This is a genomic window from Pseudomonas sp. RA_15y_Pfl2_54, from assembly GCF_963971015.1.
Classification (GTDB): Bacteria; Pseudomonadota; Gammaproteobacteria; order Pseudomonadales; family Pseudomonadaceae; genus Aquipseudomonas; species Aquipseudomonas baetica_A.
Map to the genome: position 1 here is coordinate 1 of NZ_CAXAPN010000037.1, position 81362 is coordinate 81362.

The window sequence follows — 81362 nt, forward strand, 5'->3', positions numbered from 1 at the left end:
GTCTGGCCAGACAAGAAACTGGGAGCCGATGGGCACTGTGATGTTGAACCCGGATCGGCAGCAGCAGACCGAGAAAAGAGCGGCATAGTTAGACGGCGACGCGACAACAACCTTGAAAAACGCCGCTTGATCCAAATGCCCACTACTCCATTAAGTGCATTGCAGGGGCAACGTTACTCATGAGCGTGGAAAATCAAAACTGAAATCCGTCGTAACGAATGTTCTAAATGTCGACGAGTTATTTCTTGGCACCGGAAAGGTGGGTGACTTCGGCCATTGCACCCACGATGCGATGCACAGCTTTTTGGTCATAGTCGGACAGGCTGCGGAACTGCTGGAGGAGTTGATCCTCCGTAGCATTCAAGCCACTGGCAGATGCCGGCAAACGCCCACCGGTCAAGACGTAGAGTACGTCCACACCGGCTTTGGCTACGGCCGTGAGGTAGGCGGAATCAGGGTTACGTTCGCCCTTTTCATAGCTGCCCTGGGTATTGCGAGTGATGCCGCCCTGCTGTGCAAAGGCATCCTGGTTGAGCCCCAAGCGCGTCCTTTCTTCGCGTAAACGCTCACCCACTCCAACGTCCAAGTCTTCCGGAGATGCACAACTTTTCAAGCTTTCATCCTTTACAGGCCCAACTATTTGGGCATAATGAAGTCAAACCAACACGAATGCACACGAATGGACACTATGCCCGCCCCACTCACACCCGAGCAAGCCCGAGCGGAATTGGTTCAAAAGGGCATCAGTCTCGCTGAGTTTTGCCGCCGTAACGATCTGAACAGTAATTTGGTCAGTGACTTGCTCAACGGCCGCAAGAAAGGACTCCGCGGCAAAGCACACATCGCTGCGGTGTTGCTGGGTATCAAGCTCGGCACGATCAGCGCCGGAGACTGAGCTACACCATCGTTCATTAACGCAAGGATGCCGCCATTGAGCACTTACAAACTCGTTTGCGCCCATTGCCATTCCCGGATGCGAATACGCACCAGTGAAGGCACTCATATTTTTCTGCGTGTCGCTTATCTGCAATGCCTCAATGAAGCCTGCGGCTGGTCCGTGCGGGCTGAGTTTGAGATGACGCATGAGATGAGCCCGAGTGGCATGGCAAACCCTGCCGTGCAGCTCCCCCTGGCCTGCGTGGCGTTGCGTCGAGCAGCCATGCAGCCCGATGACAATCAACTGTCGTTGATTCCGCCTCAAGTAATGGAGGGCGCACAATGAAAGCCCTCCATTTGGCCCCCGACTACCGCACCTGCATGCAGGACGCCGCCCACGCTTACTTGTTGCGGCATCGCGCTGAGTACCTGGTCGACTCAGATCGTTTGTTCAGCCGTGCTGAGCGCCATTTGATCGTTGGCCTGGAAGTGCCCGCCTGTCTTGCCGCGAAGCTGGTGCATTTGGCCTGGACTGACATGCAATGCACCCAGCATTCAGTTAGCACAGTGGGCGTTAGCAACACGCTCTAAACACCTACTCCTTTTAACAACCGGCATTCCCGCTGTGCGGGATGACGGGTGCGCTTTGCCTAAAATTCGAGGTTTTCATGGAAGATAACGTCAGCATCAACAGCAACCTGACTCGCGTTGAAACGGAACTCCTACTCGACGCCATACGCTCGCAGTACGCGGAGCAATTCCAGACACACTGGTACGAGGAGCGTTTCAGCTCGATCCCCATTGACCAGCGCCACGACGTGTTGCTTTCGGAAATCCCGATGATGTCGGGCCTACGGCATTTGATTGTGGCGCTCTCCCACGGGCTCGGGAGGAGATTTCACCGGTGAGCGCGTTTGCCAGCAACCTGCATGCTGACGTGCTGCTGCGCCTCAAGGAGGACTATGGGCTCCAGCGCCGCTTGAGCACCGATTATCTTAGGGGCGGCAAATGCCCTGCGTGTGGAAAAAAGGAACTTTACACACGCTATTCAGAGCCTTGGCTGATCATCTGCGGGCGAGAAAGCAAATGCGCACAGCGGTGGCACCTCAAGGATATCTACGAGGACCTGTTCGACGATTGGAGCAAGCGCGCCCCCTCCTCCGAGCAATTTCCGTTGGCGACCGCTCGGGCTTACCTTGAGTTTGCCCGAGGCTTCCGGTTTGAAGTGATTGAGGGCTGGTTCTCTCAGGAAACGTATTTCTCTGAGGCGTTGAACGCCGGCAGCGCGACGGTGCGGTTCACGCTGGAAAAGGGAGGTTACTGGGAGCGCCTGATCGATCGGCCGCATCGCTTCGGCAAGATGAAAGCGCGCTTCAAGCCCGGCGACAGTCCGCGTGGCGTCTGGTGGTGCCCGCCCTCTATCGAGTTGCTGGAGGTCAAAGAGCTGTGGATTGTCGAGGGTATTTTCGACGCGATCGCTCTGGTGCATAACGGCATCGCGGCAGTGTCCGCGATGTCGTCCAACGCGTTCCCTGAGGCTTCATTGAAGGAACTCGCACGCCAGCGCGGCGGCAAGTTGCCCAAGCTCGTTTGGGCACTGGACAACGAACCCGGCGCGCACAAATACACCAAGCGCTGGGTGCGCCAGGCTCGCGCCCTGGGTTTCGAATGTGAAGCGGCGCAGATTCAGCAGACGGACAGCCGCAAGGTCGACTGGAACGATCTGCATCAGCGCTGGGCTTTCATCGATGAAGAAAATCAACGTACCGAGCAGATCAAAAAAGACGTGGCCACCGCCCGTTATCACGGCTCTTTGTTAATAGCGGAAAGCGCCTCAGAGAAAGGCGTGCTGATGTACGACTGGCGCGAGCGCCATGAATTTCACTTCAGCTTCGACAGTCGTTTGTACTGGTTCAGGATGGATCTGGAGCGTTTCAGCAAGGCGATGCACGCTCTCGAAACTTCCGACCTTCATGAAGACCAGCTACTCAGCGAAGGCCAGCGCAAGCAAAAAGCCTTGCGCCAATGTGGCGGTGTTGTCGAGATTGCCAACTGCTACCCGCAGGCCCTGTATTTTCAGCGCAACGAAGTCACCGACGAATCCTGGTATTACTTTCGCGTCGACTTCCCCCACGACAGTGGCAGCGTGAAAAACACTTTCACTGGTGGCCAGGTTGCCGCCGCCAGCGAATTCAAGAAAAGGCTGCTGGGTATGGCTGCCGGCGCGGTGTTTACCGGTAGCAGTAAGCAGCTCGACAAGATCATGAAGGATCAACTGTTCGGTTTGAAGACTGCCGAAACGATCGACTTCGTCGGCTACAGCAAGCAGCACAGTTGCTACGTGTTCGGCGATCTCGCAGTACGGGGCGGCATCGTCAGTCTGGTGAACAAGGAAGACTTTTTCGAATTCGGCAAGCTGCGACTCAAGACACTGCAGAAGTCGATCACCATGCACATTCAGCGCGACAGCAAGCAGTACCGCACCGACTGGCTGCCGATGCTGTGGTTGTGCTTCGGTGCAAAGGGAATTGTCGCCCTCGCCTTCTGGTTTGGCTCGCTGTTCGCCGAGCAAATACGCGCGAAGTACAAGTCGTTTCCCTTCCTTGAGGTCACCGGTGAGGCCGGCGCCGGCAAGACCACGCTACTGACTTTTTTGTGGAAGCTGCTAGGCCGCGAGCATGAGGGTTTTGATCCGTCGAAATCGACCCGGGCCGGGCGCCAGCGGGCGATGGGGCAAGTCTCCAACATGCCGGTAGTGCTGATCGAGGGAGACCGGAATGAACCGGACAAAGCGCACGCCAAAGGCTTCGACTGGGACGAGCTGAAGGACTATTACGGCGGCGGCACGCTCGGTACCAAAGGCATGAAAACCAGCGGGAACGAGACCTACGAGCCGCCGTTTCGTGGGGCGATTGCGATCAGTCAGAACGCCGATGTCAGCGCGTCGGAAGCGATCCTGACGCGCATCATCAAATCGCATTTTGCGCGGCCGGCAGTCACCACTGAGAGTCGCGCGGCCGCTGACAATCTGAACCTGATTCCAGTTGAGCAGTTGAGTCATTTTTTGCTGCTGGCTGTGCGTGCGGAAGCGCAGGTGATGACCCGATTTGCAGAGCGCGTGATGGTTCATGAGCGGCAGTTGCGCGAACTCAAGGAGATTCGTGTGGAACGGATCATCAAGAATCACAGCCAGTTGATGGCTCTCGTGGATTGTCTGCGGCTGGTGTGCCCGCTCGATGACAACCAGGTAGCCACGACACAACAGGCGCTGATGTCCATGGCGCTGGAACGACAAGCTGCGATCAGCGCTGACCATCCGCTGGTTGCCGAGTTTTGGGAGGTTTTCGACTACCTCGAAAGTCTCGGCGAAGGGCCGCAGGTCAATCACAGCATCGACCCGAAACTCATTGCGATCAATCTCAACGAGTTCGCTGAACTGGCCAGTGTGCATAGACAGAACCTGGGCGACCTCAAGACGCTGCGGGGCCTGTTGGTGAATAGCCGCAGCCGTAAGTGGTTGGAAACCAATAAGGCGGTGTACAGCGCAGTCCGCGCTTCGCAAGCCGTAATCTACGGAGCGCCAAGACGGAGCTCTACTGTGCGCTGCTGGATTTTTAAGCGGGCGTGACGCGCTGCATTCAAAGGATCACTCGGCGCTGTAGTGCCGGGATGCGTAAAGGAGAAACACCATGCATGCACAAAAACCAAGCGGAAGCGGTATAGAGGCCTCCACGAACATTTTCACAGCCTGCGACGAGGTTTCTTTTGTCGCTGCACGCATTGCCGGGTACAGCGTCCGCATGCACGAAGGAATGAGTGCTAAGACGGCCAATGAAAGCGTGCAGCCCTCGAAGCACGCCGCCAGTTACCTGCTCGAACGACTAAATGCGCCCTCCGGACAATATCCACAGCCACGAGCTCCGTTCTCTTTGGAGCAAGCATGAGCCGAGAAAACCAGCCTCATCTGGCGAGCGAGACGCTTTCGGAGGATGAACTGGCGACCATCACCGGATACAAGACACCGTGTTTCCAGCGCCAGTGGTTAACCCGCAACGAATGGGAATACGTCCTCACGGGCGCACAACGTCCAGTCGTGGGTCGTGTTTACGCCCGTTTAAAACTTGCCGGGGTAAAACCGTCAGCCAACAACGCTGTCGCCGAAACCTGGTCCCTTGATCTATCGCGCGTGAACTAACAATGCGACTGAAGAAACCTGAAAACCGAGACCTGCCGCCACGGATGATCCGCCGCACCCGGAAAAGAAAAAACGGCCAAGTCTGGGTGGGTTATTACTACAACGGCAGGGACGCCGAGGGGAATCGCGTGGAGATTCCTCTGGGTAGCGATCTTGACGAGGCCAAGATCGAATGGGCGCGGTTAGACCGCAAAGCGACTCCGAAACCGGCCCACTTGATGGGCAGGCTTTTTGATGATTACGAAAAGAAGGTGATTCCGACCGTTAAGCCTGGCACTCAAAAGGACTATCTCAAGGGCCTCAAGCAGCTTAGAAATGCCTTTGAATCAGCCCCGATCGATGCGATCACGCCGCAGGTGATTGCCCAGTATCGAGATGCACGTACGGCCAAGGTACGCGCCAACCGTGAGATAGCGTTGCTTTCGACCATGTTTACCTTTGCTCGGGAGTGGGGACTGACCGACAAGGCCAACCCCTGTTTCGGCGTTCGGCGGAACAAGGAGACGCCTCGGGACTTCTATGCCGGCGATATCATCTGGAATGCGGTATACGAACAGGCTGGGCAGGATCTTCAGGATGCGATGGACTTGGCGTATTTGACTGGGCAGCGCCCGGCTGACGTGCTGAAGGCATCGACCACCGATCTCAATCATGGCTTTCTGATGGTTGGCCAGGGCAAGACTGAAAAACGCCTGAGAATCCGTCTCTACGACGGCGACAACGAAACGGACCTCTGCGTCTTCATCAACGGACTACTTGACCGGCGAGCCCAGGCTGGAACCAGGACATCGATCCTGATCACCAACCAAACGGGCCTCCGCATGAGCTATAACATGTTGCGCAACCGCTGGGACGAAGCCCGGGACAAGGCTGCGACGAAGGCTGCAACCGACGGTGACACCGAGCTGGCCACCACAATCCGGAAGTTTCAATTCAGGGACATCCGACCGAAGGCCGGTAGCGAAATTGAGGACATCAAGGATGCCAGTCGATTACTCGGTCACTCAACCGAGGAGATGACGAAAAAGGTATACCGGAGAGTTGGAGAGATAGTGAACCCTACTAAATAGGGCTCACTATTGTTCATGGTTTCAGCTACAGCATAAGGCCTAACCAAGTGCCGGGCCGGGCCGAGGGGGATTCTCAACTCCCACCTTACCCTTGCGATCTACTTTAACCACTCGGTAAGTATTCAACCACTCTTCAACTTCCGAATAGGGCACCCCTAATGTCTTAGCGGTCTCAATGATGTTTTGTATCGGAGTATTGGTGTCCCTTGCCAAGTGATGAACGTAGGATTTATTACTCATTGGGCCAGTTTCAATCACTGGCTCAGCACTCATAGAAACCCTGCTTTCTAGCTCTCTCACTCGACTCGACAGCATCCTGGTATTCGCGAGAATTTCACCCAAGATGCTGTCTCCAGATCTCGGTTCAACATCAGCTTCCTGCGGAGTTTTAGCCAAAGCTTCCGCAAATGACTTTTCGAAATTTGGCCAGTAAGTATCAAATACTTGTCTTAGTATCCGTTCATCTAAGCGCGCCCCTTCAAGGCAACCATTCAGCGAACTGATCAAACCCCACATTGAGGTGCGATCAGGCGTTGTGTGATTGAACTGAGCCAGGGGGTCTTCGATGTCGGAGGGAGCTAAATCGATTAGAAACGTGCAGACACGATTCGTGCTCAGTCCCTTCGCCAACGCACCTGTCTCGAAAAGAATCCATGGTTTGTTCTTATTTTCTTGAGTCAAACACACGATGCCGGCTGCCGTTTCCCTGAGCTGATCAGAGATTTCAGAAAACCATATTGCGCCCTTATCAATATCACGCGTCGAGATCCACGGCTGTGATGCCTGCAAGACGCATTTGATCCAGTCACTTAGAAGCTCGGCTACAACCTTGCTCCGAAGGCCAGACCAGCTAACAAATACTTTCATGATCCGTACCTGCTCCACTCCCTCTAAAGCGTAAATATGGCACGACGCCAGCAGAAAAACACCTGTCACGAAAGTTTTACCACAGGGATCAGCTCGTCGCTGCAGCAACTAACTAGCAAACCTAAATTCTCTCAGGGAGGTGCGGGTTGCGGAACGCCTGTGAAAAATTGCGGAACACCCCACTTTTTCACAGGCAATAAAAAACCCCGTAGATCATTGATCTACGGGGTTTTCAATAGTGGAGGCCGAGGTCGGAATCGAACCGGCGTAGGTGGATTTGCAATCCACTGCATAACCATTTTGCTACTCGGCCTCAAAGCATTTGCTGTCAGTAGCGAACAACAAACACGTACAAATTGGAGCGGGAAACGAGACTCGAACTCGCGACCCCGACCTTGGCAAGGTCGTGCTCTACCAACTGAGCTATTCCCGCTTGGTGATGCGCATTCTATAGAATTAAGAAGCTTCGTCAACCCCTTGATTCAAAAAAGTTTTATTTCTTTTCAACATCCGTCTTCAGGTGCGGCCAGGCGGCACGAAGGTATTGAATCATCGACCACAGCGTCAAGCCTGCGGACACCAACAGCAAGACGTAACCCAGAATGACCCAGAAGCTGAAGTCCTTGGGATTGGCCAGCAGGATCACCAACGCGAGCATTTGCGCGGCGGTTTTCCATTTGCCCAGGTTCGAAACTGCGACATGAGCGCGAGCACCGAGTTCGGCCATCCACTCACGCAGAGCAGAAACGACAATCTCGCGACCAATGATCACGGCGGCGGGCAGCGTGAGCCACAGATTGCCATGTTCTTGCACCAACAGCACCAGAGCCACCGCGACCATGAGTTTGTCAGCAACCGGATCCAGGAACGCTCCGAACGGAGTGCTTTGTTCCAGGCGGCGGGCCAGGTAACCATCCAGCCAGTCCGTCGCTGCCGCGAAGGCAAACACCGAGGCGGAGGCCATGTAACTCCATTCGTAAGGCAAATAAAACAGCAAAATAAAGATCGGGATAAGCAGGACGCGTAAAACGGTAATCAGATTAGGGATATTCATCGGCACAACTGGCTACGAGGTGAAGGGGCATTCTACTCGCTATGCAGGTTTGCATAAATCGACTCTGCGAGCTTTTTACTGATCCCCGGGGCTTTGGCGATCTCTTCGATGCTTGCACGAGACAGCTCCTGCAATCCACCAAAATGTTTCAATAAGTCGCGACGCCGGGTCGGTCCTACGCCGGCAACGCCTTCCAGGGTTGACGTACGGCGGGTTTTGCCGCGGCGAGCTCGGTGTCCGGTAATTGCGAAACGGTGGGCCTCATCGCGGATCTGCTGAATCAGGTGCAGCGCCGGCGAGTCGCCGCGTAGAGTGAACTCGTGCGCGGCATCATTCAGATACAACGTTTCGAAACCAGCCTTGCGAGTTGCGCCTTTGGCAACACCGAGCAAAATCAGGTCCGGCACGGCCAACTCGTTGAGGACGTCACGGGCCATCGATAACTGGCCTTTACCACCGTCGACCAACAAGATGTCCGGCAGCTTGCCCTCGCCATCCTTGAGTTTGCTGAAGCGTCGCGTCAAGGCCTGGTGCATGGCGGCATAGTCGTCACCCGCCGTGACGCCTTCAATGTTGTAGCGGCGGTAATCCGATTTGATCGCGCCTTCCGGGCCAAAGACCACACAGGAGGCGACCGTTGCCTCACCGCTGGAATGACTGATGTCGTAGCACTCCAGGCGCTGCGGAGGCTCATCGAGGTTTAACACTTGCGCCAGCGCTTCAAAACGCGCTGCCGTATGTTGACGATTGGCCAGACGCGCGCCCAACGCCTGCTCTGCGTTGGTAACGGCCAGTTGCTGCCAGCGCGCTCGGGTGCCACGCACCCTGTGGCTGATGGCCAATTCGCGGCCACGCAATCCATGAATCGCCTCGATCAGCGTCGGAAAATCGTCGTGCACCACGTTCACGATCAGCTCGCTCGGCAAATCGCGCTCCGGGCTACTGATGAAGTATTGCCCGAGAAACGCTGCCATCACTTCAGAAACGTCCTCTTCGATCCCCACTTGCGGGAAGAAATTCTTGCTGCCTAACACGCGTCCGCCACGGACACTGATCAAATGCACGCAAGCGCCGCCCGGGTTGACGAAGGCGGCGATGACATCGATATCGCCCGTACCGCCTTCCATGCTCTGCTGATCCTGAACCCGACGCAGCAAAGCGATCTGATCACGCAACTCGGCAGCACGCTCGAATTCAAGATTGATCGCAGCCTCCTCCATCGCCGCAGACAGCTCATTGGTCAGCGCATGACTGCGCCCTTCGAGAAACATTACCGAGTGACGCACGTCCTGAGCATAGACATCAGGCTCAACCAGCCCGACACACGGCGCCTTGCAGCGCTTGATCTGATATTGCAGACACGGCCGGGTGCGGTTCTTGTAGTAGCTGTCTTCACATTGACGAACAAAAAACGTCTTTTGCAGCAAGCTCAGACTTTCGCGTATTGCACCGGCACTCGGATAAGGACCGAAATACTTGCCCTTGGCCTTTTTCGCCCCGCGATGGATGCTCAGACGCGGGAACTGTCCGTCAGACAGAAAGACATAAGGATAGGATTTGTCGTCGCGCAACAGGATGTTGTACGGCGGCCGCCACTCCTTGATCAGGGTCTGCTCAAGCAACAGCGCTTCAGTTTCGTTGGCGGTGATGGTCGTTTCGACCTGAGCAATACGCCCGACCAGCGCAGCCGTTTTTGGCGCCAGACCCGTTTTGCGAAAGTAGCTCGCCAGACGTTTCTTGAGGTTCTTGGCCTTGCCTACGTAGAGCAGACGCGCATCGCTGTCGAACATGCGATAGACGCCGGGGCGCCCACTGACGGTCGACAGAAAGGCGCCGGAATCGAATGTTTCAGTCATGGTCAGAGGCTGGCATCGACCATGCCGTGACGAACCGCCAACAGCGTCAACTCGACATCGCTGCTGATCGAAAGCTTCTCGAAAATGCGATAGCGATAGGTGTTCACGGTTTTCGGCGACAGACACAATTTGTCGGAAATGATCTGTACTTTCTGACAGCCAACAATCATCAACGCAATCTGAATCTCGCGCTCGGACAAGGCGTCGAAAGGCGAATCATTGGACGGCTGAAAGGATTTGATCGCCAATTGCTGTGCAATTTGCGGGCTGATATAGCGCTGGCCGGCAAAAACCAGGCGAATGGCCTGCACCATTTCCGGCAGCCCCGCGCCCTTGGTCAGATAACCCGCAGCGCCGGCCTGCAGCAATCGTGTAGGAAAAGGATCCTCTTCACACACCGTAACCGCGACCACCTTGATGTCAGGATGACTGCGCAGCAGTTTGCGCGTGGCTTCGAGGCCGCCGATGCCAGGCATCTTGACGTCCATCAGAACCACATCGGGCTTCAACTCTCGGGCCTTGATCAGGGATTCTTCCCCCGACTCGGCTTGGCCAACCACCTGCAGACCATCAATATCGGCCAGCATTCGTGTAATGCCTGTACGAACGAGATCATGGTCATCGACCACTAGCACCCTAATCAAGCAGACACCTCGCGATATGGTCTTATTGGGATGCCGGACACCTTAGCAAAAAGTGTCCGACAGACCTAGCGGCAAGCATCATTAAAAAAGTTTCAATTCATCATAGAAGGCTTGCCGGCCGTGGGTTTCAGAGCACAGGTGTACTGATATCCAACTGCATGCGCAGAAAACACTCGTCTTCGCCTTGTACTCGCAGTCCTTTTCTCTGATACAAATTTTTCGCTGGATTATTTTCAAACACCGTCAGGCGCAAAGCCGGACGCTTTTCTTGACGGGTCATGCCAATAACCTGATCAATTGCCCAGGAACCCGCGCCCCTCCCCTGAAAGGCTTCAGCAATTTGCAATTCGCGAATATACAGGGCCCGCGCATCCCGGCTGAGGCTGAAAAATCCTGCAGGTGTATCAGCCACTAATATCAGCCAGTTCTCGCGCCCCGACCAGGCCACGTCAAACGCTTCGTCCTGCCACAACAGGTCATGGTGAATGTAATAGCGCAGCATGTTCTGACAAGTGAGATTTCGCGAAAACGCCAGGTTCTCTGAAGTCGCACGCCTGAGCTGGAATGTCATTGAGCCTCCGAAATGGCAACGACCTGACCCCGCCATTCACCTGCATCGCGACGGGCAACCACCAGAAGATCACCCGCCCCCGGCGCCGAAACAATCAGCGAACCCTCCTCGGACCAGATCGCGCTTCGCCCTGCTGACTGCCATCCGCCGGTGAGGCCGCCGTGGTTGGCCATCAACACAGCCATCTTGTGTTGCCTGGCATAACCCGCAAGCAGCGCGGTGTCTGCTACATAACCTTTCTCACTGATCAAGACACCCGCAGCGTAAAGATTCGCGCCTCGATCAGCGGCCGCTGCGGCATGACTGGCATGAGAGAAGTCGGCGCAGACCGCCAGCGCAACCGTATCCTTGCCAATGCTCAAGGCCGGCCCTCCGTGGCCGGGAACGAAGACAATCTCCTCACCCGAGTGCAGATGTTGTTTGCTGTACACCTCAAGCGAGCCATCGGCACCCAGGACCAGCGCACCGATCAATACCGCCGAACGCCCTTCCAGCCGTATTGGCATACCGACGACAGTCGTGATGCCGAGCTTTCGGGCCAAATACCGTAACGGCTCGAGCACAGAGTCTTGCGGGTCAATGGCCAACGCAGCCGCTTTTTCCCCTTCATAGCCGGTCAGCGATAATTCAGGGCACACCAGCAATTCGACGCCCTGCTGCGCCGCGGCCTCGATAAAACGCCTGTGACGGGCAATGTTTGCGCCAAGATCCCCCTTTATCGACGTTATCTGGGCGGCAGCAATGGTGAGTGTCGACATGGTTCGTCATTCTTCCTTGGTCATCAGGCGAAACGCGGAGTGTGTCACAACCCTTGCAGCACTCAAGCGATAGGCGTTTTGTGGGTGATGCGATAGCATTTTCTGATTGATATGGCGTATCGGCCTCTAGTAAGCTCGGCGCATTCATCGGAGACAAACCATGTTCAACGCCCTCTTACAGCTTCGTACCGCCAGCGCCCTGCGCTCGGTTGTGGCTGCCCAGGCGAAAGACGTTTGCGCTTCGGCCAGCTTTTATTTTGGGTATTGGTTTAGCCACTGGCGCGCCTGATACCCACCGGCGCCCATGAAAACGGGTCGCCTACCAGAGATTTCTCAACCCCCGGTCGGCTCCCCGACCGGGGGTTTTGTTTTTTCAGGCCCAAACTTTTTCAGCAACGCACCAGACACTTTGAGGATTCACGAAATGAACTACGCCACTTATTACCGTTACGACAGCTTTAGCGCCTGGCGATTTACCAGCCTCCGCTCGGGACAGCCTGCCGCCTCCGATCGGTCACCAACAGGTGGCAAACACGCACACGTAGCCAATCCGGCCAATTGTCGAACACCCCAGTAGGGCCGAGCGAGCGGGAAGAACCGCCGCCAGCCCAGGAAGAACACATATGAACTCGTCCGTTTCTGCTCTGCCACTGTCACTCGATTCTGCCAACGAAGCGCTGACGCTGCGCCTGCCCAGTTCGTTGCAACTCAAACAGCAATTGCCCCTGAGCAATGCCTTGAGCCGACAGGTCGCCGCCCACCGCCAGGCGGTTCGCGCGATCCTCAATGGTAAAGACCAGCGCCTGTTGGTCATCGTAGGCCCCTGCTCTATCCACGACCCTGAGTCCGCCATTGAATATGCGGGCAAACTCGCCCGACTGGCTGAAGATGTCAGCGACGAGATGCTGCTGGTGATGCGTGCGTACGTCGAGAAGCCGCGCACTACTGTCGGCTGGAAAGGCCTGGCTTACGATCCGCACCTGGATGGCAGTGACGACATGGCCGGCGGCCTGACGATGTCCCGCACACTGATGCTGGAAATGATCAGCCTCGGCTTGCCCGTAGCGACCGAACTGTTACAGCCCATGGCGGCAGGATACTTCGACGACCTGCTCGGTTGGGTTGCCATTGGCGCACGAACGACGGAATCACAAATCCATCGCGAGATGGCCAGCGGCTTGAGCATGCCGGTAGGCTTCAAGAATGGCACCGACGGTGGCGCAGCCGTTGCTGTGGATGCCATGCGCTCGGCAGCCCATCCACATCGCCACTTTGGGGTCGACAGCCAGGGGCATCCGGCGATTATTCAGACGCCCGGCAACCCGGATACCCATTTGGTGTTACGCGGTGGCCATCAGGGGCCTAACTACGATCGCGATAGCGTGGCAAGCATTCACGCCGACCTGAAACGTTTGAATATTCCGAGCCGGATCATGATCGATTGCAGTCACGCCAACAGTGGCAAGGATCCGCTGCGTCAACCAGCCGTCTTCAACGAAGTACTTGAACAACGCTTGCACGGCGATCGCTCCCTGATCGGTATGATGCTGGAGTCTCATCTGTTCGAAGGCTGTCAGCCGCTGAGTGGATCGCTGCGCTACGGCGTTTCGATCACCGATGGCTGCCTCGGTTTCAGCGCCACGGAACGATTGCTGCTTGATGCCGCTCGGCGTCTTGGCGCCAAAGCCAGAGCGTGATTGCAAACCTGCCCTGCGGCTCATTCAAAGCCGGAGGGCAGGCCGTGTTGCAGTTATGTTTCTACGCGCACCAGTGTCGCCACCGACTCATGACTGACATCGTCCAGCCGCTCGACCGAATAGGCAACCCGTACAGTCGAGCCAAGATGCTCTCGCCAGAAACGATGCGGCACGATGAAAATCAGCGGTTTGCCAGCGGTTTCCCGAGTGATTTCACGGTCATCCCGATGATTGAAAAAATCACCATCGCACTTGAGGTAGACCAACTCACCCTCTTGTGTCCGGGCATTGCCAATCACCACGGTGACACCGTCAATTGAATCTGCCATCGACAGCACCCCGTCATCAGCCTCAAGCACGTCGGGCGCATCCAGGTCGCCATGCACGAACGGGGTGATGAGAACTCTTGCAGGCTCCGATTCGCGCATCGCGCCACTCGCTTGCTCGACTCGATAGCGCACCGTCACTTCGCCACCGAGATGAGCTGCGATGTATTCAGGAGCAACCCAGAATGACAGGATGTCTGCGACAGCGAAGGCTTCGACCTTCAGTCGATCCTTGAACGACAGCGGTGATGCGTCTCCAGACCACATCAACGTGACCTGATCGCCTGCGGCCATCCGTGCGTAAGGCTGGAGACTGATGAGCGCGCCTTCCATTGCGCGCGCCGGATCCAGCGCTCCACCAACAACGCCAGCGATACAGGGAGCCAGCAACTGCGGTCGCGCATCCCCTACGGTCAACTGCAAACGGGCAGAAGATGCAGGTTCAGACAGGCCTGCGCTGACAAGTGTCCAGTAGACCTCCAGCGAACCGCCATCCAGCGCTGCGATGTGCAGACCTTTGACAACGAAAATGACGTCTTTGCCTACCTGGGCTTCGCTGACAAAGCGAACCATTTCATGTTGATAAACAAAGCCCTCGATATCCAGACCGTCCCAGCTCAACAGCAACTGATCCCCATTCGCCATGTTTGCATAAGGTGCGATACGTACGACGACTTCGCTCAGCGAAGGATCGAGCACGGCCCCCTCCAGAGAATCGAGCATTGCTGCAGGCAACAGTTCATTGGTCGTACCGGGACTGGCGTGGTGACGCATCCGGTAGCAAAACTCGATTTCGTGAGTGTTCATTCGTAGCTCCATTCCTTGGATATAACGCTGCCTTCATTGACGGCGTCGACAGCCAACATTGAACGCGATTGCTCATCCCGTCGCTATCAGCCCAATACGTCGCAGCCATAGAGCAAAAGCCGCAACTGCGGTAGGCAAGTAACGCAAAATCAACTTCTGTCAGGCGGAAGACGGCCAGAACTTCCGATTTGGATTTCATAAACATCCGAAACTTCGTACGCCCTCTAGTCCAGATTCAACGGCCTAGTGAAGCCTCTTCGTACTTCTTCAACGAGTTGTGTGTTTTAGAGTGGCCCACAGATTTCCCGACAAACTTCTGAGAAAAGGTAAGAACATGCAACGGAATGCTACAACTCGTTATCCCATCCTGTTGGTGCACGGCCTGTTCGGGTTCGAACGTATCGGCCATTTCGAGCTGTTTCATGACGTCAAGGACGCTCTGAAAACGGCTAACAACCGAGTGTTCGTTCCGCACCTCTCCGCCACCCACAACAACGAAGTGAGGGGTGAGCAACTGCTCGCCCAGATTGATCGTGTCCGGCGAGGCACAGGCGCCAGCAAAGTCAACCTCATAGGGCATAGCCAGGGAGCATTGGCTGCTCGATACGCTGCGGCGCTCGCGCCACACGCGGTAGCCTCGGTGACTTCGGTCAGCGGCCCGAACCACGGATCGGAGCTGGCTGATTTCCTGCGCAAGGCACTGATTCCAGGTCGGCTGCCGGAGGCCGTCGCACAGAATGTGGCGACACTGTTTGCCGACTTTCTCTCGATGCTCAGCGGCAATATCACGCTGCCGCAGAGCGCGTTGGCGGCGCTAAAGGCGCTCACAACCGAAGGTGTGGGCGACTTCAACGACAAGTTTCCGCAGGGACTGCCCACCACTTGGGGCGGGCACGGTCCGGCCCAGGTCAATGGTGTGCACTATTACTCTTGGAGCGGCGTCCTGCCGGCAGCCGGCCTGCCAACTCTCGACCCGGTTCAAGGCGTTTGCCGGGCGCTGTCACAATATTTCATAACTGAAGGGGAACAGAATGACGGCTTCGTCGGGCGTTTCAGCTCTCACCTGGGCCAGGTCATCCGTTCCGACTATCCTCTGGATCACTTGGCCAGCCTGCGCCGCCCGGCCGTGGCCGTCATCGTGCCGCCAGACCCGATTGAACTTTACGTTGAACATGCCTCACGCCTGCAAGCGGCGAATCTGTAATCAAACTGCAGACGACCGAACGGAACTTTGCCGAGAATTCGCTCACTGAATCCGGTAGGCTCCACACTTTACTGAAATAGATTGGAGAGTTTTCTCATGGCTAAAGCCACTGCCCGCCACATCCTGGTTTCCGATGAAGCCAAGTGCAACGAACTCAAGGCCCAGATCGAAGGCGGCGCCGATTTCGCCGAAGTCGCCAAAGTCAATTCCACTTGCCCGTCCAGCCGTCAAGGCGGCGATCTGGGATCGTTCGGTCCAGGCCAGATGGTCAAGGAATTCGACACCGTGGTATTCAGCGCGCCGATCAACACTGTGCAAGGCCCAGTGAAAACCCAGTTCGGTTATCACCTGCTGGAAGTCACCAGCCGTCAGGACTGATCCGTCGCCTGATGGTTGTTCAACGGCCCGCCTTTTGGCGGGCCGTTGTGTTTCAGTAACACATACGGCTGGCGACTGGCGCGCCTCTCGCGTACAACTTGCGCTTATCGATTACCCGGTTCCAAGGCTGACAATGCGACTGGTTTTCCCCACATTGATGCTCACCGCCCTCGCCCTGCTTTACGGCGCCGCTGGTGCAAACGCGACACCGCAACATGCGCTCACCGTCTATGGCGAGCCCGCCAAATATCCTGCCGGTTTCAGTCATTTCGACTACACCAACCCACTGGCCCCCAAGGGCGGAACGATGCGCCGTTCGGCGATCGAGATCGGCCATTTCGACCACATTCTTCCTTATATAGACAAAGGCATCGGTGTCACCCAGATCGACGGCCTTCTGTATTCGCCGCTGGCCCAGCGCTCGATGGACGAACCGTACACGGTCTACGGTCTGGTCGCGCAAAAGATCGAGCGCTCCGACGACGGCCTGTCGCTGCGCTTCTTCATCAATCCCAAGGCACGTTTCGCCGACGGCAAACCGATCACGGCCCAAGACGTGCGCTACACCTACGATCTATTGATGACTCAGGGCAGCCTGCGTTATCGCACGCAGTTCGCTGACGTCAAAGGCGTCGAAGTGGAAGCTCCGCTGACGGTGCGTTTCGATTTCAAGAACAACGAAAACCGCACCCTGCCGCTGGATATCGCGACCCTGCCGGTCTTTCCCGAGCATTGGTGGAAGAGTCGTGACTTCGCCGGCGGCGGCGGATATGAACCGCCGTTGGGCAGCGGCCCTTACAGGGTCGGTAAAGTCGACTCCGGGCGCAGCATCACGTTCGAGCGCAATCCCGATTGGTGGGGCAAAGATCTGCCCGTCAGTCGCGGCCTCTACAATTTCGACCACTTCAGCATCGAGTACTTCGGCGACACCGACGTCGCCCGCCAGGTATTGCGCGGCGGCGCCTATGACTACAACCGTGAGTTCTCCGCCACCGGTTATTCGATTGGCTACGACAGCCCCGCCCTGCGCGACGGGCGCCTGCAAAAGGCCCATTTGGCCACCGAAGCACCGCAGTCAGCTCAGGGTTTTGTGTTCAACCTGCAAAAGCCCATGTTCCAGGATCGTCGCGTGCGTCAGGCTCTGGCCATGCTTTGGGATTTCGAATGGAGCAACCGGCAGATGATGCGCAACCTCTACATCCGCCAGCAGAGCTATTTTTCCAACACGGACCTGGCGGCCCGGAAGTTGCCAGATGCCGCTGAGTTGAAGATTCTTGAACCGCTACGCGCACAGGTTCCCGAAGAGGTCTTCACCAAGGTCTTTGAAGCGCCGAAAACCGATGGCAGTGGAATAATCCGTGATAAACAGCTGCAAGCTCTCGAACTGCTGGAGCAAGCCGGCTGGAGACCCGATGGCGATCAACTGGTGAATGCCAAGGGCGAGCCGCTCAGCTTCACTTTTCTGGTCAGCCAGAACGGCATGGATCGCCTGCTGCTGCCGTATAAACGCACGCTCAAACAGATCGGCATCGACCTCAACATCCGTCGCATCGACTCCTCGCAATACGTCAACCGCTTGATGAGTCGCGACTACGACATGATCGTCACCGGTTATCCCGTCAGCTCGTCCCCAGGTGGCGAGTTGCTCAACTACTTCGGCTCAGCATCGGCCAACGATCCGGGAGCCAACAACTACATGGTGTTGAAGAACCCGGCAGTCGACACGCTGATCAACGGACTCATCCGCGCCTCGACCCAATCCGACATGCTGCACTACGCCCACGCGCTGGACCGGGTACTGCAATGGAACTACTACTGGATCCCCAACTACTACCCGCCGGGAACGTCGACAGTCTGGTGGAATCGTTTCGGCATTCCATCGGTTCAGGCCAGCAATGACGAAGCCATCGAGAGCTGGTGGGAAATCAGCCGGACGCCGCTGACCAATCAACAGATGACCGCTGAAAAAATCACACGCGCCAGACCCGGAGGACCGCACTGATGTGGGGTTACATACTGCGGCGCCTGCTGCTGATCATTCCGACGCTGGTGATCATCCTGCTGGTCAACTTCGTGATTATTCAGGCCGCACCCGGCGGGCCGGTCGAACAGGCCATTGCGCATCTGCAAGGCATCGGTGGCAGCGGCAACGTCGGTGGCGGCTCAAGCGAAACCATGAGCACTTCACGCGCCAGCCGTGGCCTCGATCCGCAACTGATCAAGGACATCGAAAAACAGTACGGCTTCGACAAACCGGCCCCTGAGCGTCTGTGGCTGATGCTCAAGAACTACGCGCAACTGGATTTCGGCAAAAGCTTTTTCCGTGGTGCCACGGTCACCGACCTGATCCTGGAAAAAATGCCGGTCACCATTTCCCTCGGACTATGGGCGACGCTGATCACCTATCTGATTTCGATCCCGCTGGGCATTCGCAAAGCCGTGCATCACGGCAGTCATTTCGATATCTGGAGCAGCACGGCGATCATCATCGGCTATGCAATGCCGGCGTTCCTGTTTGCGATGTTCCTGATCGTGCTGTTTGCCGGTGGCACCTCGCTGAACTGGTTCCCGGTGCGCGGGTTGGTGTCGGACAACTTCGAATCGCTGTCGACACTGGGCAAAGTCGCCGATTATTTCTGGCACCTGGTGTTGCCGGTGACCTCGCTGGTGATCGGTGGTTTCGCGACCTTGACGATCCTGACCAAGAACTCGTTCCTCAATGAAATAACGCGTCAATACGTGGTCACCGCCCGGGCCAAAGGCCTGAGCGAGCGCCGGGTGCTCTACGGACATGTGTTCCGCAATGCGATGCTGTTGGTGGTGTCGGGCATACCCCAAGCCTTTATCAGCGTGTTCTTCGCCGGATCTCTGCTGATTGAAGTAATTTTTTCTCTCGACGGCCTCGGCCGCATGAGCTACGAAGCGGCTGTCTCGCGGGACTATCCGGTGGTGTTCGGCTCGCTGTTCATCTTCACCCTGTTCGGCCTCTTGATAAAACTGATCGGTGATCTGTGCTACACGCTGGTGGATCCGCGCATTGATTTTTCCGCGAGGAACGCCTGATGCTCAATCTCTCCCCGCTGGGTCGTCGCCGTTTCGAGCGATTCAAGAAAAACCGCCGTGGCTGGTGGTCGTTGTGGCTGTTTATCGGTCTGTTTATCTTGACCCTGGGCGGCGAACTGATCGCCAATGACAAGCCGCTGGTGGTCAGCTATCAGGGCCAATGGTATTTCCCGGTATTCAAGCGCCACACCGAACAGGCCTTCGGCGGGCAACTGCCGTTCCAGGCCGATTATCGCAGCGACTACGTACAGAACCTGATCCACAAGGACGGCGGCTGGTTGCTGTTTCCGCCGATCCCGTTCAGTGACGACACGCCTAACTATGACCTGGACAAACCCGCGCCAAGTCCGCCGACATCGGTCAACTGGCTGGGCACCGACGATCAGGCGCGGGATGTCTTGGCACGGGTGATTTTTGGCGCGAGGGTGTCGATCCTGTTTGCGCTGATGCTGACGTTTGTCAGCGCATTGATCGGTATTGCGGCTGGCGCATTGCAAGGCTACTACGGTGGATGGGTCGATCTGCTGGGGCAAAGACTGCTTGAGGTTTGGTCGGGGCTGCCGGTGCTGTACCTGCTGATCATCCTCTCCGGTTTCGTCGAGCCGAATTTCTGGTGGCTACTGGGGATCATGGCGCTGTTTTCATGGCTGGCGCTGGTCGACGTGGTGCGTGCCGAGTTCCTGCGCGGGCGCAATCTGGAATACGTCAAAGCTGCGCGTGCGTTGGGCTTGAGTGACCGCAAGGTGATTATCCGGCACATTCTGCCCAACGCCATGAACGCCACGCTCAGCTATCTGCCATTCATTCTGACCGGGGCGATTTCCACGCTCACTGCACTGGATTTCCTCGGGTTCGGCATGCCCGCCGGCAGTGCTTCGCTGGGCGAGCTGATCGGTCAAGGCAAACAGAATCTGCAAGCACCGTGGCTGGGCTTGACGGCGTTTTTCACCCTGGCGCTGATTCTTTCCCTACTGGTGTTCATCGGCGAAGCGTTACGCGACGCATTCGACCCACGATCCTGAAGCGTGACCATGACTGACAACCTGATTGAAATACGAAACCTCAACGTTGCCTTCCAGGGTCAGACCGTGGTGCGCGACCTGTGTCTGGACATCCGCCCCGGCGAGTGCCTGGCGCTGGTGGGCGAATCGGGCTCGGGCAAATCGGTAACCGCCCATTCGATTCTGCAATTGCTCCCCGATTCCGAGGCGCAAACCACCGGCAGCATTCGCTATCGCGCACAGGAACTGATCGGCGCTGATCCCAAGGTTCTGCGTGAACTGCGGGGCAACCGCATCGCCATGATCTTTCAAGAGCCGATGACCTCGCTCAACCCATTGCACACCATCGAAAAGCAGATTGGCGAAACCCTGCTGCTGCATCGCGGCCTCGGTGGCAAAGCGGCGCAAAAACGCATTCTCGAACTGCTCGCACTGGTGGGCATCCAGAAACCCAAAGAGCGGCTCAAGGCGTATCCGCATCAGTTGTCCGGTGGGCAGCGCCAGCGGGTCATGATCGCCATGGCCCTGGCGTGCGAACCGGAACTGTTGATTGCCGACGAGCCGACCACAGCCCTCGATGTCACCGTGCAGCGCAAAATCCTGCTGTTGCTCAAGTCCCTGCAACACCGCCTCGGGATGTCGCTGCTGCTGATCAGTCACGACCTCAATCTGGTGCGCAGCATTGCTCAGCGCGTCTGCGTAATGAAGGCCGGTGAGATCGTCGAGCAGGCGCCGTGCGAAACCCTGTTCAACGAGCCCAAACACCCTTACAGCTGCGTCCTGCTCAACGCCGAACCCGAAGGTGAAGCACTGCCTAGGGATGAGCGCGAGAATGTGCTGGAAGTCGAAGATTTGCGGGTCGAGTTTGTTGTCGGTGGCGGGCTGTTTCAGCGCAAACAGTATCTGCGTGCGGTAGACGGCATCAGCCTGAACATCCAGCGCGGCAAGACGCTGGGGATCGTCGGCGAGTCCGGATCGGGCAAGTCGACGCTGGGTCAGGCCATCCTGCGTCTGCTCGACTCCAAGGGCAGCATCCGCTTCCAGGGCGAAGCACTCGACAGCCTCAATCAGAAGCAGCTACGACCCTGGCGTCGGCAGATGCAGGTGGTGTTTCAGGATCCGTTCGGCAGCCTCAGCCCGCGAATGTCGGTGGCACAGATCATCAGCGAAGGCCTGGAGGTGCATCGCGATTCCACCGCCGATGAATGCGACGAGCAAGTGATCCGCGTGCTCAAGGAGGTCGGCCTCGATCCGCAGAGCCGACATCGCTATCCCCACGAGTTTTCCGGCGGGCAACGCCAACGCATCGCCATCGCCCGCGCACTGGTGCTGAAACCGGCGCTGATCCTGCTGGATGAACCGACTTCGGCACTGGACCGTACGGTGCAGAAACAAGTGGTCGCCCTGCTCCGCGATCTTCAGGAAAAGTACGGGCTCACTTATCTGTTCATCAGCCACGACCTGGCGGTGGTCCGCGCCTTGGCCCACGACATGATTGTGGTCAAGGACGGCAAAGTGGTCGAGCGCGGCGCCAGTCATGAGGTGTTTGATTCGCCGCAGCATCCGTACACCCAAGAGTTGTTGGCGGCGGCGCATTCGAGGTAGGCATAATCGGCGCACGACTTGAAACCGTTTCTAGAACATCGCTGGCAGGCCAGCGCCCACAGAGTCTTCTGTTGTAGACATAATTTGTGAACGCCCGTGAAACCTGTGGGTGCGGGCTGCCCGCGAAAGGGCCGGTACTGGCAACACACAATCAGGATCAGTCTGCACATGAACACCACCGAAAGCCTCAAGGACTACCAACGGGTTCGCACCCTGGCGATCCGCTCGCTGTTCGAAATCATCGAGCAATCGAGCGAAGGCACGGTAATTGTCGACCGCGATGCCAACATCGTCTGGATGAACGAGCGTTACGCCCGGCGGTTTGGCCTGGAGTCCGCCGCAGGCGCGATCGGCAAGCCTTGTGAAAGTGTGATCCCCAGCAGCCTCTTGCGTGAGGTGGTGCGCACCGGACGGCCGATTTTGCTCGACATGCAAGACACGCCAAAAGAACCGTTGGTGGTAATGCGTCTGCCGATTCACGACGACGCCGGCACAGTCATCGGCGCGATAGGCTTCGCCCTGTTCGATGAGTTGCGCACACTGTCCCCGATGCTCAAGCGCTACCTGAGCATGCAGGAAGAACTCGCCTCGACCCGCTCACTGCTGCGCGCACGTCAGACCAAATACAACTTTGCCCACTTCATCGGCACCAGTGCGGCCAGCCTCGAAGTCAAACGCCGTGCGCGGCGCAGCGCCAGTGCTGATTCGCCCGTCCTGCTGCTCGGTGAAACCGGCACCGGCAAGGAGCTGCTGGCTCAGGCGATTCACAGTGCCTCGCCCCGGGCGCACAAAGCTTTCGTCAGCATCAACAGCGCGGCGATTCCGGAGGCGCTGCTCGAAGCCGAGTTTTTCGGTACCGCCCCTGGCGCATTCACAGGCGCCGACCGTAAGGGCCGCACCGGCAAGCTGCAGATTGCTCAGGGGGGCACGTTGTTCCTCGACGAAATCGGCGACATGCCGCTGCCGCTGCAAAGCAAATTGCTGCGGGTGTTGCAGGAAAAGGAATTCGAACCTGTAGGCTCCAACGAAGTGATCCAGAGCGATGTGCGGGTGATCGCGGCGACCTCCACCGACCTTCAAGCAGCGATCAAGCGTGGCGAGTTTCGCGCGGACTTGTATTACCGCCTCAACGTGCTGCCGATCCAGGTGCCGCCGCTGCGTGAACGACTCGACGATTTGCCCGCGCTCAGCGAAGCCATTCTCGAAGAGCTGCGCAGTCAGCATGAACTGCACCGTGAAGCGTTGGCATTACTGGGGCAACATGCCTGGCCGGGCAATATTCGCGAGTTGCGCAATGTGCTGGAGCGGGCGGCGTTGCTCAGTGATGACTTGATGCTGACGCAGAGTGACATTCGTGCGGCTGTCGGCACGTTTACTCCGGTTGAACGTGCGACGACGCCGACGGTTGAAGCGCTGACCGAGGAGACATTCGCTCAGGCGCGAGAACGGTTTGACCGACAGTTGATTCAATCTGCCCTGGCGCAATGCGCGGGGAAGGTGCCGGAGGCAGCGGCTCGGCTGGGGCTCGGGCGGTCGACGCTGTACAAGAAAATGCTGGCGCTGGGGATCACAGAGTCTCAACAAAGAGACTTAACTCTCTGAAGAAAGACAAAATTCAAAGCACCGCTGGCAACCCAGTTCCCACAGGCTGATCACTGCGTCTGCAGGAGCAGACTTGCCAGTGAAGACACCCGCACACCCCATAAAAATCTCAAAACATAGACTAGATATTGTTTCCACCCTTCTGAAAACTCATTAAACCCATACATTTCAATACGTTACGAACCTGGCACAAAACTCGCTATAGCCTCTCCCACACCCGTTTCACCCACAAAAATAACAATTCTGGAGAGACACACCATGAGTGTGATCATTGCCTTGGCAGCCCTCGCGTTGCTGATGCTGGCGGCCTACCGCGGCTACAGCGTTATTCTTTTTGCCCCGATTGCCGCCCTCGGCGCAGTCCTTCTCACCGACCCCTCCGCCGTAGCGCCTGCGTTTACCGGGGTGTTTATGGAAAAAATGGTCGGTTTCATCAAGTTGTACTTCCCCGTTTTTCTGCTCGGTGCCGTGTTCGGCAAGTTGATCGAGTTGTCGGGGTTCTCGCGATCGATCGTCGCGGCCGCCATTCGCCTGCTAGGCACCCAGCAGGCCATGCTGGTGATCGTGCTGGTCTGCGCACTGCTCACCTACGGCGGCGTTTCGTTGTTCGTGGTGGTGTTTGCGGTTTATCCGTTTGCGGCGGAGATGTTCCGCCAGAGCAATATTCCCAAACGCCTGATCCCGGCGACCATCGCCCTTGGTGCATTCTCGTTCACCATGGACGCCCTGCCCGGCACGCCGCAAATCCAGAACATCATCCCCAGCACCTTTTTCAACACCACCGCATGGGCGGCGCCGTGGCTGGGTTTGGTCGGCACGATCTTCGTCTTCTGCGCTGGCATGCTGTTCCTGCAGCGCCAACGCAACAAGGCCCAGCGTGCAGGTGAAGGTTACGGCACGGCGTTGCGCAATGAGCCGGAAACGGCTGAAGACCTCAAGCTGCCCAACCCGTGGATTGCGCTGTCACCGTTGCTGGCGGTGGGCATCATGAACCTGCTGTTCACTCAGTGGATTCCGCAGTGGTACGGCAAGACCCACAGCCTCGCGCTACCGGGCATGGCCACGCCCGTCACCACCGAAATTGCCAAACTGACAGCGATCTGGGCAGTCCAGGCCGCGTTGCTGATCGGTATCGTGATGGTGCTGGTATTCGGGTTCAAGGCGATTCGCAGCAAGTTGGCCGAAGGCAGCAAAAGCGCGGTCAGCGGCGCGTTACTCGCTGCGATGAACACCGCTTCCGAATACGGTTTTGGTGCGGTGATCGCTTCGTTGCCGGGCTTTCTGGTGCTGGCCGACTGGCTCAAGCAGATCCCCAATCCGCTGGTCAACGAAGCCATCACCGTCACCCTGCTGGCGGGTATTACCGGCTCCGCGTCGGGCGGCATGAGCATTGCGCTGGCGGCGATGTCCGAGCAGTTCATCAGCGCCGCGCACGCAGCGAATATTCCACTGGAAGTGCTGCACCGCGTGGCCGCCATGGCCAGCGGCGGCATGGACACCCTGCCGCACAACGGTGCGGTGATCACGCTGTTGGCCGTGACGGGCCTGACGCACCGTGAAGCCTATAAAGACATTTTCTGTATTACGCTGATCAAGACCCTGGCGGTTTTCGTAGTGATCGGCACTTTCTACGCCACTGGCATTGTGTGAGGTATTCATGACGACTCTTACGGGCAAGACCGCACTGGTGACCGGTTCCACCAGCGGCATCGGTCTGGGCATCGCGCTGAGCCTGGCCAAGGCTGGCGCCAACCTGATCCTCAACGGTTTCGGTGATGCCTCCACAGTCATCGCCGAAGTCGGCCAATTCGGCGGCAAGGTCGGCCATCATCCGGCCGATGTCAGCGACCCGGCACAGATTGCCGACATGATCGCCTACGCCGAGCGCGAATTCGGTGGCGTCGACATTCTGGTCAACAACGCCGGCATCCAGCATGTCGCTGCCGTGGAAGAATTCCCGATCGAGCGCTGGGACTCGATCATTGCGATCAACCTGTCTTCGGTGTTTCACAGCACTCGCCTTAGCTTGCCGGGCATGCGTGCCAAAGATTGGGGGCGGATCGTCAACATCGCGTCCGTACATGGCCAGGTCGGGTCCACCGGCAAGGCTGCCTATGTGGCGGCCAAGCACGGGGTGATCGGCCTGACCAAAGTGGTGGGCCTGGAAACCGCGACCAGCAATGTCACCTGCAACGCCATCTGCCCGGGCTGGGTGTTGACGCCACTAGTGCAAAAGCAAATTGATGACCGCGCGGCCAAAGGCGTTGACCCACAGCAGGCGCAGCATGATTTGCTGGCCGAGAAGCAGCCATCGCTGGAGTTCGTCACGCCCCGGCATTTGGGTGAATTGGTATTGTTCCTGTGCAGCGAGGCTGGCAGCCAGGTGCGCGGCGCGGCGTGGAATATTGATGGTGGGTGGCTGGCGCAATAAGCCGCGATACCTTCAGAAAACAAGAGGCACACAATGTCCGACATCCTCTGGCAACCCGACGCCAAACGTATCGCCGATTCGCGCATGGACGCGTTCCGGCGTTTCGCCAATCAGCGCCATTCGCTGAACCTGGACGACTACCCGGCCCTGCACCAATGGAGCATCGATCAGCGCGAAGCATTCTGGCAGGCCATCGTCGATTTCTTCGATATCCACTTTCATGACCAGCCCGATGCCGTGCTGCGCGAAGGTGCGCAAATGCCCAGCGCCGAGTGGTTTCCGGGCGCCACCCTGAACTTCGCCGAACACCTGTTGCGTCGCCGCGATGATGCCGTGGCAGTCGTCGCGGTGGCGGAAAACGGTCAACGTGAACAGTTGACCTGGGCCGAACTGGCCCAACACGTCGCCGGATTTCAAGCCAGCCTGCAAGCGGCGGGCGTCGGCCTCGGCGACCGGGTCGCCGCGTGCATGCCCAACACTTGGCAGACGCTGATTGCGATGCTGGCCACCACCAGCCTCGGGGCGATCTGGTCGTGCTCTTCACCAGACTTCGGCACCCACGGGGTCATTGACCGCTTCGGCCAGATCGAACCGAAAGTGCTGCTCACCTGCGCGGGCTATCGCTATGCCGGCAAAGCGATCGACCAGACCGACAAAATCAACGGGATACTCGAGCAACTGCCCACATTGAGGCAGTTGATTATCGTGCCTTATGCCCGGCCGCAAGCCCGCGTCGAGTCTTACCGGACGCAGGCTGAAGTGACCCTGTGGGATGACTTTTATCAAATCGGTGGCGAACCGGATTTTGTCCCGGTGCCCTTCCATCATCCGCTTTACGTGCTGTATTCCAGCGGCACCACCGGTGTGCCGAAATGTATTGTCCACAGCACTGGCGGCGTGCTGATACAACACGTCAAGGAACACGCTCTGCATTGTGATCTTGGCCCCGGGGATCGGCTGTTTTACTACACAACGTGCGGCTGGATGATGTGGAACTGGCTGGTATCGGCGCTCGCCGTTGGCAGCGCCGTGGTGCTCTATGACGGTTCACCGTTTCATCCGGACAATCAACGTTTGCTGAGCCTGCTCGACGAAGAACGTATCAGCGTGTTCGGCACCAGCCCCAAGTTCCTTGCGACCCTTGAAAGCAGCGGCGCAAAACCCCGCGAAAGTCATGATCTGGGTAGCCTGAAGATGCTGCTTTGCACAGGTTCGGCGCTATCGCCACAAAGCTACGATTTCGTTTACCGCGACTTCAAACCTGACGTGTGCCTGGCGTCGATGTCTGGTGGCACCGATATCGTCTCGTGCTTCGTCAATGGCAATCCAATGTCGGCGGTGCGTCGTGGCGAAATCATGGGCAAGAGCCTGGGCATGGCCGTTGAAGTCTGGAATGACGTCGGCCAGCCAGTGATTGGCGAAAAAGGTGAACTGGTCTGCACCCGGCATTTCCCGGCCATGCCGATCGGTCTGTGGAATGACAGGGACGGAACAAAACTGCACCAATCGTATTTCAGCCAGTTTCCCGGTGTCTGGGCACAGGGCGATTACGCCGAACAACGGCATCACGGTGCAATGCTGATCCATGGCCGCTCCGACGCAGTACTCAATCCGGGAGGGGTGCGCATCGGCACGGCGGAGATCTATCGACAGGTCGAGAAAATCGCCGAGGTGCTCGACAGCGTCGCCATCGGTCAGCTGTGGCGTGATGACGTGCGGGTGGTGCTGTTTGTCAGCTTGCGTGAAGGGCTGGCACTGGATGAGGCGCTGCAGCAGCGCATTCGTCAGATGATCCGCGCCAACACCACACCCAGGCATGTGCCGGCGAAGATCGTTGCGGTCACGGACATTCCACGCACCATCAGCGGCAAGATTGTGGAGCTGGCCGTGCGCGAGGTGGTACATGGGCGGCCGGTGAAAAACACCGATGCACTGGCCAATCCCGAAGCACTGGAGCAGTTTCGGGATCGGCCTGAGCTGGAGACCTAGTTAAAGATATTCGAACCCGATTGCGACACCGGTCTGCTCCAGCCTTCTTCCAGGGGCGGATCAGTTAAATCGTGTGTAGTGGCGACGTTCAGCCTGATCAATACAGGGCCGGCAACGGTGCTACCTTCATTTTTTTCAACGGCTTCGCGCAGTACTTTCAGATTGCTTTCGAAGGTCGCTTTATCAATGCTCATCTGACCAAGAAGCGAAGTGAGTACCGCCAGGGAATCAGCGTTTTCAAAGGCCATGGCACTTGGGTGCAAGAGGCTGTCGGAATCTGCAACCGGCAGTCGCCCCAAGGCAAGATTGAGCAGTGCAGTCACGTCCAACTGCTGCCCCGCCCTGGCAGCGTCAGCGACCTCCTGGGCATAGCCAACATCATGGTTCTGTGCGACGCCATGAAATAGCTCGTGGATCACATCATCCGCCACGACGTCATGGTTCATGCCTTTATCGATAAACTGTCGATTGATATTTGGCGTATTGATATGGATGAACGCAATCGGGTTCTCCCCACCGGTACGTTTCCATTGCTTGTAAGCCTGCGGATCGAACTCAGCGATATCGTTCGTCTGCTTGAGCGGGTCGAGAACAAAGTTGCTGATGGAAACGCCGGCAAAATCAGCCCTGATCGCCCGCAGATAATCCAACACACGATTCGCCGCATCGCCGGACGTTTTGCCCATCAATATCTTTATCAGGGCATCACGCTCAGTTCGATAATCATGGTTCATCAACACACTGATCGCACTTTCTATTTTTACCCGCGCCCGCGGCAGGCTTTGCTCGAGGAAGAGTCGCGTGTAACTGACAGGCAGCGTTCGATTGATGCGTGGTAACTGAATCCTGGCAGTCACGTTGAAGTTATCCAAGGCTGGCCCCCAAGGCTTGCCCAGTCGATCCAGTGCATACCACTTGTAGTTATTGCGCGCCGCCAGGCACGTGAGCGTGTCGGCGACCGAAGCATTCGGCCGCCATGTTCCCTGGGCTGCCGAGGCGTTATCGACTGAGCGGATCAGATTCTTGCCTTTACTACTGCCATGCATAGTGCCCAATTGAGATTTGGCCAGTCCCAGAAGTTCCAGCGTGGGCTTGCTGAATCGCAGCAAACCCTTGTGAACGAGTTTACTGACGCCATATATAGCCGTTGGCACTCCATCGACCGGATTGAAAGCAGATACGGAGGTCGCCACCACGAGTTTTGTCACCCGCGCAGCTTTGCTGGCCGCAGAGATTGCCTTGGCGGAAATACTCAAAGCCTTGACCCCGGCACCGTAGAATGCGCCTCCCAATGCAATGACATCCATGAGGCAACCATAGACGCCATCGACGACTTTGTTGTGCTCACCACTTGAAATGTCCTCGATGCACTTTTTGAAAGGCACGGCCAGATCAACAAAATACGTGGCGATTTTCTCGCCTTTGGCCCGCTCCCTTTCCAGTTCCGTTGGCTCTGCAGCAGCCGCCACCAGTTCGTCAAAGCTGATGATCGGATGATGACTGACGATGAACTCGGCAAGGCGCACAAGTTGTGGATGGCTGAAGTTTCTGTAAACACTGCGCTCCAGCTTTACCGATGTGGAATCGGCATGGAGCACGCCAAGCTTTTCCGCAACTGCTTGACCAGAGCCCGAAACGAATTCCGAACTGTCGCCATACAGGTACTTGGAAAAATCAATATTAAAGGACGATTTGGCGATAGGGTCATCGTGCGCCTTCAGATCACCGTTGAAATCAATCCTGGCGGGTTGCTGAAACAAGCCTTTCTTGACCAGTTCATTACCCAGTTGATTGTTTTTGATCAGTTCGCCTCGCAGAGTGAACAGCTCATAAGAGGTAAGCTCAGCGCCATTTTTCACGCACATCAATAGCCCGAAGCGTCCGGTAGCGGCATCCTTGCCTTGTCGTGTTTCGTAATTCACTTCATAGGTAAGCGGCCCGGCAATACGATGCGAGGAGGTTTCAATCGCGTTGTCGCGGAACGTAAAGAAAGTGACGGTGCCTTGCAAAAACGCCTGCAGATCTGCATGAGGCATGTTGGAAAGCGCCAGTTTCACCGTAGCGATCAACGAGCGATTGAGGTTTGTCTCAAAGACCCGTAATTGGCGATGAAACTCTTGGTCATTGGGGCGCAGGCGACGCAGTCGGGGAAACTCTTCGTGGATACTCGCAACCGAAGGGTCATGTTGTTTTGGCCGCTGGTAATTGGTCACGCCACCGTGCAAGGAAGGAATATTGGAATAGACATTATCCGGGAAGATTTGCGGCCGATCCCACTCCCCTCCGGACAGATCGCCAGACATATGCAAATCGATCATGCAAGCAGCCGTCGGAGACGACCCAAGGCCCGGATGCTGGTGAAGTACTTTATCTTCCAGAAAATCACACAGCGGCGCCGCATCTTCCAGCGCCTGCTTTGCGATCAAGCGCCTGTCCGGCAGACGCCCATTACGCGGTACGAAATGGTCCGCATACCCCTGAAAGGCAGACAGTGCGCGCTCTGTGGTTTCTTTTCCGTTGCTCGCCAATTCAGACGATGTCACCACTTCATTGATCAATGCCCAATCGACCATCGGACCGATCATGGCCAGGTCACGCAGATGCACCTGGGCTTCAGTTAAGGGCTCCAGATCGGCATAAGCGACGATTTGTTCATAACTCAGCACACGTGAGGCGCCCTTGCGTACTGATTCGGCCAGTACCACGGCGCGGCAATAACTCATCCAGTCTACTGAACCCAACAGTAACGAAGACGGAATACCCTTGACCAGGAACTCAGGAGCAATACCCGCCAACAACAAGTGTGCGGCCACTGGCGCCAAATCGATTGATGCCATTTGCTTGGTCACCAGAAGGCTCTGCAATTCCTGGCATATGGTTTTGGAATCGCGTCCGACATTGCTCGGTGCGTAAAGCTCAAGGCCGGCAATCGACTTGCAGACAGCGCTGCCGCCAATTGATGGATCGACATCTAACAAAAGTGCGGTCACCAATAACCGGGCGAGACCGGAATTTGAGGGTGTGTCTCCCGGCTGAGAACCAAACCACTGCAGTTTTTGCAGATAAGCCGTGGCCAGATCGCGCGCAAAGGTGTGGCTCAGTACACGGCCAACCCACCCGGCGACGTTCTCTTCGGTGACGGCGGTTTGTCCAGTATTGCGGTGCAGGACATCCAACAGTTTTTTACCTGCACCCACCAATTGTGCAGTCACCAGACGTATGGCGCGACATTGCTCGGCAGACAGGACAATCAGCGAATGATCTTCAGCATCCAACTGTGTCCAGAAATTGCCGAGCACATCCACTTTCGGATTGAATTCAAAATAACCGATCAGGTTCTTCGTTTGCGCCAACGTTTGCGGAACAGGCAGCCCGTGAAACTTGAGCCATTGATCGATATCGACATAATCGACGTCATAGACATACCCGCCAGCCTGTTTGGCAATATCACCAACGACCAGAACATTTTTATATAAATAAGTGAGCTGAGGAATATTATCGAGATCCACTTCATGCCATTTTTCAGTTTCCTTGCGAAAGACTTCAACTCCACCTTTTTCATTTACCCTGACCAACGCCATATTCAATGCGCGATGGCGACGCAACTCACTCATGATCCGGTCGTTGTTGGCCAACTTGCTCCAGAACACGCGCCCGGGGTTGAACACCTCATAAAAAGACGAGCCTGCCCGCACCTCAACGGTATAACCCTGCCAGCTATAAACCGGATCAACCCCTTGCTCTTTGACTCCATCGCGCAACTGGGCAAGTACGAGCTCTCGCTCTTCAGCATCAAACGCCTTTCGACGCTGATGCTCCTGACAAAAAACGCCATAAGACTTGAACAACTTTCCTGCAACCTCAGATGACATCACAATTTCCTTGTCAATATTTATGCGCTCTAGTTGCGCCTGAAAAGCTAACCCCATTCGCAACTAGATAAGCCATCAGATATTTATAAGCCAATATGTAAGCCACGAAAAAACCAACACCCAACTACTCCAACAACCCCCAATCATCATGCCCTTCTTCCCGATGACTCACACTGTCCATTTGCAACTTAATCTTCAACCTCAAATTAGTTACAGAGTCAGCATGTTTCAACGCCTCTTCTTCGCTGAGCACTTGTTCTTCAAACAGACTGAACAATGACTGATCAAATGTCTGCATGCCCACAGCCCCAGACTTTTCCACGATCATTTTAAGTTCACCTAATTCATTGCGGCCTATCAGATCGCTAATAGTCGGTGTTCCCAACATTACTTCCACCGCGGCCCTCCTCTGCCCGTCAACCGTGCGCACAAGTCGTTGTGAGATACACGCTCTCAAGTTAACGCCTAACGTCTGCAACAACGGCGACCGCCGCTCCTCCGGGAACATATTGATAATCCGGTCCAACGCCTGGTTGGCGTTATTGGCGTGCAAAGTGGACAGCACCAGATGCCCGGTCTCGGCGAACGCCAATGCATGTTCCATGGTTTCACGGTCGCGAATTTCGCCGATCAGCACCACGTCCGGCGCCTGACGCAGAGTATTTTTCAAAGCGACATGAAAACTGCGGGTGTCGACGCCGACTTCACGCTGGTTGATGATCGAACGCTGATGACGGTGGATGTATTCGATCGGGTCTTCGATGGTGATGATATGCCCGCTGCTGTGGCGGTTACGGTGATCGATGAGCGCTGCCAGTGACGTTGATTTTCCCGAATCGGTGGCGCCGACGAACAAGATCAGCCCCTGTTTGAGCATCACGGTTTCGAGCAATACCGGCGGCAGTTTCAAGTCCTCGAAACGCGGAATGTCGAGCTTGACGTTACGGATCACAATCGACACATCGTTGCGCTGTTTAAAAATGTTTACGCGAAAGCGTCCGACACCAGTTCGAGAAATTGCCAGGTTCATTTCCAGATCCCGATCGAACTCCCGGCGCTGCTCGGCGTCCATCACCGAGTTGGCGATTGAGGCTATCTCACCGGGCTTGAAGCGTTGTTCGCTCAACGGCGTCAGCACCCCGTCGAATCGCGCACTCGGTGGTGCGCCTGTTGACAGAAACAGGTCCGAGCCGTGACGGTCCGCCAGTTGTTTGAGCAGTGCATCGATTTCCATGGCAAAAAGCACCCGCGAAGCTTTCAATGAACAGAGAGGCCCGGTGCCGTGACGCGACGGGCCAAATGGCGTCTACCGAACTAGGATAGTAGACGCCGCCTCACCGACCGACGCTCAGGATTGATGTAATGAACGCTGTACCCACCACCGATGACGCCCAGGCACTGATCGCCCGTACCGACTGGAGCCAAAGCCCGCTGGGCGCCTCCGGTACCTGGCCGCAGAGCCTGCGCACGGCAGTGGACATCGTGATTCACTCGCCGATGCCGATGTTGCTGTTGTGGGGGCCGGAGCTGACGCAGATCTATAACAACGGCTTTGCCCTGCTTGCCGGGAGCAAGCATCCGAGCGCTTTCGGACAGCCTGCCCACCAGATATGGCCGGAACTTCGAGACTTCACTGACCCGATTTACAGCGCCGTCCTACAAGGCCAGGTGCGCACCTACAGCGAACGACGCTTCACCCTGCAACACGACGGCAAGGATTCCGATTTCTGGCTCGACCTGACTTACAGTCCGATCCGCGATGAAAGCGCAAACGTGGCGGGAATTCTGGTCACGGCGATTGAAACCAACGAGCGGCGGCGTATTGCTCTGGAACTGCAACGGCGCTCCGACGAAAGCCTCAAAGCCCAACGTGAAACTGAAGAGCGCCTGCAACTGGCGCTCGCCGCAACCGATGCGGTGGGCACCTGGGACTGGGACATCGGCGAAGACCGCTTTATTGCCGACGCGCATTTTGCTCAATTGCACGGCATCGATCCCGCCCTGTCGGGGCAGTTGCCAATCACCGAGTACCTGCAAGGCGTGCATCCCGAGGATCGGGCAATGGTCGCGCGCAGCATCAAGCACTGCATCACCCACGGCACCGAATACGCCGAGGAATATCGTCTGCTGCAACCTGGCGGACAACTGCGCTGGGTGTTTGCTCGCGGGCGCTGCTACAAGGATCACCATGACCGGCCGGTACGCTTCCTCGGCGCCGCGCTCGATCTGACCGAGCGTAAACACACCGAACAAGCGTTGCGTCAAAGCCAGACCGAGTTGCAGTTGATCATTAACGCCATGCCGATCCTGATCAGCTATGTCGACCACGAAGAACGTTTTCGCCTGAACAACGCGGCGTATCTTGACTGGTACGGCCAGACGCCGCAGGAGCTCTATGGCCGCACGATTCGTGAAGTGATAGGTGAAGAGGCGTATTTCCTGCGCCTACCGTATATCGCCGAAGCGCTGGCGGGCCGGCCTTGCTCATTCAGCCTCTACACGCCGCACCGCGACGGCAGCAACCGCCATGCCCTGATGAACTACTTGCCGCGCCTGGGCGCAGAGGGTGCGGTCAATGGTTTCTACATCTTTGTGATCGACGAGTCCGAGCGCAAAAAAACCGAGGAGGCCCTGCGCAACCTCAACGAAACCCTGGAGGAGCGCGTCAGCGCCCGCACCGAGCAACTGGCTCAGGCCAATCAGCGGCTGCAGAACGAGATGTTCGAACGCGAGCGCGCCGAAGACGCGCTGCGCCATGCACAGAAGATGGAAGCGGTCGGGCAGCTCACCGGCGGCATCGCCCATGACTTCAACAATATGCTCACCGGGATCATTGGCAGCCTCGACCTGATGCAGCGCTATATCGCCAACGGCCGGACCGATGAGATCGGGCGCTTCACCGACGCCGCGGTGTCGTCCGCCAACCGTGCGGCGGCGCTGACCCACCGTTTGCTGGCGTTTTCGCGGCGACAATCGCTGGATCGCAAGACGCTGAACGTCAACACGCTGATCCATTCACTGGAAGATCTGATCCGCCGTACCAAGGGCGATCCGATCGAACTGACATTGCGCTTGGCCGATCAGGTGTGGTCGGTCAGCACCGACGTCAGCCAACTGGAAAACGCCCTGCTCAATCTGGTGATCAACGCCCGGGACGCCATGCCTCATGGGGGTGAGTTACTGATCGAGACGGCCAACGTCTATCTCGACGGCAGCGATATCACGACGCTTGAGCCAGTCAAGGCTGGCGATTACCTGATGCTGGCGGTCAGCGATAACGGTACCGGCATGACGCCTTCGGTGCGATTGAAAGCGTTCGATCCGTTTTTTACCACCAAACCCATCGGCCAGGGCACCGGCCTGGGCTTGTCGATGATCTATGGTTTTGCCCAGCAATCGGGCGGGCATGTCAGCCTCGACAGCTTGCCGGGCCAGGGCACTTGCGTACGTTTGTACTTGCCGCGCCTGCATGGCGTTGAGCCTGAGCACCCGGCTATGGAGCCGATTGAGCAGACCCCGAGCACCGTCACCGGGGAAACCGTGGTGGTGGTCGAAGACGATCCGGCGGTGCGCATGCTAGTGCTCGATCTGCTCAACGAGTTGGGCTACAACGCCCTCGAAGCAGAAGACGCGAAGACCGCCCTGCCCTTGCTGGAATCCGGCGTGCGGGTGGATTTGCTGGTCACCGACGTTGGCCTGCCGGGCATGAACGGCCGGCAATTGGCGGAAATCGCCCGGCAGCAGCACCCACGACTCAAGGTGCTGTTCATGACCGGTTATGCGCAGAAAGCCGCCGAGCGTCAGGGTTTTCTGGAGGACGGCATGGACATGGTGGCCAAACCGTTTTCCATTGAGCTTCTGGCCAGCAAGATCCGCACGATGCTCAGCCAAACGCCTTGAGTTGAGGCATAATCCGCGGCCCGCCGTCACCCCGTTATCAGGTATCGCAAGATGAAAGCCCAAGCCCGCCACATCCTGGTGAAAACCGCCGAAGAAGCCGAACAGCTCAAACAACGCATTGCCAAGGGTGAAGCGTTTGATGTGCTGGCCAAAAAATTTTCCACCTGCCCGTCCGGCAAGCGCGGCGGTGATCTGGGTGAAGTGCGGCCGGGGCAAATGGTCGGTGCGATCGACGCGGTGATTTTCAAGAAGCCGCTGCGCACGGTCCATGGGCCGATCAAGAGCAAGTTCGGTTATCACCTGGTGCAGGTGTTTTACCGGGACTGAAGGGTCGACTCGCGGACCGACTGCGCAGCAAGCGGCATCCACCGCTTACCTCGGAATCAGCGCCCCAGGCACCTGAATCACCCGACTCGCCAACCGGTGCCCCGCCGCGGCCGCCTCCGTAGGGCTGCCCCCCAGCAAACGACTGGCCAGATACGCCGCACTGAACGAATCCCCCGCCGCCGTGGTGTCCACCACCTTTTCGACCTTTTGCGCCGGCACCTCAAACACCTCACCGTCGCACCGGATCAGACACGCCTGGGCGCCCCGTTTGAGCACCACTTCCGGTGTGCCGATCAGCGCGTAAGCCTCGAACACGGCATCGCCGTCAGCAAAACCAAACAGCGCCTGGTCGTCATCGACCGTCAGCAACGCCAGATCGACATAGGGCAAAACGCTGCGATAGGCCGCCCTCGCATCCTCCGACGACGCCCACAGACGTGGCCGGTAGTTGTTATCGAAGACAATCCGCGCATCACGCTGGCGGGCCTCGGACAACACTTCGATCAGTCTTTCCCGGCCCTGCGCACCGAGCACGGCCAGGGTGATGCCGCTGAAATACAGCACGTCGTAATCCGGTAACGCCGCCAGAATCGGTTCGGCGGCCGGGGTGGTGAAGCAATCGCGAACGGCCGCTTCGTTGCGCCAGTAGAGAAAACGCCGTTCGCCGTTGGCGTCGGTCTGGATGCAATACAGGCCGGGCAAACGACCCGGCAGGCGTTGCACGAGATCGAGGCCAATGCCTTCGCTGGTCCAGATCTGGCACATGGCGTCGCTGAAACTGTCATCGCCCAGCGCGGTGACGTAGTCAACCTGAGCCTGATCGCCCAAGGCGCGGGACAGGTACACGGCCGTGTTGAGGGTATCGCCGCCGAAGTTTTGTAGCAGACTGCCGTCGGCGCGTTGCTGAAGTTCGATCATGCACTCGCCAATCAAGGCGATGCGCGGGCGGTGTGGGCCCAAGGGGCTGAGGCTGGTCATTTTGTGGGTCTCTGTTTGATCGAGGGTGTCTGGGCAGACGCCTTGGCGAGCCTTAGAAACAGGTCTCCATGCACTCGATCACCGTCAACTGCTCGTCGACCAGCAACCCCACGCGCCATTTATCAAAGGTCAGGCACGGGTGCGAAGTGCCGAAGGAAATGATGTCACCCACGCGCAGCTCAACGCCCGGCGCTACGGTCATGAACGCGTGCTGATCCATCACCGCTGTCACTTTGCACGCGCCGACGTCATCGCCCACCGCCGGCACCACACCGGCCTGGTAACGCAGCAACGGTACCGGCAGACCGGCATCGAACGCGACATCCCGTTTGCCCAGCGCAATCACCGCAAACCCCAGTTCCGGCATCGACTGCACATGAGCCCAGACCTCCAGCGCCGGCCGCAAACCTTCGTGCAAATCGCTGCGCCGATCGAGCACGCAGCACTGCGCCTCTTTGTAGATGCCATGGTCATGCGCGACATAACTGCCAGGGCGCAACACACTGAGGAAACGTCCGCCCGCGTTCTGCGCCTCGAACGATTCGGCAATCAGGTCATACCAAGCCGACCCCGAAGCCGTGATGATCGGCTTGGCAATGGCAAACGCGCCGCTGTCCTGCAACTGCACCGCCAGACGCACCAGCGACGCGGCGAACTCACGAATGCCGCTGACCGCGTGATCGCCATGAATCACGCCTTCGTAACCTTCGATACCGGTCAACGCCAACGAAGGTTGCGCGTTGATTGCTTTGGCCAGTTCGATGACTTCCTGCTCGCTACGGCACCCGCAACGACCACCGACCACGCCGTATTCGATCATCACGTTGAGCTTCACACCGCGCGAGGCAAAGTAAGCACCGAGATCGGCCACGTTGTCCGGGTGATCCACCATGCAATAGAACTCGAACGACGGATCCGCCAGCAGTTCGGCAATCAATGCCATGTTTGGCGTGCCGACCAATTGGTTGGCCATCAGCACCCGGCGTACGCCATGGGTATAGGCCGCACGGGTTTGGGTCGCACTGGCGAGGGTGATGCCCCAGGCACCGGCGTCGAGTTGGCGCTTGAACAGCGCTGGGGTCATGCTGGTTTTGCCGTGGGGCGCCAACTCGGCGCCGCTGTCGCTGACAAACTTTTGCATCCAGCCAATGTTGTGTTCCAACGCTTCGCGGTGCAGCACCAGCGCCGGCAGGCTGACGTCACGCGCCAGGTGCGCGCCGATCGCGGCATCGCCCTTTTGCGCAGCAGTATTGATGGCAGTCGTCATGGTCAAACTCCTCGCAGCCGCGGCCGCAGGCCGCCGCGTTTATTCGTTGATTCGCCGGGCGAGGCTGTTGGCGCTCTCGATCAGAACCCGGCGATAGTCGTCGTAATTGTTCTTCGCATCGGCCCGTGGTGCGACGATGCACAGGGTGCAAATGGCCACGCCATTAGGGTCTTTGACCGGAGCGGCGAAGCAATGGGTGAAGGTGTCGGCGACGCTGTCGAAGGAAAAAAATCCGTCGATACCGGCCTGACGGATCTGCGCCAGAAACAGCTCCAGCGACAAGCGTTCACCGTCGGGCAGGACGTAATCGTCTTCGTCGATCAGGTCGACGATTTGCTGGTCACTCAGGTGCGCCAGTAGCAAACGACCGGATGCCGTCCACGGAATCGGCGCGTTCTCGCCGATGTCGGAAGAAATACGGAAATGCCGTTCACCTTCCTTCATCAACGCCACCGTGTACTTGCGCCCATTGAGCAGGCACATCTGCGCGGTTTCACGGGTCTGGCTGACGATCTCCTGCAAGGCGTGATCGGCCTCGCGGCTGAGGTCGAAATGACGCAGGTGCGCCTGACCGAGGAAGTACAACTGCCGGCCGAGATAGACGTGACCGTCCTTGCCCACCGGTTCCAGAATCCGCCGCTCCAACAAGGACGCGACCAACTCATAGACCGTGGATTTCGGGCTGCCGATGCCGTTGGCGATGTCGTTCGGGCGCAGCGGCTGGCCGATTTCCTTGAGGAAATCGAGGATATCGAACGCTCGGTCCAGGCCACGCGCCCGGCGTTTGATGGTGTCTTCGGTCATTTCTGCAGTCCCCAATGAAAGTGCCGGGAGTTTACCGAGAGTGCCGCATCGACGGTAAGAGCGCTTTGGCGAGCAAGCCCCCTCTCAACCCTTTCTCTTGTACGCAATGCAATCGATCTCGACCTTGCAATCAACCATCATGCTCGCCTGTACGCAGGCCCGTGCCGGGGCGTGCTCAGGTTTGAAGTATTCGCCGAACACCTTGTTGAAACTGGTGAAATCCCGCGGGTCGTCCAGCCATACGCCAGCGCGAACCACATCTTCCAGGCCATAACCGGCCTCTTCGAGAATGGCGATCAGGTTCTTCATGGTCTGATGGGTCTGCTCGACGATGCCGCCAACAATGATCTCGCCATCCACCGCGGGCACCTGGCCGGACACGTGCAGCCAGCCATCCGCTTCAACGGCGCGAGCGAAGGGGCGTGGCTGACCGCCAGCGGCCGTGCTGCCGGTGCCGTATCGAGTAATGCTCATGGGTACTTCTCCTGATTACAAAGCAAAAATTAGAACCGCGTGCTCTTGAGAAACTCAGCCAGCCGCGGTGATTGCGGGCGTTCGAACAGCTCCTTGGGAGGCCCCTGTTCTTCGATCCGCCCCTGATTCATGAAAACGATCTTGTCCGAGACCTCGAAAGCGAAACGCATTTCGTGGGTCACCAACAGCATGGTCATGCCTTCGTCGGCCAGGCCCTTGATCACGTTAAGCACTTCGCCGACCAACTCCGGGTCGAGCGCCGAGGTGACTTCGTCGAACAGCATCAGGCTCGGGTTCATGGCAATGGCCCGGGCAATCGCCACGCGCTGTTGCTGACCGCCGGACAACTGACCCGGGAAGTGATTACGCCGTTCAAGCAGGCCCACCCGCTCCAGCCATTTCTCGGCCAGGACCACGGCTTCGTCCTTGTGCATTTTCTTCACCTTGAGCAGCCCAAGGGTGACGTTCTGCAAGGCCGTCAAGTGCGGGAACAGGTTGAATTGCTGGAACGCCATGCCGGTCATCGCGCGATGACGGGCGATGACTTTTTCTGCGTGGCGCACGCGTTTGCCGTTGACGTCGTCATAGCCGATGGATTCGCCGTCGAGCAGGATCTGCCCGCCCTGGAACTCCTCAAGCATGTTCACGCAACGCAGCAGCGTGGTCTTGCCCGACCCGCTGGAGCCGATCAGTGTCACCACATTGCCGCGTTGCATACTGAGGTCGACACCTTTGAGTACTTCGACCGCGCCGTACTGCTTGTGCAGGCCACGGATGTCCAGCAGTGGCTGGCCGTTTTGTACGTTGGAAACTGGAGCGTCTGTCATGGCAAGGCCACCCGTTTTTCAATGTGCCGGCCGAGTAATTCGATGCCGAAGTTGATGACGAAGAACAGAAAACCGGCGAACAGGTAGAACTCCAGTGTCATGAAGTTCCGAGCGATGATCTGTTGGGTGCTGAGCAGCAATTCGGCCACGCCGATCACCGACAGCAAGGTCGACGCCTTGACGATTTCGGTGGACGAGTTGACCCAGGTCGGCAGAATCTGCCGCAGCGCTTGGGGTAACAGCACGTAGCCGAGGGATTGATAAAACGTCAGGCCAATGGCTTTGCCCGCTTCCATCTGGCCGCGAGGCAAGGCTTGCAACGCACCGCGTACGATCTCGGCAACGTGGGAGCCACAGAACAGCGTCAGGCCCAACGCGCCGGCCTGAAAAGCGCTGATCCGCCAGCCCAGCGCCGGTGCCATATAGAAGCAGGCCAGCACCAATACAAACACCGGCGTACCGCGAATGATGTCGACGTAAAAACGAAACGGTGCGCGCATCCAGAACTTGCCGTAGGTCAGCACCAGACCCGCGACGACGCCGAGCATCGTGCCGAACAAAATCGCCAGCGCCGACACCTGCACACTGGTCAGAAAACCCTGCCAGAGCGGCTCGCGCGCCACCCATAACTCATGCAACCAACTGGGGGATTGGTACATCACTGCCTCCTATCGGCGGATCGCCAGACGCTGCTCCAGATAACGCAGCAGCATGGCGATGAGGTAACAGGCCGCGACATACAGCGCCGTGGTCACCAGCCAGGTTTCGATCACCCGGTAGCTCTCGACGTTGATCTTGCGCGCGTAATAGGTCAGCTCCGGCACCGCAATCGCGGCAGCCAACGAGGTGTCCTTGAACAGCGAAATGAAGTTGTTCGACAGCGCGGGCAAGACGTTGCGCAGCATTACCGGCACGGTGACGTAGGCCTTGACCTGCCATTCACCGAGGCCGATCGCCAGCCCGGCTTCGCGCTGGCCTTTGGGAATGCTCAGCAAGCCACCCCGGAACACTTCGGTCAGGTACGCCCCGGCATACAACGACAGGGTGATGATGAACGACGGGATCTTGTCCAGCCGGATCCCCAGGCTCGGCAACGCAAAGTAGATCAACAGAATCAACACCAGGATCGGCGTATTACGCACCACCGTGACGTACACCGAGGCCAGCACCCGCAAGGCGCGATGCCTGGACAGCAAGGCAAACGCCATCAGCAGGCCGATCACGCAACCGATGGCGATCGACACCAGCGCCAGTTCAAGGCCCAGACCCAGCCCCGCCAGCAAGGTGTCGAAATCGCGCCACACGGCGGCAAAGTTCAACTGATAGTTCATGGTCAGCAGTACCTTGAGCGGGGCGCGTTATGGGCGCCCCACTCTCACAGGATCATTTGAATTCGACAGGGAAACCGATGGCGGGCGATGGCAGGTCAACACCGAACCATTGCTTGAACGACGCCGCGTAAGTCGGGAATTCAACGCCGGTCATGGCTTCATGCAACGCCGTGTTGACGAAGTTCAACCAATCCTGATCGCCACGTTTGACGGCGCACGCGTAGGTCTGCGGGCTCCAGGCATAGCTCGGGCTGCGATAGCGGCCAGGGTTCTGCACCATCAGGTATTTGACCGAGGACTGGTCGGTGGCGGCGGCATCGGCGCGGCCGGAGTTCACGGCCTGATACATCAGATCGACGCTGTCGTACTGATCGACCTTGGCTTTGGGCAATGCCTGATGCACCAGTTCTTCGGCGTATACGTTTTGCAGCACCGCGACCGTCACGCTGTCGCCCGCGGCTTGCAGGTCTTCGATTTCCTTGTACTTGCTGTTGTTCGGCAGCAGCAAGCCAACACCTTCGCGGTAATACGGCAGGGTGAAGGCAACTTGTTGGGCGCGGCTGGCTGTCACGGTGATGAACTGGCAACTCATATCGACTTTGTCGGTGAGCAGATTGGGGATCCGCGCATCGGACGACTGCACCACGAACTCGACTTTGCCCGGGTCGTTGAACAGCCCTTTGGCCACGATCCTGGCGATGTCGATATCAAAGCCCTGCAACTTGCCGTCCGCGCCCTGAAAGTGCCAAGGCGCATTGGTGCTGCCGGTGCCCACAATCAGTTTTCCGCGGGCCAGCACACTGTCGAGCTTGCTGTCGGCGGCCTGAGCCAGGCCCATGACAGTTGAAGAAGCTGCAAGAACAAAAACACACGCTTTGAACAAGGAAGGTCGGCGATGCATGGCAAGCACTTCTGAGACTATTTATTCCGCTACAACGGAACTTGGTTTGTTACTACGGAATAGATAGCAGAAAGTGTGCCACAGGATTCGCCAGGAATCTGCAATGGATTGAAATGCTTGAAGAATCAAAGGGATGCATGATGTGCGGCATTAGGCGCTACGTGAGGTGCCACTGCCCAACGCTACCGAGGGCCACACATGGGCGGGTACTCGGGCAACATTCGGGTGCACCGTGATCAAGCGAGCGCACTGCTTTAGTGATGCCTGCCTGTCAACTCTGACAGTAGATGAGAGGGTTCGATGGGGGTTAACGTTGCAGTCGCGCTCACTCGTTGAACAAGGAGGTTTCCATGCAAACGACAACTCGTCGTTCGGACTTGCCTGCCATTTACCGTAAAGCCCTGAAAACCTGGCGGCCGGTCATCCTGTACTTCGCCAACGAACACTGCCCCGCCTGCGAAAGGGCCGGGCCGATTTTTCGTCAGACTGCCGAGCCGTATCGCCATCGTGCCAACATCTACATGCTCAATACCCGTGAGTCGCCGCGCCATCCGCTGGTCACGGGAACGCCGACGGTGCTGTTCTACAAGAACGGCAGGCTTGTGAAGAAACTCAAAGGGATTGGCACAGAAGAAACACTCGCGGCGGACTTTGCCCGGCACATTGGCAACACCAAGGCACCAGCGGTGCAGCAAAAATCACGGCACGACCTGATCTGGCTTCGTCGTACGTTGCGTCATCTGTGCACCATCACCGGTGCGCGCCGGCAGAGGCGCGGCGCCTGATACATCGCCTTCGCGAGCAAGCCCGCGCCCACACTGGACTTGTGACTGGATCACAAATCATTCGCCCCTCCCAGCCCATGGCGCTGGCGGGGTCTATAGTGATCAGGTCTTGTGCCCAGCCGTCGAGTGCCACCCATGGCCCACACCGAACACCTGATCATCTGTGAGCACTGCGACTGTGTGTACGAAAAAGTCGTGCTCACTCAGCATCAGAAGACCCTTTGCACGCGCTGCGGTGGCGTGTTGCAGCGCTACAACGGTTTGACCGCCGAACAACGGCTGGCCCTGAGCTTTACCGCGGCCATGCTGTGGTTGTTCGCCAATTTCTACCCGGTGATGAGCATCAGCATGAAGGGCCTGAAAAACAGTGCGACGCTGTGGGATTCGGTGCTGGCGCTGAGTCAAGGGCCCATCACGTTCATGGCGATGGTCGCGGCGATTTCGATCATCATCGCCCCGGCCTTTCAATTGGTGCTGTTGATCTGGGTGCTCAGCTTCGCCCTCTCTTCACGCCGAGCGCCGGGCTTCAAGGTCTGTTTGCGCTGGCTGGAAACGTTGCGCCCCTGGAGCATGCTCGAAGTCTGCCTGCTGGGGGCGATGGTGGCGGTGTTCAAACTCGCGGGGTTGCTTGATGTGTTGCCGGGCATCGGTCTGTTTGCCCTTGCCGCACTGAGCCTGATGATGATCCGCATCGCCGGCCGCGACATTCGTGATCTGTGGGACATTCCATGAAACGACCAGCGACGGCCAGCGAACTCAATCTCTGCCTGTGTCACAGCTGTGGGCTGGCCTGTGACATGAGCGACGAGCCCCAAGAGTGCCCGCGCTGTGACGCACCGTTACACCGGCGCAAGCCCCATTCACTGGCTCGCACCTGGGCCTACCTGTTTGCAGCGCTGGCGTTTTATGTGCCGGCCAATCTACTGCCGGTGATGAACACCGTCATGCTCGGCAACGGCGCCGACAGCACGATCATGAGTGGCGTGCTGGAGTTCTGGGACGGTGGCGCGTGGGACATAGCCCTGATCATTTTCATCGCCAGCATCGCGGTGCCGGGCATCAAGTTCGTCGCCCTGTCGCTGCTGCTGATCACCGTGCAGTGCGGCAGCGGTTGGGCGCGTCGCGAACGCTCGAAACTGTTCCGCTTCGTCGAGCTGATCGGCTATTGGTCGATGCTCGACGTGCTGGTGGTGGCGTTGGTCGCAGCGCTGGTGAAATTCCAGGCGCTGGGCGATATCGAGCCGCGCCCGGGCATCCTGTTCTTCGGCATGGTGGTGGTGTTCACCATGCTCTCGGCGATGAGTTTCGACCCTCGGATGATCTGGGACAACGCCCCGGACGACGAACTGCTCAGCGACGCAGAACCGCCAGCAGCACCTGCAACGGATGGCGCAGCGCCTGATCCGACTGGCGCTTGACCTGGCTGCGGCACGAATAACCGGTGGCCAGCGCCTCGCCCTGCGCCACCGGCACATCAACCTGCCGCGCCCACGATTGCTCGTAGATCACCGCCGACGTTTCGCGGTTACGCGCCTCGTGACCATAGGTGCCGGACATGCCGCAGCAGCCGGTGGCCTGAGTCGCCAGTTTCAGTCCCGCGCGTTCAAACACTTGCTCCCATTGCCGAGTGGCGGCCGGGGCGTTGGTTTTTTCCGTGCAATGGGCCAGCAAACGGAACGTCTGGGCATTGCCCTGACGAACCTGTTCCGGCATCACCTTGAGCAACCACTCCTGCACCAGCGCCACTTCCGGGCATTGCTCCATGCCGGGCACTTTCAAGTATTCCTGGCGATACACCAGGGTCATCGCCGGGTCCAGCCCCAGCAGCGGCACACCGACATCCGCCAGTTCACGCAGTTGCCGGGCATTACGCAGCGCCGCGCGGTTGAACGCCGACAGGAAACCCTGAACATGCAGGGGTTTGCCGTTGGCGCTGAACGGCGCCAGATACACCTGATAACCCAGACGCGAAATCAGTTCGATCAGGTCTGCCAGCAGCGGTGCTTCGAAGTAACGGGTGAAGGCGTCCTGCACCAGCACCACGCTGCGCTCACGTTGCGCCGCGCTCAGTGCAGACAAGGTCGCCACCGTCGCCGGTTGCACCTGCCAACGGCGCATGGCTGCGTGAAAATCAAAGCGACTGAGCAGCGGCACATCGACCATGCCCCCCAAGCGTTCGAGCAGGCGGCGAATAAACGAGGCGCCCATCAAACCGTTGTACAGCGCCGGAATCCGCGCCATGTACGGGATGCTGTATTCCAGCGAGGCAATCAGATAGTCCCGTGCCGGACGCAGATAACGGCTGTGATACAGCTCAAGAAACCGCGAACGAAACTCCGGCACGTTGACCTTGACCGGGCATTGTCCCGCGCAGGACTTGCACGCCAGGCAACCGGCCATGGCGTCGTAGACCTCATGGGAGAAGTCTTCGGACTGCGCACGGCTGTTGCGCCAGCGCTGCCACAGCGATGAGAAAAACGCCGGGCGGCGAATGGCATCCGACAACACATCAACCCCCGCCTCGCCCTGCAACCGCAGCCACTCGCGAATCAACGAAGCCCGGCCCTTGGGCGACTGCGAACGTTCACGGGTGGCTTTCCACGACGGGCACATCGCATCGTCCGGGTCGAAGTTATAGCAGGCACCGTTGCCGTTGCAGTGCATGGCCGCGCCGTAGCTCTGCCAGACTTTTTCGTCGATCTGCCGATCCAGTTCGCCGCGCAAAGTCACTTCGTCGATTTTCAGCAACGTCGCATCGGTATTGGCGGCAGTGGCGATCTTGCCCGGGTTGAATTGGTTGAACGGGTCAAACGCCGCCTTCAGGGCTTGCAGTGCCGGATACAGCTCACCGAAAAACGCCGGTGCGTATTCCGAGCGCAGGCCTTTGCCGTGCTCGCCCCACAGCAGGCCGCCGTAGCGTTGAGTCAACGCGGCAACACCGTCGGACACCGGGCGCACCAGCGCCGCTTGCTGCGGATCTTTCATGTCGAGAATCGGCCGTACGTGCAGCACGCCCGCATCGACGTGGCCAAACATGCCGTACTGCAGGCCATGGCTGTCGAGCAAATCGCGCAACTCGGCGATGTACTCGGCCAAATGCTGCGGCGGCACGGCGGTGTCTTCGACAAACGGCTGCGGCCGCGCTTCACCGGCGACGTTGCCGAGCAGACCAACCGCCCGTTTGCGCATGCCGTACACCTTGCTCACGGCGGCCTGCCCGACGGCCAGCGTGTGGCCCAGCCGCTCAACGGTTTGATCGCTGATCAAGTGTTCGATGAAGGTCTCGACCCTGCGCTGCAAGTCTTCGGGATCATCACCACAGAACTCGACCAGGTTGATCCCCAGGGTTGGCCGCTCGGCGCTTTCCGGGAAATACTCGGCAACGCCGTGCCAGACGATGTCCTGCATCGCCAGCAGCAGGACTTTGGAGTCCACGGTTTCGATCGACAACGGTTTGAGCGCCATCAAGGCCCGGGCATCGCGAAGCGCGTCCATGAAGCCTGCGTAACGAATGTTCACCAGCATCGTGTGCTTGGGGATCGGCAGCACATTCAACTTCGCCTCGACCACAAACCCCAACGAACCTTCAGCACCGCACAGCACACTGTTGAGGTTGAAACGGTGATCGGCTTCACGCAGATGCGCAAGGTCGTAACCGGTCAGGCAGCGGTTGAGATCGGGGAAACGCTCTTTGATCAGTGCGCCCTGCTCATCGATGATCTGCCGGGCGCAGCGATAGACGTCGCCAACCCGGTCTTGCCGGGCACACAGCGCTGTCAACTCGCTTTCCTCCAGTGGCAGACCGTGCAGACGCTCGCCACCACGCAGGATCATGTCGAGTTCGAGCACATGGTCGCGGGTCTTGCCGTAGGTGCAACTGCCCTGGCCGCTGGCGTCGGTGTTGATCATGCCGCCGACGGTGGCACGGTTGGAGGTCGACAACTCCGGTGCGAAAAACAGCCCGGCGGATTTCAGCGCGGCGTTGAGCTGATCCTTGACCACCCCGGCCTGCACCCGCACCCAGCGCTGCTCAACGTTGATGTCCAGAATGCGGTTCATGTGCCGCGACAGGTCGACGACGATGCCGTCGGTCAGCGACTGCCCATTGGTGCCGGTGCCACCGCCGCGTGGTGTGATCACCACTTGTTTGTAAGCAGGCTCGGCGATCAGCCGTGCAACCCGCGCCACATCCTCGGCATCCATGGGAAACACCGCCGCTTGTGGCAGGCGTTGATAGATCGAGTTGTCGGTCGCCAACACCACGCGGCTGGCGTAGTCGGCGCTGATTTCACCGCGAAAACCGCTGGCCTTCAGGGCTTTGAGGAACTGCTGGTAATCGGCGGTCAGTGCGGTAGCGGGCGACAGTTGGGCAATCATCGGTCAGGGCATCTCAGGGCAAATTCGGGTCGTGTGGCGGTGAACAGTTGTACGCAACGAATGATTGCGTCACCCTCCGCCATCTAATGGTGCCAATGTTCATTGTTGAAGGACGCTGGGACAACCGTAAATTCGACCCGCTATCAATGACTTTTACGAATGAATCCGCGAACGCTCACGCCCTCCATGTCGTTATTGCTGGCCTTCGAGGCCGCCGCACGCCATGAAAGCTACACCCGCGCCGCCCATGAGCTGTCGTTGACGCAAAGTGCGGTCAGCCGTCAGGTGCAAATTCTGGAGAAGATGCTCGGCATGCGCTTGTTCAATCGCGAAGGTCGCAAAGTCGTCCTGACCGATGTCGGGCGCATGTATCAACGCGAACTCGCCGAAGCCCTCGGGCAGATCCGCAGCGCGACCCTGCAAGCCATGGCGTTTGGTTCCGGCATCCACAGTTTGCGATTGGCAACGCTGCCAACGTTTGGCTCGAAATGGTTGTTGCCGCGCCTCAAGGACTTCTACACCGCGCACCCGGGCATGACCGTGCACCTGCACTCACGCATCGAAGCGATTGACTTTGATACCAGTGAAATCGATGCCGCCATCTGCGTCGGCGGCGGTGAATGGCCAGGGCTGACAGCCCTGCCCCTGCACACCGAAGAACTGGTGGTGATCGCCAGTGCACAGTGGTCTGCCGCCGAGCGCAATGGCGCAGAGCAACACATCGCCGGGCAATTGCTGCTCAACGTCAGCAGTAATGCCCAGGCATGGGCGGAATGGTTCAGCCATCACGCCTTGCCGCATCGCAGCATGCGCATCGGGCCGAGCTTTGAAATGACGTCGCACTTGATTCAGGCCGTACGCGCGAATATCGGCGTAGGCCTGGTGCCACGAATTCTGGTCGAGGAAGAGTTGTTGAATGGCGAGTTGCTGCAACTGGGAGAACCCATCACCAGTCGGCGCAGCTATTACCTGGTCTATCCACCGCGCAACGAAACTCTGCCGTCGCTGAAGGCGTTTCGGGACTGGTTGGTGGATACGCTCTGACGGTGCTCCTCAAGCAGTCGTCAGAGGCAGTCACGCACCGATTTGCGCAACGAACCGGACTTGGCCCACGGCGGCCCCTGATACAGCGATACGCGGCTGCCGTCCTTGTATTTCACGATATCGAGAATCTCGTCAGCGGTGATGATGCTGGGCGCCGTAACGCGGTAGCCGTTGGAAATCGACGTCTGCGAAGCCTTTGCAACATCCTGCTGCCATAACGGCAATACACACGCGGCATAGTCTTTGGGTGCTTTGTCACTGGTCTTGCTGAGATTAGGCTCACCCGGCACCAATGAAGCCGGCAACGAGCAACCGGCCAACATGACCAACGCCAAACTCCCGATCCATATCCGCATCATGTTTTCCTGCTTAAAAAAAAGCGAATGTATCGCGTAACGGAGTACACATCCATCATGGCCCCGCGCCCTCAATGGTGATTGGGCAATTTTCATGTCCTTTGAGCCGATGACAGACGAACTGCGCACACACCGTGAAAAATGCGACTAGTCTTTTCTACCGAGAATGTTCTGGAGATGACCATGCGGCTCAATGAATACGAACACGAACTTCAGCGTGACTTGCAAAGTGTGGCCTCGGATCTGCGATGGTCGGCCGTCGACCTCAAACGTATCGCCGAACAGTTGCGCCAGTCCGGCAACGAGGCGGATGCTCAGACCGTACTGAGATCCTGCGAGGTACTGCAGAGCGATGAAGAGCGGCTGCAACTGTATGCCAAGGAAGTAAAGGCTCGCGCCATCAGCCGTACCAAGGTTCACTGAGGCCGACGCAGCCCAAAACACAAGCCCCGGCATAAACCGGGGCTCTTTCGTTACAGGTTACAAATATTTAGCTCACGCTCTCAGTTTGAGCACGTGTCGAGCGCTTTTTGTAACCGGGGAGCGCCGCTGCATACGCCAGCGCCTCTTCTCTGCTGCGAAACGACGCCAGCCGGTCACCCTGGGTGCAGACCCGCCACGGGCCGTTGTTCACGCTGAGCACGTCATAGCCGTTCATGTGCATTTTGTTCAACATGGGAATGCTCATGGACACCTCCTGTCCGCTAACGGTTGGTTCAGCTACACGCTTTTACCTTACACCCTGATTGCGCCGAAGTGCCGACCGAGTGTCGCTATGCTGTCTGTCAGGGGTTTGGCCGTTTTCGTACAACCAAAAGCGCCAAAACCCAAGGAACCTTGAGCAAGGACCCGGCTCGAATATTGCTGTTTTATTTCATGCTTGTGACGGGCCGCCAAAAAGGTAACAAATGAAAGTACGCGCAACCGTTATTTGCGAACAGGATCGACACGTACTCCTGGTGCGCAAACCCCGCTGCCGCTGGACATTGCCCGGCGGCAAGGTCGAGCCTGGGGAAACCCGAGCGGATGCGGCCATGCGTGAATTGCAGGAAGAAACCGGACTGGATGCCGACGATGTGCTTTACCTGATGGAACTGCAAACCGGGAGCACGCGGCATCACGTCTACGAGGCATCGGTATTGAACATTGACCAGGTACGCCCGCAGAACGAGATCACCGATTGCATCTGGCATCCACTGGACGCGGTACAGAACCTGGAAACCAGCGACGCGACGTTGCGCATCGTTCAGGCGTTTCAGCGGCGTTTATGAGGTTTAACCGGCAAAAGCCCTGCGTCCCGCATTGATCTCCGTGCGTAACTCACCGATGAAGTTGGAAATATCGCGGATCGTGACGAGATGTTCCGGGGAAACACCATTGAGCAGTAACTCGACGTGACCGCTGTCGGGCTCATAGACTTTGATTTGCAATAGCCCCTGCGGCGTAGGAATGCAGTCGCATTTAAACGCGGGGAAGCCGGATTCGACAATGCGGCAAATATCGGCGATGGCAAGCATGGGCTGACGCCTCGCAGGCGATGAGAGAATCGGTCAACCCAGAAAGCATAGATGAGCCATTGGTGTCCTGCTCGATACAAAAATGCCAACCGGATCACAACATTGACCCGACGACTCAGTGGGCGTCATGATCCCAGACCCAGTTCCAGATGCCCGGTAACTCCACTTGATCCGAACTTTGCTGAACCGTGCGCGCCAGCGCGGCCTTCTCCAGCGCAGCGTGGTCATCGTAGAACGGCTTGTCCGCCAGCCTCACGCCTGTGGCGGCTGCACTGTCCAGCAGGATTTGCAGATATTCGCGAGTATGCCGCGCGGTGTAGCGATTGAGGTCATGGAAGGTCACCACCACCGGAATGACCCCGTCCACGGTTGGAAACTCACCAAGAGCGATGCGCTCCCGGACTTGCGACAACTGCCGCAACAGGTTCGCCCGGCGCCGCGGGCTGGCGTTAAACCCCCAAATCTTGCCGTCATTAGCGCTCAAATCCGTCAACAAGACGTGTAATCCATGTTGTTGATAGGCGGCAAAAGTGCGCTTGTCGTAGTTCCAGAATGGCGGACGCAATAACCGGGGTGGCGCCCCGGTAATGGCGGCGATGTCAGCCGTACCGTTGCTCAGCGACGTTTCCAGCTCCCGCGGGTCGAGCAAGCGATGATTGGTGTGCCAGTGGGTCGCGGTGTGAAAACCGAGGATATGCCCCTCCTCATGCTCGCGACGCATGATGGCGCGGCCGATCTCGCTGTCGCCTGCCCTGGGCGCACGGGTCTGGACGAAGAACACCGCTTTGATGCCCGGTTGCAGGGGGTTGTCTTTGAGGCTGTCGAGGACCGTGGCCGACGGATTCCAGAAACTCGAGGCGCTGGGGCCATCATCGTACGTCAGCAAAAAGCGCACCGGCGCTTGAGCTTTCAGGCGTGTTTCGGTTTGCGCGGTCAATTCGATGGGCGCGGCAATGCAACCGGCCAACCCCAAAACAATGGCTGCTGCACAAAGAAGTCTGAATCCGGTTGTCATGTTTCGCCTTGAGTCCGACCGCTGCGGTCACGTTGTCGATTGGCAAAACTCCTTCGCCCTTACCCTTCCCTGCGCCCGGTTCTGCGAGCCGAGGCTGGATAAGGTACACAGGGTTTGGTTCCGGCGCTCGCTCAGTTAGCCAGTGTCTGCTCAAGACAAGGATTGAGAGCGCATCAGCGACTAAGCTGAAACCGTCCAACCGGAGATTCAGCCCATGTGCGCAAGACTCTCGCAGTACCGTGGCATTCACGATTTCGTTGCTGTGCTGAGCATCCCGGATGCGTTGCTCAATCATGTGGGCGACGCGCCGCTGAATCGCTACAACGCGGCCCCGACCACTTCGCTGGCCGTGCTCCATCAGCACGATCAACGACTGTGCGCTGACAACCTGCGCTGGGGCTGGCGCCCACACTGGGCCAAGGATCGCGCAGCGCCAATCAACGCGCGAGTGGAGAAAGTCGCCCATGGCCCATTCTTCCGGGCCATCTGGCGGGATCGCTTGATCGTCCCGGTCGACAACTGGTTTGAGTGGGTGGATGCCGAGGATAAAACCCGACAACCGTGGCTGATCCGTCGGGCCGATCACGGACCAGTTTTCTGCGCCGCCATCGGACAACTTCCTACATCCGGCACGCAGGCGCGGGACGACGATGGATTTGTGATCATCACTGCGGACAGCGTCGGCGGCATGCTTGATATCCATGATCGTCGACCTGTGGTGTTCTGCGCAGATTTGGTGCGCGAATGGCTCGATCCAGCAACGCCCGTCGAACGCGCCGAACATATGCTTCTGTTCGAAGGCGAACCGTGGGAGACGTTCGAATGGTACAAAGTCGCTAAAACCGTAGGAAATTCACGCAATCAGGGCGCCAGGCTAATAGAACAACTGACCTGAATGTTCTTTGCATCAATTTATTTAAAAAGATTCGAATCAATAGTGATTCCGTTTCATTACAACAAGCGTTTCAACAATGACACAGCCCAACGCGAAACAGTCGTTTGAACGAACTAACCGCCTGTCAGACATTTCAACCGTCATACATACATTTAGAGGCGCTAGCGATAGCATGCGCGCCGCATTTCCATTTGGCATATCAGTTGACCGAAGAGTCAACAAAACCAGGAATCCCCAACAACTTTTTCAAACCTGCAGAGAACCAAGTTGCGCGACGATTTTGCAATCAAACAGGCCAACGACCTGGAGTGTATTCATCTGTCCATGACAGAACGCTTTCAACTCGACTGTTTTATCGGCCACTACATAAAAACCCGAAACCTGCGTGCCGTTCCCGACATCGAACGTATCCTGCGCACCACCCTCGAAGAGTATCCTGGTCAGGCACCGGTGATGGTCAACGAACTCAATGCCTGGATCGACAAAACCCTGGGATATCGGGCCTCACACCCCGATTTCACGCAGATGGACGATCTCTGAAATAACGAAAAGCCCCGCTCAGGCTTTGATGCGGGGCTTTTTCGCAAGAATCAATTACAACTTGCGATCAGGCTCCGATAGCTCTCTGCCGTCATCGTGTTTCCAGGTTTGCTCCTTGTGCTTCTCCCGCTCTATTTCTTCTTGCGTCGGCTCATCCGTCTCATCGTCATCCCGTTCAGGATGCTCTTGCTCAGTCGTCATGCACACCTCCTGCCACAAGTAAATTACCCTCCTTACAGCGTAGAGCAGTTTCACGCGGGCAACTTACAACCACCAGCGTCTTGAAGAAACCTACTGCGCGGCAACCGTGAATCGCAGATAACGCTCTCCATCCAGAAAAGCCGTTGATAACGGTGCCATTAAAAAACCTCTCTGGATTGAACAAGCTTGCGCCATTGCCCAAGGCCTGCGCGTAACATAACGCCTTTCACAATCGCGTCAGGGAGACAACATGCTGTACCGAATCGCAGCCGACGGGCTGGTGCTGTTTCATTTGTTGTTCATTGTGTTCGTGCTGTTCGGCGGGTTGCTGGTGCTCAAGTGGCCACGGCTGATGTGGTTGCACTTGCCCGCCGCCGCGTGGGGCTTCGCGGTCGAGGTGTTGCACCTGACCTGTCCGTTGACCTACTGGGAAAACCTGATGCGCCACGCCGCCGGACAGACCGAATACGCCGGTGGATTCATCGAGCATTACATCTGGCCGATCATCTACCCGGCCGGGCTGACACCGCAGATTCAACTGGCACTCGCCAGCGTGGTGCTGGCGGTCAACCTGTTGGTCTATGGGCGGCTGATCCGCTCGTGGAAACTGCGCCGAGCCAGGCGCATTCCGTTTTAACGCGACGCGGATTTCAAGGCTTCCAGCCACGCCGGATCGAGGCGTGGCTGATCGATATCAAGCCCCAACGCCTGCATGCTTTCCTTATGCTGCTCAACTTCCCGCCATAGTTGCCCGTGATCACTGGAGTTACCGTCCAGTTCATGCATCTGGGTCAGCCCCAGATGATAGAAGCGCAACACCTTCATCGCCGTCGGATCGTTTTTTTCTACCGCCGCCGTCACCTGATGCATCACATTGGTGACACTCATCAGGCTACGCTTGAGCCGCCAGCTATAAACAGCCGGGGCCATCCAGCTCTGATTCCAGAATCGCCCGCGCAACAGCCCCGCCGTCAACAGGAACGCGACAAACACCCCACCGACATTGAACCGCAGATTATCGCCGCCAGGCTCACCGAACAGCGCCACTGCCACCGCCGAAAACAACATCGCCAGCACCAGAAACAGCACGGCGATGATGATCGTGCTGCGGCGGGTCTGCTGGCGAAAAGTAGCGGCATCCATCGGCTGAATTTCAAACATCACGAATGACTTCCTTGAGCGGCAAAAAAGGGCAACGGAAAAAACCGGCCGGGGCATTATCGCCTCTGCGGCGGATTTAGCTATGCTGGGGCTCCTTTTCATCTTTTTATCAATCAACGGGGACATGGCGGTACAGCGCAGATCGTGCCATCTTCATTCATGGATACACACTATTCGGATGCCATCGCCTCGTCTTGAGATGACATCGTTTTAAGGATCATTGCATGACCCAACGACACGTAATCAACGCCTCGGTCAGCCCGAAGGGCAGCCTGGAAACCCTTTCTCAACGTGAAGTTCAGCAACTGAGCGAAGCCGGATCCGGCAGCACCTACACCCTCTTCCGCCAGTGCGCCCTGGCCATCCTCAATACCGGCGCGCATGTCGACAACGCCAAGACCATTCTTGAAGCCTACAAGGATTTCGAAATCCGCATTCACCAGCAGGATCGCGGTGTGCGCCTGGAGCTGCTGAACGCTCCCGCCGACGCCTTCGTCGACGGCGAAATGATCGCCAGCACCCGGGAAATGCTGTTCAGCGCTCTGCGCGACATCGTCTACACCGAGAATGAACTCGACAGCCAACGCATCGACCTGAGCACTTCGCAAGGCATCAGCGACTACGTCTTCCACCTGCTGCGCAACGCTCGCACCCTGCGCCCGGGTGTCGAGCCGAAAATCGTGGTGTGCTGGGGCGGCCACTCGATCAACACCGAAGAGTACAAATACACCAAGAAAGTCGGCCACGAACTGGGCCTGCGCAGCCTCGACATCTGCACCGGTTGCGGCCCCGGCGTCATGAAAGGCCCGATGAAGGGCGCGACCATCGCCCACGCCAAACAACGCATTCATGGCGGTCGCTACCTCGGATTGACCGAGCCGGGCATCATCGCCGCCGAAGCGCCTAACCCGATCGTCAACGAACTGGTGATCCTGCCGGACATCGAAAAACGCCTCGAAGCGTTCGTGCGCGTTGGCCACGGCATCATCATCTTCCCGGGCGGCGCCGGTACTGCTGAAGAGTTTCTGTACCTGCTGGGCATCCTGATGCACCCGGACAACGAAGGCCTGCCGTTCCCGGTCGTACTGACCGGGCCGAAACATGCCGCACCGTATCTGGAGCAACTCGACGCGTTTGTCACCGCCACCCTTGGCGAAGCCGCAAAACAGCACTACGAAATCATCATCGACGACCCGGCCGAAGTCGCGCGCCAGATGACTCAGGGCCTGAAAGCCGTGAAGCAATTCCGCCGCGAGCGCAACGACGCCTTCCACTTCAACTGGCTGTTGAAAATCGAGGAGGGGTTCCAGCGTCCGTTCGATCCGACCCACGAAAACATGGCCAACCTCAAACTGCACCGCGATCAGCCGCCACACGAACTGGCGGCCAACCTGCGCCGGGCGTTCTCCGGGATCGTGGCCGGCAACGTCAAGGACAAGGGCATTCGCTTGATTGAAGAACACGGGCCGTACCAGATCCGTGGTGACGCAGCGATCATGCAACCGCTCGATGCGCTGCTCAAAGCTTTCGTTGCGCAGCACCGGATGAAACTGCCGGGCGGCGCGGCGTATGTGCCGTGTTATCAAGTGGTCGCGTAAGCTTTCAGCCGCTACACAACCCTGTGGGAACTCGCTTGCTAGCGAATAGGCCAGACCAGTAGACAGAGATGTTGAACCTGCTGGCCTCTTCGCAGGCAAGTCCGCGAAGAGGCCCTGATCAGCAACCTCAATCCTCAGCCTTGCTCAGCACACAATCGCATCGCCAACGCCTTCGCCTGTAACGCCACATCGGTCACTGCCGTACTCTCCCACCACATCCCGCGCAACGGCGGGCCCATGGCGAACAGCCGATTCGCTGCCTGCCCGTGTTCGTTCAGCACTGCACCATCAATCGCAGCCGCGATCCCCAACGCCAACGGCCCCGGTCGCACCAATCCCCGCGCCAGCAACTGCTGCGGCAACGGTCGCGCCACCCGACGCCAGTCATACTCGATGCCACTGGAATTGATCAGCGCAGCGCCATGAACTACACAGGTTTGAGCCTCACCACGGCGACGAATGCGAATACTCACACCGTCCGCCACGCACGTTTCAAGCCCTTTGAAAGAAGCCGCCTGAATCCGCAACCGCCCCTCGCCCTGCAGCCGTTCGACCAACTGCGCACTCAGCGGCGGCGAACGATGGTGATGACTCTCCCACCACGGCCGCACATGCCGTACGAATTGTCGACGCTGCACGTCAGTCGCCTGACTCCACAAGCGTCCGATGTGAGCGCGCACCGTGTCCAGAGGCGCCTGCCAATCAATGCCTTGGGCGATGGCCTCACGGCAATGCCGACGCAATTCGCGCAGCAACTGCCGTGGCGAGCGAATGCCAGGATCTTCAGCGAGGAAATCCACCCAAACCGGTGGTTGGCGCCGTACGTGAGGCAGCAAGCCGTGACGGGAAAACACCTCGATAGGCCCGCGATGCCCGGCCTGTTCCAGTGAGACCACGGCATCGACCATGGTCAGGCCGGAGCCGATGATCAGCACGGTCGATTGCGGATCGAGTTGGCGCATGGCCGCGACGTCCCAAGGGTCAAGTGCGGTGGCGTTGAGGCCACTAGATTCTTTCTGCGGCGTGCGTGCGGCGGGAAACATGCCTGTGGCGAGCACAGCAAATGCGCCGTGTAAAAGTTGACCGTCACTCAAGGTCAAGTGCACTGAATCCGCATCGGCGTGCAGATCGACGACCTCCGCGCGGACATGCTCGACTGTCGAGCCTTGTTGCGCACCGGCATTGCGGGCTTCGGCTAACCGTTGTTGCACGTAAACGCCGAACAATCCACGAGGCGGGAACAACTCACTGACAGGTACATTTTGCTCAGCCGACTCCGGCCAGCCACCAGCGGCAATATGCTCGGTCAGCCACTGCGTCAGGTCATTGGGGTTATCCGGGTCGACGCTCATTCGCGCCGCGTTGCCATTAAGCGTATGGCCAGGTTCGACTGCGCTGTAAGCCTCGCCGCGCCCCACTTCGGCGCGCGGTTCAATGATCAGAATCTTGCGTTGACCGGGCAGACGCAGCAATTGCACCGCCAGCATCGTGCCGCTGAGGCCGCCGCCAATAATCAGGATATCTGCGCTCTGACTCATTCAGATCACCACATTACGGACAAACCGCGCCGCCACATCCCCATCATTGCGATAGGCGTGCGGCTGGTTGCTGGCGAACATGAAAAACTCACCCGCGTTGATGTGCTGCGGTTGATCGCCGAGCATCAGCGTCAGGCAACCCGCAAACACATAAATCTGCTCACTCCAACCGTCGGCATCCGGTTGCGAGGGATAGACCTCGCCGGGTTGCAGGCACCACTCCCACTGTTCGACTTCGCGAGTCGCCGTGGCTTTGGACAGCAGCACCGCTTTACTGCCAGGGATCGTGCCCGCCCACGCCACTTCGTTGATGCGGCTCGGATCGCGCGCGTCGGATGCCTGGATCAGATCACTGAAGGCGACGTCGAGTGCTTCGGCGACTCGGTCGAGGGTGGTCAGGCTGACATTCTTTTCGCCCGCCTCGATCGCCACCAGCATGCGCCGGCTCACCCCGGATTTTTCCGCCAACGCGGTCTGGCTCATGTCTGCCGCGTGGCGCAGACGCCGGACGTTCTGGCTGACGTGTTGCAGGACGGACGCTCGTTGGCTGGAATCTTTGGGCACTATATTGCTCACTCGGTGGGGTTGGGCAGTATACTGCGCAACGTTGGGCGCATTGTGCGTCCTGCCTTTTATAGTGCGCAAGGTCATGACGTCAGTGAATCGCCCCGACACCTCCCTCCGTTTCTCCCGTTTCAGCAAAGCCGAGTGCGTGCTGGTGCTGATCACCATGGTCTGGGGCGGCACTTTCCTGCTGGTGCAACACGCGATGACCGTCAGTGGGCCGATGTTTTTTGTCGGTCTGCGATTCGCCGCTGCGGCGTGCATCGTGGCGCTGTTCTCTTGGCGCCATCTGCGCGAACTGACCCTGTTCGAACTCAAGGCCGGCGCCTTCATCGGTGTGGCGATCATGCTCGGCTACGGTTTGCAGACGGTCGGTCTGCAATCGATCCCGAGCAGTCAGTCAGCATTCATCACCGCGTTGTACGTGCCGTTCGTCCCGTTGCTGCAATGGCTGGTGCTCGGGCGGCGACCGGGGTTGATGCCGAGCATCGGTATCATGCTGGCGTTTACCGGTTTGATGCTGCTGTCGGGGCCGTCGGGGGCCTCGCTGAATTTCAGCCCCGGGGAAATCGCCACGCTGATCAGCGCCATTGCCATTGCGGCCGAAATCATTCTGATCAGCACTTATGCCGGGCAAGTCGATGTGCGCCGGGTGACCGTGGTGCAGTTGGCGGTGACGGCTGTCTTGTCGTTTCTGCTGGTGGTGCCGACGAACGAAGCGATTCCGGACTTTTCCTGGACGCTGCTGGTGACCGCACTGGGACTGGGCGCCGCGAGTGCGGCGATTCAGGTGGCAATGAACTGGGCACAGAAGAGTGTATCGCCGACGCGGGCCACGTTGATCTATGCCGGTGAGCCGGTGTGGGCCGGGATTGTCGGACGGATTGCCGGTGAGCGCTTGCCAGCGATTGCACTGCTGGGCGCTGGGTTGATTGTGGCGGCAGTGATTGTCAGTGAGTTGAAGACCAAGGGTAAAGCTGCCGAAGCAGAGACTGAGCTGGAGCGGGAAACTCAGGGTTAAACCAGGCTGGGTGCTGTCCAAAGCATTGCCTTCGCGAGCGAGCCCGCGCCCACAGGTATTGTTTGTCCCCCGTGAGCGTAAGCCTTCTCGCGATGGGGCCATCACTGGCAACTTCCTTTCCTGCGAAACAATGCCAAACAGAAATTTCCAGACTATTTTGTAGGATTCTGAGACATCCTGGCGTTTGGTGATCGGGGAGCTGGCACGTATGATGCTTCACAAACTTCCGCAGATTAGAAGCCTATGTCCCTGATAGTTCTACTGCTTCTGCCTTTCATAGGCAGCTGTCTGGCAGCGGTGCTGCCACACAATGCGCGTAATACCGAATCCCTGTTGGCAGGTCTGGTCGCTCTGATCGGCACCGTCCAGGTCGCGATGCTGTATCCGCAAATCGCCGATGGCGGCGTCATCCGCGAAGAGTTCATGTGGCTCCCCAGCCTGGGGTTGAACTTCGTCCTGCGCATGGACGGCTTCGCCTGGTTGTTCTCGATGCTGGTGCTCGCCATCGGCACGCTCGTCTCTTTATATGCCCGTTATTACATGTCTCCGGACGACCCGGTGCCGCGTTTCTTCGCGTTTTTTCTGGCGTTCATGGGCGCCATGCTCGGGCTGGTGATTTCCGGCAACCTGATCCAGATCGTGTTTTTCTGGGAGCTGACCAGCCTCTTCTCATTCCTGTTGATCGGCTACTGGCACCACCGCGCGGACGCCCGCCGCGGTGCCTATATGGCATTGATGGTTACAGGGGCCGGTGGACTCTGTCTGCTGGCGGGGGTCATGATCCTCGGCCATGTCGTCGGCAGCTATGACCTGGACAAGGTCCTGGCCGCCGGCGATCAGATTCGCGCACATGCCCTCTACCCTCTTCTATTACCTCTCATCCTCATCGGCGCACTCAGCAAAAGTGCCCAGTTCCCCTTCCACTTCTGGCTGCCCCATGCGATGGCGGCGCCAACGCCAGTCTCCGCGTATCTGCACTCGGCAACCATGGTCAAGGCAGGGGTTTTCCTGCTCGCGCGCCTGTGGCCGTCGCTGTCCGGCACTGAAGAATGGTTCTACATCGTCAGCGGTGCCGGCGCATGTACGCTGTTGCTCGGCGCCTATTGCGCGATGTTCCAGAACGATCTCAAGGGTCTGCTGGCCTACTCGACCATCAGCCATCTCGGCCTGATCACCCTGCTGCTGGGGCTGAACAGTCCGCTGGCCGCCGTCGCGGCGGTGTTCCACATCCTTAACCACGCCACGTTCAAGGCCTCGCTGTTCATGGCGGCAGGCATCATCGACCATGAAAGCGGTACTCGCGATATCCGCAAACTCAGCGGCCTGATCAAACTGATTCCGTTCACAGCGACGCTGGCCATGGTTGCCAGCGCTTCGATGGCCGGCGTGCCGTTGCTCAACGGCTTCCTGTCGAAGGAGATGTTCTTCGCCGAAACCGTGTTCATCAACGCCACCGCGTGGGTCGAAGCGGCGTTGCCGATTGTCGCGACCATCGCCGGTACGTTCAGCGTTGCTTACTCGCTACGCTTCACCGTCGATGTGTTCTTTGGCCCGCCAGCCACCGACCTGCCGCACACCCCGCACGAACCACCCCGCTGGATGCGTGCGCCGGTCGAACTGCTGGTGTTCACCTGCCTGGTCGTGGGGATTTTCCCCGCGCACGTGGTCGGCCCGCTGCTTGCAGCCGCCGCGCTGCCCGTGGTGGGTGGCACCTTGCCGGAGTACAGCCTGGCGATCTGGCACGGTCTGAACGCCCCGATGATCATGAGCCTGATTGCCATGTCCGCCGGCATCGTCGTCTATTTGTTGCTGCGCAAGCAGCTCAAGCGCGGGCGCTTCAAATATCCGCCACTGATAGGCCGCTTCAACGGCAAGCACCTGTTCGAGCGCAGTCTGGTCGTCATGATGCGCATGGCCCGCAGGGTAGAGCGCCGACTCGGCACCCGTCGCCTGCAAATGCAATTGTTTCTGGTGGTATTGGCGGCGGTGCTCGCGGGCCTGATTGCGATGTTGCACAGCAGCCTGAGCTGGGGCGACCGGCCGAAAATCCCCGGCTCCATCGTCTTCGTGACCCTGTGGCTACTGGCAATTGCCTGCGCCCTTGGTGCCGCCTGGCAAGCCAAGTATCACCGTCTCGCGGCTTTGACCATGGTCAGTGTTTGCGGCCTGATGACCTGCGTGACCTTCGTCTGGTTCTCCGCACCGGATCTGGCCCTCACGCAATTGGCGGTCGAAGTGGTCACCACGGTACTGATCCTGCTAGGCCTGCGCTGGTTGCCACGACGGATCGAAGAAGTCTCGCCACTGCCGAGCACCCTGCGCAAGGCGCGCATTCGTCGTCTGCGCGACTTGCTGCTGTCGATTGCCGTCGGCGGTGGCATGGCACTGCTGTCGTACGCCATGCTCACGCGCCAGACACCGAACGACATTTCCTCGTTCTACCTCAGTCACGCCATGCCTGAGGGCGGCGGCAGCAACGTGGTCAACGTGATGCTGGTGGACTTCCGTGGCTTCGATACCCTCGGCGAAATCACCGTGCTGGTCGCGGTGGCACTGACCGTGTTTGCCTTGCTGCGCCGCTTCCGCCCACCGAAAGAGAGCCTGCAACTGCCCGCACAGCAACGCCTGCTGGCGCCGGACGTGGTCACCGATCTGGTCAACCCGCGTACGGCCAGCGATACCGCGCTCGGCTTCATGATGGTGCCAGCGGTGCTGGTACGACTGCTGCTGCCGATTGCTCTGGTGGTGTCGTTCTACCTGTTCATGCGCGGCCACAATCAGCCGGGCGGCGGTTTTGTCGCCGGCCTGGTGATGTCGGTGGCGTTCATCCTGCAATACATGGTGGCCGGTACACAGTGGGTCGAGGCGCAAATGAGCCTGCGACCACTGCGCTGGATGGGGACGGGGTTGCTGTTCGCCACGGCGACCGGACTCGGAGCGCTGGCGGTCGGCTACCCGTTCCTGACCACGCACACCTGGCATTTCGCATTGCCGCTGCTGGGCGAGATCCATATCGCCAGTGCGCTGTTCTTTGATATCGGCGTGTACGGCGTGGTGGTCGGTTCGACGCTGTTGATCCTCACCGCCCTCGCCCACCAATCGGTGCGCGGGCACAAGACCGCATCGTTGCCCAAGTCCGTCGCCAGCAAAGGAGCCGTCTGATGGAAGAAGTCATCGCAATCGCCATCGGCATCCTCGCCGCGTCCGGCGTCTGGCTGATACTGCGACCACGGACCTTTCAGGTGGTCATGGGCCTGTGTCTGCTGTCATACGCGGTCAACCTGTTCATCTTCAGCATGGGCAGCCTGTTTATCGGCAAGGAGCCGGTGATCAAGGACGGCGTGACGCAAGATTTGCTGCACTACACCGACCCGCTGCCACAGGCTTTGGTATTGACGGCGATCGTCATCAGCTTCGCCATGACCGCGTTGTTTCTCGTCGTTCTGCTCGCCTCGCGCGGCCTGACCGGCACCGACCACGTTGACGGCCGGGAGCCTAAAGAATGATGGCGATGACTCACCTGATCGCCGCACCGATTCTGCTGCCGCTGCTGACCGCCGCCATCATGTTGATGCTCGGCGAAAAACACCGACCGCTGAAGGCGAAAATCAACCTGTTCTCCAGCTTGCTTGGCCTGTTCATTTCCGTGATGTTGCTGCAATGGACGCAGACCACTGGCGTGCCCGGCTCGATCGGCGTGTACCTGCCGGGCAACTGGCAGGCGCCGTTCGGCATCGTGCTGGTGGTCGATCGCCTGTCAGCGTTGATGCTGGTGCTGACCGGGATCATCGGCGTCAGCGCCCTCCTCTTTGCGATGGCGCGCTGGGATGGCGCGGGCTCAAGCTTCCACGCATTGTTCCAGATTCAGTTGATGGGCCTGTATGGCGCGTTCCTCACTGCTGATCTGTTCAACCTGTTCGTGTTCTTCGAAGTGCTGCTGGCCGCGTCCTACGGTCTGTTGCTGCACGGCTCCGGCCGGGCGCGGGTGTCGTCGGGTTTGCATTACATCTCGATCAATCTGCTCGCCTCGTCGCTGTTTCTGATCGGTGCGGCGCTGATCTATGGCGTCACCGGTACGCTGAACATGGCCGATCTGGCCCTGAAAATCCCACTGGTGCCGGAAGCCGACCGCGGTTTGCTGCACGCCGGTGCGGGGATTCTCGCGGTAGCGTTCCTGGCCAAGGCCGGTATGTGGCCGCTGAACTTCTGGCTGGTGCCGGCGTACTCTTCGGCCAGCGCGCCGGTGGCGGCGATGTTCGCGATCATGACCAAGGTCGGCGTTTACACCCTGCTGCGCCTGTGGACCCTGCTGTTCTCCGGGCAGGCTGGGGCTTCGTCCTTCTTCGGTGGCGACTGGCTGATCTACGGCGGCATGGCGACGATTGCGTGCGCAGCGCTGGCGATTATTGCTGCGCAACGGCTTGAGCGCATGGCCAGCCTGAGCATTCTGGTGTCGGCGGGGATACTGCTGTCGGCCGTGGGTTTCGCCCAGCCGAACCTGATCGGCGCGGCACTGTTCTATCTGGTCAGCTCGACCTTGGCGTTGAGCGCACTGTTCCTGCTGGCTGAGTTGATCGAGCGTTCACGCTCGGCCAACGAGATTGCGCTGGAAGACGAAAGCGAACTGCTGCCACGTCCACAGGAATCCCTGCAACCGCCCAAAGGCATCAACCTCGATGACGAGCAGAAAGCCGTGGTCGGTCAGGTCATCCCGTGGACCATGGCGTTTCTCGGCCTGAGTTTCATCGCCTGCGCGTTGCTGATTATCGGCATGCCGCCGCTGTCCGGATTCATCGGCAAACTCAGCCTGATCGGTGCGCTGCTCAATCCGCTGGGGCTGGGCACTGACGCGCCGATTTCCAATGCGGCATGGGCACTGCTTGTGCTGCTGATCCTTTCCGGGCTGGCGTCGTTGATGGCCTTCTCGCGCCTCGGCGTCCAGCGATTCTGGACGCCGCAAGAGCGCCCTTCACCGCTGTTGCGCAAACTCGAATGCACGCCGATTTTCCTGTTGCTGGGGTTGAGCATCCTCCTCACGTTCAAGGCTGAGCCGCTGCTGCGCTACACCCAAGCGACCGCTGATGCCTTGCACAACCCGCAGCAGTACGTGATGGCCGTGCTCGGCACTCGCGCCGTACCGAGCCCGGAAGCCAAAGCCGCCATCCTGGAGGTACAGCCATGAAGCGCGTGTTTCCTGCACCGTTGTTATCCCTGGCGCTGTGTGTTTTGTGGCTGACGCTGAATCTGTCGGTCAGCCCCGGTAATCTGCTGCTCGGCATGATGCTGGGTTTTGCTGCGCCGCTGATGATGCGTAAATTGCGTCCCAAACCCGTGCGCATTCGCCGTCCCGGGACGATCCTGCGTATGCTCCTGCTTGTCGGCCGTGATGTGGTGATGTCCAACCTGATCGTGGCGTGGGGCGTGCTCAACGCCGGCCGCCGCCCGCCGCGCTCGTGTTTTGTCAAAGTGCCGCTGGACCTGCGCGATGCCCACGGCCTGGCTGCGCTGTCGATGATCTGCACGGTAGTGCCCGGCACGGTGTGGTCGGAACTGTCGCTGGATCGCAGCATTTTGCTGCTGCACATTTGGGATCTGGATGATGAAGCGCAGTTCATTGAGCACTTCAAGACTGCTTACGAGCGGCCATTGATGGAGATTTACGAATGAGCCCATTCCTGTCGAACGCGATCCTGCTGACGCTGTTTTTGTTCTCGCTGGCAATGGTGCTGACCCTGATCCGCCTGTTCAAAGGGCCGTCGGCGCAGGATCGGGTGTTGGCACTGGATTATCTGTACATCGTTGCAATGCTGATGATGCTGACCCTGGGCATTCGTTACGCCAGTGACACTTACTTCGAAGCGGCGCTGCTGATTGCGCTGTTCGGCTTCGTCGGCTCGTTTGCCCTGGCGAAATTCCTGCTGCGTGGCGAGGTGATCGAATGAACGCTGAATGGTCTCTGTGGGTCGAGATTGCGGTGGCGATCCTGCTGGTGCTCGGCGGTGTGTTTACGCTGATCGGCGCGACCGGATTGCTGCGGATGAAAGATTACTTCCAGCGCATGCACCCGCCAGCACTGGCTTCGACGTTGGGTGCATGGTGCGTCGCACTGGCGTCGATCATCTGCTTTTCAGCGCTGAAATCCGGGCCGGTCCTGCATGCCTGGTTGATCCCGATTCTGCTGGCGATCACCATGCCGGTGACCACGCTGCTGCTGGCGCGGGCGGCGTTATTCCGCAAGCGCATGGCAGGGGATGACGTGCCGGCTGAAGTCAGTAGCCGGCGGACTGAGAACGGCAGTTAGTTTGCAATCATCCGTGTCAGGGCGAACCTCTTCGCGGGCAAGCCCGCTCAGCCTCAAACCCACGCCACCGCCAACAACCCCGCCCCCAATACCAGACACAACGGCGAATACACCCAGGTATCCAGCCGCGCAAATCGCGAGCCCTTCACTTCCTTGAAAAACCCCACCAGATTCGAATCGCCAATGGCTCGGGCGAACATCAACAGCGCAATCGCGCTGATCACCCATTGCAATGCCTTGTGATTCACCGCCGGGAAGCCCCAGCCAACCCGCAGACACACCAGTGCAGCAATCAGCAATAACCCGGCCGCCACCACCAATGTGATCCAGCCCGACGGTTTGAACGCCGGCCGCACCGTCGCGACAAAACCGTCCACCGGAATTTGCGGTACCGCCGCCACCGCCGCCCATTGCCCACCCAACGCCCAATACACATGCACCAGGGCGATCACCGCAAAAGTGGCCGCCATCCATTGAGCCAACACAAACGTCATGATTGAAATCCTTGAAAGGGATTTGAACAAATGATCCTAGTCGCATTTTTTTCAAGTGCACGACCGATCGGCGGTACGGTAAAGTGCCGCCCCATGAAATTCTCCAATACCGATCGCTCACTGCTGGCCTGGATGCTTTATTGCTGCGTCCTGTTCAACGTGTTCGCGTGCAGCATCGGTCACGGACAAATGGTCGCAATGCAGCTCAACGGCATTGGCGGCCAGTTCTGTACGGTGGACCCGACGACGCAAGCGCCGCTGGCATCCAATCCCACCGAAGAAAAACTGCCGACCCTGTCCAAAGCTTTCGGTTGCCCGTTGTGCTCCACCGGCGGCATGGGCCCGGCGTTCAACTCCAGCCTGACCCTGGCAGTCCTCCCCGAACAACACAGCCCGCCGCTGGCCCCGATTGTCAGCGCCGACCTCCCTGCCCGCTTCACCTGGCCCTCGGCCAACCCACGCGCCCCGCCGCTCGCCTGAGTGCCCTTGCCTTTTTGATTGTTCAGCCTACTGCGCCAACGCGCGGCGTTTGCCTGTGCGCTGATTCCTAGACAAGTATTCAGGATTCTTTGATGAAACAACTCACTCTGCTGGCGAGCCTGTGCGGCTGCCTGTCCGTTAACGCCTGGGCGCAATCCACCGTGGATCTGGCGCCGATCACCATCGATGGCGAGGCCGGCACCGAACCGGGCCTGAGCCTCGACCAATCCAGCGGCATGGCTTCGCGCCTTGGCTTGAGCGTGCGCGACACGCCCGCCTCGGTGGCCATCGCCAATCGCAACGACATCGAACGCCATGGCGCGCAGAACTTCCAGGACGCCGCCAACACCCTGCCCGGCGTCAACGCCAGCGCACCGCCGGGTTTCGGCGGTTTCATTTCCTATCGCGGCTTCACCAGCAGCCAGATCACCCAGATGTTCAACGGCATCAACGTCTCAGGCGGCCTCGCCCGGCCGGTGGATGCGTGGATTTATGATCGAGTGGAGTTACTCGGCGGCCCGTCTTCATTGGTCAACGGCGCAGGTTCGGTGGGCGGCTCGCTGAACTACGTGACCAAACTGGCGACCCGCGATGAACAAGCGGTTGAAGGCAGAGTCAGTTACGGCCGCTATGACACCACCGAAACCGCGTTCGGCCTCAACCACGCCCTGACCGACCCGAGCGCCGACGTGCAGCACTACGCGCGCCTCGACGTCAGTCACAACACCAGCAACGGCTACATCGACCGCCAGGAGCGCGATGCCTGGAGCGTGGCGTTCTCGCTGCTCAGCGATCTCACACCCGACCTGTCGCACACGTTGGCCCTGGAATATCAGGATGAACACGAAGACAGTCCGTACTGGGGCACGCCCGTGCTCAATCCCAAGGCCGGCGAGTTGAAGATCGATAAACACAACCGCTTCAACAACTACAACGTCGAGAACGGTCGCTACGAGCAGCGAACGATCTGGGTTCGCTCGATCGTCGACTACCGGATCAACGACAGCACCACTCTTCGCAACACGCTGTACCACCTCAACAGCCAACGCGATTACCGCAACCTCGAAACCTACCAGTACAACGCCGATATCACGGCGGTGAATCGCTCCACGGCGTATCAGGTACGCCACCAGGGTGAGCAGAACGGCAACCAGTTCGAACTGCGCCACGACAGCACACTGTTTGGTCTTGATACGACGTGGTCGAGCGGCTTTGAATACAAGGTCAACCAGACCACCAACTCGCCGCTCAACATCAGAGGCGCGAGCACAGTGGACCCGAACCACTATCGACCGGGGCACTTCTACGACATTCCCGGCACCCACCCTCAATTGATCAGCGACAAGACCAACCAGGTGACCACCAAAGCGCTGTTCGTGGAAAACCGTTTGGCGTTGACCGACAAACTGTCGCTGCTCACCGGCCTGCGTTATGACGACATCGATCTCGACGTGACCAACCACCGAGCCGTGACCGCCGCCAATCCCAAGCATCTCAAACGCCGTTGGGAGCCGGTCACCGGCCGCGCGGGCCTGACGTATCAATTCATCCCTTCGGCCAACGTTTATGTGCAATACAGCACCGCCGCCGAGCAACCGAACGGCACTCAGGATTTCGACGTCTCGACGGGCAAGCAATGGGAGATTGGCAGCAAGTTCGACTACCTGAACGGCCGTGGTTCGGCCACGGTGGCGGCCTACACAATCGAACGAAAGGACTTCGCCGTCACCGATCCGCTGGACCCGACCAGCAGCATTGCAGTGGGCCAGCAAACGTCGAAAGGGATTGAGATTGCCAGTTCGCTGCAAATCACCGACCGGCTGTTGGCTGAAGGCAACTTTGCCTGGGTCGACGCGCAGTACGATGACTTCACTGAGAAAAACGCCGCTGGCGTGGTGGTATCGCGCAAAGGCAATACACCCACCAATGTCCCTGACCGGGTCGGCAATCTGTGGATGACCTACGATTTTTCATCGCAATGGCAAGGTGGGGTCGATGCGCGATACGTAGCCTCGGTGTTTGCCGATACCGCCAACACCATGACCGTGCCGTCATACACGCTGTTCGGCAGTTTCCTCAGCTACAAGGTTGATTCGCACACGACCGTGACCGGGCGGGTGCGCAATTTGACGAATGAGGTGTATGCCGAGTTCGCGCATGTTTCGCCAGCGTATTACCTGGGTACGCCGCGCACCTTTGAATTGGCGGTGCAGACTCGACTCTAAAAGCTTCGCGAGCCAGTCCACTCCCACCGTTGAATGCATTCCACTGTGGGAGTGGACTGGCTCGCGTTGAGGCCAGCAGGCTCAACCCTTATTTCAGATCAGCCGAGACCTTATCCGCTACATCCTTCGGCAACCAGGCCTGCCACACATCCGGATGCGCCTTCATAAACGCTTCCGCTGCCTGACGCGGCGCGGTGTGGTTCTCGCTCATTTGCGCTAATGCCTTGTTCAATGGCCCAATCGGAAAATCCACTTTGCTGAAGAACTCGGCGATCTGCGGATACTGTTTCTGAAATGGCGTAGACACGCCAATCGACAGCTTCGACGCCAGTGAGCGGGTCGGTTTCGGATTGGGATTATCGGCATCGGTCAACGTCTTCCACGCCTCGGCATCGAACGGCGGCTCTTGCAGTTGTACCAGTTTGAATTTGCCCAGCAACGGCGTCGGCGACCAGTAATAAAACAAAACCGGTTTACCGCGACGAATCGAGGAGCTGATCTCAGCATCCAGCGCCGCCCCCGAGCCACTGCGGAAATTGGTGTAGTCATCCTGCAAGCCGTAAGCCGTCAGCTTCTGTTTGTTGACCACCTCAGACGTCCAGCCGATCGGGCTGTTAAGGAAACGCCCCTTGCTCGGGCTTTCCGGGTCCTTGAACACGTCTTTGTATTTGGCCAGATCATTGACACTGCGCAAGTCCGGCGCCAGCGGCTTGATGCCCTTGGCCGGATCACCCTTGATCACGTACTCAGGCACCCACCAGCCTTCGGTCGCCCCCTTGACCGTATCGCCCAGGCTCACGACTTTACCTTCGGCCTCAGCCTTGACCCACACTGGACTGCGCCCCGCCCACTCTTCGCCAATCACTTGAATGTCATTGTTGGCCAGCGCGGTTTCCAGGGTGATGGTGGTACCCGGCAATGTGTCAGTCGGCAGTCCGTACCCCTTCTCGACGATGATGCGCAGAACATCCGTGATCAGGCTGCCGCTTTCCCAGTTCAGGTCGGCAAAATGGATCGGCGCGGGTGCCGCCATCACCGACTGCGCTGACGTCAGCAAACCGAATGTGGCCACGCTGGCAGCCAATAACCGTCGAAATCCGTTCATGCATTGCACCTCGTGCTGTTCACAGCAATGGCGGAATGGCCTGACAGAAGACCGCAAGCCTCTGAATACTCAGTCAACTGACTTTAGCCGAGGTTCCTGCTTTTTCAGGGCCAAGCCCCGAACGATGTCAGGTTTCAGACATTTCCCTGCAAACTTTGCAGCTCGCGTCTGACCATGCTCGCGTATTCCGCCGGGCGCAACGTGTAAATCTGCGACGCCACCCAACCCAGCCACGCACCTTGCAACTCGGCCTTGGCAGCAAACAAACGCCGGGCCTCTTCGCGTGCGCTTTCGAGGTTCTGCGCGTGGAAGTCGGCGCAGCTCAATCCACCGATCACTCGCTGGCCTTGAACGTCACCAGTTCGCCCTTGCGCCACTTCGCGGCTTTGGCAGTAACGGCTTTCAGAGTCTTGGTCAGGCCTTCCTGCAATTGCTCATTGGCGGCGAACACGGTCACCACGCTGTGACCTTCCTTGAACAGGATCGCGTGGCCATCGGCAGTGTCGACGAAGGCGTAATCGCCAAGCCCATAGACCGTCAGTTTGATTTCGCGAAAGCGGATATCCATCTTGCCGCCTTCGCGGCTGGGCAGGACCGATGCGCTGAAATGATCGCCGACCTTGAGCTTGAGCCCCGGTTTGTCATCGACCACCAACGCACTGTCGGTGTCGATTTCGGCAACGTAAATGCCTTCGGCATTTTGCTCGGTGATGTAAACAAAACGCGACTGAAACAGCTTGACCAGCTTCGCACGCAAATCACCCAACACGAACAAAGCATGCATATCGAGATTACTGACTGCCAAAGAAACATCCCCAGATCTGAAAAAACCGCACACGGAAAACGCGCACGGCGAAAAAACGGCCAGGCCGATGGAACCGCCAAATGACTCTAATAAAAGCTCGAACAGAGCAGACCGCTCATCCAACGCGAGGTTTCGTAAGACTACTGGATTGTCACTCGCGAAACTCACCCCGATGTCGCCAAAGCTTGAAGGAATAATCCTTACCGTCGGCCAGAGAACGCCGACTACAAACTTTAGGGAAAATTCTCACGAAAAAAAGCAGTTTTCCGACATATCGCTCGCGAAAAATTGCTTTAGATAAGCCCCATCGTCAACAGGTACTGGCGATTCTAGAGCAGCGATGCTCATTACGACTACCCGAAACGGCCTGTAAATATCGGCCAACTGATGAAAAGGACTTCACATGTGCACTCTGACTCACTTCGCCATGCCCGCTGACGCCCGACTCAAATCAACTCTGATCATGCATGTCGCCGCGATGAACGATCTGCCGGAACACGCACAAAACGATCATGCTCCGCGCTTTCAAGTGGTGCCGGCGGGCAACGCCTTTTTCCACATCAAGGAAAAATCCACCGGACGCGTAAGAGGTTTCCGCGAAGATCACAATGAAGCCTGCGCCCTCGCCCGCTCGCTCGAAATCCAAATCGAACTCCTGGACAACGACTGCCTCAGATAAAGGAAGTGATCGACTGCGCCATCCCGGCGCCAATCAGAAGGAGTACACGATGGACTTGCCGACCTATGATCTGAAAACCCTGTTCGATCAACTGGGACTGCCCTCAGAAGGCACAGCAATCGACGATTTCATCGAAGCCCATCCACTGGACGCCGAAACCAAGCTGATCGACGCCGATTTCTGGACGCCATCACAAGCACAACTGCTCAAGGAATGGCTGCGCAACGACGGCGAAGAAGCCGTTGTGGTCGACGAGCTCAACGTACGTTTGCACGACGGCAACTAACCCTGATCAATGCAGGCTGTCGCCAGGCTCGGCCTTCAACTGCGCGAGCCACGCAGCCCTGCACTCCTCGGCCTCATCGCGGCTGGCAAACGCGGTGCCGCGTCGCTCACCGTCAAGCAACACCACCCAGCAAACGCTTTGACCCATCGCACGCAACGCGGCGGGCACGCCACTGCCGATCATCACGGCGACATCAATTCTGCAGGGCATGCAGACCTCCCGACTTCATTAGCAACCTAACCAAGTCGGCATGTTAATGATTTCACTGCGCAGGAAACAGCGACGCCCGTGCACAGATTCATTGCATCAATCGCAACAATCAATCAGCGCGGACTTTCCGGCTTATAGCCCAAACGCAAACCGCCCCAATGCCGCCCCTTGATCATGATCGGCACCGACAAGTCGTGCATCAGCTCGCCAGTGTCCCGCGTATAGGTTTGCAGCAACACCGGTTGCTGATGGCTGCCGCAGCGTATCCCGGTGCGGTCGGCAAACTTGCGTTTGGTGCGATTATTCACCGCATCAACCTGTGCATCCCCGGTCAACGGCTGACTGAACGCCTGATTGTGTGTCGGCACATAACCCTGCTGCGTGCAGGCGATGGCAAACACCAGCCCTTCATGACGCGGCAGTAATGGCTCCTGAATCGCCGGCAGCACCTGATCGGTATAACGGTCGAATCGGGTCTGATACTTGGCCGGTTGAGTATTCGCAATCGCCTGATACTGACGGTCGAAAAGATCCTCAAGACTGATCAGCCCCTGCTCGACGTCCGCCTCGAACCGCGCCGCAATCTGGCTCGCCCCTTCACGCGCCAGGTCATAAATACGCTGGTGATAATCATCCAGGCCGACTTCGGCCAGACGCTCGCTGATGGTTTCCGCCTGCCCTTCCATCTGCACTGCCGCTTCGGCGAGGTGACGGGTCTGTTGATCGCTGATCGCCAGATCGCTGCGCATCTGCTCAATGGCCTTGAACAGGCTGTCGAGTTGTTCGCGATTGGTCTCTGCGCCGCGTGCGATCTCACCGACCTGACTTTCCACTCCCGCCGCCAAGCGCGCGATATTTTCCAGATGCTGGCCGGTGTGCTCGACCTGTTCGACGCCCGTGTGCAGATCACTCGACAGTTCGCGGATCTGCTCCACCACCTGAGCGGTACGTTGCTGAATGTCCGCGACCATCTCACCGACTTCGCCCGTCGCCGACGCCGTGCGCGCCGCCAGCCCACGCACCTCATCCGCCACGACCGCGAAACCGCGACCATGCTCGCCGGCTCGCGCCGCTTCAATTGCTGCGTTCAACGCCAACAGATTGGTCTGGCTGGCAATCGACTGAATCACCAACGTCACTCGCTGAATATCATCGCTGCGCAGGCTCAAGGCCTCGATCAATTCACGGCTGGCGTTGGCGCGCTGACTGAGCTGATGCATGCGCGAAATCGAGTCGACCAATTCGGTTCGCCCCGCCGCACTGCTGTGATGCGCCTCGCTGGCCGCCGCCAGCGCTTCGCGGCTGAGCTGCGAAGTGGCGTGCTCGGTGGCGATCATCACCTCAGCATTACTGACAATCCGCGCCGCTGCATCGAGTTGCGATTCCAGTTTGCTCGCCAACGCCTTGACCGAAAACGCGACGCCGGCTGCCGACAAGGCGTTATGGCTGGTGGTGTAGGAAAGATCGCGGGTCAGTTCGGAAATGGCGCTGCCGGTGTCGGCAGGCAGTGCAGCGGGAACGGCTCGGACGCGCAGGCGCGGCAGCCAGACAATCAGTACCGCCAGCGGCATGCCGACGTACAGCGACCCTCCACCCAAGGTCATACCGGCGAGCAACAACATCAGGGCGATGCTTTGCAAGGTCGGTGCGATCCAGCGGTTCTTCGGCAAAAGCACTGGTGCAGGCAAAGCCCCAACCAGAGATCCATCTCTCGTCATATCAACACCCCACGCTTGTTCTCATTATTGTGACTGCATTAAACGCCACTACAACGCCATTATCTATGGTCCGTTAGTCGTGGGGTCTGCAGCAGGTCAATGGAACGGCAGGGAAATATGGCGGACGATAAAAAGCGTCGCGGGCAAGCCCGCTCCCACAGGTTCAATGCAAAACCTTGTGGGAGCGGGCTTGCCCGCGATGGCAGTGCCCGGGAAATCAGGCCTGACGCTGGTGCTTGTCGATCTGCTCGTGACGTTCTTGAGCTTCGATGCAGTATTTGGTGGTCGGACTGATCAGCAGGCGTTTCAGACCGATGGCCTCGCCGCTGTCGTCGCACCAGCCAAAGCTGTCTTCCTTGATACGCTCAAGGGCTTGTTCCAGTTGAGGCAGCATGCGCTGGTCGCGATCGATTGCGTTTACCAGCCAAGTGCGCTCTTCTTCAACCGAAGCCGCGTCCGCCGGGTCGGCCGGGGTGTCCAGGCTTTCGATAGCGATACGGTTTTGCTCAATGCGCTCATGGGTTTCGACTTTCATGTTCTGCAACAGCTCACTGAAGAAAGCGTGTTGCTCTTCATTCATGTAGTCATCTGCCGGCATGGCCAGCAACTTGTCCTTTGTCATTGATATCTCTATAAAAAAACGTGCATTAAGGCGAATTAGGGAGCGTTCCGGCGAACCGTGTCCGGTCGACGAAAAGGCATCGTTTATTGCAAACGCCACCCGGCACTCAATTTACGAGGGGCGGCAGTCTAAGGCCCGATTGAGGCCTCAGCAACTGTAAATACAGGGAATTTGTCCGACAACGCCCGGAATCTGCACTCACACAAGCTTCACAACGGTCATCGGAGTGCGTTTATAGCAAGAAATTCAGTCGAGCGGCTGTATATAGAAGACAAACGGCTATCGACGACCTGCGACCAAAGGCTATCGGCAGGCCAGCGCTTTTATTCAGAGCGACCTTGAGACCGCGCAAAGCCAGCATTCGCAAGGGTTTGCCGACCGCCACCGTTGCGCCGCAATTGAATGTCGACTGAATTCACGAACAAGCCGTTTTCGACACCTGACATTTCCCTCAGGCTCAGCTAGGTTATGCCTACCTCACCGGTTCGACTTGAAGGAACGCGTCATGAAATTGATCGGTATGCTCGACTCCCCCTACGTGCGCCGCGTGGCGATCAGCGCCAAACGCCTGGGGATCGACCTCGAACACGAGTCAGTCTCGGTGTTCCGACACTTCGAGCGATTCCAGCAGATCAACCCGGTGGTCAAGGCCCCCACCCTGATCCTCGACGACGGCGTCGTCCTCATGGACTCGACCCTCATCCTCGACTACCTCGAAACCGCCGCCGGCAAAAGCCTGCTGCCCTCCGAACTCAAGCAACGCGCCCACGCCCTGCGCCTGATCGGTCTCAGCCTCGCCGCCTGCGAAAAAGCCGTGCAACTCTATTACGAACGCAACCTGCGCCCAGCCGAAATCCAGTACCAACCATGGGTCGAACGCGTCGAAGGCCAACTCGCCGCTGCCTTCACTGCCCTGGAACACGAACTCGAAAAACACGGCCTGCCCACCGACGGCACTCTGACCCAGGCCGGCATCAGCCTCGCCGTCGCCTGGAGTTTCACTGATCTTGTCGTGCCGGACCAGATTGATGTTGCGCGCTATCGCCATATCGCCCAATACACCGCCTACGCTGAAACGCTTGAAGCGTTCGTCAGCTCGCCGATGAACTGATCATGAGTGCAACTGAAAATGCTGCGCCGGCCCTCAAGGAAATCTTCAACGCCGAACGTTTGAAACACATTGCCACCGAAATGAGCGCCGTGTACCCAGCGTTCAAAACCAAAGCTTTTCTCAAGCAAGCCAGCGACGGACTCGCAGACCTGTCCGTCATGCAACGCATGGCCCGCGTCAGCGAAAGCCTGCACACCGTGCTGCCACTGGACTACGAAGATTCCCTCCAGGTCCTGCGCGAACTCGCCCCACGGCTGAACAGCGGATTCGTCAGCATGTGCCTGCCGCATTACGTCGCCAGCTACGGCGCTCACGCATTCGATACCTCCATGGAGGCCCTTAAGTACTTCACCACCTTCGGCTCCTCCGAATTCGCCATCCGCCACTTTCTGCGCAGCGACCTGGAGCGCACGCTGGAACTGATGCACGACTGGACCCAGAGCGAAAACCACCACGTCCGCCGCCTCGCCAGCGAAGGCAGCCGCCCGCGCCTGCCATGGTCGTTCAGGCTGGAAACGGTGCAGGCTGATCCGCAATTGGCCGCCGGGATACTGGACCGGTTGAAGGCGGATGAGAGCTTGTACGTGCGCAAATCCGTGGCGAATCACTTGAATGACGTGACCAAGGAACATCCAGAGTGGGTGCTGGATGTGATTGAAGGGTGGTCACTGGCAAACAAACACACGGCGTGGATTGCCAAGCATGCGTTGCGCAGCTTGATCAAGCAGGGGAATTTGCGGGCGCTGACAGTGATTGGTGCGGGTGCGAAGCCTGAGGTTGAGTTGCTGGATGTGAAGATCGAGCCGGCAGTAGTGCGGCTGGGGGAAGCGATTACGTTGTCGTTTACGGTGAAGTCCACGGTGCTGGAAGAGCAGCGGTTGGTGATTGATTATGCGATTGACTATGTGAAGGCGAATGGCGGGGTTTCGGCTAAGGTTTTTAAGTTGAAGACGTTGGTATTGGCGGGGTTTGAGAGTGTGGTTGTGGGGCGCAGACAGGTGATGAAGGATTTTACGACGCGCAAGCATTTCGCTGGGGTACATGCGGTTCGGGTGATGGTTAATGGGGAGGTGTTGGCAACTACCGCGTTCAACATCATCGCGGGATGAAGCCTCAAAAGGATTCAGTGGATCTGACAAAGGTTGAACAGGTTTGAAATGACGGGCAGATATCGGCCAGGCGCTCATGATGTGGTCCGGTAAACATCAAGAATCCAGTGTGCCCGCGATGAGGCCAGCGCTTCCATTGATGTTGGCTGACACGACGCCATCGCGAGCCGGCTCGCACCCCGCAGGGGGCCTGGGTGTTTGGACAATTGCGCGCCGTCAGGGGCTGCACTGACATGGGCGCGGCGTCTTCCTGCGCTTCACCCATTGCTGGCGTCGATAGTCACCACTGCGCCAATGAAGCCCTAATACAAAATCCTCGGCTCAGCATCTTGTCGATGCTCGTCTGCGTTAGCCCAGGGTGGGTTTCTGATCAACGGCAGAGTGAGCGGACAGGGCTGAACGACCCGTAACCTCATATCAGCGCTGCGCCGCGTTTACATTCGAGGCTTTCACCTAAGCCACGGATCATCTCCATCAATGCCTTCACCCGCAGCGGCAAATTTCCGGGCGGGTACACCGCGTGCATCTGTGGGCTCTCACCGCTGCTGGAGGTGAGCTTGTACTCGGGACAAACCCGCAGCAGGCGCCCCGCTTCCACTTCGGGCTCCGCCATCCAATCCGCCAGGCGGGCGATCCCGACGCCCGCCAGGGCTGCCTGGAATACCGCCAGACCGGAGCTGAAACGAAATTTGGGATGAACCCGAAAGCTGATGGCCTGCTCCTCACTGCGAAAATTCCACTCCTTGAGAATCCGTGGCGCCGTGTGCAGGATCAGCGAATGCGATTCCAGTGCCTCGATGGAGTCGGGCATGCCGTTGCGCTCCAGGTAGTAGGGGCTGGCATACAGATAACGTGAGTAACGCCAGAGCGCAAAGCCGATCAATTCGCTGGATTGTGGAAACGCGCCGCGAATCGAGAAGTCCAGCTTGCTCTTGCCCGGGTCGATGATCTCATCGGTGAAAATCACATCGATGTTTACGTCTGGATAACGCTCACAGTATTGCGCGATCAACCGGGGCAATACCCCGTTTCCGAGCAACTCGGGGGCGGAAAAACGGATCCAGCCGGAGGCCAGGCCGCTGAGACCGGCCAGGTCTTCATCCACCTCACGTTGCAGATCGAGCATTTTGTACGCGTGGGGCAATAAGCATTCACCCGCTTCGGTCAAGCTCACGGCATTGGACGAGCGATTGAACAACTTGAGCCCCACACTTTCCTCCAGGGCCTGAACGGCCCGGGTCAGAGCGCTGGGGGAACGTCCCAGGGTCCGTGCCGCGGCGACGAAGCTGCGCTTGCGAGCCACGGTCGCGAAGGCTTCAAGTTCCCCCAACATATTCAATGCCACTCTCCACCTCATTGCATTTTTCACAACGCGGCATTGCAACACAAAAAAGGCCCTTCCGTTAACCTTCCCGTTCAACTTACAAGGATGGGGCAAACAGGAGCGCAAGGACGTGTCGAAGCTGGATAAAGAAATCGGGAAAGCTGCAGCTTGTGTTGATGAAGTCATTCATGAATGGCTGGAAAAAAAATCAGTGACTTCGATTCGACGCGAGATACCGCAAATTCATCTGTCGCTCGAAGAACAACGCACACTTCAGACCGGTCTGGCATCGCTGGACGTGACCGATAGCGCCTCGGGTATCCGTCACATGCCGGTCCTGGGGCAGTTGCTGGAAAGAGTCTTGTGCACCGAGAAAATCCAGCAGCTACGCAATTTTCCACAGGCCCGAGACGTGGCGATGATCCTCAGGGGGCTGCCGCTGGACCCGCAACTGCCCGCCACGCCCTACGACCTGGAGCCGGGTATCGAGAACGTGTCGACTCTGGCCTCGGCTATTTTGTCCGTGCTGCAAATTCTGCAAACCCGTCCGCTGGCGTACGAGGGTGAAAGCCACGACACCGTGTTCCGTCACGTTTCGCCCAAGCAAAAGCGAGAGACCGAAAAGAGCTCCTATGGCTCGCGCGCGGATCTGGGCATGCATGTCGACAACCCACACCTGCCTTTGACCTGCGAACCCGTCTCGCAGTTGTCGGCCTGTCCGGAGTACCTGTCCCTGACCGGCCTGCGCTGCGAGCTCGACGTGCCGACGCGCATCGTCGCCATTGACGAGGTGCTGGCCATTCTGCCGACCTGGGTCGAAGAAGAATTGTCACGGCCGAAATTCACCGTTCGCCGGCCGGCTTCTTTCGGCAAACAGGGGAATGTGCTGGAAAACGTCCCCTTGCTGTACAGAAGCGCAACCGATGGCCTGTATTGCCGCTACAACAAAGCGAGTGTCGAAACGACCTGCGCCAATGCGAAGTTTGCCCTCCAACTGTTCGCCGCCGCCGCCAATCATCCCGATGTCGTGCACCACATACTGCTGCAACCAGGCGACATGCTGATCTTCAAGAACCAGCAAACCCTGCATGCCCGGGATGGTTTCACCCCCCGCTACGACGGCCGTGATCGCTGGATGTTGCGAGTCTTCGGGGTCAATGATCCGGCACGCGTGGTGCCGCTGAACCCTCATCAACCCTACATCGTAAGAGCCTGATTCATGGTCGATATTGTCATCCTTTGCGTGTTCGCCTTCGCCGCCGGTCTGATCGATGCGGCGGTGGGCGGCGGCGGACTGATCCAGATTCCGGCGTTATTCAACGTGCTACCCACCGCTCAACCGGCGGCGCTGCTGGGTACCAATAAGGTCGCGGCCGCCTGCGGCACCGCATTCGCGGCCCGGTCCTTCGTGCGCAAGGTGGTAATCGACTGGGGCCTTGTGATCCCCGCCGCCTGCGCGGCTTTTGTCATGGCCTTCTTCGGAGCCGCCACGGTGTCGTTCGTACCCCAGTCGATGGTCCGGCCGGCGGTGCTGGTGTTGATCGTACTGATGGCGATCTACACCTTCTGGAAAAAAGATTTCGGCGCCCTGCACAAACCCATGCGCATCGGTACCAAGGAAAAACTGCTGGCGATCGTCATCGGCGGCGCCATCGGTTTCTACGATGGTCTGTTCGGTCCCGGCACTGGCAGCTTCCTGATCTTCCTGTTTATCCGCTGCTTCGCCTTCGACTTTCTCCATGCCTCGGCATCAGCCAAGCTGGTGAACATCGCGACCAACGTAGCGGCACTGATGTTCTTCATTCCGACGGGTAACGTGCTCTACCTGATCGCAATCCCCATGGCGGCATTCAACATCCTGGGCGCACTCACCGGCACCTGGTTGGCGGTTCATAAAGGCGTGCCCTTTGTCCGGGCTCTCTTCTTGGTGTTGCTGGTGATTCTGATCAGCAAACTGTCCTACGACCTGTTCCTGTAAACCAGAGGAAAACCGCATGCATCCCATGTTCGATCGCCTCGTGGCACTGCTCGATGCCCGCTCAGCCTCCTACCGGGTGTTGATGCACGATGCCGAGGGCCAGTCGGCGCGCGTCGCCGAAATCCGTGGCACCGAGCCCGGCCAAGGCGCGAAGGCCATGCTTTGCTCCCTCAAGGGGCAGGCCGGCCCCTATGCACTGGTGATCCTGCCGGGCGACCAGAAGCTGGACATGAAGAAAGTCGGAGCGGCCCTGGGCGGCAAAAAAGCCGAGTTAGTGAAGGCCGAAACGGCCATGGAACTGACCGGGTGCCGGATCGGCGCCATCCCTCCTTTTGTCTTCGATGAGCGAATTCAATTGATCGTCGATCCAGCCTTGACTAAAGGCTACGCTGAAATAGCCTTCAACGCGGGGCGGCTGGATGCGTCGATGGTGCTCGATACGCAGGATTATCTGGCGATTGCCATGCCTCGATTGCTGGATATCAGCCAGGCCTGAGCAAACGTTTTTCACATGTGCCACAAAAAAAGGGGACGGATTTATTTTCATATTGCTTAAAAAATAGACCTAAAAAAATCACTTACGCGCGCTCAATGGGAGACGTTGCGGGGGTGAAAGGGGCGCTCACTCATCCAGGGATGTTCCAACCCAAAACCCGCGTTGAGCAAACCCGGCTAGGCATGCTCCCGTCGTTATGGTCGACTCTATTGCCGACCGTACTTCCAGGAGCTTGTCCCAGTGCCCGACACGCCGATCAACGTCGCTTACACAAAGCGCTTCAACGCCGTACTCGCCTACATTGATGAGAATCTCGAAGGTGATCTGTCGGTGAAGACGTTGAGCCATGTGGCGAATTTTTCGACGTTTCACTTCCATCGCCAATTCACCGCGTTCGTCGGCGTGCCGGTTTCACGTTATGTGCAACTGATGCGGCTACGACGCGCCGCCCATCGCTTGGCCGCCGTAGCGGATCACTCGGTACTGGAGGCGGCACTCGGTGCCGGTTTCGACAGTCCCGAGGCATTTTGCAGGGCGTTCAAGCGAGCGGTCGGCATGACGCCGAGTGCGTTCAGGAAGGCTCCGAACTGGCAGGTCTGGCATGCGGTGTTCGCCATCCCTCACTTTTCCAGGACGATCATCATGCAAGTAAGAATCGTGGAATTCCCCAACGTCCGGGTCGCAGCGCTTGAACATTGCGGCTCCCCCGGGCTCGTCAATGAGAGCGTGAGCAGGTTCATCGAGTGGCGCATGCAGAGCGGGCAGTCGCCGGTGGCATCGAGTCGCAGCTTTGGCATTCCCTACGGCAACCCAGACACCACGCCAGCAGAAGCATTCCGCTTCGCCATTTGCGGCGAGATTCACGAGGCGGTGAAACCGAACGCGTTCGGCGTGCGCGAGCGGGTCATCGCTGGTGGTCGCTGCGTCGTAGTGCGGCACGTGGGGTCGCCGGACCACATCGGCGAATCGATCTATCCGATCTACCGCGATTGGCTGCCTGCCAGTGGCCCCCGGTGTCAGGATAGTTGTCGCCTCTCCGGTTTTTCCAAAAAAAGCATATCGGGGGCGGAAAGAGACTGGTCGTGCCGTACTATTCACCTGAACGCAGAGCCGCATTACTTAAGATGCTGCT

84 protein-coding genes, 2 tRNA genes and 1 pseudogene are annotated in these 81362 nt (G+C 58.4%); 50 read left to right on the forward strand and 37 right to left on the reverse strand.

Translation table 11 applies throughout. The features are described 5' to 3' along the window. A partial coding sequence (locus AACY50_RS23655) for a hypothetical protein (protein ID WP_339539235.1) occupies positions 1 to 183 on the forward strand: 183 nt, incomplete at its 5' end. 55 nt (positions 184 to 238) lie between these two features. On the opposite strand, the gene AACY50_RS23660 is transcribed toward AACY50_RS23655, so the two are convergent. Beyond that, on the reverse strand, positions 239 to 613 hold the full coding sequence (locus tag AACY50_RS23660; RefSeq protein ID WP_339539236.1) for a helix-turn-helix domain-containing protein: 375 nt from the start codon (positions 611 to 613) through the stop codon (positions 239 to 241). 75 nt (positions 614 to 688) lie between these two features. Here AACY50_RS23660 and AACY50_RS23665 point away from each other — a divergent pair, with 75 nt between their 5' ends. From AACY50_RS23665 to AACY50_RS23700, 8 genes are all read left to right on the forward strand, one after another. Further along, positions 689 to 895 carry a DNA-binding protein gene (locus tag AACY50_RS23665; RefSeq protein ID WP_339539237.1) on the forward strand — a complete coding sequence of 69 codons (207 nt, stop codon included), beginning with the start codon at positions 689 to 691 and terminating at the stop codon, positions 893 to 895. Positions 896 to 931: 36 nt separating this feature from the next. Beyond that, positions 932 to 1222, forward strand: a complete 291-nt coding sequence (locus tag AACY50_RS23670; RefSeq protein WP_339539238.1) for an ogr/Delta-like zinc finger family protein — start codon at positions 932 to 934, stop codon at positions 1220 to 1222. Next, on the forward strand, positions 1219 to 1467 hold the full coding sequence (locus AACY50_RS23675; RefSeq protein ID WP_339539239.1) for a hypothetical protein: 249 nt from the start codon (positions 1219 to 1221) through the stop codon (positions 1465 to 1467). The genes AACY50_RS23670 and AACY50_RS23675 overlap by 4 nt, the downstream gene beginning before the upstream one ends. A 77-nt stretch (positions 1468 to 1544) precedes the next feature. Beyond that, positions 1545 to 1784 (forward strand): hypothetical protein, encoded by a 240-nt coding sequence (locus AACY50_RS23680; protein WP_339539240.1) that lies wholly within the window; start codon positions 1545 to 1547, stop codon positions 1782 to 1784. Then, positions 1781 to 4504, forward strand: coding sequence for a bifunctional DNA primase/helicase (locus tag AACY50_RS23685; RefSeq protein WP_339539241.1), 2724 nt, complete (start codon positions 1781 to 1783; stop codon positions 4502 to 4504). Before AACY50_RS23680 ends, AACY50_RS23685 begins: the two co-directional genes overlap by 4 nt. Positions 4505 to 4565: 61 nt before the next feature. Continuing rightward, complete coding sequence (locus AACY50_RS23690; protein WP_339539242.1) at positions 4566 to 4820, forward strand: hypothetical protein; 255 nt, start codon at positions 4566 to 4568, stop codon at positions 4818 to 4820. Beyond that, positions 4817 to 5071 (forward strand): DUF4224 domain-containing protein, encoded by a 255-nt coding sequence (locus AACY50_RS23695; protein ID WP_339539243.1) that lies wholly within the window; start codon positions 4817 to 4819, stop codon positions 5069 to 5071. The genes AACY50_RS23690 and AACY50_RS23695 overlap by 4 nt, the downstream gene beginning before the upstream one ends. A gap of 2 nt (positions 5072 to 5073) precedes the next feature. Then, positions 5074 to 6141, forward strand: coding sequence for a tyrosine-type recombinase/integrase (locus tag AACY50_RS23700; protein ID WP_339539244.1), 1068 nt, complete (start codon positions 5074 to 5076; stop codon positions 6139 to 6141). Between the two features lie 39 nt (positions 6142 to 6180). Here AACY50_RS23700 and AACY50_RS23705 read toward each other — a convergent pair whose 3' ends face one another. The 8 genes from AACY50_RS23705 to AACY50_RS23740 form a co-directional block, all read right to left on the reverse strand. Beyond that, positions 6181 to 7008, reverse strand: a complete 828-nt coding sequence (locus AACY50_RS23705) for a hypothetical protein (protein ID WP_339539245.1) — start codon at positions 7006 to 7008, stop codon at positions 6181 to 6183. A gap of 239 nt (positions 7009 to 7247) precedes the next feature. Next, positions 7248 to 7321, reverse strand: a tRNA-Cys gene (locus AACY50_RS23710). A 44-nt stretch (positions 7322 to 7365) separates the two neighbouring features. Continuing rightward, positions 7366 to 7441: transfer RNA gene (locus AACY50_RS23715), tRNA-Gly, on the reverse strand. Positions 7442 to 7501: 60 nt separating this feature from the next. Then, complete coding sequence (pgsA, locus tag AACY50_RS23720; protein WP_221729659.1) at positions 7502 to 8062, reverse strand: CDP-diacylglycerol--glycerol-3-phosphate 3-phosphatidyltransferase; 561 nt, start codon at positions 8060 to 8062, stop codon at positions 7502 to 7504. Positions 8063 to 8094: 32 nt separating this feature from the next. Further along, on the reverse strand, positions 8095 to 9918 hold the full coding sequence (gene uvrC, locus AACY50_RS23725; RefSeq protein WP_339495979.1) for an excinuclease ABC subunit UvrC: 1824 nt from the start codon (positions 9916 to 9918) through the stop codon (positions 8095 to 8097). 2 nt (positions 9919 to 9920) lie between these two features. Next, positions 9921 to 10562: a response regulator transcription factor GacA gene (gene gacA / locus AACY50_RS23730; RefSeq protein ID WP_016984198.1), complete on the reverse strand. Its 642-nt coding sequence runs from the start codon at positions 10560 to 10562 to the stop codon at positions 9921 to 9923. Positions 10563 to 10689: 127 nt separating this feature from the next. Further along, entirely contained in the window at positions 10690 to 11133 is a 444-nt protein-coding gene (locus tag AACY50_RS23735) for a GNAT family N-acetyltransferase (RefSeq protein WP_339433158.1), read from the reverse strand. After that, positions 11130 to 11891 carry a carbon-nitrogen hydrolase family protein gene (locus AACY50_RS23740; RefSeq protein WP_339433157.1) on the reverse strand — a complete coding sequence of 254 codons (762 nt, stop codon included), beginning with the start codon at positions 11889 to 11891 and terminating at the stop codon, positions 11130 to 11132. Before AACY50_RS23740 ends, AACY50_RS23735 begins: the two co-directional genes overlap by 4 nt. A 160-nt stretch (positions 11892 to 12051) precedes the next feature. Here AACY50_RS23740 and AACY50_RS23745 point away from each other — a divergent pair, with 160 nt between their 5' ends. Both AACY50_RS23745 and AACY50_RS23750 read left to right on the forward strand, forming a co-directional pair. Continuing rightward, positions 12052 to 12180 (forward strand): hypothetical protein, encoded by a 129-nt coding sequence (locus tag AACY50_RS23745; RefSeq protein WP_339433156.1) that lies wholly within the window; start codon positions 12052 to 12054, stop codon positions 12178 to 12180. A 334-nt stretch (positions 12181 to 12514) separates the two neighbouring features. Beyond that, the gene (locus AACY50_RS23750; RefSeq protein ID WP_339433155.1) at positions 12515 to 13588 is read left to right on the forward strand and encodes a 3-deoxy-7-phosphoheptulonate synthase; all 1074 of its coding nucleotides are present in this window, start codon (positions 12515 to 12517) and stop codon (positions 13586 to 13588) included. A gap of 53 nt (positions 13589 to 13641) precedes the next feature. Here AACY50_RS23750 and AACY50_RS23755 read toward each other — a convergent pair whose 3' ends face one another. Further along, positions 13642 to 14721 carry a hypothetical protein gene (locus tag AACY50_RS23755; protein WP_339433154.1) on the reverse strand — a complete coding sequence of 360 codons (1080 nt, stop codon included), beginning with the start codon at positions 14719 to 14721 and terminating at the stop codon, positions 13642 to 13644. Between the two features lie 334 nt (positions 14722 to 15055). Here AACY50_RS23755 and AACY50_RS23760 point away from each other — a divergent pair, with 334 nt between their 5' ends. The 10 genes from AACY50_RS23760 (at position 15056) to AACY50_RS23805 (ending at position 27994) form a co-directional block, all read left to right on the forward strand. Next, positions 15056 to 15925, forward strand: coding sequence for a lipase family alpha/beta hydrolase (locus AACY50_RS23760; RefSeq protein WP_339433153.1), 870 nt, complete (start codon positions 15056 to 15058; stop codon positions 15923 to 15925). 96 nt (positions 15926 to 16021) lie between these two features. Next, the gene (locus AACY50_RS23765) at positions 16022 to 16303 is read left to right on the forward strand and encodes a peptidylprolyl isomerase (RefSeq protein WP_339433152.1); all 282 of its coding nucleotides are present in this window, start codon (positions 16022 to 16024) and stop codon (positions 16301 to 16303) included. A gap of 133 nt (positions 16304 to 16436) precedes the next feature. Then, on the forward strand, positions 16437 to 18305 hold the full coding sequence (locus AACY50_RS23770) for an extracellular solute-binding protein (protein WP_339433151.1): 1869 nt from the start codon (positions 16437 to 16439) through the stop codon (positions 18303 to 18305). Beyond that, entirely contained in the window at positions 18305 to 19366 is a 1062-nt protein-coding gene (locus tag AACY50_RS23775; protein WP_339433150.1) for a microcin C ABC transporter permease YejB, read from the forward strand. Before AACY50_RS23770 ends, AACY50_RS23775 begins: the two co-directional genes overlap by 1 nt. Next, positions 19366 to 20388: an ABC transporter permease gene (locus tag AACY50_RS23780; protein WP_339495983.1), complete on the forward strand. Its 1023-nt coding sequence runs from the start codon at positions 19366 to 19368 to the stop codon at positions 20386 to 20388. Before AACY50_RS23775 ends, AACY50_RS23780 begins: the two co-directional genes overlap by 1 nt. A gap of 9 nt (positions 20389 to 20397) precedes the next feature. After that, positions 20398 to 21972, forward strand: a complete 1575-nt coding sequence (locus AACY50_RS23785) for an ABC transporter ATP-binding protein (RefSeq protein WP_339433148.1) — start codon at positions 20398 to 20400, stop codon at positions 21970 to 21972. Between the two features lie 168 nt (positions 21973 to 22140). Beyond that, the gene (locus AACY50_RS23790) at positions 22141 to 23574 is read left to right on the forward strand and encodes a sigma-54 interaction domain-containing protein (protein ID WP_339539246.1); all 1434 of its coding nucleotides are present in this window, start codon (positions 22141 to 22143) and stop codon (positions 23572 to 23574) included. 258 nt (positions 23575 to 23832) lie between these two features. Continuing rightward, positions 23833 to 25224: a GntP family permease gene (locus AACY50_RS23795; RefSeq protein ID WP_339433146.1), complete on the forward strand. Its 1392-nt coding sequence runs from the start codon at positions 23833 to 23835 to the stop codon at positions 25222 to 25224. A gap of 7 nt (positions 25225 to 25231) precedes the next feature. Further along, positions 25232 to 26005: a 3-hydroxybutyrate dehydrogenase gene (gene hbdH, locus AACY50_RS23800; RefSeq protein WP_339539247.1), complete on the forward strand. Its 774-nt coding sequence runs from the start codon at positions 25232 to 25234 to the stop codon at positions 26003 to 26005. Positions 26006 to 26038: 33 nt separating this feature from the next. After that, the gene (locus AACY50_RS23805; protein ID WP_339465927.1) at positions 26039 to 27994 is read left to right on the forward strand and encodes an acetoacetate--CoA ligase; all 1956 of its coding nucleotides are present in this window, start codon (positions 26039 to 26041) and stop codon (positions 27992 to 27994) included. On the opposite strand, the gene AACY50_RS23810 is transcribed toward AACY50_RS23805, so the two are convergent. Beyond that, complete coding sequence (locus AACY50_RS23810) at positions 27991 to 31866, reverse strand: hypothetical protein (RefSeq protein ID WP_339539248.1); 3876 nt, start codon at positions 31864 to 31866, stop codon at positions 27991 to 27993. The two genes, AACY50_RS23805 and AACY50_RS23810, sit on opposite strands and share 4 nt — an antisense overlap. Positions 31867 to 31990: 124 nt before the next feature. Further along, on the reverse strand, positions 31991 to 33100 hold the full coding sequence (locus AACY50_RS23815; RefSeq protein WP_339433142.1) for a PilT/PilU family type 4a pilus ATPase: 1110 nt from the start codon (positions 33098 to 33100) through the stop codon (positions 31991 to 31993). 128 nt (positions 33101 to 33228) lie between these two features. On the opposite strand from AACY50_RS23815, the gene AACY50_RS23820 reads away from it, so the two are divergent. Both AACY50_RS23820 and AACY50_RS23825 read left to right on the forward strand, forming a co-directional pair. Further along, the gene (locus tag AACY50_RS23820; protein ID WP_339539249.1) at positions 33229 to 35766 is read left to right on the forward strand and encodes a PAS domain-containing hybrid sensor histidine kinase/response regulator; all 2538 of its coding nucleotides are present in this window, start codon (positions 33229 to 33231) and stop codon (positions 35764 to 35766) included. 51 nt (positions 35767 to 35817) lie between these two features. After that, entirely contained in the window at positions 35818 to 36093 is a 276-nt protein-coding gene (locus AACY50_RS23825) for a peptidylprolyl isomerase (protein WP_007912322.1), read from the forward strand. Positions 36094 to 36138: 45 nt separating this feature from the next. On the opposite strand, the gene AACY50_RS23830 is transcribed toward AACY50_RS23825, so the two are convergent. The 8 genes from AACY50_RS23830 to AACY50_RS23865 form a co-directional block, all read right to left on the reverse strand. Beyond that, positions 36139 to 37071, reverse strand: a complete 933-nt coding sequence (locus AACY50_RS23830) for a sugar kinase (protein ID WP_339433140.1) — start codon at positions 37069 to 37071, stop codon at positions 36139 to 36141. 52 nt (positions 37072 to 37123) lie between these two features. Then, a complete protein-coding gene (locus AACY50_RS23835) occupies positions 37124 to 38338 on the reverse strand; it encodes an amino acid deaminase (RefSeq protein ID WP_339539250.1) in 1215 nt (404 codons plus the stop codon). 39 nt (positions 38339 to 38377) lie between these two features. Then, positions 38378 to 39142 (reverse strand): IclR family transcriptional regulator, encoded by a 765-nt coding sequence (locus AACY50_RS23840; protein ID WP_339465936.1) that lies wholly within the window; start codon positions 39140 to 39142, stop codon positions 38378 to 38380. Positions 39143 to 39226: 84 nt separating this feature from the next. Next, positions 39227 to 39616 carry a RidA family protein gene (locus AACY50_RS23845; RefSeq protein WP_339433137.1) on the reverse strand — a complete coding sequence of 130 codons (390 nt, stop codon included), beginning with the start codon at positions 39614 to 39616 and terminating at the stop codon, positions 39227 to 39229. A gap of 29 nt (positions 39617 to 39645) precedes the next feature. Then, positions 39646 to 40443 (reverse strand): amino acid ABC transporter ATP-binding protein, encoded by a 798-nt coding sequence (locus tag AACY50_RS23850; RefSeq protein ID WP_339465937.1) that lies wholly within the window; start codon positions 40441 to 40443, stop codon positions 39646 to 39648. Beyond that, the gene (locus AACY50_RS23855; protein ID WP_339433135.1) at positions 40440 to 41102 is read right to left on the reverse strand and encodes an amino acid ABC transporter permease; all 663 of its coding nucleotides are present in this window, start codon (positions 41100 to 41102) and stop codon (positions 40440 to 40442) included. The genes AACY50_RS23850 and AACY50_RS23855 overlap by 4 nt, the downstream gene beginning before the upstream one ends. 9 nt (positions 41103 to 41111) lie before the next feature. Further along, positions 41112 to 41774, reverse strand: coding sequence for an amino acid ABC transporter permease (locus AACY50_RS23860; RefSeq protein WP_038368362.1), 663 nt, complete (start codon positions 41772 to 41774; stop codon positions 41112 to 41114). Positions 41775 to 41826: 52 nt separating this feature from the next. After that, positions 41827 to 42675 carry a transporter substrate-binding domain-containing protein gene (locus tag AACY50_RS23865; RefSeq protein WP_339433134.1) on the reverse strand — a complete coding sequence of 283 codons (849 nt, stop codon included), beginning with the start codon at positions 42673 to 42675 and terminating at the stop codon, positions 41827 to 41829. Between the two features lie 350 nt (positions 42676 to 43025). Here AACY50_RS23865 and AACY50_RS23870 point away from each other — a divergent pair, with 350 nt between their 5' ends. The 3 genes from AACY50_RS23870 (at position 43026) to AACY50_RS23880 (ending at position 44878) form a co-directional block, all read left to right on the forward strand. After that, a complete protein-coding gene (locus tag AACY50_RS23870) occupies positions 43026 to 43460 on the forward strand; it encodes a thioredoxin family protein (RefSeq protein WP_339433133.1) in 435 nt (144 codons plus the stop codon). A gap of 135 nt (positions 43461 to 43595) precedes the next feature. Further along, positions 43596 to 44192, forward strand: a complete 597-nt coding sequence (locus AACY50_RS23875; protein ID WP_339433132.1) for a paraquat-inducible protein A — start codon at positions 43596 to 43598, stop codon at positions 44190 to 44192. Then, positions 44189 to 44878, forward strand: coding sequence for a paraquat-inducible protein A (locus tag AACY50_RS23880; protein WP_339465938.1), 690 nt, complete (start codon positions 44189 to 44191; stop codon positions 44876 to 44878). Before AACY50_RS23875 ends, AACY50_RS23880 begins: the two co-directional genes overlap by 4 nt. On the opposite strand, the gene ydiJ is transcribed toward AACY50_RS23880, so the two are convergent. Then, positions 44811 to 47837, reverse strand: a complete 3027-nt coding sequence (gene ydiJ, locus AACY50_RS23885) for a D-2-hydroxyglutarate dehydrogenase YdiJ (protein ID WP_339433130.1) — start codon at positions 47835 to 47837, stop codon at positions 44811 to 44813. The genes AACY50_RS23880 and ydiJ overlap by 68 nt on opposite strands. A 159-nt stretch (positions 47838 to 47996) precedes the next feature. Here ydiJ and AACY50_RS23890 point away from each other — a divergent pair, with 159 nt between their 5' ends. Further along, the gene (locus AACY50_RS23890; RefSeq protein ID WP_221729628.1) at positions 47997 to 48881 is read left to right on the forward strand and encodes a LysR substrate-binding domain-containing protein; all 885 of its coding nucleotides are present in this window, start codon (positions 47997 to 47999) and stop codon (positions 48879 to 48881) included. A 20-nt stretch (positions 48882 to 48901) separates the two neighbouring features. Here AACY50_RS23890 and AACY50_RS23895 read toward each other — a convergent pair whose 3' ends face one another. Continuing rightward, positions 48902 to 49237 (reverse strand): hypothetical protein, encoded by a 336-nt coding sequence (locus tag AACY50_RS23895; protein WP_339433129.1) that lies wholly within the window; start codon positions 49235 to 49237, stop codon positions 48902 to 48904. Between the two features lie 183 nt (positions 49238 to 49420). Between AACY50_RS23895 and AACY50_RS23900 the strand changes: the two genes are divergently transcribed. Beyond that, positions 49421 to 49660: a hypothetical protein gene (locus AACY50_RS23900; RefSeq protein ID WP_221729626.1), complete on the forward strand. Its 240-nt coding sequence runs from the start codon at positions 49421 to 49423 to the stop codon at positions 49658 to 49660. A 67-nt stretch (positions 49661 to 49727) separates the two neighbouring features. On the opposite strand, the gene AACY50_RS23905 is transcribed toward AACY50_RS23900, so the two are convergent. Then, on the reverse strand, positions 49728 to 49925 hold the full coding sequence (locus tag AACY50_RS23905; RefSeq protein ID WP_339433128.1) for a DUF2188 domain-containing protein: 198 nt from the start codon (positions 49923 to 49925) through the stop codon (positions 49728 to 49730). Positions 49926 to 50145: 220 nt separating this feature from the next. On the opposite strand from AACY50_RS23905, the gene AACY50_RS23910 reads away from it, so the two are divergent. Continuing rightward, on the forward strand, positions 50146 to 50508 hold the full coding sequence (locus AACY50_RS23910; protein WP_221729624.1) for an NUDIX hydrolase: 363 nt from the start codon (positions 50146 to 50148) through the stop codon (positions 50506 to 50508). A gap of 3 nt (positions 50509 to 50511) precedes the next feature. Here the strand turns inward: AACY50_RS23910 and AACY50_RS23915 are convergent, their stop codons facing one another. Next, the gene (locus tag AACY50_RS23915; RefSeq protein ID WP_339433126.1) at positions 50512 to 50754 is read right to left on the reverse strand and encodes a DUF1652 domain-containing protein; all 243 of its coding nucleotides are present in this window, start codon (positions 50752 to 50754) and stop codon (positions 50512 to 50514) included. A 115-nt stretch (positions 50755 to 50869) separates the two neighbouring features. Then, on the reverse strand, positions 50870 to 51769 hold the full coding sequence (locus AACY50_RS23920; RefSeq protein WP_339433125.1) for a polysaccharide deacetylase family protein: 900 nt from the start codon (positions 51767 to 51769) through the stop codon (positions 50870 to 50872). A gap of 214 nt (positions 51770 to 51983) precedes the next feature. Between AACY50_RS23920 and AACY50_RS23925 the strand changes: the two genes are divergently transcribed. Both AACY50_RS23925 and AACY50_RS23930 read left to right on the forward strand, forming a co-directional pair. Next, positions 51984 to 52664: an SOS response-associated peptidase gene (locus AACY50_RS23925; RefSeq protein ID WP_339433124.1), complete on the forward strand. Its 681-nt coding sequence runs from the start codon at positions 51984 to 51986 to the stop codon at positions 52662 to 52664. Between the two features lie 267 nt (positions 52665 to 52931). Beyond that, entirely contained in the window at positions 52932 to 53204 is a 273-nt protein-coding gene (locus tag AACY50_RS23930; RefSeq protein WP_339433123.1) for a hypothetical protein, read from the forward strand. 54 nt (positions 53205 to 53258) lie between these two features. On the opposite strand, the gene AACY50_RS23935 is transcribed toward AACY50_RS23930, so the two are convergent. Further along, positions 53259 to 53405 (reverse strand): hypothetical protein, encoded by a 147-nt coding sequence (locus AACY50_RS23935; RefSeq protein ID WP_339433122.1) that lies wholly within the window; start codon positions 53403 to 53405, stop codon positions 53259 to 53261. A gap of 250 nt (positions 53406 to 53655) precedes the next feature. Here AACY50_RS23935 and AACY50_RS23940 point away from each other — a divergent pair, with 250 nt between their 5' ends. Further along, the gene (locus AACY50_RS23940; RefSeq protein WP_339433121.1) at positions 53656 to 54042 is read left to right on the forward strand and encodes a DUF2784 domain-containing protein; all 387 of its coding nucleotides are present in this window, start codon (positions 53656 to 53658) and stop codon (positions 54040 to 54042) included. On the opposite strand, the gene AACY50_RS23945 is transcribed toward AACY50_RS23940, so the two are convergent. After that, positions 54039 to 54566, reverse strand: a complete 528-nt coding sequence (locus AACY50_RS23945; RefSeq protein ID WP_339539260.1) for a DUF3087 domain-containing protein — start codon at positions 54564 to 54566, stop codon at positions 54039 to 54041. The genes AACY50_RS23940 and AACY50_RS23945 overlap by 4 nt on opposite strands. 224 nt (positions 54567 to 54790) lie before the next feature. Between AACY50_RS23945 and ppnN the strand changes: the two genes are divergently transcribed. Further along, on the forward strand, positions 54791 to 56164 hold the full coding sequence (gene ppnN, locus AACY50_RS23950; protein WP_339433120.1) for a nucleotide 5'-monophosphate nucleosidase PpnN: 1374 nt from the start codon (positions 54791 to 54793) through the stop codon (positions 56162 to 56164). A 134-nt stretch (positions 56165 to 56298) separates the two neighbouring features. On the opposite strand, the gene AACY50_RS23955 is transcribed toward ppnN, so the two are convergent. After that, positions 56299 to 57702 carry an FAD/NAD(P)-binding protein gene (locus AACY50_RS23955; RefSeq protein ID WP_339433119.1) on the reverse strand — a complete coding sequence of 468 codons (1404 nt, stop codon included), beginning with the start codon at positions 57700 to 57702 and terminating at the stop codon, positions 56299 to 56301. Further along, positions 57703 to 58266 (reverse strand): helix-turn-helix domain-containing protein, encoded by a 564-nt coding sequence (locus AACY50_RS23960; protein WP_339539251.1) that lies wholly within the window; start codon positions 58264 to 58266, stop codon positions 57703 to 57705. 85 nt (positions 58267 to 58351) lie between these two features. On the opposite strand from AACY50_RS23960, the gene AACY50_RS23965 reads away from it, so the two are divergent. The 7 genes from AACY50_RS23965 (at position 58352) to AACY50_RS23995 (ending at position 65588) form a co-directional block, all read left to right on the forward strand. After that, positions 58352 to 59287 (forward strand): DMT family transporter, encoded by a 936-nt coding sequence (locus tag AACY50_RS23965; RefSeq protein WP_339433117.1) that lies wholly within the window; start codon positions 58352 to 58354, stop codon positions 59285 to 59287. Between the two features lie 243 nt (positions 59288 to 59530). Beyond that, entirely contained in the window at positions 59531 to 62449 is a 2919-nt protein-coding gene (locus AACY50_RS23970; RefSeq protein ID WP_339539252.1) for a monovalent cation/H+ antiporter subunit A, read from the forward strand. Next, the gene (locus tag AACY50_RS23975; protein WP_016775082.1) at positions 62449 to 62793 is read left to right on the forward strand and encodes a Na+/H+ antiporter subunit C; all 345 of its coding nucleotides are present in this window, start codon (positions 62449 to 62451) and stop codon (positions 62791 to 62793) included. The genes AACY50_RS23970 and AACY50_RS23975 overlap by 1 nt, the downstream gene beginning before the upstream one ends. Beyond that, a complete protein-coding gene (locus AACY50_RS23980) occupies positions 62790 to 64469 on the forward strand; it encodes a monovalent cation/H+ antiporter subunit D (protein ID WP_339495743.1) in 1680 nt (559 codons plus the stop codon). The genes AACY50_RS23975 and AACY50_RS23980 overlap by 4 nt, the downstream gene beginning before the upstream one ends. Next, positions 64466 to 64954: a Na+/H+ antiporter subunit E gene (locus AACY50_RS23985; protein ID WP_339539253.1), complete on the forward strand. Its 489-nt coding sequence runs from the start codon at positions 64466 to 64468 to the stop codon at positions 64952 to 64954. Before AACY50_RS23980 ends, AACY50_RS23985 begins: the two co-directional genes overlap by 4 nt. Continuing rightward, entirely contained in the window at positions 64951 to 65229 is a 279-nt protein-coding gene (locus AACY50_RS23990) for a K+/H+ antiporter subunit F (protein ID WP_221729610.1), read from the forward strand. Before AACY50_RS23985 ends, AACY50_RS23990 begins: the two co-directional genes overlap by 4 nt. Next, positions 65226 to 65588, forward strand: a complete 363-nt coding sequence (locus AACY50_RS23995; protein ID WP_339433113.1) for a Na+/H+ antiporter subunit G — start codon at positions 65226 to 65228, stop codon at positions 65586 to 65588. Before AACY50_RS23990 ends, AACY50_RS23995 begins: the two co-directional genes overlap by 4 nt. Positions 65589 to 65641: 53 nt before the next feature. Here the strand turns inward: AACY50_RS23995 and AACY50_RS24000 are convergent, their stop codons facing one another. Then, a complete protein-coding gene (locus AACY50_RS24000) occupies positions 65642 to 66082 on the reverse strand; it encodes a DUF3995 domain-containing protein (protein ID WP_339433112.1) in 441 nt (146 codons plus the stop codon). A gap of 93 nt (positions 66083 to 66175) precedes the next feature. On the opposite strand from AACY50_RS24000, the gene AACY50_RS24005 reads away from it, so the two are divergent. Together AACY50_RS24005 and AACY50_RS24010 are read left to right on the forward strand one after the other, a co-directional pair. Further along, entirely contained in the window at positions 66176 to 66562 is a 387-nt protein-coding gene (locus AACY50_RS24005) for a DUF2946 domain-containing protein (RefSeq protein ID WP_339433111.1), read from the forward strand. A 92-nt stretch (positions 66563 to 66654) separates the two neighbouring features. Continuing rightward, on the forward strand, positions 66655 to 68787 hold the full coding sequence (locus tag AACY50_RS24010) for a TonB-dependent receptor (RefSeq protein WP_339539254.1): 2133 nt from the start codon (positions 66655 to 66657) through the stop codon (positions 68785 to 68787). 88 nt (positions 68788 to 68875) lie between these two features. Here AACY50_RS24010 and AACY50_RS24015 read toward each other — a convergent pair whose 3' ends face one another. The 3 genes from AACY50_RS24015 to AACY50_RS24025 form a co-directional block, all read right to left on the reverse strand. Then, positions 68876 to 69892 (reverse strand): ABC transporter substrate-binding protein, encoded by a 1017-nt coding sequence (locus AACY50_RS24015; protein WP_221729605.1) that lies wholly within the window; start codon positions 69890 to 69892, stop codon positions 68876 to 68878. A gap of 134 nt (positions 69893 to 70026) precedes the next feature. After that, positions 70027 to 70218 carry a hypothetical protein gene (locus tag AACY50_RS24020; RefSeq protein ID WP_339539261.1) on the reverse strand — a complete coding sequence of 64 codons (192 nt, stop codon included), beginning with the start codon at positions 70216 to 70218 and terminating at the stop codon, positions 70027 to 70029. 8 nt (positions 70219 to 70226) lie between these two features. Beyond that, positions 70227 to 70676, reverse strand: coding sequence for a hypothetical protein (locus AACY50_RS24025; protein WP_445261500.1), 450 nt, complete (start codon positions 70674 to 70676; stop codon positions 70227 to 70229). Between the two features lie 484 nt (positions 70677 to 71160). Between AACY50_RS24025 and AACY50_RS24030 the strand changes: the two genes are divergently transcribed. Then, positions 71161 to 71376 carry a hypothetical protein gene (locus tag AACY50_RS24030; RefSeq protein ID WP_339433175.1) on the forward strand — a complete coding sequence of 72 codons (216 nt, stop codon included), beginning with the start codon at positions 71161 to 71163 and terminating at the stop codon, positions 71374 to 71376. Positions 71377 to 71425: 49 nt separating this feature from the next. Then, the gene (locus AACY50_RS24035; protein WP_339433107.1) at positions 71426 to 71662 is read left to right on the forward strand and encodes a DUF2789 domain-containing protein; all 237 of its coding nucleotides are present in this window, start codon (positions 71426 to 71428) and stop codon (positions 71660 to 71662) included. A 6-nt stretch (positions 71663 to 71668) separates the two neighbouring features. Here AACY50_RS24035 and AACY50_RS24040 read toward each other — a convergent pair whose 3' ends face one another. The 3 genes from AACY50_RS24040 to AACY50_RS24050 all read right to left on the reverse strand — a co-directional run bounded on the left by AACY50_RS24040 (position 71669) and on the right by AACY50_RS24050 (position 74212). After that, positions 71669 to 71872, reverse strand: a complete 204-nt coding sequence (locus AACY50_RS24040) for a hypothetical protein (RefSeq protein ID WP_339433106.1) — start codon at positions 71870 to 71872, stop codon at positions 71669 to 71671. Positions 71873 to 71985: 113 nt separating this feature from the next. After that, entirely contained in the window at positions 71986 to 73590 is a 1605-nt protein-coding gene (locus AACY50_RS24045) for a methyl-accepting chemotaxis protein (RefSeq protein ID WP_339433105.1), read from the reverse strand. A 217-nt stretch (positions 73591 to 73807) separates the two neighbouring features. Then, entirely contained in the window at positions 73808 to 74212 is a 405-nt protein-coding gene (locus tag AACY50_RS24050; RefSeq protein WP_221729599.1) for a TraR/DksA family transcriptional regulator, read from the reverse strand. 505 nt (positions 74213 to 74717) lie between these two features. On the opposite strand from AACY50_RS24050, the gene AACY50_RS24055 reads away from it, so the two are divergent. Continuing rightward, positions 74718 to 75323: a glutathione S-transferase gene (locus AACY50_RS24055; RefSeq protein ID WP_339539255.1), complete on the forward strand. Its 606-nt coding sequence runs from the start codon at positions 74718 to 74720 to the stop codon at positions 75321 to 75323. Between the two features lie 2 nt (positions 75324 to 75325). Next, positions 75326 to 76432 carry a DNA alkylation repair protein gene (locus tag AACY50_RS24060; RefSeq protein ID WP_339539256.1) on the forward strand — a complete coding sequence of 369 codons (1107 nt, stop codon included), beginning with the start codon at positions 75326 to 75328 and terminating at the stop codon, positions 76430 to 76432. 412 nt (positions 76433 to 76844) lie between these two features. Here the strand turns inward: AACY50_RS24060 and AACY50_RS24065 are convergent, their stop codons facing one another. Continuing rightward, entirely contained in the window at positions 76845 to 77777 is a 933-nt protein-coding gene (locus AACY50_RS24065) for a LysR family transcriptional regulator (RefSeq protein WP_339465951.1), read from the reverse strand. 109 nt (positions 77778 to 77886) lie between these two features. On the opposite strand from AACY50_RS24065, the gene AACY50_RS24070 reads away from it, so the two are divergent. The 4 genes and pseudogenes from AACY50_RS24070 to AACY50_RS24085 form a co-directional block, all read left to right on the forward strand. Further along, a complete protein-coding gene (locus AACY50_RS24070; RefSeq protein WP_339539257.1) occupies positions 77887 to 78972 on the forward strand; it encodes a TauD/TfdA family dioxygenase in 1086 nt (361 codons plus the stop codon). Between the two features lie 3 nt (positions 78973 to 78975). Continuing rightward, positions 78976 to 79734, forward strand: a complete 759-nt coding sequence (locus tag AACY50_RS24075) for a sulfite exporter TauE/SafE family protein (RefSeq protein ID WP_339539258.1) — start codon at positions 78976 to 78978, stop codon at positions 79732 to 79734. A 16-nt stretch (positions 79735 to 79750) separates the two neighbouring features. Continuing rightward, the gene (locus tag AACY50_RS24080) at positions 79751 to 80230 is read left to right on the forward strand and encodes a YbaK/prolyl-tRNA synthetase associated domain-containing protein (RefSeq protein ID WP_221729593.1); all 480 of its coding nucleotides are present in this window, start codon (positions 79751 to 79753) and stop codon (positions 80228 to 80230) included. 240 nt (positions 80231 to 80470) lie between these two features. Next, positions 80471 to 81253: pseudogene (locus tag AACY50_RS24085) on the forward strand (AraC family transcriptional regulator); the annotation flags it as partial. Positions 81254 to 81362 lie beyond the last annotated feature (109 nt).

Bases quoted from the DNA above. Each gene is read 5' to 3' on its own strand.
- AACY50_RS23975 (WP_016775082.1), top strand. From the start codon at position 62,449: ATGGAAGAAGTCATCGCAATCGCCATCGGCATCCTCGCCGCGTCCGGC.
- AACY50_RS23840 (WP_339465936.1), bottom strand. From the start codon at position 39,142: ATGACCGAAGACACCATCAAACGCCGGGCGCGTGGCCTGGACCGAGCG.
- AACY50_RS23980 (WP_339495743.1), top strand. From the start codon at position 62,790: ATGATGGCGATGACTCACCTGATCGCCGCACCGATTCTGCTGCCGCTG.
- AACY50_RS24030 (WP_339433175.1), top strand. From the start codon at position 71,161: ATGCATGTCGCCGCGATGAACGATCTGCCGGAACACGCACAAAACGAT.
- AACY50_RS23815 (WP_339433142.1), bottom strand. From the start codon at position 33,100: ATGGAAATCGATGCACTGCTCAAACAACTGGCGGACCGTCACGGCTCG.
- AACY50_RS23705 (WP_339539245.1), bottom strand. From the start codon at position 7,008: ATGAAAGTATTTGTTAGCTGGTCTGGCCTTCGGAGCAAGGTTGTAGCC.
- AACY50_RS23835 (WP_339539250.1), bottom strand. From the start codon at position 38,338: ATGACGACTGCCATCAATACTGCTGCGCAAAAGGGCGATGCCGCGATC.
- ppnN (WP_339433120.1), top strand. From the start codon at position 54,791: ATGACCCAACGACACGTAATCAACGCCTCGGTCAGCCCGAAGGGCAGC.
- AACY50_RS23925 (WP_339433124.1), top strand. From the start codon at position 51,984: ATGTGCGCAAGACTCTCGCAGTACCGTGGCATTCACGATTTCGTTGCT.
- AACY50_RS24055 (WP_339539255.1), top strand. From the start codon at position 74,718: ATGAAATTGATCGGTATGCTCGACTCCCCCTACGTGCGCCGCGTGGCG.
- AACY50_RS23850 (WP_339465937.1), bottom strand. From the start codon at position 40,443: ATGACAGACGCTCCAGTTTCCAACGTACAAAACGGCCAGCCACTGCTG.
- AACY50_RS23920 (WP_339433125.1), bottom strand. From the start codon at position 51,769: ATGACAACCGGATTCAGACTTCTTTGTGCAGCAGCCATTGTTTTGGGG.
- AACY50_RS24060 (WP_339539256.1), top strand. From the start codon at position 75,326: ATGAGTGCAACTGAAAATGCTGCGCCGGCCCTCAAGGAAATCTTCAAC.
- AACY50_RS24035 (WP_339433107.1), top strand. From the start codon at position 71,426: ATGGACTTGCCGACCTATGATCTGAAAACCCTGTTCGATCAACTGGGA.
- AACY50_RS23895 (WP_339433129.1), bottom strand. From the start codon at position 49,237: ATGCGGATATGGATCGGGAGTTTGGCGTTGGTCATGTTGGCCGGTTGC.
- AACY50_RS23940 (WP_339433121.1), top strand. From the start codon at position 53,656: ATGCTGTACCGAATCGCAGCCGACGGGCTGGTGCTGTTTCATTTGTTG.
- AACY50_RS23900 (WP_221729626.1), top strand. From the start codon at position 49,421: ATGCGGCTCAATGAATACGAACACGAACTTCAGCGTGACTTGCAAAGT.
- AACY50_RS23740 (WP_339433157.1), bottom strand. From the start codon at position 11,891: ATGTCGACACTCACCATTGCTGCCGCCCAGATAACGTCGATAAAGGGG.
- AACY50_RS23785 (WP_339433148.1), top strand. From the start codon at position 20,398: ATGACTGACAACCTGATTGAAATACGAAACCTCAACGTTGCCTTCCAG.
- AACY50_RS23750 (WP_339433155.1), top strand. From the start codon at position 12,515: ATGAACTCGTCCGTTTCTGCTCTGCCACTGTCACTCGATTCTGCCAAC.
- AACY50_RS23970 (WP_339539252.1), top strand. From the start codon at position 59,531: ATGTCCCTGATAGTTCTACTGCTTCTGCCTTTCATAGGCAGCTGTCTG.
- AACY50_RS24000 (WP_339433112.1), bottom strand. From the start codon at position 66,082: ATGACGTTTGTGTTGGCTCAATGGATGGCGGCCACTTTTGCGGTGATC.
- AACY50_RS23890 (WP_221729628.1), top strand. From the start codon at position 47,997: ATGAATCCGCGAACGCTCACGCCCTCCATGTCGTTATTGCTGGCCTTC.
- AACY50_RS23845 (WP_339433137.1), bottom strand. From the start codon at position 39,616: ATGAGCATTACTCGATACGGCACCGGCAGCACGGCCGCTGGCGGTCAG.
- AACY50_RS23760 (WP_339433153.1), top strand. From the start codon at position 15,056: ATGCAACGGAATGCTACAACTCGTTATCCCATCCTGTTGGTGCACGGC.
- AACY50_RS23965 (WP_339433117.1), top strand. From the start codon at position 58,352: ATGACGTCAGTGAATCGCCCCGACACCTCCCTCCGTTTCTCCCGTTTC.
- AACY50_RS23810 (WP_339539248.1), bottom strand. From the start codon at position 31,866: ATGTCATCTGAGGTTGCAGGAAAGTTGTTCAAGTCTTATGGCGTTTTT.
- AACY50_RS23995 (WP_339433113.1), top strand. From the start codon at position 65,226: ATGAACGCTGAATGGTCTCTGTGGGTCGAGATTGCGGTGGCGATCCTG.
- AACY50_RS23935 (WP_339433122.1), bottom strand. From the start codon at position 53,405: ATGACGACTGAGCAAGAGCATCCTGAACGGGATGACGATGAGACGGAT.
- AACY50_RS23880 (WP_339465938.1), top strand. From the start codon at position 44,189: ATGAAACGACCAGCGACGGCCAGCGAACTCAATCTCTGCCTGTGTCAC.
- AACY50_RS24050 (WP_221729599.1), bottom strand. From the start codon at position 74,212: ATGACAAAGGACAAGTTGCTGGCCATGCCGGCAGATGACTACATGAAT.
- AACY50_RS23865 (WP_339433134.1), bottom strand. From the start codon at position 42,675: ATGCATCGCCGACCTTCCTTGTTCAAAGCGTGTGTTTTTGTTCTTGCA.
- AACY50_RS23675 (WP_339539239.1), top strand. From the start codon at position 1,219: ATGAAAGCCCTCCATTTGGCCCCCGACTACCGCACCTGCATGCAGGAC.
- AACY50_RS23790 (WP_339539246.1), top strand. From the start codon at position 22,141: ATGAACACCACCGAAAGCCTCAAGGACTACCAACGGGTTCGCACCCTG.
- AACY50_RS23860 (WP_038368362.1), bottom strand. From the start codon at position 41,774: ATGAACTATCAGTTGAACTTTGCCGCCGTGTGGCGCGATTTCGACACC.
- AACY50_RS23735 (WP_339433158.1), bottom strand. From the start codon at position 11,133: ATGACATTCCAGCTCAGGCGTGCGACTTCAGAGAACCTGGCGTTTTCG.
- AACY50_RS23910 (WP_221729624.1), top strand. From the start codon at position 50,146: ATGAAAGTACGCGCAACCGTTATTTGCGAACAGGATCGACACGTACTC.
- AACY50_RS24015 (WP_221729605.1), bottom strand. From the start codon at position 69,892: ATGAACGGATTTCGACGGTTATTGGCTGCCAGCGTGGCCACATTCGGT.
- AACY50_RS23955 (WP_339433119.1), bottom strand. From the start codon at position 57,702: ATGAGTCAGAGCGCAGATATCCTGATTATTGGCGGCGGCCTCAGCGGC.
- AACY50_RS23745 (WP_339433156.1), top strand. From the start codon at position 12,052: ATGTTCAACGCCCTCTTACAGCTTCGTACCGCCAGCGCCCTGCGCTCG.
- AACY50_RS23755 (WP_339433154.1), bottom strand. From the start codon at position 14,721: ATGAACACTCACGAAATCGAGTTTTGCTACCGGATGCGTCACCACGCC.
- AACY50_RS23765 (WP_339433152.1), top strand. From the start codon at position 16,022: ATGGCTAAAGCCACTGCCCGCCACATCCTGGTTTCCGATGAAGCCAAG.
- AACY50_RS24080 (WP_221729593.1), top strand. From the start codon at position 79,751: ATGCATCCCATGTTCGATCGCCTCGTGGCACTGCTCGATGCCCGCTCA.
- AACY50_RS23775 (WP_339433150.1), top strand. From the start codon at position 18,305: ATGTGGGGTTACATACTGCGGCGCCTGCTGCTGATCATTCCGACGCTG.
- AACY50_RS23680 (WP_339539240.1), top strand. From the start codon at position 1,545: ATGGAAGATAACGTCAGCATCAACAGCAACCTGACTCGCGTTGAAACG.
- uvrC (WP_339495979.1), bottom strand. From the start codon at position 9,918: ATGACTGAAACATTCGATTCCGGCGCCTTTCTGTCGACCGTCAGTGGG.
- AACY50_RS24075 (WP_339539258.1), top strand. From the start codon at position 78,976: ATGGTCGATATTGTCATCCTTTGCGTGTTCGCCTTCGCCGCCGGTCTG.
- AACY50_RS24005 (WP_339433111.1), top strand. From the start codon at position 66,176: ATGAAATTCTCCAATACCGATCGCTCACTGCTGGCCTGGATGCTTTAT.
- AACY50_RS23985 (WP_339539253.1), top strand. From the start codon at position 64,466: ATGAAGCGCGTGTTTCCTGCACCGTTGTTATCCCTGGCGCTGTGTGTT.
- AACY50_RS23990 (WP_221729610.1), top strand. From the start codon at position 64,951: ATGAGCCCATTCCTGTCGAACGCGATCCTGCTGACGCTGTTTTTGTTC.
- AACY50_RS24025 (WP_445261500.1), bottom strand. From the start codon at position 70,676: ATGCATGCTTTGTTCGTGTTGGGTGATTTGCGTGCGAAGCTGGTCAAG.
- pgsA (WP_221729659.1), bottom strand. From the start codon at position 8,062: ATGAATATCCCTAATCTGATTACCGTTTTACGCGTCCTGCTTATCCCG.
- AACY50_RS24045 (WP_339433105.1), bottom strand. From the start codon at position 73,590: ATGACGAGAGATGGATCTCTGGTTGGGGCTTTGCCTGCACCAGTGCTT.
- AACY50_RS23915 (WP_339433126.1), bottom strand. From the start codon at position 50,754: ATGCTTGCCATCGCCGATATTTGCCGCATTGTCGAATCCGGCTTCCCC.
- ydiJ (WP_339433130.1), bottom strand. From the start codon at position 47,837: ATGATTGCCCAACTGTCGCCCGCTACCGCACTGACCGCCGATTACCAG.
- AACY50_RS23870 (WP_339433133.1), top strand. From the start codon at position 43,026: ATGCAAACGACAACTCGTCGTTCGGACTTGCCTGCCATTTACCGTAAA.
- AACY50_RS23695 (WP_339539243.1), top strand. From the start codon at position 4,817: ATGAGCCGAGAAAACCAGCCTCATCTGGCGAGCGAGACGCTTTCGGAG.
- AACY50_RS24010 (WP_339539254.1), top strand. From the start codon at position 66,655: ATGAAACAACTCACTCTGCTGGCGAGCCTGTGCGGCTGCCTGTCCGTT.
- AACY50_RS23855 (WP_339433135.1), bottom strand. From the start codon at position 41,102: ATGTACCAATCCCCCAGTTGGTTGCATGAGTTATGGGTGGCGCGCGAG.
- AACY50_RS23665 (WP_339539237.1), top strand. From the start codon at position 689: ATGCCCGCCCCACTCACACCCGAGCAAGCCCGAGCGGAATTGGTTCAA.
- AACY50_RS23700 (WP_339539244.1), top strand. From the start codon at position 5,074: ATGCGACTGAAGAAACCTGAAAACCGAGACCTGCCGCCACGGATGATC.
- hbdH (WP_339539247.1), top strand. From the start codon at position 25,232: ATGACGACTCTTACGGGCAAGACCGCACTGGTGACCGGTTCCACCAGC.
- AACY50_RS23820 (WP_339539249.1), top strand. From the start codon at position 33,229: ATGAACGCTGTACCCACCACCGATGACGCCCAGGCACTGATCGCCCGT.
- AACY50_RS23905 (WP_339433128.1), bottom strand. From the start codon at position 49,925: ATGAGCATTCCCATGTTGAACAAAATGCACATGAACGGCTATGACGTG.
- AACY50_RS23770 (WP_339433151.1), top strand. From the start codon at position 16,437: ATGCGACTGGTTTTCCCCACATTGATGCTCACCGCCCTCGCCCTGCTT.
- AACY50_RS23690 (WP_339539242.1), top strand. From the start codon at position 4,566: ATGCATGCACAAAAACCAAGCGGAAGCGGTATAGAGGCCTCCACGAAC.
- AACY50_RS23825 (WP_007912322.1), top strand. From the start codon at position 35,818: ATGAAAGCCCAAGCCCGCCACATCCTGGTGAAAACCGCCGAAGAAGCC.
- AACY50_RS23780 (WP_339495983.1), top strand. From the start codon at position 19,366: ATGCTCAATCTCTCCCCGCTGGGTCGTCGCCGTTTCGAGCGATTCAAG.
- AACY50_RS23875 (WP_339433132.1), top strand. From the start codon at position 43,596: ATGGCCCACACCGAACACCTGATCATCTGTGAGCACTGCGACTGTGTG.
- AACY50_RS23795 (WP_339433146.1), top strand. From the start codon at position 23,833: ATGAGTGTGATCATTGCCTTGGCAGCCCTCGCGTTGCTGATGCTGGCG.
- AACY50_RS23830 (WP_339433140.1), bottom strand. From the start codon at position 37,071: ATGACCAGCCTCAGCCCCTTGGGCCCACACCGCCCGCGCATCGCCTTG.
- AACY50_RS23805 (WP_339465927.1), top strand. From the start codon at position 26,039: ATGTCCGACATCCTCTGGCAACCCGACGCCAAACGTATCGCCGATTCG.
- AACY50_RS23945 (WP_339539260.1), bottom strand. From the start codon at position 54,566: ATGTTTGAAATTCAGCCGATGGATGCCGCTACTTTTCGCCAGCAGACC.
- AACY50_RS24040 (WP_339433106.1), bottom strand. From the start codon at position 71,872: ATGCCCTGCAGAATTGATGTCGCCGTGATGATCGGCAGTGGCGTGCCC.